Source organism: Brevundimonas sp., from assembly GCF_030682035.1.
In the GTDB taxonomy this organism is placed as follows: domain Bacteria; phylum Pseudomonadota; class Alphaproteobacteria; order Caulobacterales; family Caulobacteraceae; genus Brevundimonas.
In genome coordinates, this window is the sequence record NZ_JAUXQZ010000028.1 from 1 (window position 1) to 110571 (window position 110571).

General features: G+C 67.7%; 100 protein-coding genes and 2 tRNA genes. 34 read left to right on the top strand and 68 right to left on the bottom strand.

All coding sequences use genetic code 11. From position 1 onward, the window contains the following. Window positions 1–81: 81 nt before the first annotated feature. The 7 genes from Q8K49_RS07895 to Q8K49_RS07925 form a co-directional block, all read right to left on the bottom strand. Window positions 82–158 (bottom strand) — tRNA-Pro (locus Q8K49_RS07895). A 54-nt stretch (window positions 159–212) separates the two neighbouring features. Then, window positions 213–638 carry a MerR family transcriptional regulator gene (locus Q8K49_RS07900; RefSeq protein WP_305305202.1) on the bottom strand — a complete coding sequence of 142 codons (426 nt, stop codon included), beginning with the start codon at window positions 636–638 and terminating at the stop codon, window positions 213–215. Window positions 639–643: 5 nt separating this feature from the next. Then, window positions 644–952, bottom strand: a complete 309-nt coding sequence (locus Q8K49_RS07905; RefSeq protein ID WP_305305203.1) for an integration host factor subunit alpha — start codon at window positions 950–952, stop codon at window positions 644–646. A 75-nt stretch (window positions 953–1027) separates the two neighbouring features. Beyond that, complete coding sequence (locus tag Q8K49_RS07910) at window positions 1028–2005, bottom strand: beta-ketoacyl-ACP synthase III (RefSeq protein ID WP_305305204.1); 978 nt, start codon at window positions 2003–2005, stop codon at window positions 1028–1030. Next, the gene (gene plsX / locus Q8K49_RS07915; protein ID WP_305305205.1) at window positions 2002–3081 is read right to left on the bottom strand and encodes a phosphate acyltransferase PlsX; all 1080 of its coding nucleotides are present in this window, start codon (window positions 3079–3081) and stop codon (window positions 2002–2004) included. Before plsX ends, Q8K49_RS07910 begins: the two co-directional genes overlap by 4 nt. Before the next feature lie 93 nt (window positions 3082–3174). Further along, window positions 3175–3687 (bottom strand): DUF177 domain-containing protein, encoded by a 513-nt coding sequence (locus Q8K49_RS07920; protein ID WP_305305206.1) that lies wholly within the window; start codon window positions 3685–3687, stop codon window positions 3175–3177. Continuing rightward, a complete protein-coding gene (locus Q8K49_RS07925) occupies window positions 3684–4229 on the bottom strand; it encodes a ubiquinol-cytochrome C chaperone family protein (RefSeq protein ID WP_370867750.1) in 546 nt (181 codons plus the stop codon). The genes Q8K49_RS07920 and Q8K49_RS07925 overlap by 4 nt, the downstream gene beginning before the upstream one ends. A gap of 83 nt (window positions 4230–4312) precedes the next feature. Between Q8K49_RS07925 and Q8K49_RS07930 the strand changes: the two genes are divergently transcribed. Beyond that, window positions 4313–4789 (top strand): outer membrane protein assembly factor BamE, encoded by a 477-nt coding sequence (locus tag Q8K49_RS07930; protein ID WP_305305207.1) that lies wholly within the window; start codon window positions 4313–4315, stop codon window positions 4787–4789. A gap of 131 nt (window positions 4790–4920) precedes the next feature. Here Q8K49_RS07930 and Q8K49_RS07935 read toward each other — a convergent pair whose 3' ends face one another. From Q8K49_RS07935 to Q8K49_RS08015, 18 genes are all read right to left on the bottom strand, one after another. Next, window positions 4921–7068, bottom strand: a complete 2148-nt coding sequence (locus Q8K49_RS07935; RefSeq protein WP_305305208.1) for a sodium-translocating pyrophosphatase — start codon at window positions 7066–7068, stop codon at window positions 4921–4923. A 172-nt stretch (window positions 7069–7240) separates the two neighbouring features. Beyond that, window positions 7241–7657, bottom strand: coding sequence for a hypothetical protein (locus Q8K49_RS07940; protein WP_305305209.1), 417 nt, complete (start codon window positions 7655–7657; stop codon window positions 7241–7243). Between the two features lie 37 nt (window positions 7658–7694). Beyond that, window positions 7695–8684, bottom strand: a complete 990-nt coding sequence (thiL, locus tag Q8K49_RS07945) for a thiamine-phosphate kinase (RefSeq protein WP_305305210.1) — start codon at window positions 8682–8684, stop codon at window positions 7695–7697. 7 nt (window positions 8685–8691) lie between these two features. Further along, window positions 8692–9222, bottom strand: coding sequence for a transcription antitermination factor NusB (gene nusB / locus Q8K49_RS07950; protein WP_305305211.1), 531 nt, complete (start codon window positions 9220–9222; stop codon window positions 8692–8694). Next, window positions 9219–9680: a 6,7-dimethyl-8-ribityllumazine synthase gene (ribH, locus tag Q8K49_RS07955; protein ID WP_305305297.1), complete on the bottom strand. Its 462-nt coding sequence runs from the start codon at window positions 9678–9680 to the stop codon at window positions 9219–9221. Before ribH ends, nusB begins: the two co-directional genes overlap by 4 nt. Then, window positions 9677–10810: a 3,4-dihydroxy-2-butanone-4-phosphate synthase gene (ribB, locus tag Q8K49_RS07960; protein WP_305305212.1), complete on the bottom strand. Its 1134-nt coding sequence runs from the start codon at window positions 10808–10810 to the stop codon at window positions 9677–9679. Before ribB ends, ribH begins: the two co-directional genes overlap by 4 nt. After that, on the bottom strand, window positions 10810–11415 hold the full coding sequence (locus tag Q8K49_RS07965) for a riboflavin synthase (protein ID WP_305305213.1): 606 nt from the start codon (window positions 11413–11415) through the stop codon (window positions 10810–10812). Before Q8K49_RS07965 ends, ribB begins: the two co-directional genes overlap by 1 nt. Continuing rightward, a complete protein-coding gene (locus tag Q8K49_RS07970) occupies window positions 11415–12065 on the bottom strand; it encodes a RibD family protein (RefSeq protein WP_305305214.1) in 651 nt (216 codons plus the stop codon). The genes Q8K49_RS07965 and Q8K49_RS07970 overlap by 1 nt, the downstream gene beginning before the upstream one ends. Further along, window positions 12065–12523, bottom strand: coding sequence for a transcriptional regulator NrdR (nrdR, locus tag Q8K49_RS07975; protein WP_305305215.1), 459 nt, complete (start codon window positions 12521–12523; stop codon window positions 12065–12067). Before nrdR ends, Q8K49_RS07970 begins: the two co-directional genes overlap by 1 nt. A 7-nt stretch (window positions 12524–12530) precedes the next feature. Next, a complete protein-coding gene (glyA, locus tag Q8K49_RS07980; RefSeq protein WP_370867751.1) occupies window positions 12531–13814 on the bottom strand; it encodes a serine hydroxymethyltransferase in 1284 nt (427 codons plus the stop codon). A gap of 67 nt (window positions 13815–13881) precedes the next feature. Next, on the bottom strand, window positions 13882–14088 hold the full coding sequence (locus tag Q8K49_RS14855; protein ID WP_370867755.1) for a hypothetical protein: 207 nt from the start codon (window positions 14086–14088) through the stop codon (window positions 13882–13884). Then, the gene (gene hemA, locus Q8K49_RS07985; RefSeq protein WP_305305217.1) at window positions 14054–15280 is read right to left on the bottom strand and encodes a 5-aminolevulinate synthase; all 1227 of its coding nucleotides are present in this window, start codon (window positions 15278–15280) and stop codon (window positions 14054–14056) included. The genes Q8K49_RS14855 and hemA overlap by 35 nt, the downstream gene beginning before the upstream one ends. A 118-nt stretch (window positions 15281–15398) precedes the next feature. Beyond that, on the bottom strand, window positions 15399–16463 hold the full coding sequence (mmsB, locus tag Q8K49_RS07990) for a 3-hydroxyisobutyrate dehydrogenase (protein WP_370867752.1): 1065 nt from the start codon (window positions 16461–16463) through the stop codon (window positions 15399–15401). Continuing rightward, a complete protein-coding gene (locus Q8K49_RS07995) occupies window positions 16381–17130 on the bottom strand; it encodes a class I SAM-dependent methyltransferase (protein ID WP_305305219.1) in 750 nt (249 codons plus the stop codon). Before Q8K49_RS07995 ends, mmsB begins: the two co-directional genes overlap by 83 nt. Before the next feature lie 56 nt (window positions 17131–17186). Further along, complete coding sequence (locus Q8K49_RS08000) at window positions 17187–18236, bottom strand: enoyl-CoA hydratase/isomerase family protein (protein WP_305305220.1); 1050 nt, start codon at window positions 18234–18236, stop codon at window positions 17187–17189. A 49-nt stretch (window positions 18237–18285) separates the two neighbouring features. Further along, window positions 18286–18648, bottom strand: a complete 363-nt coding sequence (locus Q8K49_RS08005) for a hypothetical protein (RefSeq protein ID WP_305305221.1) — start codon at window positions 18646–18648, stop codon at window positions 18286–18288. Next, entirely contained in the window at window positions 18645–18989 is a 345-nt protein-coding gene (locus Q8K49_RS08010; protein WP_305305222.1) for a hypothetical protein, read from the bottom strand. Before Q8K49_RS08010 ends, Q8K49_RS08005 begins: the two co-directional genes overlap by 4 nt. Beyond that, window positions 18986–20125, bottom strand: coding sequence for an isobutyryl-CoA dehydrogenase (locus tag Q8K49_RS08015; RefSeq protein ID WP_305305223.1), 1140 nt, complete (start codon window positions 20123–20125; stop codon window positions 18986–18988). The genes Q8K49_RS08010 and Q8K49_RS08015 overlap by 4 nt, the downstream gene beginning before the upstream one ends. 190 nt (window positions 20126–20315) lie before the next feature. On the opposite strand from Q8K49_RS08015, the gene hemB reads away from it, so the two are divergent. Both hemB and Q8K49_RS08025 read left to right on the top strand, forming a co-directional pair. Continuing rightward, window positions 20316–21320: a porphobilinogen synthase gene (gene hemB / locus Q8K49_RS08020; RefSeq protein ID WP_305305224.1), complete on the top strand. Its 1005-nt coding sequence runs from the start codon at window positions 20316–20318 to the stop codon at window positions 21318–21320. Between the two features lie 212 nt (window positions 21321–21532). Continuing rightward, window positions 21533–22237 carry a carbonic anhydrase gene (locus Q8K49_RS08025; protein ID WP_305305225.1) on the top strand — a complete coding sequence of 235 codons (705 nt, stop codon included), beginning with the start codon at window positions 21533–21535 and terminating at the stop codon, window positions 22235–22237. On the opposite strand, the gene Q8K49_RS08030 is transcribed toward Q8K49_RS08025, so the two are convergent. From Q8K49_RS08030 to Q8K49_RS08055, 6 genes are read right to left on the bottom strand one after another with little or no spacing between them, the layout of a single operon-like run. Next, window positions 22238–23311: an alpha/beta fold hydrolase gene (locus tag Q8K49_RS08030; protein WP_305305226.1), complete on the bottom strand. Its 1074-nt coding sequence runs from the start codon at window positions 23309–23311 to the stop codon at window positions 22238–22240. Then, entirely contained in the window at window positions 23308–24138 is an 831-nt protein-coding gene (locus Q8K49_RS08035) for an MBL fold metallo-hydrolase (RefSeq protein WP_305305227.1), read from the bottom strand. The genes Q8K49_RS08030 and Q8K49_RS08035 overlap by 4 nt, the downstream gene beginning before the upstream one ends. After that, window positions 24135–24923 (bottom strand): TatD family hydrolase, encoded by a 789-nt coding sequence (locus tag Q8K49_RS08040; protein ID WP_305305228.1) that lies wholly within the window; start codon window positions 24921–24923, stop codon window positions 24135–24137. Before Q8K49_RS08040 ends, Q8K49_RS08035 begins: the two co-directional genes overlap by 4 nt. After that, window positions 24920–25897: a DNA polymerase III subunit delta' gene (locus tag Q8K49_RS08045; RefSeq protein ID WP_305305229.1), complete on the bottom strand. Its 978-nt coding sequence runs from the start codon at window positions 25895–25897 to the stop codon at window positions 24920–24922. The genes Q8K49_RS08040 and Q8K49_RS08045 overlap by 4 nt, the downstream gene beginning before the upstream one ends. Further along, entirely contained in the window at window positions 25894–26520 is a 627-nt protein-coding gene (gene tmk / locus Q8K49_RS08050; RefSeq protein WP_305305298.1) for a dTMP kinase, read from the bottom strand. The genes Q8K49_RS08045 and tmk overlap by 4 nt, the downstream gene beginning before the upstream one ends. Before the next feature lie 37 nt (window positions 26521–26557). Beyond that, a complete protein-coding gene (locus tag Q8K49_RS08055) occupies window positions 26558–27301 on the bottom strand; it encodes a septal ring lytic transglycosylase RlpA family protein (RefSeq protein WP_305305230.1) in 744 nt (247 codons plus the stop codon). 330 nt (window positions 27302–27631) lie between these two features. On the opposite strand from Q8K49_RS08055, the gene Q8K49_RS08060 reads away from it, so the two are divergent. Continuing rightward, window positions 27632–27721, top strand: a tRNA-Ser gene (locus Q8K49_RS08060). 6 nt (window positions 27722–27727) lie between these two features. Here Q8K49_RS08060 and Q8K49_RS08065 read toward each other — a convergent pair. From Q8K49_RS08065 to Q8K49_RS08080, 4 genes are read right to left on the bottom strand one after another with little or no spacing between them, the layout of a single operon-like run. Continuing rightward, window positions 27728–27883 carry a hypothetical protein gene (locus tag Q8K49_RS08065; RefSeq protein WP_305305231.1) on the bottom strand — a complete coding sequence of 52 codons (156 nt, stop codon included), beginning with the start codon at window positions 27881–27883 and terminating at the stop codon, window positions 27728–27730. An 18-nt stretch (window positions 27884–27901) separates the two neighbouring features. After that, window positions 27902–28189: a DUF5985 family protein gene (locus Q8K49_RS08070; protein WP_305305232.1), complete on the bottom strand. Its 288-nt coding sequence runs from the start codon at window positions 28187–28189 to the stop codon at window positions 27902–27904. Then, window positions 28186–28467 (bottom strand): DUF5985 family protein, encoded by a 282-nt coding sequence (locus tag Q8K49_RS08075; protein ID WP_305305233.1) that lies wholly within the window; start codon window positions 28465–28467, stop codon window positions 28186–28188. The genes Q8K49_RS08070 and Q8K49_RS08075 overlap by 4 nt, the downstream gene beginning before the upstream one ends. Beyond that, window positions 28455–28847, bottom strand: coding sequence for a hypothetical protein (locus Q8K49_RS08080; RefSeq protein ID WP_305305234.1), 393 nt, complete (start codon window positions 28845–28847; stop codon window positions 28455–28457). The genes Q8K49_RS08075 and Q8K49_RS08080 overlap by 13 nt, the downstream gene beginning before the upstream one ends. 257 nt (window positions 28848–29104) lie before the next feature. Here Q8K49_RS08080 and Q8K49_RS08085 point away from each other — a divergent pair, with 257 nt between their 5' ends. Continuing rightward, window positions 29105–34909 carry a HAMP domain-containing protein gene (locus tag Q8K49_RS08085; RefSeq protein ID WP_305305235.1) on the top strand — a complete coding sequence of 1935 codons (5805 nt, stop codon included), beginning with the start codon at window positions 29105–29107 and terminating at the stop codon, window positions 34907–34909. Continuing rightward, on the top strand, window positions 34909–36927 hold the full coding sequence (locus tag Q8K49_RS08090) for a response regulator (RefSeq protein WP_305305236.1): 2019 nt from the start codon (window positions 34909–34911) through the stop codon (window positions 36925–36927). The genes Q8K49_RS08085 and Q8K49_RS08090 overlap by 1 nt, the downstream gene beginning before the upstream one ends. 269 nt (window positions 36928–37196) lie before the next feature. Here the strand turns inward: Q8K49_RS08090 and Q8K49_RS08095 are convergent, their stop codons facing one another. The 3 genes from Q8K49_RS08095 to Q8K49_RS08105 are packed head-to-tail and all read right to left on the bottom strand — an operon-like array spanning window position 37197 to window position 40111. Then, on the bottom strand, window positions 37197–39065 hold the full coding sequence (locus tag Q8K49_RS08095) for an LVIVD repeat-containing protein (RefSeq protein WP_305305237.1): 1869 nt from the start codon (window positions 39063–39065) through the stop codon (window positions 37197–37199). Window positions 39066–39087: 22 nt separating this feature from the next. Beyond that, entirely contained in the window at window positions 39088–39741 is a 654-nt protein-coding gene (locus Q8K49_RS08100) for a DUF305 domain-containing protein (protein ID WP_305305238.1), read from the bottom strand. A 4-nt stretch (window positions 39742–39745) separates the two neighbouring features. Beyond that, complete coding sequence (locus Q8K49_RS08105; protein WP_305305239.1) at window positions 39746–40111, bottom strand: hypothetical protein; 366 nt, start codon at window positions 40109–40111, stop codon at window positions 39746–39748. 172 nt (window positions 40112–40283) lie between these two features. On the opposite strand from Q8K49_RS08105, the gene Q8K49_RS08110 reads away from it, so the two are divergent. Continuing rightward, window positions 40284–41825 carry a M28 family peptidase gene (locus tag Q8K49_RS08110; protein WP_305305240.1) on the top strand — a complete coding sequence of 514 codons (1542 nt, stop codon included), beginning with the start codon at window positions 40284–40286 and terminating at the stop codon, window positions 41823–41825. Here the strand turns inward: Q8K49_RS08110 and Q8K49_RS08115 are convergent. The 6 genes from Q8K49_RS08115 to Q8K49_RS08140 form a co-directional block, all read right to left on the bottom strand. Further along, window positions 41822–43360, bottom strand: coding sequence for an aldehyde dehydrogenase family protein (locus Q8K49_RS08115; RefSeq protein ID WP_305305241.1), 1539 nt, complete (start codon window positions 43358–43360; stop codon window positions 41822–41824). The genes Q8K49_RS08110 and Q8K49_RS08115 overlap by 4 nt on opposite strands. 29 nt (window positions 43361–43389) lie before the next feature. Continuing rightward, window positions 43390–45273: an acetolactate synthase large subunit gene (locus Q8K49_RS08120; protein ID WP_305305242.1), complete on the bottom strand. Its 1884-nt coding sequence runs from the start codon at window positions 45271–45273 to the stop codon at window positions 43390–43392. 73 nt (window positions 45274–45346) lie between these two features. Further along, window positions 45347–46543, bottom strand: coding sequence for a c-type cytochrome biogenesis protein CcmI (gene ccmI / locus Q8K49_RS08125; RefSeq protein WP_305305243.1), 1197 nt, complete (start codon window positions 46541–46543; stop codon window positions 45347–45349). Then, the gene (locus Q8K49_RS08130) at window positions 46540–47013 is read right to left on the bottom strand and encodes a cytochrome c-type biogenesis protein (RefSeq protein ID WP_305305244.1); all 474 of its coding nucleotides are present in this window, start codon (window positions 47011–47013) and stop codon (window positions 46540–46542) included. Before Q8K49_RS08130 ends, ccmI begins: the two co-directional genes overlap by 4 nt. Then, window positions 47010–47546 carry a DsbE family thiol:disulfide interchange protein gene (locus Q8K49_RS08135; RefSeq protein ID WP_305305245.1) on the bottom strand — a complete coding sequence of 179 codons (537 nt, stop codon included), beginning with the start codon at window positions 47544–47546 and terminating at the stop codon, window positions 47010–47012. Before Q8K49_RS08135 ends, Q8K49_RS08130 begins: the two co-directional genes overlap by 4 nt. Beyond that, the gene (locus tag Q8K49_RS08140; protein WP_305305246.1) at window positions 47543–49522 is read right to left on the bottom strand and encodes a heme lyase CcmF/NrfE family subunit; all 1980 of its coding nucleotides are present in this window, start codon (window positions 49520–49522) and stop codon (window positions 47543–47545) included. The genes Q8K49_RS08135 and Q8K49_RS08140 overlap by 4 nt, the downstream gene beginning before the upstream one ends. Window positions 49523–49569: 47 nt before the next feature. Between Q8K49_RS08140 and Q8K49_RS08145 the strand changes: the two genes are divergently transcribed. Genes Q8K49_RS08145 through Q8K49_RS08155 form a run of 3 tightly spaced genes read left to right on the top strand, consistent with a single transcriptional unit; the run spans window position 49570 to window position 54836 of the window. Beyond that, window positions 49570–52095, top strand: a complete 2526-nt coding sequence (locus tag Q8K49_RS08145) for a cyclic nucleotide-binding domain-containing protein (protein WP_305305247.1) — start codon at window positions 49570–49572, stop codon at window positions 52093–52095. Window positions 52096–52099: 4 nt separating this feature from the next. After that, on the top strand, window positions 52100–52972 hold the full coding sequence (locus Q8K49_RS08150; protein ID WP_305305248.1) for a hypothetical protein: 873 nt from the start codon (window positions 52100–52102) through the stop codon (window positions 52970–52972). A gap of 7 nt (window positions 52973–52979) precedes the next feature. Then, complete coding sequence (locus tag Q8K49_RS08155; RefSeq protein WP_305305249.1) at window positions 52980–54836, top strand: FHA domain-containing protein; 1857 nt, start codon at window positions 52980–52982, stop codon at window positions 54834–54836. Here the strand turns inward: Q8K49_RS08155 and gdhA are convergent. From gdhA to Q8K49_RS08170, 3 genes are read right to left on the bottom strand one after another with little or no spacing between them, the layout of a single operon-like run. Beyond that, window positions 54821–56179: an NADP-specific glutamate dehydrogenase gene (gene gdhA / locus Q8K49_RS08160; protein WP_305305250.1), complete on the bottom strand. Its 1359-nt coding sequence runs from the start codon at window positions 56177–56179 to the stop codon at window positions 54821–54823. The genes Q8K49_RS08155 and gdhA overlap by 16 nt on opposite strands. Before the next feature lie 20 nt (window positions 56180–56199). After that, window positions 56200–57126: a FecR domain-containing protein gene (locus Q8K49_RS08165; protein ID WP_305305251.1), complete on the bottom strand. Its 927-nt coding sequence runs from the start codon at window positions 57124–57126 to the stop codon at window positions 56200–56202. A gap of 11 nt (window positions 57127–57137) precedes the next feature. Beyond that, window positions 57138–58430, bottom strand: coding sequence for a tetratricopeptide repeat protein (locus Q8K49_RS08170; RefSeq protein WP_305305252.1), 1293 nt, complete (start codon window positions 58428–58430; stop codon window positions 57138–57140). Between the two features lie 174 nt (window positions 58431–58604). Between Q8K49_RS08170 and Q8K49_RS08175 the strand changes: the two genes are divergently transcribed. After that, entirely contained in the window at window positions 58605–60890 is a 2286-nt protein-coding gene (locus tag Q8K49_RS08175; protein ID WP_305305253.1) for a CHASE2 domain-containing protein, read from the top strand. A gap of 33 nt (window positions 60891–60923) precedes the next feature. After that, window positions 60924–61787 carry a phosphodiesterase gene (locus Q8K49_RS08180; RefSeq protein WP_305305254.1) on the top strand — a complete coding sequence of 288 codons (864 nt, stop codon included), beginning with the start codon at window positions 60924–60926 and terminating at the stop codon, window positions 61785–61787. 9 nt (window positions 61788–61796) lie between these two features. On the opposite strand, the gene Q8K49_RS08185 is transcribed toward Q8K49_RS08180, so the two are convergent. The 7 genes from Q8K49_RS08185 to tpiA form a co-directional block, all read right to left on the bottom strand. After that, a complete protein-coding gene (locus Q8K49_RS08185) occupies window positions 61797–65714 on the bottom strand; it encodes a hypothetical protein (RefSeq protein WP_305305255.1) in 3918 nt (1305 codons plus the stop codon). A gap of 7 nt (window positions 65715–65721) precedes the next feature. Next, on the bottom strand, window positions 65722–67557 hold the full coding sequence (locus Q8K49_RS08190) for a hypothetical protein (protein WP_305305256.1): 1836 nt from the start codon (window positions 67555–67557) through the stop codon (window positions 65722–65724). Then, window positions 67554–69515 carry a heme-binding protein gene (locus tag Q8K49_RS08195; RefSeq protein WP_305305257.1) on the bottom strand — a complete coding sequence of 654 codons (1962 nt, stop codon included), beginning with the start codon at window positions 69513–69515 and terminating at the stop codon, window positions 67554–67556. The genes Q8K49_RS08190 and Q8K49_RS08195 overlap by 4 nt, the downstream gene beginning before the upstream one ends. Beyond that, window positions 69512–70840, bottom strand: a complete 1329-nt coding sequence (locus tag Q8K49_RS08200; RefSeq protein WP_305305258.1) for a multiheme c-type cytochrome — start codon at window positions 70838–70840, stop codon at window positions 69512–69514. The genes Q8K49_RS08195 and Q8K49_RS08200 overlap by 4 nt, the downstream gene beginning before the upstream one ends. Before the next feature lie 501 nt (window positions 70841–71341). Then, entirely contained in the window at window positions 71342–72994 is a 1653-nt protein-coding gene (locus Q8K49_RS08205; RefSeq protein WP_305305259.1) for a CTP synthase, read from the bottom strand. Window positions 72995–73077: 83 nt separating this feature from the next. Then, complete coding sequence (gene secG, locus Q8K49_RS08210; RefSeq protein WP_305305260.1) at window positions 73078–73518, bottom strand: preprotein translocase subunit SecG; 441 nt, start codon at window positions 73516–73518, stop codon at window positions 73078–73080. An 84-nt stretch (window positions 73519–73602) separates the two neighbouring features. After that, window positions 73603–74349 carry a triose-phosphate isomerase gene (gene tpiA, locus Q8K49_RS08215; RefSeq protein ID WP_305305261.1) on the bottom strand — a complete coding sequence of 249 codons (747 nt, stop codon included), beginning with the start codon at window positions 74347–74349 and terminating at the stop codon, window positions 73603–73605. A gap of 744 nt (window positions 74350–75093) precedes the next feature. Here tpiA and mutL point away from each other — a divergent pair. Beyond that, window positions 75094–76944 carry a DNA mismatch repair endonuclease MutL gene (gene mutL, locus Q8K49_RS08220; RefSeq protein WP_305305262.1) on the top strand — a complete coding sequence of 617 codons (1851 nt, stop codon included), beginning with the start codon at window positions 75094–75096 and terminating at the stop codon, window positions 76942–76944. A gap of 1 nt (window position 76945) precedes the next feature. Here mutL and rsmD read toward each other — a convergent pair whose 3' ends face one another. Together rsmD and Q8K49_RS08230 are read right to left on the bottom strand one after the other, a co-directional pair. Beyond that, window positions 76946–77509 (bottom strand): 16S rRNA (guanine(966)-N(2))-methyltransferase RsmD, encoded by a 564-nt coding sequence (gene rsmD / locus Q8K49_RS08225; RefSeq protein WP_305305263.1) that lies wholly within the window; start codon window positions 77507–77509, stop codon window positions 76946–76948. Between the two features lie 3 nt (window positions 77510–77512). Continuing rightward, complete coding sequence (locus tag Q8K49_RS08230) at window positions 77513–79012, bottom strand: pseudouridine synthase (RefSeq protein WP_305305264.1); 1500 nt, start codon at window positions 79010–79012, stop codon at window positions 77513–77515. On the opposite strand from Q8K49_RS08230, the gene tadA reads away from it, so the two are divergent. The 3 genes from tadA to Q8K49_RS08245 all read left to right on the top strand — a co-directional run bounded on the left by tadA (window position 79001) and on the right by Q8K49_RS08245 (window position 80635). Continuing rightward, complete coding sequence (gene tadA, locus Q8K49_RS08235; RefSeq protein WP_305305265.1) at window positions 79001–79486, top strand: tRNA adenosine(34) deaminase TadA; 486 nt, start codon at window positions 79001–79003, stop codon at window positions 79484–79486. The genes Q8K49_RS08230 and tadA overlap by 12 nt on opposite strands. A gap of 39 nt (window positions 79487–79525) precedes the next feature. Continuing rightward, entirely contained in the window at window positions 79526–79933 is a 408-nt protein-coding gene (locus Q8K49_RS08240) for an MliC family protein (protein ID WP_305305266.1), read from the top strand. Between the two features lie 90 nt (window positions 79934–80023). Beyond that, window positions 80024–80635 carry a hypothetical protein gene (locus tag Q8K49_RS08245; protein WP_305305267.1) on the top strand — a complete coding sequence of 204 codons (612 nt, stop codon included), beginning with the start codon at window positions 80024–80026 and terminating at the stop codon, window positions 80633–80635. A 9-nt stretch (window positions 80636–80644) separates the two neighbouring features. Here the strand turns inward: Q8K49_RS08245 and Q8K49_RS08250 are convergent, their stop codons facing one another. From Q8K49_RS08250 to Q8K49_RS08260, 3 genes are read right to left on the bottom strand one after another with little or no spacing between them, the layout of a single operon-like run. Next, window positions 80645–81247: a GNAT family N-acetyltransferase gene (locus Q8K49_RS08250; RefSeq protein ID WP_305305268.1), complete on the bottom strand. Its 603-nt coding sequence runs from the start codon at window positions 81245–81247 to the stop codon at window positions 80645–80647. Further along, window positions 81244–82350 (bottom strand): 3-dehydroquinate synthase, encoded by a 1107-nt coding sequence (gene aroB / locus Q8K49_RS08255; RefSeq protein ID WP_305305269.1) that lies wholly within the window; start codon window positions 82348–82350, stop codon window positions 81244–81246. Before aroB ends, Q8K49_RS08250 begins: the two co-directional genes overlap by 4 nt. Beyond that, window positions 82347–82955, bottom strand: coding sequence for a shikimate kinase (locus Q8K49_RS08260; protein WP_370867753.1), 609 nt, complete (start codon window positions 82953–82955; stop codon window positions 82347–82349). Before Q8K49_RS08260 ends, aroB begins: the two co-directional genes overlap by 4 nt. A gap of 56 nt (window positions 82956–83011) precedes the next feature. On the opposite strand from Q8K49_RS08260, the gene Q8K49_RS08265 reads away from it, so the two are divergent. From Q8K49_RS08265 to Q8K49_RS08285, 6 genes are all read left to right on the top strand, one after another. After that, on the top strand, window positions 83012–83911 hold the full coding sequence (locus Q8K49_RS08265; RefSeq protein ID WP_305305271.1) for a site-specific tyrosine recombinase XerD: 900 nt from the start codon (window positions 83012–83014) through the stop codon (window positions 83909–83911). Window positions 83912–83929: 18 nt separating this feature from the next. Further along, window positions 83930–84154, top strand: coding sequence for a DUF1902 domain-containing protein (locus tag Q8K49_RS08270; RefSeq protein WP_305305272.1), 225 nt, complete (start codon window positions 83930–83932; stop codon window positions 84152–84154). Between the two features lie 158 nt (window positions 84155–84312). Continuing rightward, window positions 84313–84507, top strand: coding sequence for a type II toxin-antitoxin system HicA family toxin (locus Q8K49_RS14860; RefSeq protein WP_370867754.1), 195 nt, complete (start codon window positions 84313–84315; stop codon window positions 84505–84507). Between the two features lie 84 nt (window positions 84508–84591). Further along, on the top strand, window positions 84592–85542 hold the full coding sequence (locus Q8K49_RS08275; RefSeq protein WP_305305273.1) for an acetyl-CoA carboxylase carboxyltransferase subunit alpha: 951 nt from the start codon (window positions 84592–84594) through the stop codon (window positions 85540–85542). A 107-nt stretch (window positions 85543–85649) separates the two neighbouring features. Next, window positions 85650–86228: a PleD family two-component system response regulator gene (locus Q8K49_RS08280; protein WP_305305274.1), complete on the top strand. Its 579-nt coding sequence runs from the start codon at window positions 85650–85652 to the stop codon at window positions 86226–86228. After that, window positions 86225–86698, top strand: coding sequence for a chemotaxis protein CheE (locus Q8K49_RS08285; RefSeq protein ID WP_305305275.1), 474 nt, complete (start codon window positions 86225–86227; stop codon window positions 86696–86698). The genes Q8K49_RS08280 and Q8K49_RS08285 overlap by 4 nt, the downstream gene beginning before the upstream one ends. Here the strand turns inward: Q8K49_RS08285 and Q8K49_RS08290 are convergent. Further along, window positions 86686–88572: an ABC transporter ATP-binding protein/permease gene (locus Q8K49_RS08290; RefSeq protein WP_305305299.1), complete on the bottom strand. Its 1887-nt coding sequence runs from the start codon at window positions 88570–88572 to the stop codon at window positions 86686–86688. The genes Q8K49_RS08285 and Q8K49_RS08290 overlap by 13 nt on opposite strands. A 133-nt stretch (window positions 88573–88705) precedes the next feature. Between Q8K49_RS08290 and radA the strand changes: the two genes are divergently transcribed. From radA to Q8K49_RS08310, 4 genes are all read left to right on the top strand, one after another. Further along, a complete protein-coding gene (gene radA / locus Q8K49_RS08295) occupies window positions 88706–90076 on the top strand; it encodes a DNA repair protein RadA (RefSeq protein ID WP_305305276.1) in 1371 nt (456 codons plus the stop codon). 138 nt (window positions 90077–90214) lie between these two features. Further along, a complete protein-coding gene (locus Q8K49_RS08300; protein WP_305305277.1) occupies window positions 90215–90811 on the top strand; it encodes a CvpA family protein in 597 nt (198 codons plus the stop codon). Between the two features lie 27 nt (window positions 90812–90838). Continuing rightward, window positions 90839–92353: an amidophosphoribosyltransferase gene (gene purF, locus Q8K49_RS08305; RefSeq protein WP_305305278.1), complete on the top strand. Its 1515-nt coding sequence runs from the start codon at window positions 90839–90841 to the stop codon at window positions 92351–92353. A 30-nt stretch (window positions 92354–92383) separates the two neighbouring features. Beyond that, window positions 92384–92731: a VOC family protein gene (locus tag Q8K49_RS08310; RefSeq protein ID WP_305305279.1), complete on the top strand. Its 348-nt coding sequence runs from the start codon at window positions 92384–92386 to the stop codon at window positions 92729–92731. 80 nt (window positions 92732–92811) lie between these two features. Here Q8K49_RS08310 and guaA read toward each other — a convergent pair whose 3' ends face one another. The 5 genes from guaA to guaB are packed head-to-tail and all read right to left on the bottom strand — an operon-like array spanning window position 92812 to window position 98361. Then, window positions 92812–94374 carry a glutamine-hydrolyzing GMP synthase gene (gene guaA, locus Q8K49_RS08315; RefSeq protein WP_305305280.1) on the bottom strand — a complete coding sequence of 521 codons (1563 nt, stop codon included), beginning with the start codon at window positions 94372–94374 and terminating at the stop codon, window positions 92812–92814. Beyond that, a complete protein-coding gene (locus Q8K49_RS08320) occupies window positions 94371–95018 on the bottom strand; it encodes a 5'-methylthioadenosine/S-adenosylhomocysteine nucleosidase (protein ID WP_305305281.1) in 648 nt (215 codons plus the stop codon). Before Q8K49_RS08320 ends, guaA begins: the two co-directional genes overlap by 4 nt. Beyond that, window positions 95015–96475: an RsmB/NOP family class I SAM-dependent RNA methyltransferase gene (locus Q8K49_RS08325; RefSeq protein WP_305305282.1), complete on the bottom strand. Its 1461-nt coding sequence runs from the start codon at window positions 96473–96475 to the stop codon at window positions 95015–95017. The genes Q8K49_RS08320 and Q8K49_RS08325 overlap by 4 nt, the downstream gene beginning before the upstream one ends. A gap of 9 nt (window positions 96476–96484) precedes the next feature. Then, a complete protein-coding gene (locus Q8K49_RS08330) occupies window positions 96485–96883 on the bottom strand; it encodes an MAPEG family protein (protein ID WP_305305283.1) in 399 nt (132 codons plus the stop codon). Between the two features lie 17 nt (window positions 96884–96900). Continuing rightward, a complete protein-coding gene (guaB, locus tag Q8K49_RS08335; RefSeq protein WP_305305284.1) occupies window positions 96901–98361 on the bottom strand; it encodes an IMP dehydrogenase in 1461 nt (486 codons plus the stop codon). A gap of 130 nt (window positions 98362–98491) precedes the next feature. On the opposite strand from guaB, the gene Q8K49_RS08340 reads away from it, so the two are divergent. Then, complete coding sequence (locus tag Q8K49_RS08340; RefSeq protein WP_305305285.1) at window positions 98492–99037, top strand: DUF2061 domain-containing protein; 546 nt, start codon at window positions 98492–98494, stop codon at window positions 99035–99037. Here the strand turns inward: Q8K49_RS08340 and Q8K49_RS08345 are convergent. Beyond that, window positions 99034–99756 (bottom strand): RlmE family RNA methyltransferase, encoded by a 723-nt coding sequence (locus tag Q8K49_RS08345; protein WP_305305286.1) that lies wholly within the window; start codon window positions 99754–99756, stop codon window positions 99034–99036. The genes Q8K49_RS08340 and Q8K49_RS08345 overlap by 4 nt on opposite strands. 68 nt (window positions 99757–99824) lie before the next feature. Between Q8K49_RS08345 and Q8K49_RS08350 the strand changes: the two genes are divergently transcribed. Beyond that, on the top strand, window positions 99825–100289 hold the full coding sequence (locus tag Q8K49_RS08350) for a peptidylprolyl isomerase (protein ID WP_305305287.1): 465 nt from the start codon (window positions 99825–99827) through the stop codon (window positions 100287–100289). A gap of 136 nt (window positions 100290–100425) precedes the next feature. Further along, window positions 100426–100914: a nuclear transport factor 2 family protein gene (locus Q8K49_RS08355; RefSeq protein ID WP_305305288.1), complete on the top strand. Its 489-nt coding sequence runs from the start codon at window positions 100426–100428 to the stop codon at window positions 100912–100914. Between the two features lie 2 nt (window positions 100915–100916). Here the strand turns inward: Q8K49_RS08355 and rnd are convergent, their stop codons facing one another. Further along, window positions 100917–102065, bottom strand: coding sequence for a ribonuclease D (rnd, locus tag Q8K49_RS08360; protein WP_305305289.1), 1149 nt, complete (start codon window positions 102063–102065; stop codon window positions 100917–100919). A gap of 80 nt (window positions 102066–102145) precedes the next feature. On the opposite strand from rnd, the gene purM reads away from it, so the two are divergent. The 4 genes from purM to Q8K49_RS08380 all read left to right on the top strand — a co-directional run bounded on the left by purM (window position 102146) and on the right by Q8K49_RS08380 (window position 107390). After that, window positions 102146–103195, top strand: coding sequence for a phosphoribosylformylglycinamidine cyclo-ligase (purM, locus tag Q8K49_RS08365; RefSeq protein ID WP_305305290.1), 1050 nt, complete (start codon window positions 102146–102148; stop codon window positions 103193–103195). Window positions 103196–103271: 76 nt separating this feature from the next. Continuing rightward, window positions 103272–104648, top strand: coding sequence for a M20/M25/M40 family metallo-hydrolase (locus Q8K49_RS08370; RefSeq protein WP_305305291.1), 1377 nt, complete (start codon window positions 103272–103274; stop codon window positions 104646–104648). After that, on the top strand, window positions 104648–105244 hold the full coding sequence (gene purN, locus Q8K49_RS08375) for a phosphoribosylglycinamide formyltransferase (RefSeq protein ID WP_305305292.1): 597 nt from the start codon (window positions 104648–104650) through the stop codon (window positions 105242–105244). The genes Q8K49_RS08370 and purN overlap by 1 nt, the downstream gene beginning before the upstream one ends. An 82-nt stretch (window positions 105245–105326) precedes the next feature. Continuing rightward, window positions 105327–107390, top strand: coding sequence for a M13 family metallopeptidase (locus tag Q8K49_RS08380; protein WP_305305293.1), 2064 nt, complete (start codon window positions 105327–105329; stop codon window positions 107388–107390). A 73-nt stretch (window positions 107391–107463) separates the two neighbouring features. Here the strand turns inward: Q8K49_RS08380 and ndk are convergent, their stop codons facing one another. Then, on the bottom strand, window positions 107464–107883 hold the full coding sequence (gene ndk / locus Q8K49_RS08385; RefSeq protein WP_305305294.1) for a nucleoside-diphosphate kinase: 420 nt from the start codon (window positions 107881–107883) through the stop codon (window positions 107464–107466). Window positions 107884–108065: 182 nt separating this feature from the next. Between ndk and Q8K49_RS08390 the strand changes: the two genes are divergently transcribed. After that, window positions 108066–109958 carry an ABC-F family ATP-binding cassette domain-containing protein gene (locus Q8K49_RS08390; protein ID WP_305305295.1) on the top strand — a complete coding sequence of 631 codons (1893 nt, stop codon included), beginning with the start codon at window positions 108066–108068 and terminating at the stop codon, window positions 109956–109958. Window positions 109959–110571 lie beyond the last annotated feature (613 nt).

Here is a 110571-nt window from a genome sequence, read left to right on the forward strand (position 1 = left end):
CCAGGCTGAAACCCGGTCGCCCAATTGCAAAGGGGCCGCCCGAAAGCGACCCCTTCAACCAACCGTCTTCATTGAGGAAGATGGTCGGAGCGACAGGATTCGAACCTGCGACCCCTTGACCCCCAGTCAAGTGCGCTACCAGGCTGCGCCACGCTCCGAGAGGCGCTCCCTATAGACGGGGTTCGCGGTGCCGCAAACCGAAAAAGACGCGCTCAGCCGCTTCTGGACAGCACCGCCTCGAGACGGGCGCGCGCGCCCTCCAGCTCGGTCAACACCAGACGCAGGCGGATCGAGGACTGGCCCGTCGCCGCCGAAGCGGGAACTGTAGCCGGGGCAGCGCCTTCGGGCTCGAAGGTCACGACGCCGTCGGGGTCGCCATAGTGAGCCAGACGCCTCAGCCCCTGTTCCTTATGCAGGCGCTGGACGCCCTTGATGGTCAGGCCTTCCTCATGCAGCAACCGCTTGACCGACTTGAGCAGCACCACGTCCTGCGGCCGGTAGAAGCGCCGCCCGCCAGCCCGCTTCAGCGGCGTCAGGAAGGCGAATTTCGTCTCCCAGAAGCGCAACACGTGCTGGGGCGCGCCGACCTCGGTCGCAGCTTCTGAAATGGTTCGAAAGGCGTTGGGGCTCTTGGCCACGGGCGTCAGCCGCTCACGACTGCGTCGTGAACCCGGCCCTTCATGATCTGCGAGGCGCGGAAGCTGATGACACGCCGCGGATGGATCGCCGCCGGCTGGCCGGTCTTGGGATTGCGGCCCATGCGGGCCCGCTTCTCGCGTACCTGGAACACGCCAAAGCCGGACAGTTTCACCGTCTCGCCCCGCTCCAGCGATTCGATGATCAGTTCCAGCGTCCGTTCGACCAGGGCCGAGCACTCCTGCCGGGACAGGCCGACCTCGTCGTGCACCGCCTCACAAAGGTCCGCGCGTGTCAGAGTCTGGTGTTCGGGCAAGGTCCGCTCCCCTCCAAAGGTCGGTCGGCGGACATAAAAGGGCAAGCGTCGTCAAATGGAAAGGCGGAAATCGCCCTAAAGACGAAACGCGCAAGCGCCCCAGGTCAGACCGCCGCCCATGGCCTCCAGCAGGACCAGGTCGCCACGCTTGATCCGGCCGTCCTGAATCGCCGCGTCCAGCGCCAGTGGAATGGAGGCCGCCGAGGTGTTGGCGTGCATGGCCACGGTCGAGATCACCTTGTTTTCGTCCAGCCCCAGCCGGTCTCCGACGCCCTTGATGATGCGTTGATTGGCCTGGTGCGGCACGAACCAATCGACGTCGGCGATCTCGATGTTCGAGGCGGCGCAGCAGGCGGTGATGGCCTCGGCGATATTGACTACGGCATGACGGAAGACCTGGTTTCCGGCCATGCGCAGATGGCCGACAGTGCCGGTCGTGGCGGGGCCCCCGTCAACATACAGCAGGTCGGTCTTGGTGCCGTCACAGCGCAGCGCGAAGCCCAGCAAACCCTGATCCGCCTTGGTCCCCTGCCCCTCGCGCGGTTCAACCACGACGCAGCCTGCGCCGTCGCCAAACAGCACGCAGGTCGAGCGGTCAGTCCAGTCCATCAGCCGGGTCATTTCCTCTGCGCCGATGATCAGGGCGCATTTCGCCAGCCCGCGAGCGACGAAGCCGTCGGCAATGCTCAGCGCATAGACGAAGCCCGAGCAGACCGCCTGCACATCGAAGGCGATACAGGTCGGGGCGCCCAGCTTACGCTGCACGATCGAGGCGACCGACGGGAAGGTCATGTCAGGCGTGGTGGTGGCCACGATGATCAGATCAACATCGGCGGCGGTCCGGCCGGCGTCGGCCAAGGCCCGTCTGGCGGCTTCACTGGCCAGGTCGCTGGTCGGCTGGTCGTCGCGGGCGCGGTGGCGCTGCTGGATGCCGGTGCGTTCCTGAATCCATTCGTCCGAGGTGTCGACGATCTTCGCCAGATCGGCGTTGGTGATGACCTGTTCCGGCAGGAAAGAGCCGACGCCGGTCACGGCGCTGCGGATGACGCTCACTGGGAAGTCTCCGTTGCCGGGTCCGCCGGAACGGCGGGCGGCTGTTCGAGCACGGCGGTCAGGCGGTTGAAGCTCTCGCTGACCTTGATCAGATAGTCGCTGCGGGCCAGTTCGACAGCCACCCGGATGGCGGCGCCAAAGCCGCCCGGTGTCGCCCCGCCATGGCTTTTCACCACAATCCCGTTCAGGCCCAGCAGGGGCCCGCCGTTGTTGGCGTTGGGGTCGATTTTCTGACTCATGCGCCTCAGCGCCGGCATGGCCAGCAGCGCGCCCAGCTTTGACGTCGGGCTGGAGGTCAGGGCTTCCTTCATCAGGCCGGCGATGAATTTGGCCACCCCTTCGGCCGTCTTCAGCGCGATATTGCCGGTGAAGCCGTCCGTCACGACCACGTCCACCGTGCCCCTGGCGATGTCCGTGCCCTCTACGAAACCGAAATAGTCCAGCCCGAAGCCGCCCTCACGCAACAGACGCGCCGCCTCGCGCACCTCTTCGTGACCCTTCATGTCCTCGGAGCCGACGTTCAGAATGCCGATGGTCGGTTTCGCGACCCTGTGGACGGCGGTCATGAAGGCCTCGCCCATGATGGCGAACTCGACCAGCTGGGCGGCGTCGCTTTCAATATTGGCCCCTACGTCGAGCACGGCGGTGACGCCTTTCGGTGTCGGCCAGCTGGCCACGATGGCCGGCCTCTCCAGTCCCGGCGCGGACATGCGCAACAGCAGTTTGGAGATGGCCATCAGGCCGCCGGTGTTGCCCGCGGACACCACGGCACCGGCCTCGCCCGACTTGACCGCCTCAATGGCGTTCCACAGGCTGGAACCCTTGCCCCGGCGCATCGCCTGGGCGGGCTTTTCATCCATGGCCACAACCTTGTCGGTGTGTCGCACGATGCAAACGTCTTCGGTCAGGCCGCATTTGGCCATTTCGGCGCGAATCGCCGTTTCGGCGCCGTGCAGGATGAAGCGCACGCCCTCGCCGCCGTGCCGTTTGCGGTAGTCCCGGACGCCGGGGACCACGACCGACGGACCATGGTCTCCGCCCATGGCGTCGAGCGAAATCAGGATCGGGGATGACAAGCCGTTTCGACTCCGTCGCGCCGTCAGTCCGGCGCTTGTCAGTTTGGCGACGATAGCGCCGCATCGGGGGGATGCAACCGCGCCACCCGTACGTCAACCTTCGTCGGAAGGCCGAAGTTGCTTCAGCACCGCGAACGGCGAAATTTCAGCGGGTTCGGGCGGCTGAACGAACTCGGCGCCGGCCTTGCGCGGGAACGGATCCAGCCTCAGCGCCAGCTGTTCCACAGCGTACTGGCCCAGATCGATCTGGCCGTTCTCGATCAGGTCGGGCGATTCGTCGTCCATGGTGATGACGACTTCATCAGACTCCTCATCCACCGCCTCGGCCAGGGTCAGCACGAAGGGGGCGTCGATCTCGAGGGGCAGAGGCTCCAGAGTGATGCCGCAGGTCTGGGCCAGGCTGGCGCGCACCCGGCCCGACAACCGCCAGCCCGCGGGCGACGGCGCCAGGTCCATCTCGGCGGTGAAGGCGTCCAGCGAGGCGAGATCCAGCGCCTTGACGATCCGCGCGCGCGCGGCCGCGTCGGGCTCGAGCGTCCGCTTCACGCCGCCAGCGACCTGATGCAGGCGGACAGGCTCGCTGTAGGGAAGATCGGGAAGGGTCATGCGACTGTCTCCGCCCATTCCGGGGCGTCGGTGACAGCGGCGAAGGTCTGGGCCGCCAGACGGGCGCGGCTGGCGAGGGCATAGGCGGCCAGGGCGTCACCCGTCGCGGCGTCCTCGCTCTCATACACATTACGGGCCAGGGCCGCGGCCAGCGCCGCCGCGTCGCCGTCCCGCAAAGGCGCCTCCCAGGCGGTCATCCGGCCGTACAGGGCCTCGCCCAGTTTGCGCATCTTCTTGCCGACCGAGACATCGCCCACGCCCAGTTCGCGCAAGGCGTGGTCCAGCGCCGAGACATAGGTGTTGAACAGATCCTGTCCGGCCTCGGCGCCGCGGTCGCCCCCAAGGCCCCCCTCGTCGCGCAGCCGCATGACCAGAAGCAGAACGTGAAGCGTGTAGAGCTCGAACCGCGCGTCGATCCGGTCGGCCACGCCGAACCGGGTATAGAAGGCCGGATCGCGTGCCTGACGCACGGCCGCTTCATACAGCGGCTGGCCCAGACGCTCGCGGGGACGGGTTCGAAACAGATTCTGAAGCATGATCATACGGCCCCTTTTCCGCCGCGCCGTTGAACTAAGGCTCGGGTCCGGTTAGGTCAAAGACCTTGTTGAAGTCGCAGGCGCCGCAAATGCTCCGTACGAACCTCCTGATCGCCGCTCTCGCGGCCGTCGCCCTGACCAGCGCCTGCGCCCCCGTGGTGGGCCAGAACGGCTTCCAGGCGATCGACGCCAAGCCGACGGACGTCGTCGCCGGCACGGACACAAAACAGACGGTGCTGACCCGGCTGGGCACGCCGTCCACGACCTCGACCTTCGAACGCGACAATGTCTGGTACTACATCAGCCAGGTGACCGAGAAATACACCTACAACCGGCCGCATGTGACCCAGCGCTCGGTAACCGAGATCACCTTCAACGACGCGGGTCTGGTGTCCGAGGTTCGCACCCTCGGCCTCGAAGACGGCCAGCGGCTCGCCATGAACGATCGCGAGACCCCGACCCGCGGGCGTCAGCTGACCATCCTCGAGCAACTGCTCGGCAACGTGGGCCGCGGCCAGCTGCCGCGCACCGACGAGGACCAGCCTGGCCAGCAGCGCCGGGAGTAGGTCGACCATTCCTCCCCCTTCGCTACGCTTGGAGGAGGAATAAAGAAGGCCCCAGAGATCGCTCTCCGGGGCCTCTTTCACTGGCGACCGCCGCGTCCCGCTCCGGAACGCGGCGGCTTGTTTCGGCTGGATCAGAACACCTTGCCGCTGGCCAGGACGGCGAGCAGCAGCAGCGCCACGATGTTGGTGATCTTGATCATCGGGTTCACCGCCGGACCGGAGGTGTCCTTGTAGGGATCGCCGACCGTGTCGCCGGTCACCGCGGCCTTGTGCGCCTCGGAGCCCTTGCCGTGGACGACGCCGTTCTTGTCGGTGAAGCCCTCTTCGATCACCTTCTTGGCGTTGTCCCAGGCGCCGCCGCCCGAGGTCATCGAGATGGCGACGAACAGGCCGGTGACGATCACGCCCATCAGCATGGCGCCGAGGGCGGCGAAGGCCGTGGCCTTGTCCGAGATCGACAGCACGGCGACGAACAGGACGATCGGCGACAGCACCGGCAGCAGGGACGGCACGATCATCTCCTTGATCGCCGCCTTGGTCAGGATGTCGACGGCCCGGCCGTACTCGGGCTTGACCTCATAGGTCATGATACCCGGGTTCTCGCGGAACTGGCGACGCACCTCGGCCACGACAGCCTCGGCCGCGCGACCCACCGCCATCATGGACATGCCGCCAAACAGGAAGGGCAGCAGCCCCCCGAACAGCAGGCCGACGACGACGTACGGATTGGTCAGGCCGAAATCGATCTCGCCCATGCCCGCGAAGAACGGGAACAGGTCCGGGTTGGCGGCGAAATAGTTAAGGTCAGAGGTGTAGGCCGCGAACAGCACCAAGGCGCCGAGACCGGCCGAACCGATCGCATAGCCCTTGGTCACGGCCTTGGTGGTGTTGCCAACGGCATCGAGAGCGTCGGTCGAATGACGCACTTCACTGGGCAGGCCCGCCATCTCGGCAATGCCGCCGGCGTTGTCGGTGACCGGACCAAAGGCGTCCAGCGCCACGATCATCCCCGCCACGCCCAGCATGGTCGTGGTGGCGATCGCGATGCCGAACAGGCCCGCCAGCTGATAGCTGGCGATGATACCGACAATGATGGTCAGGGCCGGCAGGGCGGTCGACTCCAGCGAGACGGCCAGACCCTGGATGACGTTGGTGCCGTGGCCCGAAACCGAGGCGTTGGCGACAGAGCGAACCGGGCGGAAGTTGGAGCCGGTGTAGTATTCGGTGATCACCACGATGGCGGCAGTGACCAGCAGTCCGACCATGCCGGACCAGAACAGGCTCATCGGTTCGATGGTCAGGCCGGTGTTGGTGACGATCGGGCCGGTGATCAGCTTCTCAATGACGAAATACACGGCGATCGCCGACAGCACGCCGGTGACGATCAGGCCTTGGTACAGGGCGCCCATGATGTTCTGGCTCTTGCCCAGACGGACGCAGAAGCTGCCGATGATCGAGGTGACGATACAGATGCCGCAGATGGCCAGCGGCAGCAGCATCATGGTGTCGACGTAGGGCTGGTCGCGGAAGAAGATCGCCGCCAGCACCATGGTGGCGACCGTGGTCACCGCATAGGTCTCGAACAGGTCGGCGGCCATGCCGGCGCAGTCGCCGACGTTGTCGCCCACGTTGTCGGCGATGGTCGCCGCGTTGCGGGGGTCATCCTCCGGGATCCCGGCCTCGACCTTGCCCACCATGTCGCCGCCCACGTCGGCGCCCTTGGTGAAGATGCCGCCGCCCAGGCGCGCGAAGATGGAGATCAGCGAAGCGCCGAAGCCCAGGGCCACCAGACCGTCGATGACCTCGCGGCTGGTAGGCTCAAAGCCCGCGCCGGCAGTCAGGAAGGCGTAGTAGCCGGCCACGCCCAGAAGCGCGCCGCCCGCCACGAACATGCCGGTGATGGCGCCCGAGCGGAAGGCCAGGTCCAGACCCTTGGCGAGGCTCTCGGATGCGGCCTGCGCAGTGCGGACGTTGGCCCGCACCGAGATCAGCATGCCCGCGAAACCGGCCAGGCCCGACAGGACCGCGCCGATGACAAAGCCGATGGCGGCATAAATGCCGATCAGGAACCAGGCTGCGACGAGGATGACCACGCCGACCATGGCGATGGTGGTGTACTGCCGCCGCAGATAGGCTGAGGCGCCTTCCTGGATCGCTGCAGCGATCTCGCGCATCTTGTCGTTGCCGGTACTGGCCTTCATCAACGAGGCGGTCTGGATCAGTCCGTAAAGGACCCCCAGCGCGCCTGCGGCGATGACCAGCCACAGATAGTTGCTCATGACGTTTCCAAGTCCTGTGATCTTCAGACGCCCGGTCCCTTGGCGCGGTGGGCGTTAGCCGCCTCTTTCCGCCTTCCGGTCCCCCCGTGCGCACCGGACGCATGTTGCGTCCTTGGGGAATTGCGGCGGAAACGTGCCAAATACCGGCAGGCGACGCAACAGGCGATGTTGATCAACCCGTTGGGACGCCGGTCCGACGGCGCGGAGCCTGACTGACGATCTCGACCCGGGTGACCGAGCCGCGTCCCGCGATGGTGGTCGCTGACCGTATCAGGCTGGTGGACAGGGCGGCCGGATCGATTCGGGTCCAGTCATCCGCCACCACGAAGGGCGTCCGGTGACCGGCCCGGACCAGGGCGTCGCGCAGATAGGCCTCCTTGGCGCGCATCGTCTCCGGCGTCGCCGAACCACCGAGATGCAGGCGGAGCGACACAAAGACGTAGTTGCGCAGTCGCCCGCCGGCGATGATCGGCAGGCCCACGCCAGGCATGCTCAGGCTCTGGCCGGAGGCGGGCGCGTCCTGGGCCAGCGCCGCCGGAGCGACAGCAGACAGGACGGCGGTGGCGGCGATAAGGTCACGACGGCGCATGGCGTCACCGTGACGGCGACGCCTTGAGAAATCGTTGTCAACTGTGAGTGAAACCGGCGCGGTCGAATATGACCGGCTGGCCGCCGAGGCGGACGGCGACGCCCTGCCCCGCTGTTACGCTGCCGATTCGGGTCAGGCGTAGATGCCGGCGATCGGCCTCGCGCCTGAGGGCGGCCTCATCGCGGGCCGAGGCGGTGAAGGCGATCTCATAGTCGTCCCCGCCGGTGACCAGCTTCTCCAGCGCTGCCTGCTCGTCCACCCGCCCGTCAAACCAGGCCTGCCCCGCCGCCGACAGCGGCACGCTCTCGAGGTCAATCTCAATGCGGCTGCCGCTGGCATCGGCCAGATGTTCAAGGTCGGCGATCAGGCCGTCAGAGACGTCGATGGCCGCGCTGGCCATGTCGCGAATCGGCAGGGCGAAATCGATGCGCGGCGTGGGCGTCCGATAGTGGTCCGACAGGGCGCCGACCCGCTCGGCGTCCAGCGACAGCCGACCCTGCACCCCTTCGAGCCCCAGCCAGCCGTCGCCGATGGCTCCGGTCACGAAAACCAGGTCGCCGGGTCTGGCGCCGGCGCGTCCCACTGTGCGGCCCTTGGGGATCCAGCCCAGCAGCGTCATCGAGAAGCTGGCTGGCCCGGGCGTGGCGACGGTGTCCCCGCCCAGCAGGGCGATGCCGAAGGCTTTTTGGTCGGTCCGGAGACCGTCCACGAAGGTCATTCGCTCGGGCCAGCCGCAGCGCGGGGACCAGTGGCAGGCCAGCAGATAGCCGAACGGCTCGGCTCCCTTGGCCGCCAGATCGGACAGGTTCACCCGCATCAGCTTGCGCGCCACCGTATCGAGCGGATCGGTCGGCAGGAAATGGACGCCTTCGACGATGGCGTCCTTGGTCAGAACCAGATCATGGCCGGCCCGCGACGGCACCACGGCGACATCATCCGCCAGCCCCCGACCCCATTCCGGATGCGCCAGCGGCGCGAACAGCCGCCGGATGGTCTCGAACTCGCCAGCGACATCGACCGCGGCCATTCGCTCGCTAAGCCTTCGGACGGACGTCTCGGGCGACGCCGTCCAGCGCTGCGTTGACGAATTTGGCTTCGGCATCGTCGAAGAAGGCCTTGGCCAGTTCGACATACTCATCAATGACGATTTCACGAGGCACGTCCTGACGGTCTCGCAACTCCCAGGCCCCGGCCCGCAGCAGCGCCCGCAGGGTGGAATCAAGCCGCTCAAGCCGCCAGTTCGACGCCAGCCGCGCCTTGACCGCCGTGTCGATGTCGCGCTGGCTCCCGACCACGCCGCGCACGATCCCGGCGAACCAGGCTTCATCGGCCTCGGCCAGCGGCTCGCCCTCCATGTCGGAGTCAAAGCGATGGTTCGAGAATTCGGCGATGACTGTGTCCACGCCCTCGCCGGCCAGTTCCATCTGATAGAGCGCCTGGACCGCCGCGAGGCGCGCAACCGTGCGGGCGCGCCGCTGGCGGCTGGTCAGCTGCGGCTCTGCGCGCTGCTTTTCGGCCTCAGCGAGTTGCTCGAGCACGGACTGGAGGCTGGCGGGTTCGGTCACGCGCCCAGTCCTAGCCGCAGCCGCTTGCGCAAGGCAATGAGGTCCAGACAGGCGCGGGCCGCGCCGCCGCCCTTGTCGCCCTCGCTGATCCGCGCCCGGGCCCAGGCCTGGTTCTCGTCCTCGGTGGCCAGGATACCGTTGCCGATGGCCACGCCCTTGACACCCAGACTGGCCAGCGCCGCCGCCGACTGATCCGCGACAATCTCGAAATGATAGGTCTCGCCCCGGATGACGCAGCCCAGGGCGACATAGCCGTCGTAGCGCGGGGCGGTCGGGAAACGGCCGGCCTCCTCGGCCAGGGCGATGGCGGTCGGGATCTCAAGGACCCCGGGCACCGATACGACGTCGAAATCGGCGCCCAGCGCGCGCAGGGCGCCCTTCGACCCTTCCAGCAGGGCGTCGGCCAGGTCGTCATAGAAGCGCGCCTCGACGATGAGGACGCGGGGGGGATCGCTCAGGATTGGTCTTCTCCGTCCATGTCGCGCCAGCCGGCGATGCGCAGGCCGTAGCCTTCAAGCGCTGCGGGGTTGGGGCGGGTCGAGCTCATCACGATCATGTCGCGCACGCCGAGATCGAGCAGGATCTGGGCCCCGACGCCGTAGTTGCGGATCGAACGGTCGACGGCCGCGGGCTTTTCAACCCCGGCCAGCCGCTCGGCTAGCCCGTGCAGGTCCGGGTCGCGCAGGAAGACGGTGACACCCGCGCCCTCGTGCCGGCTGATCGCCTGCAGGGCCTGAGGCACATAGTTCTGGCGGGCTTCGACATGGCCGAGGATATCCGCCGCGAAATCGACCTGGTGCATCCGCACCAGTGTCGGCTTGCCTGGCTCGATCTTGCCCTTGACCAGAGCGATATGCTCGTGACCCTCGATGGTGTTCCGGTACAGCATCAGCCGGAAGGGTCCGCCATGGACGCTTTCGAACGGCGTATCCATGACCCGCTCGACATAGCGTTCGGTGCGGCGGCGGTAGGCGATCAGGTCGGCGATGGTGCCTATCTTGAGGCCATGAAGTTGGGCGAAGGCGACCAGATCGGGCATCCGCGCCATCGAGCCGTCGTCGTTCATGATCTCGCAGATGACTCCGGCGGGCGTCAGCCCGGCCATGCGCGAGATGTCGACAGCCGCCTCGGTGTGGCCGGTGCGGACCAGAACGCCGCCGTCGCGGGCGACCAGCGGAAAGACGTGGCCCGGCGAGACGATGTCGTCGGCGCCCTTGGTCGGGTCTGAGGCGACCTGCACCGTCCGCGCGCGGTCGGCGGCGCTGATACCGGTGGTCACGCCCTCGCGCGCCTCGATGGAGACCGTGAAGGCCGTGCCCATACTGGTTCGGTTCTCGGCGGCCATGGGCGGCAGGCGTAGCTGGCGGGCGCGATCACCAGTGATGGCCAGACAAATGAGGCCGCGCGCGTGGCGGGCCATGAAATTGATCTGGTCCGGCGTGGCGAACTGGGCTGGAATAATGATGTCGCCCTCGTTCTCCCGATCCTCGGCGTCGACGAGGATGTAGGGCTTGCCGTTGCGGGCGTCCTCGAGGATGTCCTCAATGGGGCTGATCGGGCTGTCGTTCATGTTGGCGGCCAGTTGCATCACGCCGTCTCCTGCCACCGCGCGAGATATCGCGCCAGCATATCGATCTCGAGATTGACCATGTCACCGGCTTTCAGCGCACCCAGCGTCGTGGCCTCCCGGGTGTGGGGGATGATGTTGAGACCGAAAACCTCGCCCTCCACAGCGTTGACGGTCAGAGACACCCCGTCGACCGTGATCGACCCCTTGGCCGCGATATAGCGGTGCAGGGGCGCCGGGGCGGCGATGTCGATGCGGTGCGAGCCGCCCTCGGGCGTCACTGACACAACCCGGCCAAGTCCGTCGACATGCCCCGAGACGATATGACCCCCCAGTTCGTCGCCCAGTTTCGCGGCCCGCTCCAGATTGACCGGATCGCCCTCGCGCCAAGACCCCAGCGTGGTCTTCGACAGGGTCTCGCCCGACACCTCGACCGCGAACCAGCCCCCTCCTTGCGCGCCCTGGCCCTTTTCGGTGACCGTCAGACAGCAGCCCGCATGGCTGATCGATGCGCCGAGGTCGATGCCCAAGGTGTCCCAGGCGGTCTCGATCTCATAGCGCCGGTCGCGCTCGGTCTGTCTGACCGACCGGACGCGGCCGATGTCTGTGACGATGCCTGTGAACATCAGAGCCTCTCGTAGCGCTCCAACAGATCGGAACCCAGGGGCTCGACCGCAATACGGCGGAACCGTCGCGCCTCGCCCAACAGGGCGACGTCGAGCGAGCCAACGCCGGGGCGCGCCTCGGCCCCGAGCAGGATCGGGGCCCGGAACCATTCGATCCGGTCGACGGCGTCCGCGCGCAGGAAGCTGGCCGCCACCTGACCGCCGCCCTCGACCAGCAGCGACCGGATTCCCTCGCCGTACAGTGCGGCCAGGGTGTGGCTCAGCGACGGGCGCCCGTCCGGCGCCGCGTGCACCTTGATCACCCTGACCCCGGCCGCTTCGAGCCCGGGGGACGGAAACTGGACGGTGAAGACGATGAGCGGCGTTTCGCGCGCTGTCCGCACCAGGTTCGACTCCAGACCCAGCCGCTGACGGCTGTCGAGCACCACGCGCACGGGCTGGTCGATCGGGCGGCCGGGCAGCCGCGCCGTCAGTTGCGGATCGTCGGCGAGCGCCGTCTCGACGCCCACCAGAACGGCGTCATGGGCTGCGCGCAGGCGGTGGCCTTCCAGACGCGCTTCCTCGCCGGTGATCCACTGGCTCTCGCCCGAGGCCGTGGCGATACGGGCGTCCAGTGAGGTGGCCAGTTTCAGGGTGACGCGCGGGCGCATCAGCTTTCGTCCAGACCCTCATCGCCCAGGAACCGCGCGAAATCGCCGGTATGGCGGAAATCCTTGTAAACCGAGGCGTAGCGGACGTAGGCGACCTCATCGACCGACTTCAGCGCCTTCATGATGAAATCGCCGACCGTCGAGGACGGGATCTCGGTCTCGCCCAGGCTTTCGAGCTGGCGGGTGATGCGGCTGACCAGCTGCTCGATCTGCTCGGCCTGCACCGGGCGTTTGCGCAGGGCCACGTTCAGCGACCGCTCCAGCTTGTCGCGGTCAAAGGGCGCGCGGCGGCCGTTGCGCTTCAGGATCATCAGCTCGCGCAACTGCACCCGCTCGAAGGTGGTGAACCGCCCGCTGCACTGCGGGCAGGACCGGCGGCGACGGATGGCGGCGCCGTCGTCGGACGGGCGGCTGTCCTTCACCTGACTGTCCTGATGTCCGCAGAAAGGGCATTTCATCGGCGGTCTATCCGTAAATCGGGAAGCGACGCGTGAGTTCACGCACCTCGGCCGCGACCCGCTGCGACACGCCCGCGTCGGCCTCGTCGCCGCCCTTCATCGAGTCGATGACGTCGGCGATCCAGTGGCCGACCTGCTGGAACTCGCCCACGCCGAAGCCGCGGGTGGTGCCGGCCGGCGTACCAAGGCGGACGCCGGAGGTGATCGTGAAGGGCGTGCTGTCGAACGGCACGCCATTCTTGTTGCAGGTCATCAGGGCGTGCTCCAGCGCCGCCTCCGTGGCCTTGCCGGTGACGCCCTTGGGCCGCAGATCGACCAGCATCAGGTGGCTATCGGTGCCCCCCGAGACGATGGCCGCCCCCCGCTCAACCAGCACGGCGGCCAGGGCTTGGGCGTTGGTCACGACCTGCTGGGCATAGAGCTTGAACTCCGGCTTCAGCGCCTCGCCGAAGGCCACGGCCTTGGCGGCGATGACATGCTCCAGCGGCCCGCCCTGCAGGCCCGGGAAGACGGCGGAGTTGATCTTCTTCGCGATCTCACCGTCGTTGGTCAGGACCATGCCGCCGCGCGGGCCACGCAGGGTCTTGTGCGTCGTGGTGGTGACGACATGGGCGTGCGGCAGGGGGTCGGGATAGACGCCGCCGGCGATCAGGCCGGCATAGTGGGCCATGTCCACCATCAGATACGCCCCGACGCTGTCGGCGATCTCGCGGAAGCGCGCAAAGTCGATGTGGCGGCTGTAGGCGCTGGCGCCGGCGAGGATCAGCTTCGGCTTCTCCTTCCCGGCCATTTCCGCGACGTGGTCGTAGTCGATCAGATGATCGTCCTCGCGCACCTTGTAGGTCACGGGCCGGAACCATTTGCCGGACTGGTTGGCAGGCGAGCCGTGGGTCAGGTGGCCGCCGGCGGCCAGATCCATGCCCAGGAAGGCATCACCCGGCTGCAGCAGTGCCATGAATACGGCCTGGTTGGCCTGGGCCCCCGAGTGCGGCTGGACGTTGGCGAAGGCGCAGCCGAACAGGGTCTTGGCGCGTTCGCGGGCGAGGTTCTCGGTGACGTCGACATATTCGCAGCCGCCGTAGTAGCGGCGTCCGGGATAGCCCTCGGCGTATTTGTTGGTCAGGACCGAGCCCTGCGCCTCCAGCACCGCCTTCGAGACGATGTTCTCGGAGGCGATCAGCTCGATCTGCTCCTTCTGACGGCCCAGCTCGCCCTGGATGCCGCCGAAGATGTCGGGATCGGCCTCGGCGAGGCTTTTCGAGAAATAGGCGTCATGGGTGAAGGCGGTCACGTGGAGTCCCCGAAAACTGCGGTGCTTCATTTAGGCCCGCCGGCGAGGGACCACAACATCTTGTGGGTCAGCGCGCCGCCAAGGCCCGTTTCAGCTTGGCGAGGGCGATGCGCTCCAGACCCGCGCGTTCGGTCGCCGGCCCGATGGCCGAGGCCTCTACGCCGGTCGCGACGTGCACGGCGGAGCATTTCAGGTAGGGCCCGTTGCGGGTCAGTTCGACGATGACTTCGCCGATGTCGTCAGGCGACGGCAGGAAGGCGCGCCACGTTGCAATGGGTCCACAGGGCGTCCATGGCGCGGACGAGGTCGTCCATCATGGCGTCGGTGTGGTTGGGCGACGGGGTGAAGCGCAGCCGCTCCGTGCCCTTGGGCACGGTCGGATAGTTGATCGGCTGGACGTAGACGCCGTGCTCTTCCAGCAGCATGTCCGAGATCATCTTGGTGTGGACCGGATCGCCGACGAACACCGGCACGATGTGGCTGACCGAGTCCATCACCGGAATGCCGGCGGCGGCGAACCGGGCCTTGAGGGTGGCGGCGCGCTCCTGATGGGCCTCGCGCAGTTCCGGATGGGCCTTCAGGTGGCGCACCGAGGCCAGGGCCCCCGCGGTCAGGGCCGGCGGCAGGCTGGTGGTGAAGATGAAGCCCGAGGCCCAGCTGCGCACGGCGTCGATGATCACCGCGTCGGCGGCGATATAGCCGCCCATCACCCCGATGGCCTTGCCCAGGGTGCATTCGACGATGTCGATCCCGTCCAGCACCCCGTCGCGCTCGGCCACGCCCGCGCCCGTCGCGCCGTACAGGCCGACCGCATGGACTTCGTCGAGATAGGTCAGGGCGCCGTATTTACGGGCCAGGGCGATGGTCCCGGCCAGGTCGGCGATGTCGCCGTCCATGGAATAGACGCTCTCGAAGGCGATCAGCTTGGGCGCATCAACGGGCGCATCGCGCAGCAGGGCCTCCAGATGCTCCAGATCGTTGTGGGCGTAGATGTGCCGCTCGCAACCGCCGTTGCGGATGCCCGCGATCATCGAGGCGTGGTTCAGGCTGTCGGAGAAGATGATCAGCCCCGGCAGGATGCGCTGCAGGGTCGTCAAGGTCGCCTCATTGGCCACATAGCCCGAGGTGAACAGCAGGGCCGCTTCCTTCTGGTGCCAGCCGGCCAGTTCGGCTTCCAGATCGACCGCCGACCGGGTCGTGCCCGAGATGTTGCGCGTGCCGCCGGCTCCGGCGCCGACCGCCTCGATCTCGGCCTGCATGGCCTCCAGCACCGCCGGGTGCTGGCCCATGCCCAGATAGTCGTTGGAGCACCAGACGATGACGTCCTGCTCGCTTCCGTCGGCGCGACGGCGGATGGCTTTCGGGAACTCGCCGCGCACGCGCTTGAGGTCGGCGAAGACGCGATAGCGCCCCTCGCCCTTGACCTGCTCCACAGCGGTCTGGAATGCGGCCTGGTAGTCGAACAAGCGCTGGAGCCCCGAACGGCACGAAACTGATGGTCGGGTGATGCGCCGATCAGGCCGATTTGTCCATGAATCGGAACGGACAAAAGGCCGCAAGTCCTTAATTGATAACGGTTCTCAACTATGCCTTCGGCAACTGGTCCAGTTCTCCCCGCAGCATCTGCAAGATGCCCGAGAAGTCCCGGCCGCCGTAACCCAACCGATCGAACAGCTGAAACAGGGCCTCGGTCTGGGCGCCCAGGGGCGTGCTCGCCCCCGACCTGGCCGCCGCGTCCTGGGCCAGTTTCAAATCCTTCAGCATCATGACCGTGGCGAAGCCGCCGTCGTAGTTGCGGTTCGACGGCGCGGTCGGCACTGGGCCGGGCCACGGATAGTAGGTGGTCACGCTCCAGCTCTGGCCCGAGGACTTGGCGGCGATGTCGAAGAATTTCACCGGGTCCAGACCCAGTTTCTCCGCCAGGGCGATGGCCTCGCAGGTCCCCAGCATGGTGATGCCGAGGATCATGTTGTTGCAGATCTTGGCCGCCTGCCCCGCCCCGTGGTCACCGGCGCGGAAGCTGGCCCGGCTCATGGGCTCCAGCGCCGCCTCGATGCGGGCGAACTCCGGCTCGTCGCAGCCGACCATGAAGGCGAGGGTTCCGGCGTCCGCCGCCATGGTCCCGCCCGAGACGGGGGCGTCGGCGAAGGTGTAACCCGCCTCTCCGGCCAGACCCGCCACCTTGCGCGCCGTGTCCACGTCGATGGTCGAACAGTCCAACAGCAGGGCCGAGGTCGGCGCCGCGCCGATGATCTGTTCCGCATAGACCTTCAGCACATGCGGACCGGCGGGCAACATGGTGATGACGACGTCAGCGTCCTTGACCGCCTCGACGACCGAGCCGACCGGCGTGCAGCCCGCGGCGGCGGCGCGGTCCAGCGCGGCCTGCGCCAGGTCGAAAGCGGCGACAGCGTGGCCGGCCCTGGCCTGGTTGGCGGCCATGCCCCCGCCCATGTTGCCGAGGCCGATGAAGGCGATCTTGTGGGTCATGGCGTCGTCTCCCGATAAACTGGCGGGAGGGTTAGCCGCTCGCCCACGCTCTCGCCAGCACCCCACATGAATTTGCTCAGCCGGGTTTGCGGAAACGATAGACGAACTGGTCGGTTCGGCCGCGGATGGCCTCGTCGAAGACATTGACGGTGCGATCATCCGCCGGATTGGCGACGGCGTTGGACTCTCCGTCGAAAACGAAGCCGGCTGCCTCGACCTCGGCCCGCAAGGAGGCGCCCTCGATGCGGTGCAGGGTCTGGACCTCGCTGTGCCCGGTGCCGGCCCGGCCCGCGTGATCGATGACGATGAAGACGCCGCCGGGCTTCAGGGCGGCGAAGATCGCCCGGTTCATCAGGGCCACATCAGTGTTGAAGGCCGGGATGTGAAAGTCGTGATATTCTTGGCTCATGAACACCGCGTCGAGCGGCTCGGGGAAGCTCAAGGTATTCAGGTCTCCGTTGACCCGCATCACATTGGGATAGGCGGCGACCAGGGCGTCAGCCCGGCCGTTCTCGCGCTCTGCAGTGCGGTTGGGCACGAAGGCATAGACCTTGCCCGTGTCGCCGACGGTGCGGGCGAACAACCGGGTGAAATAGCCGGCGCCGGGGCGGATGTCGGCGACCTTCCAGCCCGGGGCGACCCCGGCGAAGGCCAGCATCCGGTCGGGATGGCGGAAGGGGTCGCGGGCGACTTCATCGGCCGGGCGCAGCGGATCGGCGACAGCGGCGCGGTGCAGTTCAGCGAGCGCCGGGGTCTGATAGTCCCCGGAGGCGCAGGCGCCCAGGGACAGGGCGATGACGGCGGCGGCGAACAACGATTTCAGCATGACGGTCCCCTTGGCGAGGACGAAACTACGCCCCGATTGTCACCGGGATGCAAGTGCTACGGCAGCGGTGTCCACACCTGATCAGGCGGGATCGGCGCAAACAGTCGCTCAAGGTCGGCCTCGCTGACGCCGGACAGGTCGGCGGGCGACCAGTTCGGCCTATTGTCCTTGTCCACCACCACGGCGCGGACACCCTCCTGGAAATCATGGGTCCGGACCACCCGGCCGCCGAGGCGGTATTCCAGCGCCATGTTCGCGGCGAAGGACGGCTGGGACCCACCGAGCCGCAATTGCCGCAGGGTGACCTTCAGGGCCTGCGGTGACTTGGTCCGCAAAGTCGCCAGTTGGGCCAGCGCCCAGTCGGAGCCGTCAGCCTCCAGCGCAGCGAAGACTTCCTCGACCGTGTCAAACGCGAACAGGCGGTCTATTGCCTCGCGGTGAGCGGCGGTGGGCGCCGGACCGGGATCGGCGGCGAAACTGGCGGCCACGGCCTGGGGGTTATCCGGATGGATCGCCAGCGCGGTCTTGAGCGCCTCGAGCCGTTCGGCGGGGACGAAATGGGTGTGAATACCCAGCGCCACCGTATCCGCCGCCTTCAACCGCGCCCCGGTCAGCGCCAGCCAGACCCCGGTCTGGCCCGGCAAGCGCGGCAGGAACCAGCCGCCGCCAACATCGGGAAACAGACCGATGCCGGTCTCGGGCATGGCATAGGTGGTGCGTTCAGTGGCGATGCGGATGTCCGCAGGCTCCGAAATGCCCACGCCGCCGCCCATGACGATGCCGTCGACGATCGCCGTGATCGGCTTGGGATAGTCGAACAACAGGTGGTTCAGCCGGTATTCGACCTTGAAGAAGGCCCGGGCCTCGGACGCATCCCCTGCCCCGCTCTCGGCGATCATGCGGATGTCGCCGCCGGCGCAGAAGCCGCGCTCGCCCGCGTGGTCGATCAGCACTGACTGGACCGCGTCGTCGGTCCGCCAAACCAGCAGGGCCTCGGTCATCGCCTCGCACATGGCGCGGTTCAGCGCGTGCAGCGCCTTGGGCCGGTTCAGGGTGATGCGGCCGACGCCGGAATCGACGCGGGTCAGGACTTCAGACTCACTCATGGCGCCGCTCTAGGGGGGCGAAGCGGAGCCGTCCAGCCCGTCGCGGCCCTTACGCCGGATCCGCCAGCCAGTTCAGGCGGATGAACATGGGGCCCAGGCCGATATCGACCGGCTGGGGCTGGCCCTCGGCGGCCCCGGGGGCCAGCAGCAGGTCGGCTTCCAGCCGCGTCTCTCGGTCGAACACCGCGCCATTCGCCAGCTCGACCCCGGCCTTGAAGTCATAGTTCAGATGCAGGGCCAGCCGTCCGTCACTGTCAGTGCGATAGTCGCCGGATATCTTGCATCCGCCCGGATCGACGCCGACGAACCGGCCACCCTTGAAATGGGCGAGGACGGCGAGGCCATAGGCTTCGTCGTCCTGCGGGTCCTGATCCCCGCCGGCCTGGGCGATGGCGTAGAAACCGGGTTTCATGGTCGCAACATCCCTCGCGAGGTGATCACTCTCGTCCGCGTCTCGGGGTCCCTGAAGCCGGGTAGGCCGAGGTCGTTCACCTCATTGTCGAACCAGCGGACGGGCCACGGCGCAAGCTCCAGATCGGTGCTCACCGGATGGAACGCCAAGATCAGCGCCTGGGTGGAATCCACGCCCATCGCATAGCCTCGGCGCACCGACGCATCCGGCCATGCGATCGAATACTCGCACCGCCAGTCAGAATGGTCAGGCGTCGGCTTCATCCATCGGACAACGATCGGGAAGGTCTCGCCGTCGATGACCGTGTTGAACTCCCGCTCGCAGATGACCTCGCCGGTCACTGCCGCAACATCTCCCGCGCCGTGATCACCCGCATGATCTCATTGGTGCCCTCGAGTATCCGGTGCACCCGCAGGTCGCGAACGATCCGCTCCAGCGGATAGTCCTTCAGATAGCCGTAGCCGCCATGCAGCTGCAGGGCCTCGTCAGCGATCTGGAAACAGGCGTCGGTGGCGAAGCGCTTGGCCATGGCGCACCATTTGGTGGCCTCGGGGTGGCGCGTGTCCAGGGCCCAGGCCCCGCGCAGGACCAGCAGGCGGCAGGCCTCCAGCTGCGTCGCCATGTCGGCCAGTTTGAATTGCGTATTCTGGAAGTCCGACAAGGGTTTGCCGAACTGTTTTCGCATGGTGACGTAGGCTTGGGTCGTCTCCAGCGCCAGCCGGGCCCCGCCCAGCGAACAGGCGGCGATGTTCAGCCGGCCGCCGTCCAGACCCATCATGGCATAGCGGAAACCGTCGCCCTCCTTGCCCAGCAGGTTCGCCGCCGGGATGCGGCAGTCGTCGAAGGCGACGATGGCCGTGGGCTGGCTGTTCCAGCCCATCTTCTTCTCCTGCGCCCCGAAGCTCAGGCCGGGCGCATCCTTCTCGACCACGAAGGTGGAGATGCCCTTCGGCCCATCCGCGCCGGTGCGGGCCATGACGACATAGACGTCCGAGGTCCCGGCGCCCGAGATGAAGGCCTTGGAGCCGTTCAGCACCCAGTGATCGCCGTCACGCCGCGCCGTGGTGCGCAGGCCCGCCGCGTCGGATCCCGAGCCCGGCTCGGTCAGGCAGTAGCTGGCGATCAGCTCCATCGACACCAGCCGCGGCACATAGCGGGCGCGCAGGTCGTCCGAGCCGAATTTGTCGATCATCCACGTCGCCATATTGTGGATCGAGATGAAGGCGGCCGTTGACACGTCGCCGCGCGACAACTCTTCGAAGATCAGCGCCGCCTCGACCCGGCCCAGGGCCATGCCGCCGTGCTCCTCACCCGTGTAGATGCCGCAAAAGCCCATCTCGGCGGCGAGACGCATGACATCGACGGGGAAATGCTTGGTCTCGTCCCATTCGGCGCTGTGCGGGGCCAGTTCAGCCTCGGCGAACTGCCGGGCCGCGTCCTGGATGGCGCGCTGGTCGTCGTTGAGGGCGAAGTCCATGGGAGATTCCTCGAGTGTTCGGGCGCTTCTATCTGACCCCCTCTCCCAAAGGGAGAGGGTTTGAGCCTCCGGGAGCGAAGCGATCGGCAAGGCGAAAGGGTGAGGGCGTCCGGCGCCATGGCATTCAAACACCGTAACCCCTCCCCCAACCCCCTCCCGCCGGGAGGGGGCTTTCTCTATAGGTGGCTCCATGACCCAGCCGTTCGCCCCCGCCGCCTTCCCCTACGCCCGGCCTCGCCGCCTGCGCAGCAGTCCGTGGGTGCGCCGGCTCGTCGCCGAGACCGTGCTGACCCCGGCCGACCTGGTCTGGCCCCTGATCGTTCACGACGGCGCTGACGACCGGGTCCCGGTCGCCTCCATGCCCGGCGTCTTCCGCCTGTCACCCAAGGCCGCCGCCGCGGCCGCCGTCGAGGCGCGTGATCTCGGCATCCCCGCCGTGGCCCTGTTCCCCAATGTCGACGGCGGCATCAAGGACGCCATCGGCACGGGCGCGACCGATCCCGACGGCCTGATCCCCGCCTGTATCAAGGCCATCAAGGACGCGGCGCCCGAGATCGGCGTCATGACCGACGTGGCCCTGGACTGCTACACCGACCACGGCCACGACGGCGTAGTCGAGGACGGCCGCATCCTCAATGACGCCAGCCTCGAGCGGCTGGCCGAACAGGCCTTCATCCACGCCCACGCCGGGGCCGATATCGTGGCGCCCTCGGACATGATGGACGGCCGCGTCCAAGCCATCCGCGAGGCGCTGGAGGCCAACGGCCTCCACGACACCCTGATCCTGTCCTACGCCGCCAAATACGCCTCGGCCTTCTACGGCCCCTACCGCGACGCGGTCGGCTCGGCCAAGGCGCTGACCGGCGACAAGAAGACCTATCAGATGGATTACGCCAATTCCGACGAGGCCCTGCGCGAGGTGGCCACGGATATCGTCGAGGGCGCCGACGCCGTCATGGTCAAGCCGGGGATGTTGTATCTCGATATAATTCAGCGCGTTAGCGAGACCTTCAAGGTCCCGACCTTCGCCTATCAGGTGTCCGGCGAATACGCGATGATGCGGGCCGCGATGGCCAACGGCTGGCTCGAGGAAGACCGCGCCATCCTCGAATCCCTGCACGCCTTCAAGCGCGCCGGCTGCGCGGGGGTCCTGACCTATTTCGCCCCGCAGGCGGCGCGGTTGATGGGCGGATGACGCTCAAGGACTTCACGCGCGTCGCCCTGATCCGCGCCTGGCGCCGCCGCACCCCACCCTCAGCCATCGCGCTTCCGCCAATATCCGCCTGACCAGTGCGTCATCAAGCTTTGCCTTGACAGCCGTTAACCCTTGTTCGACAGACGCCGGTCGCGGGAGCGGAGGGGTGTATGGCGTGGGGATGGAATCGGCGATCCAAGGGTCGCCCCGGCGTGGGGACTGCAGGGGCTGAGACGCCGCCGCCGCCGGTCGCCGCTCCGGCCCCGCCGGCAAGGCCGACGCCGGCCGAGGCGCTGAAGATCCTGCGCGACGGCAACACCGCCTTCCGGCGCGGCGAAAGCAACCTGGGCCACGTTTCGGCGACCGACCTGGACAGCCTCCAGGGCGGCCAGCAGCCTATCGCCACCGTGGTCGGCTGCGCTGACAGCCGCACCCCCCCGACCATCCTGTTCAACCAGGGATTCGGCCGGCTGTTCATCATCCGGGTCGCGGGCAACACCGTCGACCGGCGCGGCCTCGCCTCGATCGTCTATGCGGTGAAACATCTGCACTGCCCGCTGGTGGTTGTCATGGGTCACACCGGCTGTGGCGCCGTGGCCGCGGCCGAGGCCGTGGTGGACGGCAAGGCTCCGCTCGATCCTTCGCTGGAGGAGATGATCCTGCCGATCATCCCTGCCGTGCTGGAAGCCCGCCGGACCGGGGCCGCCGACCCGGCAGTGCGCGCGGTCGAGGAAAACGCCCGCCGCGTCGCCTACAAGCTGACGACGGCTGACGCCTCACTGGCCAAGGCCATCGCCGACGGCGCCCTGAAGGTCGTGGCCGCGGTGAAATACATGCATTCCGGCCAGGTCAAATTCCTCGATCTCGACGACGGCCCCGCTCCTGCGCCGGAAGCCCGCGAGCGGGTTCACGCCTGATCAGGGCTCCGACCGCGCCAGCAGCTCGACCAGATCGTCCTTCCAGAACGCGGCCCAGGTGTGGGTTCCGTGGCCCTTGCCGCCGACGCTGTTGGGGATCAGGCGGTACCGGACGCCGGCGATCCGCGGGACAAACTGCTCCGCCAACCCCAGTTCCGGCGGATTGATGAAGTCGTCCGCCGAATTGATCCAGGTCATCGGAGCGGTGATCCGCTCCAGCCCCGCCGAGGGATCGTAGTCGAATGAGGCGTTGACCTGATACCAGAGGTCGTTGGCGTCCAGCGCCGGGATGCGCCGCGCCTGCTGGGCCGCCAGCCATTCGTCCACCGCCGCCGGTGTGGCCAGATCCTGTTGCATCGCCATCGGCGCCGAACCCGCCAGCAGCAGCAGGTCGACCGCCGTGCGCAGGCCCTCGACCGGCTGGTCCGCATAGTCTCCGCCCGCCCAGGCCGGGTCACTGCGGATTGCGTCCTTGAGCATGGTCCGCCACAGCCGGTTGCGGCCGACGATGGCGGTCGGCTGGCAGGCCATCGGCATCAGGGCCTCGGCGAAGTCCGGGTGCGTCTCGCCCCAGACGAAAATATGCATACAGCCCATTGAGGTCCCGAGGATCAACCGCGCCCGGTCCACGTTCAACCCATCGACCAGCAGCCGCCGCTGGGCCTCGACCATGTCGGCATAGCCGTATTGCGGGAACCGCGCCCGCAGCCCGTCGGACGGCTTGGACGAACCGCCGTGGCCCAGGTTGTCCGGCATGACGATATAGTAGCGCGCGATGTCCAACGGCTGCCCCGGCCCGAACAGTTCAGTTGCGAATTGCGGCGACAGGAACTGCGCGCCCGTCCCGCCTGTGCCGTGCAGCAACAGGACCGCGTTCTCGACCCGCCCGTCAGCGCCCCGCCGCGGCTGGCCGAGGGTGCGGTAGTGCATCCGAAGTTCCGGCAGCGACTGGCCGGAAGCGAGGGCAAAGCCCGGAGCGGAAAAGTCGCCCTCGACCGGCTCTGGTTCGGCGGCGGACGCCGATGACAGCAGCAGGGCAGCTAGACCCCAGATCAGGGGTAGAAGGCGTTTCATGGCGCAGGCGCTCCGGTCTCAAGCGAAAGCCGGGCGGACCAGCCGTCATATGCGACATCGACGTTGGCGGGCACCGCGGCCTTCAGGGCGTTGTAGTCCAGATCGAGGTGCAGATTGGTCAGAACCGCGCGCTTGACCTGCGCCCGGGCGATCCAGTCCAGGGTCCGCTCGACATGGGCGTGGGTCGGATGCGGCGTCCAGCGCAGGGCGTCGACGATCCACAGGTCGCACCCTTGCACCGCCTTGATCGCCGCCTCGTCGAGCTCGGACACATCGCTGGAATAGGCGACGGGTCCGATGCGGTAGCCAACCGAGCGGATCGGTCCATGGGCCTGGTCGAAGGTGACCACGGGCACAGCTCCGCCCGGCCCCTCAACCGTCCAAGTCTGGCCATGCGGCGGCACGGGATGGGCTTCGAGTATGGCCGGATAGCCCTCCATGCTCTCGAAGATGTAGCGGAACCGCCCCTGCAGGGCCTCGCGGGTGGCCGCGTCCATGAAGGTCGGAATGCGCCGCCGCGCCCGCATGGCGAAGACGCGCAGGTCGTCGACCCCGTGAGTCTGGTCCGCGTGGTCGTGGGTGTAGAGGACGGCGTCTATGTGGCGCACATCGGCCGCAAGCATCTGGGCGCGCAGGTCGGGCGAGGTGTCAATCAGGACGCTGGTGACCCCCGCCACGCCGTGGCGGCGGACCAACAGGGAGCAGCGGGTACGGTAGTTCTTCGGCTCGGCCGGATCACAGTCGCCCCAGTCGCCGTCACCGCGCGGGACGCCGCCGGACGAGCCGCAACCAAGGATGACGACTTCCAGCTCTCCGGTCCCGCTCATGCGCCTGCTGGCCTCGGAATGCGGTCGAACAGGGTGAAGAAGGCGTCGGTCGTGCGCGCCTCGGCCTCGTCGCGGCTCCAGCCGCGGATCTCGCCCAGCTTGTCGAGCACATGGGTCACATAGGCCGGCTCATTGCGCCGCCCACGATGCGGCATGGGGGCCAGATAAGGGCAGTCGGTCTCGACGATGATGCGGTCGGCGGGCATGGCCGCGACGATCTCGCGCACCTCGGCGGCGGCCTTGAAGGTGGCGATGCCGGAGACCGAGAACCATGCACCAAGTTCGGCTGTTTTTTCCGCCAGTTCCGGCCCGCTGGTATAGCAGTGCATCAGGAATCGGAACGGGCCGTCCACCTGCTCCTCCGCCAGAATTCCGGCCATGACGTCATCGGCCTCCCGCGTGTGCACGACCAGCGGCAGGCCCGTCTGGCGCGCGGCGTGAATGTGGGTTCGGAACACCTCGGCCTGTATGGCACGCGGACTGAGGTCATAGTGGAAGTCCAGCCCGCATTCGCCGATGCCGACGACCCGGGGCCGCGCCGCCAGCTCGATTAGCCGGTCGACGGTCAGGTCGGCATGATCCTTCGCCTCATGCGGATGGGCCCCGACGGTGCACCAGATGTCGTCATGGGCCATGGCCAGCCCGTGGGTGGCCTCGAAGGTCGACAGCTTGTCGGAAATTTCGACCATCAGGCCGACCCCGGCCTCACGGGCCCGGGCGATGACAGCGTCCCTGTCGTCATCGAACTGGGGAGCGTGCAGATTGACATGGCTGTCGATAATCATCCGCCCGCCTTGACGCGCTGCAGGTCCGCGAGCGCCCCGGCCAGCACGTCGCCCCGGTCGAGATTGATGGCGGCCGTCCGGTCAGGCAGTTCGGACAGGCGCGACCACAGCTCGGCCCAGCGGGCTCCCGAGGCCCCCTCCTCCAGCGCCCGCACCTGCACGGCGGCGATCAGCCGGTCCATCAGGGTCTCGAACCGGTCCTGCCCCTCGGGACCCCGGAATTTGTCAGCGACGGCCAGAGCCTCGGCGCGATCGATGGTCGGCGCCGAGACCCAGGCCTGGGCCAGCTGGTCAGCCTCAAGCGTGGCGCCGGAGGCCAGAGCCAGCGCTCGGCCCGGCGAGCCTCCCGCCATGCCCGCGATCCGCGCCGCCTCGGCTGAGCTCACCCCCGTGCGATTGCGCACCAGCTCTTCCAGGGCGTGCAACGGCCAGACCGGGAAGGCCAGACGGCGGCAGCGCGACCGGATCGTCGCCAGCAACCGGCCCGGCGCGTGGGTGACGAGGAACAGCACGCCCCGCTCCGGCGGCTCTTCCAGCACCTTGAGCAGGGCGTTGGCCGCGTTCAGGTTCAGATCGTCGGCGGCGTCGATGATGGCCACCCGATAGCGCGCCTGCGACGGGCTTTTGGAAAAGAACTCCGGCAGCTCTCGCGCCTGGTCAACCGAGATCGATTTCTTCGTCTTGCCGCCCTCGACGGCGCGCTCCAGCACCAGCAGATCAGGATGGGACCGGGCCGTGACCAGTCGCGCGACCGGGTCGTCCGGGCTGGTCCCCAACGGCCCGCGCGACGGATCGGGCGCGGCGCCCAGCAGGCGGCGGGCGGCGCGAAACGCAAAGGTCGCCTTGCCCGATCCCTCGGGGCCGCAGAGCAGCCACGCGTGGTGCAGCCGGTCCCTGCCGAAGGCGTCCAGAAAAGCGGCTTCGGCCGCCGCATCGGGGACCAGGTCGAATCGGTCCCGCGCGTGCTCGCTCACAGCAGCCGGGCCTCGACGGCGGCCCATACCCGGGCGGCCACCGCGTCCTGATCGCCGTCGGCGTCGATGATGACGCAGCGTTCCGGGTACCGGGCCGCGATGTCGAGGAAGCCGCGACGCAGACGCTCGTGGAATTCCAGCCCCTTGGATTCGAACCGGGTTTCGAACAGACCGCGGCCGAAGGCCCGCTCCAGCCCGACCTCGACCGGCAAGTCGAAGATCAGGGTCAGGTCAGGCTGGGTCACGCCGACAATGGCGGCGTCCAGCGATTCTATGAACTCGGCCGGCGCGCCGCCGCCGACGCCCTGATAGGCCCGGCTGGAGTCGGCGAAACGATCGCAGACCACCCATCGGCCGGCCTCCAGCGCGGGCCGGATGGTGCGCTCCAGATGGTCGGACCGGGCGGCGAACATCAACAAGGTCTCGGTCACCGGCGACCAGCGCCCGGCGTCGCCGTTCAGGGCGATCGCCCGAATGTCCTCGGCGCCCCGCGAGCCGCCGGGCTCGCGGGTCTGGACGACGTCCAGCTCACGATCGCGCAGCCGCTCGACCAGCCGCGCCACCTGGGTTGACTTGCCGGTCCCCTCGCCGCCTTCGAACGTGATGAATCTGCCCTGGGTCACCGGCGCACAATGGCGACGGCGGACGATCAAGCAAGCCTCAGCGCGCCGATATCAACAGGGCGTCGGCGTATCCGCGTGCGATCACCGCCTGACGCGAGCGCTCGGCGGCGTTCGGATCGGGCCAGGGGCCGACCAGGACCCGGAACAGGCCGTCGTTTCGGCCTCCCTCCACAGTCGCCCGGTCGCCCAGTTCATCGGCGACCCGGCGGGCGGCGCGACGGTCCGAAAAGGCGCCGGCCTGAATCCAGTAGTCGCTCCGCGTGGACGGCGCCGCCGACACGACCGGTGCGCGCTCGGCGGCGGCGTATTGAAGGGTCGTTCCCCCGCCGGTCCGGGGCGCGGGGCCCAGATAGCGGACCCGAACCTCGCCGACTCCCGCCTGCAGTATCCCCAGCGCCTCCGCCGAGCCGCGCGACAGGTCGATGATCCGGTTGTCGACAAAAGGTCCCCGGTCGTTGACCCGCACCACGATGCGGCGACCGTTGGCCAGATTGGTCACCTCTACCAGTCCGGGCAGCGGCAGGGTCTTATGGGCCGCGGTCAGGGCATGCATGTCGAACCGCTCGCCGGTCGCCGTGGGCCGTCCGTTGAACTGATCTCCGTACCAGGACGCCAGGCCGGTCTCGTCATAGCCGGGCTGTTCGGCCGGCTGATACCAGCGCCCCCGCACCTGATAGCGGCGCATCGTGCCTGAAACGATGGGGGCGGGATCGGTCACCACCGGCAGGCGGGTCGCCTCCGGACGGGCGACACCGGCGCAGGCCGCGACCAAGGACAACATGGCCGCAACCAGGACGCCTCGAAGCGCTTTCGTGGGAATATTTCCGGCCATGTCCCCACCTGTGAAGGCAACCAGCATGGCCAAAGACATTTCCGCTTTGGTTAACGGCCCGTTTGGCGCTATGCGGCCAGTCCGCTCGAGGAACACGGACAGGTCGCCGTGTGGTTTAGGGTAGCGGTCTTGAAAGCTGCTGCACCTTGAGCGCTTGAATGTGAGGGCTCCGCGAAATAGGAGCCTGTTTACAGCCGGTTCGCATCGCGTGCGGATCGTTCGGAATGGGGACGAAAACCGCCCCGTAAGCCTGTCGTAAGCGGCAGCGCTGGCCGGTAAGGAAGTGTGGCCGAGTGGTTTAAGGCACTGGTCTTGAAAACCAGCGACGGTGTGAGCCGTCCGTGGGTTCGAATCCCACCGCTTCCGCCAGCCCGTTCAGTCGTCTGCGAAATAGTCCTCGTCGATCCGCTTCACCGCGATGGTCCGACTCTTTCGCACACCCACACCGTGCTCCACCAGGAGTTCAGCAAGCCCATCGCCGTCGATCAGAATGCTCTCTCTGAGGAAGATGCTGAACGTACGTGACTGCATGACCGCCAAAGGTCGAGGCTAACGACCGGAGGGCCCGCTGGACAGGGAACGGGCCGAGCTTTTCGCGACGACGGCGACAATGAGAATGAGGAAGGCGAGCAGTCGCAGCAGATAGAACGGGCTCTGCTCTTCGCGGGGTACCTTCATGACGATGGTGAGTAACGGAGTCGTCGCCATCAGCAGAAAGGCGGCAGCGAAGGCCAGGAAAAGGGTATCGTTGGTGCGCCGCCAGAATTTGAGAAAGAAGAGCGCGGCGACAGCATAGCCCATGATGATGGCGCCGCTGATGAGGGGCATAATGCTCATCGGTCCACCTCCCAGACGAAACCGTAGATCAGGACGCCGACCGCCAGCAAGGCGGTCGCTTGACGGGCGATCGACAGGTTGACGTCGGCGAGGATCACCATGTCCAGCACCACCAGCAGATTGTTCGCCGCCAGCAGCCAGAAGCAGGCGGCGCTCCACATCAACAGCGGCTGCCGCGACCGCAACCATGACCGGGTCAGCAGACCGGCGCAGACCGCGCTGGTCAACAGACACAGGCCGTAGACAATGCCCGGCGCCCAGTCGGTCAAGATTTCCATCCCCCCAGCCGAAATGAATCCGCAAAGCCCCGCAGCGCATCCGGACGTCGGGAGGTGATCGTATTCACTACCGCCACCGGTCGTTCACGATAGACGGCCTCAAGCTCGTCGCAAAGCGCCCCAAGACGGGGCGAGGCGGGCGCATAGCTGAAACTCCCGTCCGTCTCCAGAATCAGGCCGGCTTGCTGCAAACGCTGGATGCAATCGTTGACCAGGGGTGCGCTTGCCCGCAGTTCAGTGACCAACCTTTCGGGGGACCAGGAAGCCGCCGGCGGCCGGCGCAGGAGAAACAGGGTTTCCAGCGCCCATACTGACGGAATGGCGCCCTCAATGAAGGCGGCGAGATCGGGATCCAGCGATGATCCGGGGGGGGCCTTCACCCCCGTTGGTCCGTTTTTGACCCTGACCACATGGAGCAGGAACCTAGCGGCTGACGCGCGATTGGCAACGACAGAGATTTTTGCCGCGCGGCGGAACCTCTGTCGAGTTTCTCGGTTGTGAGCAGTTGGTTCGGGGGAAGCAGCGGATGGCGTGATCGGCAACGGGTGGGGGTCAGCGCACAGCGCTGTTCCGCATCAGACCGGCCATCTTGGGCGACCTCTGAACAGACAACGTTTCTGTTCCGAAGGCATAACTGATGTCGCTCGCCGCCGTGGCTGCCGAATCTGTACTCGACAATCGTCAGCTCCTGACGGCCCTCAGAGCCTTTCGCAGAGGGGATTTCTCGGTCCGACTGCCCGGCGGCCTTACGGGCATGGATGGCGAATTGGCCGAGGCCTTCAACGACGTCGTCGAGTTGAACGACCGGATGAGCCGGGAGTTCGGCCGTTTGGGCGAAATGGTCGGCCGCCAGGGCAAGATCAACCACCGTGCTCGCGTGCCGGCGGCGACGGGCTCGTGGGCGGCCAGCGTCGACGCGGTCAATACCCTGATCGCCGACATGGTCCATCCGACCGCGGAGATGGCCCGCGTGATCGGGGCCGTGGCCAAGGGCGACCTGTCGCAGACCATGGACCTGGAGAACGAGGAACAGCCCCTGCGCGGCGAATTCCTGCGCATCGGGCGGGTCGTGAACACCATGGTGGGCCAGCTTGGATCGTTCGCCTCGGAAGTGACCCGGGTGGCGCGCGAGGTGGGCACCGAGGGCAAGCTGGGCGGCCAGGCCAATGTGAAGGGGGTGGCCGGCACCTGGAAGGATCTGACGGACAACGTGAATTTCATGGCCGCCAACCTGACGGGTCAGGTTCGCAACATCGCCGAGGTGACCACGGCCGTGGCCAACGGCGACCTCAGCCGCAAGATCACCGTGGACGTGAAGGGCGAGGTGCTGGAGCTGAAGGACACCATCAACACCATGGTGGACCAGCTGAATTCCTTCGCCTCCGAGGTCACCCGGATGGCCCGCGAAGTGGGTTCGGAAGGCAAGCTGGGCGGTCAGGCCAATGTGAAGGGGGTGGCCGGCACCTGGAAGGATCTGACCGACAATGTGAACTTCATGGCCGCCAACCTGACGGGTCAGGTGCGGAACATCGCCGAAGTGACCACCGCGGTGGCCAAGGGCGACCTGTCGAAGAAGATCACCGTCGACGTGAAGGGGGAAATCCTCGAGCTGAAGTCGACCATCAACACCATGGTGGACCAGCTGAACGCTTTCGCCTCGGAGGTGACCCGGGTGGCGCGCGAAGTGGGCACCGAGGGCAAGCTGGGCGGTCAGGCCCGCGTGGAAGGCGTCGGCGGCACGTGGAAGGACCTGACCGACAACGTCAATCTGATGGCCGACAACCTGACCGGCCAGGTCCGCAACATCGCCGAGGTGACCACCGCCGTGGCCAAGGGCGACCTGTCCAAGAAGATCACTGTGCAGGTGCGCGGCGAGGTGCTGGAGCTGAAGGACACCATCAACGTCATGGTGGACCAGCTGAACGCCTTCGCCTCCGAAGTGACCCGGGTGGCCAAGGAGGTCGGCACCGACGGCAAGCTGGGCGGTCAGGCCCAGGTGGAAGGGGTCACCGGCGCCTGGAAGGACCTGACCGACAATGTGAACCTGATGGCCGACAACCTGACCGGTCAGGTGCGGAACATCGCCGAGGTGACGACCGCCGTGGCCAACGGCGACCTGTCCAAGAAGATCACCGTCGACGTGAAGGGCGAGATCCTCGAGCTGAAATCGACCATCAACGTCATGGTGGACCAGCTGAACTCCTTCGCCTCCGAAGTGTCGCGCGTGGCCCGTGAAGTGGGCACCGAGGGCAAGCTGGGCGGCCAGGCCAACGTGAAGGGCGTCGGCGGGGCCTGGAAGGACCTGACCGACAACGTGAACTTCATGGCCGCCAACCTGACGGGTCAGGTGCGGAACATCGCCGAAGTGACCACCGCCGTGGCCAACGGCGACCTGTCCAAGAAGATCACCGTCGATGTGAAGGGTGAGATTCTCGAGCTGAAATCCACCATCAACGTCATGGTCGATCAGCTGAACGCCTTTGCGTCGGAAGTGACCCGCGTGGCCCGCGAAGTGGGGACGGAAGGCAAGCTGGGCGGCCAGGCGCAGGTGACCGGGGTGACCGGCGCCTGGAAGGACCTCACCGACAATGTGAACTCCATGGCCGCCAACCTGACCGGTCAGGTGCGCGAGATCGCCGAAGTGACCACCGCCGTGGCCAACGGCGACCTGTCCAAGAAAATCACCGTGGACGTGAAGGGTGAGATCCTCGAACTGAAATCCACCATCAACGTCATGGTGGATCAGCTGAACGCCTTTGCCTCCGAAGTGACCCGCGTGGCCCGTGAGGTCGGCACCGAGGGCAAGCTGGGCGGCCAGGCCCAGGTCAAGGGTGTGACCGGGACCTGGAAAGATCTGACTGACAATGTGAACTTCATGGCCGGCAACCTGACCGGTCAGGTGCGAAACATCGCCGAAGTGACCACCGCCGTGGCCAAGGGCGACCTGTCCAAAAAGATCACCGTGGACGTGAAAGGCGAAATCCTCGAGCTGAAGAACACCATCAACGTCATGGTGGACCAGTTGAACGCCTTCGCCTCGGAAGTGACCCGGGTGGCCAAGGAGGTCGGCACCGAGGGCAAGCTGGGCGGCCAGGCGCGGGTGGAGGGCGTCGGCGGAACCTGGAAGGACTTGACCGACAATGTGAACTTCATGGCCGCCAACCTGACAGGTCAGGTGCGGGGCATCGCCGACGTGGTGACCGCCGTGGCCAACGGCGACCTGAAGCGCAAACTGACGGTGGACGCCAAGGGCGAGATCGCCTCGCTGGCCGACACCATCAACGGCATGATCGAGACCCTGGCCATCTTCGCCGACCAAGTCACCAACGTCGCCCGCGAGGTGGGCATTGAGGGCAAGCTCGGCGGACAGGCACGGGTGCCCGGCGCCGCCGGCCTGTGGCGCGACCTGACCGATAACGTCAACCAGCTGGCCGGCAATCTGACCACCCAGGTCCGCGCCATCGCCGAGGTGTCGACCGCAGTGACCAAGGGCGAGCTGACCCGCTCCATCACCGTCGAGGCCTCGGGCGAGGTCGCGGCGCTGAAGGACAACATCAACGAGATGATCCGAAATCTGAAGGATCAGACCCTCAAGAACACCGAACAGGACTGGCTGAAGACCAATCTGGCCCGCTTCACCCGCATGCTGCAGGGCGAGCGCGATCTGTCCACAGTGTCGAACATGGTGCTGTCCGAACTGGCGCCCCTGATCAACGCCCAGCACGCGGTCTTCTATGTCTCGGACAAGGACCCGGCGGATGAGCCGGTCCTGGTGCTTGCCGCCGCCTACGCCTCGACCCAGCACGAGGAACTATCGCCGACCTTTCGGCTGGGCCAGAGCCTGATAGGCCAGTGCGCCAAAGAGAAAGAGCGCATTCTGCTGACCAACGTGCCGGCCGACTATGTCCAGATTGGCTCGGGACTCGGCGGCGCGGCGCCGCTGAACATCATCATATTGCCCGCCCTGTTCGAGGGCGAGGTCAAGGCAGTGATCGAGCTGGCGACGTTCGGCGAGTTTTCAGAGACCCACCAGTCGTTCCTGAGCCAGTTGATGGAATCGATCGGCATCGTGCTGAACACTATCGCCGCCAACATGCGTACCGAGGGCCTGCTGAGCCAGTCCCAGCTTCTGACCGCCGAGCTTCAGGCGCAACAGGATGAGTTGAAGACCACAAACGACCGGCTGGAGCAGCAAGCTGCGTCGCTGCGCCAATCCGAGGAACTGCTTCGCGCCAAGCAGGAAGAGTTGCAACAGTCCAACGCCGAACTGGAGGACAAGGCGGTCCTGCTTTCCGCGCAGAACCAGCAGGTGGAGGCCAAGAACCAGGAGGTCGAACAGGCGCGTTTCGCCCTGGAGGAAAAGGCCGAACAGCTGGCCCTGACCTCGAAATACAAGTCGGAATTCCTGGCCAACATGAGCCACGAGCTGCGCACGCCGCTCAACAGTTTGCTGATCCTGTCCAAGATGCTGAGCGAGAACACCCAGGGCAATCTGACCCTGAAACAGGTCGAGTTCGCCAAGAACATCCACGCGGCCGGTTCGGACCTGCTGGGCCTGATCAACGACATCCTCGACCTGTCCAAGATCGAGTCCGGCACCGTCACCCTGGACATCAGCGAAACGGCCTTCGAGTCCCTGCGCAACCAGATGCAGCGGACCTTCGCCCAGATCGCTCAAGACAAGAAACTGGACTTCAGCATCGAGATCGACCCTGATTTGCCCAAGTCGATGTACACCGACGACAAGCGGCTGTTGCAGATCATCAAGAACCTGCTGTCGAATGCCTTCAAATTCACCGCCACCGGTTCCGTTCAGATGCGGATTGATCGGGCCGAGCGCGGGTGGAGCGCTGGCAATGAACACCTGAACAAGACTGGTCAGGTGCTGGCCATTTCCGTCCACGACAGCGGCATCGGCATCCCGGAAGACAAGCAACGCATCATCTTTGAAGCCTTCCAGCAAGCCGACGGCACGACCAGCCGGAAATACGGTGGCACCGGTCTGGGCCTGTCCATCAGCCGCGAAATCACGCGCACACTGGGCGGTGAACTGAAGGTCGAGAGCGAGCCCGACCAGGGCAGCACCTTCACCCTGTACCTCCCGCTCAACTTCAGCCCGACCGCCGTGCCTGCCGGTTCCTCCGGGCGCGAGGCGGCCAAGATGATCACGGTGCGGACTGCGCCGACCGAGAGCGAGGCAGAGGCCGTAGAGCCGGTCAGCGACGATCGCGATTCCGTGGCGCCGGGCGATCCCGTCATCCTGATCGTGGAGGACGACCCTCGCTTCGGCTCGATCCTGCTGGCCCTGGTCCGGGACTGCGGATTCAAGGGCGTCGTGACCCAGGAAGGGATAGCCGCGGCCTCCCTGGCGCGCCGCTATGGGCCGCAGGCGATCATGCTCGACATCGGCCTGCCCGACATGGACGGCCTGGCGCTGCTGGATCTTCTCAAGCGGACGCCGGAGACGCGGCACATCCCGGTCCATGTGATCTCGGCCGACGACCAGGCCGGACTGGGCCTGGCCATCGGCGCCTTCGGGTTCACGCCCAAGCCGATCGACCGCGAAGGCGTTGTCGCCAGTCTGGACGAGGTGAAGAAATTCGTCTCCGTCGCCAAGCGCCGGCTGGTGCTGATCGGCAAGGCCGGTCTCGCCGCGGACGCCCTTAAGGCCGCCTTCGGAAGCCTGGTTCGGGTGGACTCCCTCAAGGGGCTCGGCAAGATCAAGCTGAGGTCGTCCGACAGCCTGATCATGGACGCCGGCGGCACGCCGGTTCCGGCGGCGGTCGACTATCTGAAGTCCGCCGAACGGCCCGCTGTGGTCTATGCCGAAGAGCCCCTGAGCGCGGAGGACGAACGGCGGCTGCGGCTGGCGGTGTTCGCGGGCCATGTGCGGATGGCGCGGACGCCCGACCAGTTGCTGGAGCAGGCGACCTTGCTGCTGCATGAGCCGACGGAACGCCTGTCGGAGGCCGCCCGGACGACGCTGGCGCAGACCCGCAAGGAGGACGCCATCCTGACGGGCCGCACCGCACTGGTGATTGATGACGACATCCGCAACATCTTCTCCATGGCCAGCGCGTTGGAGGAGTTTGGCGTCGACCTGCTCTACGCCGAGAGCGGTCGCGCCGGGCTGGACCTGCTGCGCCAGCATCCCGAGATCGACGTCATCCTGGTCGACATCATGATGCCCGACATGGACGGCTATGAGACGATGCGGGAAATCCGGGCCATCGCCCAGTTCGCCGACCTGCCCATCATCGCGGTCACAGCCAAGGCCATGAAGGGCGACCGGCTGAAATGCATTCAGGCCGGCGCCTCCGACTATGTCTCCAAGCCGGTTGATATCGACTATCTGATCTCGGTCATGCGGGTCTCGATCCAGCGGTCGGACGCCAACCGGTTGGGCGTCGGCGCCCCGCACGTTGCGCCGGCGGCGCTCTGATGCCGCGGCGTCCGAAGGCCACGTCCGCGCCCCTGTCCGCGCGGGTGCTGATCGTCGATGACGACGAGCGCAATGCGTTCGCGGCATCCGAAGCGCTGGAGGTTCTCGGACACGAGCTCGTCGTCGCTCGATCGGGCGAAGAGGCCCTGCGCCTTCTGCTGACCCAGGAGTTCGCCGTCATCCTGCTGGACCTCCACATGCCCGGCATGGATGGCTACGAGACCGCCAAGCTGATCCGCGAGCACCCCCGCACGCGCGATACGCCGATCGTCTTCGTGACGGCGGTGTTCCGGGACGAAGCCCACATCTTTCAGGCCTACACGGTCGGGGCCGTCGATGTGGTGTTCAAGCCGGCGGACCCCTTCATCCTGCGCTCCAAGGTATCGATCCTGGTTGACCTGCATCTGAAGACGCTTCAGGTCCGGCAGCAGGCGGATGAGCGCCATGCCCTGCTTCAGGAAAACGCCCGCATCAGCGAGGCGCGGCTGGAGGCGGAGCTGGCCCTGCGCCGGGCGCGGGAACGGCAGGACGCCATTCTCAAATCCCTGCCTGTGGTGTTCACCTCGCGGACGACCATCCACCCGTTCGGCGCCCTGTTCGTCAGCGACAGCATCATGCCTCTGACCGGTTTCGAACCGAGCCGTTTCGTCGACGAGCCCGAGATCGGTCTGGGCCGCATTCATCCGGACGACGTCGCCGGCGTCGTCGAATGCCTGATGAAGGCGTCGGAAACCGGTGCCTATGCCTGCGAGTATCGCTGGCAGTGCGCCGATGGCGAGTACCGCACCTTTCTCGATCAGGGGGTCTGGGCGGCCGCTGAGGAGGATGGAACGGCCCAGATTCTGGGTACATTGCTGGACGTCACCGAGCGCCGTCTTCTCGAGGAGCAACTGACCCAGGCGCGCAAGATGGAGGCGGTCGGACAGCTGACGGGCGGCGTCGCGCATGACTTCAACAACCTGCTCACAGTGGTGCTCGGCAATGCGGACATCCTTCTGCGGCGTGTCGAGGATGAGCCCCGGATCGTCAAACACCTGACGGCGATCCGGGCCGCCGCCGAACGGGGGCACACCTTGACCCGACAGTTGCTCGCCTTCTCGCGGCGCCAGCAACTGAACCCCGAGGCCGTCGATCTCAACGCGCTGATCCGCGGCTTCGCACCGCTGATGCAGCAGGCCGTGGGCGAGGGTGTGACCATCGCGCTCGCGCTCGCTCCCGAACCTCTCTACGCCGATGTGGACCCGACTCATCTGGAAACGGCGCTCCTCAATCTGGCGGTCAACGCGCGGGATGCGATGAACAATGAGGGGACGGTGACCATCGAGTCCGAGGGGCCTGCCCATACAGGCGGTTCGTGGACCCGGATCGTGGTGCGCGACACCGGCGCCGGCATGACCAGCGAGGTGGTCAAGCACGTGTTCGAGCCCTTCTACACCACCAAGGACGTTGGCAGCGGATCCGGGCTGGGCCTGTCGCAGGTCTATGGCTTTGTTACCCAGTCTGGTGGCAAGGTTCAGGTTTCCAGTTCCCCGGGTCAGGGGGCGGCTTTTGAACTGCTGCTGCCGTTGACGGACAGGCGACCGCAATCCGCCGCCACTCCCCCGCCGGTCGCGGAAATCGAAACCGGGTCCGAAAGCATTCTGATTGTGGAGGACGAGCCGGCCGTCCTGAACCTGTGCCTCGATATGCTGACCGACCTCGGGTACCGATGCGACGTCGCCCAGGATGCCGCCGAAGCCCTGCGCCGGCTGAAAAGCGAGCAACACTACGACCTGCTGTTTTCGGATGTCGTCATGCCGGGCGGCATCAACGGGATCGAGTTGGGCCGTCGCGCCGTCGCGATGCGACCGGACCTGAAAGTCCTGCTCACTTCGGGCTACCTCGGCGAGACTGCCCGGCACGAGCCGCATGACTTTCCGCTGATCGACAAACCCTATGAGCGATCAGAACTGGCCGCGCGCTTGAGGGAGATGCTGACGGGGCGACCCGCCTCTACGCGGGAAGCTCAGTCAGCCTGAGGGGGTGCCCTCAGGATAACCCCGCGTGATAGAAAGCCGCCCTGCCCTCTTGAAATCAGGCAACTGCCGCCGCCCCCTCGCCGCCGCTTCGCTGCGGAAGCGGCGGCGAGGGGGTCTGTTTGTCAAGGGACGCTGGATGTTGAAGCCGTTGTAAATCGCCGCGTCGGTGGTCAGGAAACACTGGGCTGAAGCCTGGGATTTGACCCTCAGCGGCTGCCGTTCCCGCCTCCGGACCGGAGGTCGAGCGTCCCATTGCTCAAGAGCAGCGCCTAACGACCTCGCCGCTCGAACAGCCCGGCCAGCGCCTGCAGTCGCGCGACCTGAGCCGCGGCCGCCGGGGTAGGCAGGGCCGCCGCGGTTGCGGCGGCCGTCAGCTTCACGGCCAGGGCCGCCGATCCGGGCCGATCGACGCGACCGCCAGCACGCCAGCGTTCGATCGCCGTGCCGACCTCGGCGGTCAGGCTCGCGTCGGCCCAAGGTTCGCGCACCACCTGATCGAGATAGGCTTGGGCCACGTCGGGGGTGTCGGCCCAGGCTGTCCGGGTCTGGGTCTGGGGATTGATCGTCTCCGACGTGACGGCCTCGGCGGCGGCAATCTCCGCCGCCGACAGATGTTCGTTCGGAATCAGCCGCAACACATCGAGACCGCGAGCGATCTCGCTCGAATAGATCCGGCCGTTGAACCAGTAGGCGGACCAGGACCCGCCGACATACAGCCGGCTGGCGTCGATCGGACCCCGGTCGAAGAAGGCGATCTCGACCGGCCGGGCTGGATCGGTGAAGTCCATGATCGAGACCCCGCCCTGATACCAGGCCTGAACCATCAGGTCGCGGCCCGGGACCGGAATGATCATCCCGTTGTGGGCGACACAGTTTTCAGTCGCGCCCTGCGCGCTCGGCAGCTTGTGGAAACTCTGCCCTTTCAGGGTCCGGTTCTCGATGCTGGCGATCATATCGGCACCCCAGGTCGAGGGATCCGTAGCCTGACAACGGGCGCCGATACCGCCGCCCCATTCGTCGGTGAAGACGACCTTGTCGCCGGCGTTGTTGAAGATCGCCGAGTGCCAGTAGGCCATGTCCGGATCGAAGATATCGGAGATGCGGCGCGGGTTCTCCGGATCGGATATGTCCAGCAGGATGCCGTTACCGCTGCAGGCGCCCGCCGCCAGTCCGACTTCGGGGAAGGCGGTGATGTCATGGCACTGGTTGGTCTGGGCGGTGTTCTGGGTCGCGATGCCGGCTCGACCGCCGCGCCACAGACCCGCCACACGGCCGGTTTGGCTATCGGCGAAGATGCGCGGCCGGTTGACGATCGCTGCGTCCTGCGGTCGGTCCAGCTCCACCTTGATCACATCGATCGAGAACAGGGCCGTCTCGGGGTTCTGGTCCGGCTGACCGTCGGTGCAGATGGCCAGTTCCGCCGCCCCGCGCACGTCCGCGGTGCCCGAGTTGTAGATGTAGAGGACATTGGCGTCCGTCGGATGCGGGACCTGCGTATGGGTGTGCGATCCCCGGCAGGTCTGGACGGCAGCGATCTGGCGCGGCGCGTTCAGGTCGCTGATGTCGAAGATGCGGATGCCGCGGAAGCGCTGGCTGGTTACGTCGTCCTCCGTGGTCGCGGCGCCGCAGTTCAACCGGCCGCGGTTCTCCTCGACCGACATGAACAGCAGGTCGCCGTGCACCGAGACGTCGCCCTGACCTCCGGGGCAGACCACCGACATGACCAGCCGCGGAGCGCCCCCGCCGGAAATGTCATAGGCGTTGAAGCCATTGAAGTTGCCGACGAACAGCTTGCCGTTCGATACCGCCATGTCGGAGTTGGCCCGGCCCAGCGGACTGAAGTTTGGATTGCCGCGCGCCCGGGCCGTCAGCGCCTCGCCCTCCGCCTGGCTGGTCGGCGGGGAGAAGCCGATGTCGGGATCCGCGAACCCCGGCGCCATGCCGACGGCGTGCTCCAGCGCCAGGCCGGAGGCCAGTTGGCCGGCGTCCGCCAGGCCGGCCGACAGGGTGCTCCGGCCGTCGACCTGGATCACCTGGGCGGCGCCGGGTCCGGAGGACTGCTGCGCTGCGGCCGCGCTGGCCCCCAGCAACAGGCCGAGAACGGCGACGGTGGAAAGCAGGGTGCTGCGAACGTTCATGGTCGCTCCTTCGGGAAGGGTTTCAGAGGTCAGACAAAAGGGATTGCATGCGTAGTATCTCCGCCGACTGGTCGGCAACGACGGAGTTGGTGAAGTCGGACAGCATCGTATCCTCGGCCGCGCCCGGCTGGGCCATCAGGGCATCGACCATGTCGAGCGCGCCCTGATGATGCTGGATCATGCCCTCGAGGAACAGACGGTCGAAAGCCGGGCCTGTCGCGGCGGCCAGCGCCTGCATCCGCGCCGGCGACAGCATGCCGGGCATAATCGGCGTGTCGGAGGCGGGCATGGCGTGGTCCGCATGGGCGGAATGATCCATGCCCGGCATCGCCAGCGGCCGGCCGCGGTCGGCCAACCAGCCGCGCATCAGCTCCATCTCCGCCTGCTGGCCGATGGCGATACGCCGGCCGAGCAGGCCCACGCCGGTGTTCGATCCCCGTGTCTGCAACAGCTCGACCATCTCCACCGCCTGGGCGTGGTGGACGATCATATGCTGCATGAAGGCGACGTCGTCGCCCGTGAAGCTGCTACGGCCAAGCTCGACCGCCTCCCGGGCGCTGATCACGCGCGATGGAGCGCCCGGCGCGCCGGGGTTGAAGATGGGCGGCGTCTGCGGACTTGCCGTGATCCCGATCAGTCCGACCAGCAAAAGTCCCGCTGCCGCGCCTGCGACCAAGGCCCTAGCCCCCCGCGCCGACGACGCTGAACTTGCCGTCGAGCTCCTGGCCGATGACCCAGTTCATTGTCGGGCCGCTCGCGAACTTGACGCTCCAGGTCTCGACCTTGCCCTCGGGCGTGTCCTCGGCGCTTACAAAGGCCATGGTCTGGATCGCCCCCATGGCGTGCAGCGCCGGCGACATGTTCGCGATCTGGGCGTTGCAGGCGTCCAGCAGCGCCGGCGCCATATAGGCGGCGAGGCAGCTTCCATCGGCGGCTTCGGTGATGATCCGGGTCAGTTGCGGCGCGTACTGGCCGTCCTGGGCCATGGCCGGACATGCCATCAGGCCCGCGGCCGCCACGCCGGCCAACATCAAACGGATACGCATACATCTCTCCTCGCCGGGTCCGACCCGGTTTTGCGAACCATGACCCAGCCGGAAGAGCGTCGCAACCTGCCGCCGCGTGACAAAGAGTTCATGCTCCAGAGCACAGCACGCTGCGCGCGTTGACATCGCCCCCGTTGGGCCGCCACCTGAGCAGGTGGATGGAGCGGCGGCGATGAAGAGACTTCCCCTGGCAGGCCTGCTGCTGGCGGCGTGCGGCCTGACGGCCTGCGCGGGCGTCGGCGTTCCCGGCGACGCGGAGACCGCGGCCTGGTGGCGCACCACGGCGGACCTGTCCAGCGACGCCATGGAGGGCCGCGACACGGGCTCGCCGGGCCACGCCCGCGCCGTCGCCTATATTGCAGAGCGCTTCCGCGCTGCTGGTCTCCAGCCCGCCGGGGACAATGGGACCTTCCTGCAATCCATTCCCCTGCATGAGGTCGCCGTCACTTCCCAAGGCACGGCCGTGTCTGTGGTCCGCAGCACCGGCGGTGTCTGGCCGCTTCGGTTCCTGCATGACATCACGGTGACCCCGACCGACGACCTGCCCGCCGCACTGGACGGCGAGCTGGTCTTCCGGGGCTATTGCTCGGCCTCGGAGATGCAGGCGGTGCAGGGGCGGATCGTCGTCTGTTTCGGCGCGCGGCGGACCGGCATGCCCGGAGGCGGCGACCGCTTGGCGGCCGCCACAGCGGCCGGGGCCATCGGATTGATCAATGTCGACGACCCGGGCTTTGATATCGAGCCGCCGCGCTGGCCGGTCGCATACGCCCGCTCGGTCGGGTTTGCCAACGCCGCACCCGGCCCGACCCGCATCCCGGTCATGCGGTTGTCTGCGAGCGTGTTCAGCGATGTCATCGACGGCTCCGGTCAGGACCCCGACGCCATTCTGGCGGCGGGTTCGCGCTCCACGCCCCTGCCCTCGTTCGACATTCCGGCACGACTCCAGGCGCGGTTTTCGATCCGGAAACGGGACTACAGCTCGGACAATGTGCTGGGCGTCCTGCCCGGAACCGACCCTGCTCTCGCGGACCAACCGGTGTTGGTCGACGCCCATCTGGACGGCTACGGCTACGGCGAACCGGTCAATGGCGACAGCCTGTACAACGGTGCCCTGGACGACGCCGCCTATGTCGCCACCCTGATCCAGCTGGCGGACCGGCAGGCCGGCCGCGGCTTCCGTCGGCCGGTGATCTTCGCCGCCTTCACGGGCGAGGAGAAAGGCCTGCTGGGCTCGCGCTGGCTGGCCGACCATCCAACGCCGTCTGCACCCCTGCCCGTGGCCGTCATCAATCTGGACCAGCTTCGGCCGCTCTATCCGCTGACCATCCTGACCACGATGGCGCTGGACGATTCGACGCTGGGCCAGACGGTTCGGGAGATCGCAGAGCCGATGGGGATCGAGGTTCGGCCCGACCGGGAGCCGGAGCGTGGCCTGCTGCGCCGCTCGGACCACTGGCCCTTCATGCAGAAAGGCGTTCCGGCGGTCAGCTTCATCTTCGGCTATGACCCCGGCACCGAGGCGGAACGGCGCTACAGGGAATGGTACACGACCCGCTACCACCTGCCCCAGGACAATATGACGACGCCGATCGACCATGAGGCGGCGGGCGCGTTCAACCGCTTCTTCTTCACCCTGACCGAACGGGTCGCCAACGCCGACGCGCCGCCGCAATGGCTGCCGGACAGTCCCCATCGGCCCAGAACGGCTGATTAGGTCTTTCGCCCGAACCAGCCGGTCCGGCCGGACGGTGATGGAGGCGCGGGTTCAGGGGCCGGCGGCGCAGCGCGCGGCGAAGGCATCGGGACACCTTCCACCGGCCGCCGGCGGATGACCAGATTGCGAATCTCGGTCATGTCCTCCATGGCGAATTTCACGCCTTCGCGGCCGAGGCCGGAATCCTTGACGCCGCCATACGGCATGTTGTCGACACGATAGCTGGGCACGTCGCCGATCAGGATGCCGCCGACCTCGAGGACGTCCCAGGCTCGCATGGCCTTGTGGATGTCGCGCGTGAAGATGCCTGCCTGAAGCCCGAACTTTGAATCATTGACCTCGGCCAGGGCCGCCTCGAAATCCGAGAAGCGCGACAGGATGGCGACGGGCCCGAAGGCCTCTTCCTCCCGGATTTTCAAGCCTCGCCCCACGCCCTCCAGCAGGGTCGCGTCCAGCATGGCGCCGGTGCGATTGCCGCCGCACAGCACGGTCGCCCCGGCGCCGCGGGCCTCATTGATCCAGTCCTCCAGCCGGGTCGCCTCCTTCTCGTCGATCATGGGGCCGATGAAGGTGGTCTCCTCGCGCGGATCGCCGCAGATCAGGGCCTTGGCCTTCTTCACCAGCAGGTCCCGCATCGGACTGTAGATGTCGTCATGGATCAGGATGCGCTGCACCCCGATGCAGGACTGACCCGACTGGTAGAAGGCGCCGAAGATGATCCGCTCGGCGGCGTCTTCCAGGTCGCTGTCGCGGTCAACGACGACGGCGGCGTTGCCACCCAGTTCCAGCACCACCTTCTTCTTGCCGGACTTCGCCTTCAGCGCCCAGCCGACGTCGGGTGATCCGGTGAAGGACAACAGTTTCAGCCGCTCGTCCGTGGTGAACAGGTCCGAGCCGTCGCGCGTGGCCGGCAGGATGGAGAAGGCGCCCTTGGGCAGATCGGTCTCGGCCAGCACCTCGCCGATGATCAGCGCCCCCAGAGGCGTACGCGAAGCCGGCTTCATCACGAACGGACAGCCCACGGCCAGCGCCGGAGCGATCTTGTGAGCCGCCAGATTGAGCGGGAAGTTGAACGGCGAGATGAAGGAGCACGGCCCGATCGGCACCCGCTTCCACATTCCCTGATAGCCCCGGGCCCGCGCCGAGATGTCCAGCGGCTGGACCTCGCCGGTGATGCGCACCGACTCCTCGGCGGCGATGCGGAAGGTGTCGATCAGCCGGCTCACCTCGCCCCGCGAATCCCGGATCGGCTTCCCGGCCTCGATACACAGGGCATAGGCCAGCTCATCGGCGCGTTCGGTGAACCGGGTCACGCAATGGGCCAGCACCGCTTGCCGCTCATAGGCCGCCATCTCGGCCATCGGGCGCGTGGCCTCGACCGCCGCGCCAATGGCCCGGTCGATCGTGGCAGCGTCGGCCATGGCCACGCGCGTCGCCACCTTGCCAGAGTATTTGTCGGTCACTTCCAGGTCCTGATTGGGCGCTGCCGCCTCATTGGCCAGGTACAGCGGATAGGAGGCTTTCAGGGACGGCATGGATCGGCGCTCCGGGCGGGGTTTGGAGATTAAACCGGCAAGGCCGCGCTGAGTTCGCGGACATCCTTGTTCAGGATGCGGTCGTTGTCGGCATAGTCGATCGGCACCTCGACCACATGAACCCCCGGCGTATCCAGACACTGCTGCAACAGGGCCGGCATCCCCTCGGCCGAGGTCACCCGGTGGCCATGGGCCCCGTAGCTCTCGGCGTATTTGACGAAGTCCGGATTGCCATAGGTCAGGCCCCAGTCCTCGAAGCCCATATTGGCCTGTTTCCAGCGGATCATGCCGTAGCTGTTGTCGTTGAGGATCAGCACCACGAGGTTCAGCTTCAGCCGCACCGCGGTCTCCAGCTCCTGACTGTTCATCATGAAACCGCCGTCGCCGCAGACGGCCATGACCTTGCGTCCCGGGAAGATCATGCTGGACGCCATCGCCGACGGCAGGCCCGCCCCCATGGTCGCCAGCGCATTGTCGACCAGGAAGGTGTTGGGCATATGCGCCGGATAGCTGCGAGTGAACCAGATCTTGTAGACGCCGTTGTCGAGGCACAGGATCCCGTCGGACGGCATGACCTTGCGGACCTGATCGACCAGATACTGTGGATAGACCGGGCAGCGCAGGTCGCCGACCGAGGCGGCGGTGTGATCCAGCTCGGCTTTGTGGGCGCGGACCATGGCGTCGAAGATCCAGTGCGGCTGGGCCGCCAGCGTCTCCTTGATCTGCCAGATGGCGTTGGCGATATCGCCGACGACCTCGATCTGCGGGAAATAGACCGGATCGACCTCGGCCGTCCGGAAGCCGATGTGGATGACGTCGCAGCCGCCCGGCTTCATGAAGAAGGGCGGCTTTTCGATCACGTCATGGCCGACGTTGATGATGACGTCCGCGGCCTCGATGATCCGGTGCACAAAGTCGCCTGACGACAGGGCGGCGCAGCCCAGGTATTTCGGATTGCGCTCGTCGATCACCCCCTTGCCCAACTGGGTGGTGATGTAGGGAATACCGGTCTTTTCAACCAGTTCGGTCAGCATCCGGCTGGTGAGCTTGCGGTTCGCTCCGGCGCCGATGATCAGCAGGGGCGACTTGGCCCGGGCGATGCGGTCCACCGCGATACGGATCGACTTGTCGTCAGCCACGGGGCGGCGCACCCGGCTGGCGACGATGACGGGCGAGGTGGTCTGCTCATGGGCGATGTCCTCGGGGAACTCCAGATGGGTGGCCCCGGGCTTCTCCTCCTGGGCCAGACGCATAGCCTCGCGGACCCGGGCGGGAATATTGTCGGCCGAGGCCAGCTGATGGGTGAATTTGGAGATCGGCCGCATCATGTCGACGACGTCAAGGATCTGGAACCGGCCCTGTTTGGATGACTTGATCGGCTTCTGGCCGGTGATCATCAGCATCGGCATGCCGCCCAGCTGGGCATAGGCGGCGGCGGTGACCAGATTGGTCGCCCCCGGCCCCAGGGTCGCCAGACAGACTCCCGCCTTCCCCGTATGCCGGCCATAGGTCGCGGCCATGAAGCCTGCCCCCTGCTCATGCCGGGTCAGGATCAGTTTGATCTTTCGGCTGCGCGACAGGCTGTCGAGGAAATCCAGGTTCTCTTCGCCCGGGACGCCGAAGACATATTCACAGCCTTCCTCTTCCAGACAGGCGACAAAAAGGTCCGAAGCCTTGATCATCGTCTTTTCCAATACGGGACCGGCGACCGTTGCGGACGCGGCGGGGGCGGATGGGGAAAGCGGTACTGGGTCGGCGGGCTCAGCCGCGGGCCGGACCGCGTTGGGCCGACGACGGCCAAGGCCGCGCGCCACCACGAAAAAGGCGATCATGACGACAAGGACCAGCGCGCCCACGACCAGCGGGTGGCTTGCCGCCGGCAGGATCGTGTCCTGTATCGATTGCCCGGTCATGACGACTTCCCCGCGCGCGCGTCACCATGACCCGGAACGCCGTTCTTTGTCACGCTCGCGATAAGCCGGCTGATCAGGCCCCGGGCACGCGCAGCCCGCGCGCCGCCTCGGTCAGGGCGGCTTGGTCGGCTGAAGAATCGGAGAAGGCGCGCAGGCTGCTGCGATAGGCCACCGTCGCCGCGGCGCTGTCGCCCAGCACCATCCGCGCCCGCATCAATCGCACCCAGCCGTCACGGTCGCGCGGCGAGGTTCTGAGCCGCTCTTCAAGTCCGCCGACCATGCCCTGGATCATGGCTTGCTGATCGGCGGGGGACATATTTTGCGCGTCCGCGATCTGGGCCGCGGTCGGTCCGGGAATACCGGGCGGGACGGCGGCGGCGGGCGTTCCCGCCGGCGCGGGTCGCAGCCGGGCCGAGATGTCCTGCCCCCGCTCACGCGCCAGATCCTCGACGAAGGCCCGGACCTCGCCCGCCCAGGGCGCGCCCGCGGGGGCCGAGTTGATCAGGTCGATCCAGGCCGTCATGGCCGCCTCGCGCTCGCCGCGCTGGTCCATCTCGACGGCGATGAAATAGCGGGCGCGCGGGTCCTGCGGATCGGCGCGCAGGGCGCCACGGAAGGCCGTCAGGGCGGCGGGAGTCACCCGCCCTCCCCCGGCCTGGACCAGGGCCTCGCCCTGGGCCGAGAAATGCTCGGCGTTGGCAGGCTCCAGCGTCGCCGCGCGGCCATAGGCCTCGGCCGCCTCGGCGAACCGGCCGGTCTGGAAATAGGACCAGCCGAGCATGCGCCAGCCGTTGACATCCTCGGGCGTCTGGCGAAGCTGGGCCTCCAGCTGGACGATCATCGCCTGGACGTCAGCGCCGTCATGGGCCGCATCCGCAGGCGCCGCCGCCATGGCTGCGCTGCGCGGTCCGGCGCCCGGAAGGTCGGGCCGCCCCAACAAGGCGTACAGCCCCGCGCCGCCCAGGGCGACGGCAGCCGCGAGGCCCAGCGCCAGCCGAACCAGGGCCTTCTCGCCCAGCGGCCGGCCCGTCGACGTGGTCTCGACCCCTTCAGCCAGCGCCCGACGCTCGACCTCCAGACGCAGCGCCGCAATATCCTCGGCGGGCGCCGTCCCGGCCTTGGCCTGTCGGTCGAGATCCGCCAGTTGCGCCTTCAGCACCTCGGCGGAGGTCGTCCGCCGATCCAGAACCCCGCCGGGCCGGATCAGCGGTATGGCCAGCCCGACCACCGCGAGGGCGATCATCAGGGTCAGGACTATCCAGAGGATCATGGCGCGTCACCGGTTTTCAGAATGGCGGCGAGCGCACGTCGCTCCTCGGCCGACAGGGGTGTGGGATCGGCCGCGCCTGCCCGGCCACGACGCCGCAGATAGAGCGCGACGCCCAGCCCTCCGGGGATCAGCACCAGCAGGGGCGCGCTCCACAGCAGGATGGTCTGCAGGTCCAGAGGCGGCTTCAGCAGCACGAAATTGCCATAGCGGGCGACGACATAGGCCATCACCTCTTCGTCGGTGTCGCCGGCCGACAGCCGTTCGCGCACAATAGCCCGCAGGTCGGCGGCCAGCGGCGCATCGGAATCGTCGATCGACTGGTTCTGGCAGACGACGCAGCGCAGTTCCCGGCTGATCTCCCGCGCCCGGGCCTCGAGCACAGGATCGGCCAGTTGTTCTTCCGGCAGGACCGCCGCGACGGGTCCGGCGATCAACAGGGCGCCGAACAGTCCCAGGACGAAGCGTCTCATGTCTCGCTCTCCAGCCTGTCCATCATCGGCTGCAGGATTTCCGTCCAGACCTCCGGCGTGATCGGACCGACGTGGCGGTAGCGAACCCGACCATGGCCGTCGATCACGAAGGTCTCCGGCGCGCCTGTGACGCCGAAGTCGATGCCGGTGCGGCCGCGCGGGTCCGATCCGATCAGCGTATAGGGATTGCCCCGCTGGGCCAGCCATTCGGACCCGGCGGCGGGCTCGTCCTTCCAGTCCAGTCCGTGGATGGTCACCCCTTGGGACTGGAGGCGCAGCAGCATCGGATGCTCGATGACGCAGGCCACGCACCAGGAGGCGAAAACGTTGAGCAGCAGGGGCTTGCCGGTGAAGTCCGACGACGCCAGCCCCACGGTGTCCTCGGGCGTCAGGCCCGGCAGGTCGAAGGCCGGGATCGGCCGATCAATCAGCATGGACGGCAGGATGCTGGGATCGCGGCGCAGGCCCAGGCCGAGGGCCGCGGCGACCATCAGGAACAGTACAATCGGAACGATGAAGGCCAGCCGCCTCATGTCGGCGCCTCCGCAGCCTTGGCCGAGGTCGCCTTGCGGATGGGCATCCCAAGCCGCGTCCGCCGGTCCGACAGCGACAGCACGCCGCCCAGCGCCATGATCATGGCGCCGCCCCAGATCCAGCCGACCAGCGGATGCCACCACAGCCGGACGGTGACCCCGCCTGGCGTCGCGCTCTCACCCACGGAGATATAGAGGTTGCCCATCGCCTCGCCACGAATGCCGGCCTCGGTCGTCTGGGTCTGGCTGGACGGATAGAAGCGTTTCTCGGACAGCATCAGGAACGGCTGTCCCTCCCCCTCGACCCGGAAACGGGCCTGTTGCGCCTGATAGTTCCGCCCCGTCGCCGGACCCACGGCGTCCAGGGTGATGCGCCGACCGGCGAACGCGATGGTCTGGCCCGGAACCATGGTCGCGACCTCGCTGACGGTCCAGGCGGCCATGGCTGTGATCCCGATCGTGGTGACGCCCAGGCCGGCATGCGCGACCGCCACCGCCCAGAAGGCCAGCGGCGTGGTGCGGATCAGTCGCGCTGTTTCAGCACCCTTGCGGCCGATGCCCCAGCGCCGCGCCAGCAGCATGAAGGCCGCCGCGATCAGCCAGACGCCCAGGGCGATCCCAAGGGCTGCTCCGACCTTGGCGACCCCGAACACCACGATCCCCAGGCCCGCTGTGACGACGGCGGCGGCGATCGGCCAGCGCAGCCGCATCAGCACGGCGCGAACCGTGTCCCGCTTCCAGTTCAGCATCGGCCCGAAGCCGACCAGCACCAGCAGCGGAATGAACAGCGGCGCGAACGTCAGGGCGTAGTATGGCGGGCCGACGGAAATCTTGCCCCCGCTCAGAACGTCGATGAACACCGGATAGAAGGTGCCGAGGAACACCGTGGCGGTCGCCGCCAGCAGGAACAGATTGTTCAAGGTGATCCCGGCCTCGCGCGACAATGGCGAGAACAAAGCTCCCGTCCGCATCGCCGGCGCCCGCCAGGCGTAGAGGCCCAGCGCTGATCCCGTGGCGATCAGGATGAAGACCAGAATATAGGCCCCCCGCTCGGGATCGACCGCAAAGGCGTGGACGCTGGTCAGAACGCCGGAACGGACCAGGAAGGTGCCGATCATGCTGAGTGAGAAGGTCAGAATAGCCAGCAATATCGTCCAGCTGATCAGGGCTCCCCGCTTTTCCAGCACCAGGGCCGAATGCAGCAGGGCCGTGCCCATCAGCCACGGCATCAGCGAGGCGTTCTCGACCGGGTCCCAGAACCACCAGCCGCCCCAGCCGAGCTCATAATAGGCCCACCAGCTGCCCAGGGCGATGCCGACGGTCAGCGATATCCAGGCCGACAGCACCCAGGGCCGCACCCAGCGCGCCCAGGCCGCGTCGACCCGGCCCTCGATCAGGGCCGCGACAGCGAAGGAGAAGGCGACGGAAAAGCCGACATAGCCGAGGTAGAGCAGCGGCGGATGCATCACCAGGCCTGGGTCCTGCAGCAGCGGGTTGAGCTCGGTCCCATCCAGCGGGATCGGGCTCAGTCGCGAGAACGGGTTGGAGGTGAACAGGCAGAAGCCGAGGAAGGCGGCGCTCAGCATCCCCTGCGCCGCCAGCACCCGGGCCTGAAGCGTCTCGCGCAGGGTCTGCCCGAAGAAGGCGATAGCCCCGCCGTGCAGGGCGAGGATCAGCACCCACAGCAGCATGGAGCCTTCATGGCTGCCCCAGGTGGCGGCGAACCGGTAGGCCATGGGTTGGGTGCTGTGGCTGTGTTTGGCGACCAAGGCGACGGAGAAATCCATTGTCAGATAGGCCGTGGCCAGAGCGCCGAACGCCAGGACGACGAAGGCCATCTGCAGCAAGGCCGAGGCCCGCCCCAGCGACATCAGGACCGAGTCCCCCCGATGGGCTCCCAACAACGGAGCCACCGCCTGTATCAGTCCAAGCATGAAGGCGAGGATCAGCGCCAGCTGGCCGATTTCCGCGCTCATTCAATATGCTCCGCCACCCGACCTGTACTGTAGCGAGCGGCGCTCCTATGGTAAAGCAGCGCGGGGGACGGGTCGGAGCGGCATCACAGGCCGTTTGCGGCCCAGGCGCGACGCGGGGGGACGTGGTGGAGGGGGTCCATCGGATCGCCATTCTGGGCTCTGGGCCCGCCGGCCTGAGCGCGGCCGCGCACGCGGCTGCCCGCGGCGTGAGCCACATCCTGCTCGAGAAGTCGGATCACCTGTCGGACACCATCTTCCGCTACCAGCGCGGCAAACACATCATGGCCACGCCCAGCCAGCTGGTGGTGCGCGCGGATGTCAGTTTCGAGCCCGGCAAGCGCGAGGCCATCCTCGACACCTGGTCCCGCGAGGCGTCGAAGCACAAGATCAACGTCCGGCACCATGCCGAGGTGAAGTCCGTCACGGGCGCGAAGGGCGACTTCAGCATCGGCCTGTCAGACGGCTCCATCGTCCGCGCCGAGACGATCGTTCTGGCCATCGGCACCCAGGGCAATCCCAACCTGATATCCTGCGAAGGCGGCGGGCTGTCCCACATCCAGTACCAGCTCGACGACCCTGCCGAATATGTCGACGAACATATCTGCGTCGTCGGCGGCGGCGACGCCGGGATCGAGAATGCTCTCGGCCTGATCGCCGACCGGGCCCAGGGCAATACGGTGACCCTGGTCAACCGCGGCGCCGACTTCGCCCGGGCCAAGGAAGCCAACGCCAAGGCGCTGCTCGCGGCGCAGGAGGCGGGCCACATCACCCTGCTGACCACCGCCGAGACCACGCTGATCGAGCCCGGCTGGATCACCGTCGACACGCCGGAGGGCGCGACCCGTTTCCAGTGCGATCGAATCATCGCGCGCCTGGGTTCTGCCCCGCCCCGCAAATTCGTCGAATCGATCGGGCTGGAGTTCACCAGCGCCGCCCGCGAGGCCTTCCCCAAACTGTCGCCGACGTTCGAAAGCACCGTACCCGGCATCTATGTGATCGGGGCCTTGGCGGGCTATCCGCTGATCAAACACTGTATCAACCAGGGCTATGACGTCGTCGAATACATCGGCGGCGCCGTCGATCTGAAGCCCGCCGACGAACCCCTTCTGGAGGCCCGGCTCAAGGGCCTGCCCGGCAACCGATCGGTTGCGCAGTGGCTGGAGTTCCTGCGTCAGGAGATCGAGATCCTTCGCGGCCTGTCGCCCTTGCAGATGCGCGAGTTCCTGCTCGATTCCGAGGTGCGCGCCTATCAGTCCGGAGACATTGTCTTCAAGCGCAACTCGATCGGCTCGTCGCTATTCGGCATCGCCTCCGGCTCGGTCGAGGTCGAGGTCGGAAGCGGCAAGAAGCGCCTGACCGTCCCCATCCCGACCGGGTCGATCGTCGGCGAGGTGGGACTGATCTCCGGCCGTCCCCGCGGCGCCACTGTCCGCGCGGCCCAGCCCAGCATCCTGCTGGAGATTCCGCGCATGGCCGCCCTGCGCCTGATGGCCTCTGTCAGGGAAGCGCGTGACACCGTCAACCGCATCACCACCGAGCGCCAGCTACTGCAGATGTTCGGCTCCGGCCTGACCCCCGCCGATCTGACCGACGTGCTCGAGACGGCGGAAATCCGCCAGGTGAAGACCGGCGAGGCCATCATCAACGAGGGCGAGGATGGCTACGACATCTTCGTCGTGCGCTCGGGCAGTATGGTGGTCGAAAAGCAGATCGGCGGAAAGCCGGTCTTCCTCTCCTACCTTCCGGCCGGCTCCTACGTCGGCGAGATGGCCCTGGTCGACGGCGGGCGGCGCAGCGCCACCGTTCAGGCGGCCATCCGCTCCGAAGTGGTCAAGCTGGACGGCGACCGCTTCCGGGCCCTGCTCAAACGCAAGCCCGAGCTGGAGGACAAGCTCCGGGCCGACATGGCCGACCGCCGTCGGGTTACCGGCTATATCGAGGAACAGAAGGGCAGGTTCGGCGACGTCGTCGACATGTACAGCGCCGTGGCCGACTTCCTGGTCGAACAAGGCATCGGCGAAGCCACGGACGTTCTGCTGATCGACGAAACCCTCTGCATCGGCTGCGACAACTGTGAAAAGGCCTGCGCCGACGTTCACGACGGCCTGTCGCGGCTGGACCGCGAGGCGGGCCGGACCTACGCCCACCTGCACGTTCCGACCTCGTGCCGGCACTGCGAACATCCGTACTGCATGACCGACTGCCCGCCCAATGCGATCCATCGGGGGCCAGACGGCGAGGTCTTCATCGACGAGACCTGTATCGGCTGCGGCAACTGCCAGCGGAACTGTCCCTATGACGTGATCCGGATGGACTCCCGGCCGCCCGACAAGCCGGACCTGATTTCGTGGATGCTGTTCGGAGCCGGTCCGGGACCGGGCGAACCCGACAAGGCCTGGCGGGCCAAACACAAGCCCAAGGGCGCGGAACCGCCCAAGGTCGCCATCAAATGCGATATGTGCATCGGCAAGTCGGGCGGTCCGGCCTGCGTGCGCGCCTGTCCGACCGGGGCGGCGATCCGGGTCTCGCCCGAAGAGTTCCTCACCGTCAAACGCATGAACAGGGGCGAATAGACCCTTGGCGAAAACGACGAAAACAGGCGAACGCTCCAACGCAGTCCAGCACGAGGGCTTCCTTCGGCACGGAAATTTCCGCTGGGTCTGGCGGGCCGGCGCCCTCTGCGTGATCGCGATCATCGGCTATCTGCTGATGGACGCCGAGCCCCGGCCGAACGGCGGCAGCGTCTATGGCTATGTGGCGGGCACAATCGCGGCGCTGCTGGTGCTGTGGCTGACCCTGCTGGGCCTGCGAAAGCGCGCGATCACCTCGGGAAATTGGTCCCTGAAGGCCTGGGTCTCGGCCCATGTCTATCTGGGGCTGGCCGTACTGGTCGTCGCCACCCTGCATTCCGGATTCCAGTTCGGCTGGAACATCCACACCCTGGCCTATGGGCTGATGGTGCTGGTCGTCGTGTCCGGCCTGTTCGGCATCACCGTCTACGCCCTGCTCCCGCGCTACCTCAGTCGCAATCGCGGCGAGACGACCCAGAAGCAGATGCTGGAAACGCTCAAGGCGCTGGACCGCCAGATCAACGAGGCCGCCCAGCCGCTGTCCGAGGTCCAGGCGCGGGTCGTGCAGATGTCACTGGACGACAGCCGGGTCGGCGGCGGCCTCTGGCGGCGGATTTCGGGCGGGAGCGGCGGCTGCGGCAATCGGCGGGCCCTGTCGCGCCTGCCTGGCCTGCGGCGACAGGCGACCGACGGGGAGCTGCAGATGCTGGATCGGATGGAGGAACTGCTGCAGCGCAAGGCCGCCGCCCTGTCCCAGGTGCGCCGCCACCTGCAGATCCGCGCCTGGCTGAGCGTCTGGCTGGCCGTGCACGTCCCGGCCACCATCGCGCTCATCGCCGCGATCACCGCCCACGTCTTCAGCGTCTTCATCTACTGGTGATGGCCCGATGACCCTTGTCCTTCGCCAGGTCACACGCCGCATCAGCGGAGCCGAGATCGTCCGGGAAAAAGTCCTGCCGACCGATACGGCGCGGATCGGTCGCGGCGCGGACTGTGAAATCCGCCTGCCCGACCTGGCGGTCAGCCTGCACCACGCCACCTTGACAGCGACCGGACCCGGGCGGGTGAGCGTGGCCTCGGCAGGGCGAGAGCCGTTCGGCGTCGATGGCCGGTTCGTCACCCAGGCTGATATCGACGTCGGCCGCGCGCCGCGCCTGACCTTCGGCGATCACATCCTGACCCTGTCGCATGGCGACGGCGGTCGGATTCTGATCAACCTCGCCGCCGCCGAGCCGGCCGAAGGAGAATCGTCATCGGGGGTTCCAGCCGGCGGCGTCATCCCCAAGGCCCGTGTCTTCGGTCGCCGGCGCATCGCCTGGACCCTGGGTCTGGGGATCGTCGCCCTCTGTCTGCTGTGGCCGTTGGCCGCCTTCTACGGCCACCTCAAGGCGCGGATCGATCCTGACCAGCAGTGGTCGACCGGCCCACTGTCCACCGCCCACGCCTTCCTCGAGGATGACTGCCAGTCCTGTCACCAGGAGGCGTTCGTCGCGGTAACCGACGCGTCGTGCAAGACCTGCCACGCCGGCGACCAGACCCCCGCCGCCAAGGCCGCCGCCGCGATATCAGCACGACGCGCGGGCTCGCCCGATGAACTGTCCTTCGTCAGGGACCACGCGCCCCGCCGCCGCATTCTGTGGGGCGCCCCGACCCCGGCCGGGTTCACCGGACAGGCCACGGCCTGGTTCCGGCGCACTTTCAACATGCCCGAGCAACGCTGCGCCAGCTGTCACGTCGAGCACGTCGGCAATCCGGCCTCGCTCCGACCGCCCGAGCCAATCCCTACCCTGACCGCGACCCGGACCTGCATCCAGTGCCACACGGGGCTGACGCACCGGCTGAAGGACACGGACCTGGCGGATGCGCCGTCCTGGGCTCGCCATCCGAATTTCCGCCCCGCCCTGCCCGGTCCGGCCGGTCCAACCCGGGTGTCATTGAATACCCGCCCGCGCGAGGCGTCTGGCCTGACCTTCCCGCACGATCTGCACCTGTCGCCCTCAGGCGGACCCTCGCGGATGGCCCAGACGCTGGGCGGACGCGGCTATGGCGCGGCCCTGACCTGCGCCAACTGTCATCGCCCCGACGCCGATCAAAAGGGCTTTGCTCCCGTCCAGATGGAGCGGGACTGCGCCAGCTGTCACTCCCTGGCCTTCGCCACGCCGGGCGGGGTTCGCCAGCTGCCGCACGGCGAACCGGGTCAGGTAGTCGCCGCCCTGATGGCCTGGCAGGGCCGCGGGCCGGTCGCCGGCGGCGGTACCTCGCGGCGTCGGCCGGGCCAGATCGGCGAAGGCGGCCTGGGCGTGGGCGGCTCGCCAGCCGGCGCCAGCGCGGTGACCACCGTCAGCGGCGCCTTCGGTCCCCGCGGGGCCTGTTTCGACTGCCACACCATATTTCGGACGCCGACGATCCGGTTCACGCCGGTTCGGTTGCCCGGCGACTTTCTCAGCCGCGGGGCGTTCGATCACAGCGTCCGCGAACATCGCATCGACCGGCTGGGCCAGCCCGCCTGCGCCCAGTGCCATGCCGCCGCGACGTCAGGCTCTGCGACTGATCTGCTGCTCCCGTCGGTCAGCGAATGCGTGGAGTGCCACGGCCAGACCACGGCCCGTTCGCCGACGCCGGCTCCGGCTGACTGCGAGACCTGCCACAGCTTCCATGCGCCGTCGCATCCCGCGCCCCGGCCGCCGCGGCCGAACTTTGGCGCCCCGCCTCGTCCGGCAGCGTCAGTTCAGACCACGCCGTAGGCCAGCATCGCCTCGGCGACCTTCTTGAAGCCCGCGATATTGGCGCCGCGCACATAGTCGATCCGCTGCGTGCCCGCGACGCCGCCGTGTTCGACGCAGCGCTGGTGGATGCCACGCATGATGTCGATAAGGTGCTGCTGCAGTTCGGCCTCCTTCCAGGCGATGCGCCCGGAATTCTGGCTCATCTCCAGGCCCGAGACAGCGACACCGCCCGCATTGGCGGCCTTGCCCGGCGCATACAGGATGCCGGCGGCCTTGAAGACGTGCACGCCTTCCAGATCAGTCGGCATATTGGCCCCCTCGGACACTGCCGTACAGCCGTTGGCCACCAGGGTCCGGGCGTCCGCGCCGTTCAGTTCATTCTGGGTCGCGCAGGGCAGGACGACGTCACAGGGCACGGCCCACGGCCGCTGGCCTTCGTGATAGGTGGCGCTGCGGAACTCGGTGACATAGTCCGCGATGCGTCCGCGCCGTTTGGTCTTGTGCGCCTTGACCCAGTCGATCCTGGTCTGGTCGATGCCGTCGGGATCGTGAATGAAGCCCTGTGAATCCGACAGGGTCAAAACCTTGCCGCCCAGCTGGACGATCTTCTCCGCCGCATGGGTGGCGACATTGCCGGACCCGGAAATTACAGCGGTCTTGCCCGCCACCTCCTGGCCGATGTGGCCGAGCATCTCCTTCAGGAAATACACGGCCCCGTAGCCTGTCGCCTCGGTGCGGATCAGGCTGCCGCCGTAGGACAGACCCTTGCCGGTCAGCACGCCGGTGAACTGGTTGGTGATCCGCTTGTACTGGCCGAACATATAGCCGATCTCCCGGCCGCCCACGCCAATGTCGCCTGCCGGAACGTCAATATCAGCGCCGACGTGGCGGTAAAGCTCGGTCATGAAGGACTGGCAGAACCGCATCACCTCGTGATCCGACTTGCCCTTGGGATTAAAGTTCGAGCCACCCTTGCCGCCACCCATAGGCAGGCCCGTCAGACTGTTCTTGAAGGTCTGCTCAAAGGCCAGGAATTTGAGCACGCTCTCGGTCACGCTCGGGTGGAAGCGGATACCCCCCTTGTAGGGGCCGATCGAGTTGTTGTTCTGCACCCGCCAGCCGCGCTGGACGCGGATATTGCCCTTGTCGTCCTCCCAGCAGACCCGGAAGCTGATCACCCGGTCCGGCTCGGCGATGCGACGCAGGATCTGATAGTGGTGGTACTCTTCCTTGTCCTGGATGAAGTCGAAGATGTCTTCGGCTACTTCCTGAACGGCCTGGACGAACTCGTCCTGGCCGGGATTCCGCCTTTTGACGCCCTCAATGAACCGGGGCAGATCGACGTGGTCCGAAACGGCCATGGCTGCTTCCTTCCATGGGGTCAGGGAGCGGGGTCGAAAGGACGCGCGTCGCAGCCCCCCGCGGGAGGACTGTTGCTGGGCGGGCCGTTCTGCCCTCCGGCGGGAAGGCATTTGACGGTCGGCTCGATCGTGTCAGGACCGCCGGGACCTCTGGCGCCGAAGAAGGCCGCGTCGCCCGAGTCGATGCTCGCCGACAGGACGTCACCCGGACCCGAATCCGTATTGGACGACGGCGCCGCCCTCAGCAGGGAGCTCAGCCGGGCCGAGGCCTGGTCCGACAGCTCGAACGGCCCGAAGGCGCCGCCCGCCCAGGCGAACATCGCCTGCCCCGGGCGCTCGACGATAAAGGTGGAGCCGCCGCTGGTCACGTCAATCGCGCCGGGCGTATCGAAACCCGAGCCCCGCGGACCGGGACCGCGCAGGACGATAAGCGTCGCTTCATCCGGCGAGCCGGCGAACGGGGGCAGGCCGGGATGACCTTCCAGCACGAACAGGGCGTCGGGGCCGACCACCGCCTCTAGCACGGTGCCGCGCACGCCGATGGAGGCAACCGGGGTCCGCACGGCGCCCGGGCGGGCACCGCCCCGGCCCGAGACGAAGCGAAACGCCCCGCGCGCAACCGCGGCCGACGCGCCGGCGGCGTTGCGGTCGGTGTCGATCACGAAGCGGTCTATGGTCACCCGCGCATTTGATCCGACCGTGAAGATCGACTGATCCCGAAGCAGGATCTGCAACTGGCTCTGCGCGCCGCTGACGAAGACGTCGCCGGTGCGGACCTGCCCTCTGAGCGCGGCGGGCCTGAGCGCGCTCTCTCCAGCGGGTTGGGTCCGGATACTGTTTCGGATGGCGGCGTTGACGCCCACAGCCTCCTGGGCCTCGACCGTAGGGGCGGCCAACACGGCGCAGGCCATGGCGGCGGCGGCGACGAGGGTTCGAACCTGGTTCATAACCATCTCTCCTAGTTGGCCGCGCCGAAGCGCCACGTGAGGCGCAGTTCCGCGCCCCAGCTGTCATAGTCCCCCAGCGGGGCCAGGGAATCGCGGGCGCCATAGGTCAGCGCGCCCTCGATACCCACGTCCTGTCGCCAGTCGCCGGTCGCGCCGGCCGCTGTGAAGGCGCTGATCGGGGCTCCGACCGCCACGCGCGCCCAACTGCGGACGTCCTCGCGCGCCGGCGCGCCGAACCCGATGAAGACCGGATCGGGCGCGTCATATTCGAGCCACTGCATACCGCCGGAAATCGCCAGATAGTGGCCGCGACGGGTGGCCGTGTCGTAGCGCGCCTGGAGGCTTGGCCCGGAGTAGCCGAAGGGTTCGTAGTCAGCCTGTTTGTCCACCCAGCCGACCGAGGCCCCGACGCTGCTGCGGGCGGTCAGCCGGTGGCTGACGCCGAGGTTGATGTCATAACGCCAGCCATCACGGTCGCCGCCGATGATCGCGGCCACGGCGTCCACGGCGGGTTCGTCGAACGCCTGGTTCACGGCCTCTCCCGAGAGGGACACCATCGTGGCGTTGCTGGCGCGCCACCGGGCTTGGGCCTTGATGCCGGCTTCCCGCAGATTGGGCTCATCCATCAGGTCCAGGGCCCGCGCCACAGCGCTGACAGCCCAGGAGTTCAGACGGCCGGTGTAGGACAGGCCCGCTTCGACATCGCCGCGGCGAACGTCGCCGTCGATGTCGTCAAAGGTCGATCTGTCGGAGCCTCCCACCGAGCCGTACAGAGCGTAACCCGACGCGTTTCCCAAATCCTGGGCGACGTTCAGGCGTCCCGCGATCACCGCGGCGCCGCCCTCTTCAGTGGCCGGGGGCGTCGGGATCGTGTCGAACTGCGTCGTCAGCGCGCCGGCGGCGTCTTCCTCATAGGTCAGGGCGGTCGACAGACTGCCGCTGAAACGCGTCGACGAACGGGCGCGTTCGATCCTTGCCCGGTAGCGGGTCGCCTCGGCGCGTTGCAGAGAGGTAAGGGTCACGGGATCGAGCAGGTCCAGCTGGTCGCGGGCGCCCTGCAAGTCGTCCAGCCGGTACAGGATGAGGGCGTACATCAGCCGGGCGCCATGGCGGTTCGGGTCTGCGATCAGTACTCGCTCCAACGCGCCGGCCGCCCCGTTGAGATCGCCGGCGTCGGCCGCGCGTCGCGCGAAATCGAGGTTGAGGTCCGGATCGTCCGGCGCCGCGAGCACGGCGTCAAAGTCCTGGGCCGCGACGCCCTCAACCGTAACGGCGGAAAGCCCCACCACAGCGGAAATGAACAAGCCGGCCCGAAAAATCGAGGCGGAACGGTACCCTGGACGCTTCATGTAATCCCCCCACCGCTTGCAGATTGTCCGGGATAGTCTATCCCCGAACAGCGGAGCGAACAGGCTAACATCGTTCCGCGAGGAGCGCATAGCCTAATCGACGAGTGCTTTTTCGAGTGAGGCGGACGCATGGGGGCGGAGCCTGAAACCGAGCGGCTGAAGGACATGGGGTCGCGCCTGGCGCGCTCCAGCCTTTCGCTTACGCGATATATCGCGAAGGCCGGGCCGGGCCTGACCATGGCCTTGCTCCTGCTGATCCTGCACATATTCCAGCCGCCGTTCGTGGGAAGCATCAGCGATCTGGTGTTCGACACCTACCAACGGGCCCATCCGCGCCCCTATGAGGACGCCGGGGTCCGGGTCGTCGATATCGATGACGAGAGCATCCGGAGACTTGGCCAATGGCCGTGGCCGCGCACGGACGCCGTCCGCCTGACGGACGCGCTCACGAACGCCGGCGCAGCGGCCATCGCCTTCGACATCGTTTTCTCGGAGCCGGACCGGACTTCGCCGGCCCGCGCCGTTGAGATACTGCGGCAGAATCCGGAGGCGCGCGGCGACTATTCCGAAATTGCAGCCTTGACCGACCATGACGAACTACTGGGCCAGGCCATGGAGCGTGGGCCTACCGTCACCGGCTATTTCCTGACGGGGGAGGCCAACAACGCACGCCCGAAAGAGCACGCCGGCGTCGCCGTTTCGGGAACGCCGCCGCTGGACGTTCTGCGTGAATACAATGGGGCGATCGTCAACCTGCCGATGATCGGAGATCGCGCTTCGGGCGCCGGCTTTCTCAGCCTGGACGCCGGCCGGGACGACATCATCCGCGCCGTGCCCCTCATCGCAAATCTCGACGGCCAGATCGTTCCGTCGCTCTCGCTGGAAGCGCTCAGGGTTGCTCAGGGCGCGGGCGCGATTCTGGTCCGCAGCACGGACGGTAGCGGCGAAAGTGGCGGACGGGGGCTGACGGAGGTCGTCGCGGTCAAGACCGGAGACCTCCAGATCCCGACCACCGGGATCGGCGAACTGTCGATGTACTACACCGCGCCGCACCCCGAACGCATCGTGCCCGCCTGGCGCATCCTTCAGGGCGACCTCTCGGACGCGGAAATGCGACGGTTGTTCCAGGGCCAGATCGTCTTCATCGGCACGGGCGCGCAAGGTCTTCGGGACCTCCGCAGCACCCCAACCAACGCGGTCGAGTTGGGTGTCGTCATCCACGCCCAGGCCGCCGAGCAGATGATCCTCGGACGTTTCCTCACCCGGCCCGACTGGGCGGTGGGCGTGGAGCGCGCGCTGATGGTGGTGCTCTGTCTGTTGATCGCGCTTTCCGCGCCGGCATTGGGGGCCTTGCGCGGCGGCGTGCTGGCCATGCTCGCGCTCGGCGGGGTGTTGGCGGGATCCTGGTTCGCCTTCAGGAACAGCGGCCTGCTGCTGGAACCCATCTTCCCGGCGCTGGGCGTCGTCTCGGTCTATATCGCCATCACCGCCGTCTCCTTCTATCGGGAGGAGCGGGCGCGAAGTCACATCCACAACGCCTTCGACCGTTATCTGTCCCCCGAACTGGTCGACCGGATCGCTCGCGACCCCGGCCAGCTGGAGCTGGGCGGCGAAGTCCGCCAGATGACGGTGCTGTTCAGCGACGTACGGGGCTTCTCTCGCATCTCGGAACGCTTCGGGCCCCAGGAACTGATCAGCTTTCTGATCAACCTGCTGACGCCGATGACCGACGTGCTTCTGGCCCGCAAGGCGACCATCGACAAATACATCGGCGACGCCGTCCTGGCGTTCTGGAACGCGCCGCTGGACGATCCCGATCACGAGCAGAACGCGGCCTGGGCAGCGCTGGAGATGCTCGAGACGCTAAAACGCCTGAACGCGGACAACGACCGCGATCCTGCCTGGCCGGGTCAGGTGGCGATCGGCATCGGCCTCAACACCGGCCCGTGCTGCGTCGGCAACATGGGCTCGCGCCAGCGCCTCAGCTATTCGCTGATCGGCGACACCGTGAACCTGGCGTCGCGGCTGGAGAGCCTGACCAAGGCCTATGCGGTGTCCATTCTGGTCGGCGAGGATCTCGCCGCCCGCCTGCCCGGCTTCGCCCTGATCGAACTGGACATCATCCGCGTCGTCGGCCGCGACGCGCCCGAGCGCATCTTCGCCCTGATGGGACCGCCGGAGATGTCGTCGGACGCAGCCTTCGTTGAAACAGGGGCCCGAATGGCCGCTGCGCTTGAGGCTTACCGGTCCCGTAACTGGGCCGCAGCCGAGGCTGCGCTGGAGACACTGCGGGGAGTGGGTACGCTGCCGGGTCTGGAAGGCGTGGCGGGCATCTACGCCAAGCGAGTTTCGGACTTCCGCCAGAGCCCGCCGCCCGAGGACTGGGACGGCATCAGCCAGGCGCTTGAGAAATAGGGGCGACATGACTTTGAGCGGGGGAACAGCGTCATGTTGATCGTTCAGATCACCGACATCCATATCGGCTTCGATCAGAAAAGCCGTTTCGAGCTCAACAAGAAGCGCTTCCGCCGGACGCTCGAGGCGGTGATGAAGGTCGATCCCAAACCCGATCTTGTGGTGGTCTCGGGCGATATCGCCGACAAGGGCGATGTCGTTTCCTATGAGTGGTTTCGTCAGGAAATTCAGCAGCTTTCCCTGCCGATCCTGATGTGCCTTGGAAACCATGACCTGAGAGCCGGCTTCACTCAGGTCTTCCCCGACACCCCGCAAGAGGACGGTTTCGTCCAGTATGTGGTCGACGACCATCCGCTGCGGATCGTGGTGCTGGACACCCTTGAGGAAGGCCGTCACGGCGGCGGTTTCTGCGAGAAGCGGGCGGCCTGGCTGGAGGCCCGTCTGGCCGAGGCGCCGCACCGGCCGACACTACTGGTGCTGCACCACCCGCCGATTGACACCGGCATTGAATGGATGACCATCGGCCCCGCCGAGCCTTGGGTCGAGCGGCTCACCGCCGTCGTATCCCGCCACGGCCAGGTCGTCGGCGCCCTGTGCGGCCACGTCCACCGCACCATCGTCACCTCATGGGCCGGCACGACCCTGACGGTCTGCCCCTCCACCGCGCCGCAGGTGGTGCTGGACCTCAAGCCGATGAATCTGGACCGCCCGGACAAGCGGCCGATGATCGTCGAGGCCCCGCCGTCGTTCGGCCTGCACCGCTGGAACGGCCGGCGTCTGGTCAGCCACTTCACCGCCGTCGAGCGCCACAAGATCCTCGCCCGCTATACCCACAAGATGCAGGGTTTCATGCGGCATCTGGCCCACGAACGCGCCGGAACCGCCGGGCCGCACTGACGAGGACGGCTATTGCGCCGCCAGCCAGCCGTCCAGCGAAGGCCGGTCGCTGACCCGGTACACCTCGCCGCGATAGTCGAGAAACAGTCGCTCCATCTCGCGCCTGTTGAACGGCCGCGAGCCCAGCCGGCCGAACACGGCGATCTGTGAGCCCGTCTCGTCCACCGCCCGGTCGCGGTCCAGACCCTTGGACAGGGCGAGGGCCGGCGAAGGCGTCCCCGCCCAGGCGATCAGTTCAGGGCGCGGCTCGGGCGAAAAGCCGTAGAAATTCCGCTGGCTGTCCGGGCTGGTCAGTTGCAGCACCTTCAGTCCGTTCCGCCCGTCGGCGACATAGGCGAACAGGGAGGCGTTGGTGGAGGCCACGACCACGTCCTCGGCGTCGTTGAGCCGCCCGTCCAGCGTCACCCGCTGGTGCAGACGCGGACGGCGCGGGTTCATCACATCGATGATGACCAGCCCTTCGCCCTTGGCGGCGACATAGGCATAGGTCCGCGCGACATAGAGGCGACGGGCATCCCCAAGCGGCACCACGGCGCCCTCGATGGCGCGGGGGTCATCCAGCTTCGTCACGTCCAGCACCCGCAGCCCCTGGGCATCGGTGACGAACAGATAGCGGAACTGTAGCGCCGAGGCCCGGACGTCGTCCAGCCGGACCGTGGTGACATGGCGCGGGCGCAGCGGGTCATCGAGATCGACCACCACCAGACCGGCGCGCGCGGCGATATAGGCGATGTGGCCGGCGAGGGTCACGTGCCGGGCGCCGTCCAGCACCCCGCCGGGGTTCCAGGTCGCCGCGCGGCGCAGGTTGTTGTTGCGCGGATCGCCGTCGGCGAGGGTGTCGACATTGACCAGGATCAGCCCCTCGCGCGCGTCGGTGACGACGGCGTAGCTGTATATCGGGTGGAAGGCCTGTTCCTGGTTGGCGGTCCGCATCTCGACGGTGTTGCGCGTCGGCGCGATCGGCTGATTGGTCGGCAGGGCCATGCAGGTGGCGTTGCCCGACGCGACATGGGTGTCGTTGCCCAGCGGCGAGAAGGGCGCGGTCACGATGCGGTCCGAGACACCCTTGTTGCCGATCGAGGCCACGTCATAGACGCGGAAGCCGCCCCGGCCCTCGGCCACAAACATATATTCCCCGCGCAGCTGCAGGCAGCGCGCCTCGCCGCCCGTGCCCTGGAGTGTGTTGGTGATCTCCTCGACCGGGCGCGTGTCGCCACTGCCGCCGGCCTCCAGATCGAAGGCCTCCCCGCGGGTCCAGTTGATCAGCTCGCGGCCATTCCGCTCGACATGCTGGGCGAAGAAATCCGGATAGGCGTAGCGCTGCAGGTAGGAGCCGAACACCGCCTGGGGCTCGTCCCACTCGGTCACCCGCACCGCCTCGATGCCGGTCTGCAACCCGACCCAGGCATGCATGCCGACGAAGTTGACCGAATTGGTCCCCAGCATCAGCAACTGGGCCATGATGGCGTTGTTGTCCTCGGCCTCCGAGACGTGGCAGTCGCTGCAGGTCTTGGTTTCGGTCCGGCGCACCGTGTGCGGAAAATGCGGTGCGAAGGCCTGGCTGGAGAAGCCGACCGCCGAGATCGGCGGCTGCTGCACATAGATCCGTTCGCGGTTGATATTGGTCGAGGACAGGATCAGGGCTGAGGACGACCGGGCCGGGGCGATCACCCCGCCGCGGGTGGTCTGGTGCCGCCCCAGCTGGAACATGTCATCGCGCGCGACCTGCGGATTGTAGGTGGCGTAGTTGCGGGTCGTCCCGCCCTCGGCGCGATGGCTCTCCGCTTGCCAGTTGGCCTCGACCGGCAGGTGGCAGCCGCCGCAGGACGGCGTCCAGGATGTGTGGCAGCTGTAACAGGCCATTTCCTCGTCATCGTGGGCGAGATCCGTGGTCGCGACGCCGGGGCCCCACGAGAAGCTGGCCTGTCCGGGCCGCGACACAGACATCAGCTTGGCCCGCGCCGCCGCCGGGTTGAAGCGGGGGCTCGACCGGTCGACCGAGTCACGGACCAGGGCGACCTCCCATTCCAGGCTCGGATCGACGATCGAGCGCTGGATCAGCACCCGGCGATCATCGCGTTCGATCCATTCGAAGCGCCGCTGGCCGTCGGAATTCCGCAGCAGGGTCAGATCCGTGCCCTCGGGCGGCGCCGCGGGGCCTGAGGTGCGTAGGGTCGGCCAGGCGCGCGACGAGCCGTGGCAGTCCTTGCAGCCGATCTCAACCGCTGCGGCCACCTCGCCCATGATCAGGCCCGAGCCGTGACTGTCCTGCGAGAAGTGGCAGTCGGCGCATTGCAGGCCCTTCTCGGCGTGGATGTCCATCATATGGACCGTGCGGCCCGGATTGGTCCCCGGCGGCACGAACTGGCCCTCCCCTTCCCGGCGCCAGCGCTCGGGATCATCGGGCGAGACGACGGCCCCCTCGGCGTCCAGCAGATTGCCCTCGCGGTCGCGCTTGAACACGCCGCGGAAATTCCAGCCGTGGCCGTGATAGTCGGCGAACTGGGTGTCGCGCAGGGTCGGGTTCAGGTCGTTGACCGCGCGCAGGAAGTCGAGGTCGGCCCAGTTGCCGCGCGGCGCGGCGCCCTCGGGGTTGCGGTCCAGAACCTCGCGGATCTCCTCGGCGGTCGGATAGCGCTGCCGCTCGGGCCACATGGTCGGGGCGTCGGCCTCATAGTCCCACATGGTGTAGCCGAGGTAGCTGTTCAGGAACATGTTCGGCTGGTGCATGTGGCAGTTCATGCACTGGGACGTCGGGATGGCGCGGGTGAAGGCGTGGCGGATCGGATGGCCCGATTCCTCGCGGTTGATCGTCGGGTCCACCGTCGCCGTCTGGCCGTCGCGTCCGAACTGCGAATAGCCCAGGCTGTGCCGCGGCTCACGGTCGTTGGCGTAGACGACGTGGCAGGAGGTGCAGCCCGAGGAGCGGTAGTCACCCGGCTGGTCGTTGGTGCCCATGAACCAGGTGTAGGGGTCGTTCAGGCGGGTCTTGTGGATATTCAGCACCGGCACGGCGATGCGCAGGCCCGTGCCCGGTCCGCGCGACGATTGGCGGAAGTCCGGACGGCCGGGCTCTTCCAGCCGCTGGATCTGGCCGGTCGGGCTGGGCAGGCCGATTTCCGGGAACTGGGTCGCGATGTTGCGCCCGCCGCGCTCGAACACCCGGAAGATGTCGCCCGGCGGCGTCACCTGCCACGTCGGGATCGGATAGAGGACCGGCAGGGCGCCCCGCCGCTGCTCATCCAGGGTCACCGTTCCGGGCGGATTGCCCGGCGACAGCAGCCGCGCCGCCTCGCCCTCGGGCGTATAGGCCTCGCCGATGATGTAGTTCTTGTAGGGCAGGATGCCGTTGTTGTACGAGGCGCCGCCGAAGAACATGGCGCCCGTGGCCATCAGGGAGCGCTCTGCCTTTTCAATCAGTTCCATATGACAGGCGCCACACGACTGACGCGCGACGCGATAATCCCCGGGATTCACGAAACGAATGAACTGCGGAGCCTCGCGGTTCAGCAGGGTGTAGGTCCGCTCCGGATTGGCCGAACTGGGGAAATGCCAGCTGCCCGGATAACGAGGCAGGACGTGAGCCTTGTCGCGTACAGCGCTGTATTCTGAAGACCCTTTGCCCGCACCAGCCGGGGCCACGGCCGAGGCGTCGCCGCCGTGGCAGTCGACGCAACCCAGCACCACGGCCGGAGACGCATGCATGCTGGCGGCGTCCACCGGACTGTGGCAGCTGACGCAGCCGACGCTCTTGGCGGCCGCCTGTTCAGGGGTCTGGCTGAGCGGCGCCGGCGGGGCCGTGACGTAGACGCGCGCAACCGGAGCCTCGTCGTCTTCGGCGATCACCACGGCCGGGGACCAGGCGATGACGATCATGAGCGCGGACAGCACCCCGATCGCCAGTCGTTTGCCCCCCCAGGTCCTCATTCGCCCCTCAGAAAGTAAGAACAGCGTTCAATAGAACGGAATAGAAGCGATCGTCCCGATTCGTCGCCTGAAACAGGTCGCCGAAACCGTCGCCGGGCTCGAACACCGCCGCCGAGGCCCGCAAGACCACGTTCTGCGTCATCATCGGCCGCCAGATGGCCGAGACCGACACGTCAAGGCCCAGTTCCTTCGGAATCGACCCCTCCTGCCGAAGGGCCTGAACCACCGCCGTGTCCGCAAACCACAGATGGTTGACGTTGGCGCTCACCCGCAGCTGGGGCGTCAGGTCCAGATCGGTCCCGAACCCGAGCAGCATGGTGCCGGGGTTGTTGAAATTGGACTGCCCCTCCTCCTTGGACGAGCGCAGCGAATTCAGCACGCCGTTGCGGCCGTTGACGCCGATGGCCCGGCCGCCGCCGGCGAAGGGAATGGACTGGCGGATCCAGTAGCTGGTGTCGGCCCCGGCGAACTGCGGGTTCTCGAAGATGGCGTCGAACCCTTCCTCGACATCATCATACGGGTCCGTATCGCCTGAGGCGTAGAGGCCAGAGGCGCGGAACCGCATCCAGTCGAAATCGATCGAAGGCTCGACAGCCAGGAACCAGGCGCGGATGTCCGCCGGCTGGCCGGTGAACATGCTGTTCCGGTCCTCGCCCAGCGCGGCATAGGCCGAAGCCGTCAGATTGATCCGTCCAATCCGGCCGTCGGCGTTGTAGCCCAGATAGACGACGTCATAGTCCCTGCCCCGCAGGTCGCCGAGCAGCGCCGGCCGGGCGGGGAAGCCGTTGTCGTCGATATGGATGTCGTCCCGCTCGCGGTTGCGGTTGTAGATCACCGTCCATTGCGAGGTCAGGCCCGGGACCGGCAGATCCTGACGATACAGGTTGGCCACGAATATCTGGTCGTCGCGGATCGACTGGGTGATGTCGTTCAGACCCGAATTGGTGTCCTTCTCCAGTCGCAGGAAGAGGCCCAGATTGTACTGGTAGCGGTTGTTGTCACGGTTCCCGAACAGTCGCACGCCCAGCTGGCTGTCCTGGAACAGGAAGCCCCGGAAGTCCGAAGTGAAGGGCTGGATCCCGACCCGGATGGAGTCGAAGTCGTAGCGCTTCGAGACATTGCGCAAATGGTAGTCGATGAAGGCTTCCTGCACGCCCAGGAAGGAGTCCTGCCGGTCCAGTCCGCGCGAGGGCTTCACCGACAGGATGCGCCGTTCCGGCACGCTGACATCGCTGTAGTTGAAGGCCAGGGTCAGGCGGAGCTCGAAGTCCGGCGGCTTGAACGCCGTCGTTCCCTCGATCAGCGACACCGACGCCACGAAGGTCTGCGACAGGATCAAACTGTCCGAGCGGCCAAAGACGTCCAGACTGTTCGGGTCCTGCGTCGTCTGAACCCCGACGGGCAGCGGCAAGGACCGCGGCTCGATCACCGTGTCAGACACGCCCGCGACCACGACAAACAGGTTCTCATGGCCCGGCAGCGGCCGGTCGCCCTTGAGGGTGTTCTGGTTATAGGGGTCGAACCAGCGCTCGTTGACGCCGACAGCCTCGATCAACCGCCAGCGATCGGGCAGCGGAAGGTGATCCGTCGGAAAGGCCTCAGGCGGCGGCGCGCGGACGGCGCCGGGATTGGTCTGAATGACGGCGTCAGGAAAGGTTTCGACCCGGCCCGGACGGCGGCGGATGGGCGCGTCCGGGTCGACCTGCTGCGGCGGCGCAGATTCCCGGGACGGCTGCGGCACAGCAGGCTGGATGACCAGCGGCAGGCCTTGCGCGTCGGCTTCAGAGGCCGAGAGGCACCCCAGACTCACAACGATCAGGGCGGGCCATGCCACCTTCATCACGGCGCACTGCACACATTCTGTTGCGACGAATCGAGGAAGGGCGCGAACGGGCAGCTGACATAGCGCAGGCGGGTCGACCCACCCGGATGGGTGACGACGATCTGGTCCGACCGGATGGCGGCCGGGGCCTGGCCGATGCCGCCGACCCGTATGGCCGCGTTCTGGAGACCCAGGAACGAGATCATGTCGTCCTGGTCGATGCCGTCGCCCGACACCCCGATCGCCCCGATCAGCTGCGTACCGCGATAGATCGGCACTCCGCCCGGGAAGATCTGAAGGCCATTCTGCAGCCGGTTCCGCCCCGGCGCGGCGTCAGGCAGGGCGGTGCAGCGCGCCACCGTGTCCGGTCCCAGTCCGCTGACGAAGCCGACATGCTGGCCGAGGTTGGTCAGGATCAGCGCCGTCTGCAGGCCCGTCGAGAAGGGGCTCCACATCGCAATCGGTCGTGACAGGGGACCGCTGGTCGGTCCGACCTCGCCGTCGGGGAAATAGGGACGCGCCAGATTGCCGATGCCGCGCACGCTGAACGCCGTCTGCCCCGTCAGGGCTGTCGGCATGGACAGGAAGGTCCGCGTCTGGCCGACGAAGGCCCTGACGTCCGCCGAGGGATCGCCGGACAGGTCGGCCGCGGCGGCGGCGTTCGACAGGAAGCTGGCGGTTCGCGCCTTCTGCACCGCTACATCGATGCCGAACAGCGGGGCGTCGGGCGAGCGGACGAGGCCGAGGGTCACGCCATGGGTATCGACCACCGCGATCGAGACCTGGGCGCGGCTGTCCAGCGGGCGGCGGATCTGCGCCCGCGCCCGGCTCATGATGGTGAAGGCCTCTTCGAGTATGGCGCGGGTCTCGGCGGCTGTCAGCGACGCGCCGACCGAACCCGCATCGGTGCCGGCTTGCACCGGATAGCGGGGACCGCCCGATCCGTCCGTCAGGATGAAGGCGTCGGCATTGTTGAACTCCCCCGTCGTCGCCTTGCGTACGCCCGAGGCTTCAGTCCCATAGGCCTGACCCGCGAGAATGCCCGATCCGGCGTAATAGCCCGGAACCGCGGTGAACACGCCCGTTCCTGCCGGCAGGGTTCCGAACCCCGGGGCCGAGGCCGGGGCGCTCATCAGCGTGGCGGCGGCGGCGTCGCTGTAGCGCAGCGTGGTTCCATCCACCGCGACGCGGTCGGCGACGATGTCCACGGCGGGAGCCAATCCCGTTCCAGCGGCGAAAGCGATGTGTTCTTCTATATCAACATCAACATCCAGAACGTTGATATCAAAACCGTAATCACTCTCAGCGATCACGCCGACGCCACCCACCAGCACGCCGTTCTTGTAGAGCGGAAAACCGCCGGGATCGGCCGCGAGGCCCAGAGGCGAGCGCTTGGGTCCGATCAGGGCCGACGGTCCGCCGCTGGCGACGAACCGGCGGGAAATGTCCGAACAGGGCAGCTGGCTGAACTGGACCCCGAACAGCGGCCCGCTCTCCAGGCCCACGGTCGAGGGGGCCGGGGGAAAATGCTGCTGCACGATCATACTGGCCGTGCGGCTGGAAAAGGCGTTGCCGCCGGATGAGAGATAGGCCCCCGTCAGGGCCTTGGCGATCGCCCCCGCCGCGGCCGGGGCGACCACGCCCTGCAGGTCGACATTGGCCGTCGCGCCCGGACGCAGGGTGACCGTCGCCGGCGCCCCGGTCATGGAATAGACCCCCAGCACATTGCCGACCCGGTCGGTCACCGCGATCACAGCGGGACGCGAGCGCGCGTGGGCCTCGGCCACGGCGCGGGCCAGCACCCCTTCAACATCGGCCACAGACAGGGCCTCGGCCGCCGGAACGGCATAGAGGGCGCCGCCGCTCCCGCCGCCGCCGCCACCGCCGCCACTGCTACTGGACGAGCCGCCTCCGCCGCAGCCCGCCAGCACCAGACCGGCCACCGCCCCCAGAACCAGACCCTTCGCCCGAGCGCTCATCGGGCGCGCCTCACGGCGGTTGCGACACCGTCCATGGCGCGGCGGAATTCCTGCGGCCGGTAGCGGTTGGGGTCGCGCACGGCGGCATAGGCGCGATCGATGTCGGGCCGCATCGCCCGCACCGCCCCTGCCTCGATCTGCCCTTGGGCGACGAGCGCGTTGAGCAGGGTATCGACGGCCATGACCGCCTGCGCCCCGCCGGAATAGTCGGTATATCGTGGAGCCAGCGCCTCCCCCAGCACATCCTCCAGGATGGCGAAGGTGTCGGCGCGACTGAACGGGCTGGAGGCGAAACTCGCCGACAGTTGGCCCGCCGTGCCCGCCAGACGGCGGGCGGCCTCCACCGCTCCGGCGCGGTCCGAGCCCAGGGCCTGATGGAAGGCGCGGGAATCGGTCTGGAAGCGCTGCGCCAGCGATGCGGGGGCGGTTCGCGCTGCGGCGGCCAGCATGATCATGTTCTCGTCGTTGAAGGGCGGCGTACCCGCCGGGATCGGCCGTCCCGGATTGGCCTCGACCAGCAGGGGCGCATTCGGCTCATCCGAGATCGGCCGGTGGCAGCTGTGGCAGTCGAAGAAGTAGAACTCGGGGAAGACGCCGGTCCCGGCCCGCTCGCCATAGACGGTCAGGATGCGCTGCAGGGCCACGGCCTGACCAATGGCCCACAGCCGGGCGGACTCCATCGTCGCCTTGCGCTGCACATAGTCGGCGTCGACGTCGTGGTGCTGCTGGAAGGCGGTGAACAGCTCCAGCTCGAACGACAGGCGCGGATGGCCGGCGCTCATCATCTCGTGGGTCACGAACTGGTTGGGCTTGTCGCTGCCCCAATGGCAGTCGAGACAGACATTGGCTCGCACGACCGGGTCTTCGAGCGGGGTCATGCCCCGCGCCACATTGGAGGCGTGGCTGACGCCGACGGTGTAGTGGCTGGCCACCCAGCCGCCCGAGGGGCCGTGACAGCTCTCGCAGCCAACGCCGTCGGAGACCTGGAACCGGGCGCCCCGCGCCGCGGCGGGCTCGGCATGGCAGCCCAGACAAGCCGGGGCGTTCTGGGCCGGGCCCAGACCCAGCCGACGCGTGATCGCCTGGGCGCGCGCATAGGTCAGGGTGCGCCAGGCCCGGCTGTGCGATCCGCCGGGGCCGGTCGGATCCTGCCAGCTGACCAGTTCGTTCTGGCGCACGACCGCTCCGGTCGGCGCCTGACGGCCATGGCAGGTCGATCCGGCGCAGGACGCCACGCCCTCATGGACGCCGGGCGACGACATCTGGGTGGCGGAGGCCGTGGAAGGCAGGACGGCGCCGATCCCGAAGCAGAGCATCAGGAACATGGCCACGCTCGCCCGGACCGCAACCGGGCGGAAACGACCCACGCTGATCGTCGTCGTGCTCAAAACGTCCCCGCCTCCCCCGTGGGCCCGCTTGCGGAGGCCCGACCGAACGACGTTAGCATCAATCCCGACGGACTGTCAGCCGACTCCCCCATGGCCAGAAGCGGCCTCTCCTTCGAGGGTCAACGCCTCATCAGAGTTTCCCACTCGCGCTTCATTCTCGCGCTGCAACAAATAATGTAACATTGTTCGCTATAGTCTGAGTTTCCTTGCCATCGCACGGAATGAACATGCTCAAGTCAATGAAATGTCTTCTGAAAGGGCACATGTACGTCGACAGTCGCAGCCAGCCTGGAACCCAGGTCTGCGTCCGCTGTCGGTTCCGCAAACCCTTCGAAGGCCTCGCCCCGCCGCCCAACAGCAACGCCTCATCCGACAGCGCTTCGACCGCGAACCACTAGACCAGGCGCGGGTTGACCCGTCGCCTTCCATGCCCTGGGATCAGACCAACCGGCTCTGCACCACCGCCGCCTCGATGAAGCCCGCGAACAACGGGTGCGGCGCGAACGGGCGGCTCTTCAGTTCCGGGTGATACTGTACGCCGACGAACCACGGATGGTCCTCGCGCTCGACCGTCTCGGGCAGGACGCCGTCCGGCGACAGGCCGGCGAAGATCAAACCGCCCTTCTGTTCGATGGCGTCGCGGTAGTTGATGTTGACCTCATAGCGGTGGCGGTGGCGCTCGCTGATCGTGGTCGATCCGTACATCTGCGCAATTTTCGACCCAGGCTTGAGCGTCGAGTCATAGGCCCCCAGTCGCATGGTGCCGCCCATGTCGCCGCCTTGCTGGCGCAGCACCCGCTGGTTGCCCTGGGTCCATTCCGTCATCAGGCCGACGACAGGCTCGGCCGTCGGGCCGAATTCCGTCGATGACGCCTTCGGATAGCCGGCCAGGTTCCGCGCCGCCTCGATCACCGCCATCTGCATGCCGAAACAGATGCCGAAATAGGGAATCTTGCGCTCGCGGGCGAAGCGGGCCGCCTCGATCTTTCCCTCCGAGCCCCGCTCGCCGAAGCCGCCTGGTACGAGGATGGCGTGAGCCGCCTGCAGCCGTGCATCGCAGGCCTCGCGGTCGCCCTCGAAGGTCTCGGCCTCGACCCAGTCGATATTGACCTTGACGTTATTGGCCACACCGCCGTGGTGCAGGGCCTCGATCAGGGATTTGTAGGCGTCTTTCAGCACCGTGTATTTGCCGACCACCGCCACGATGACCTCGCCGTCCGGGTGCAACCGGCGCCGGGCGATCTCCTGCCACATCGTCAGGTCGGGCGCCGGCGCATCCGTGATGCCGAAATGGGCCAGCACCTCGGCGTCCAGCCCCTCGCGGTGATAGTCCAGCGGCACGGCGTAGATGTCGTTTGAATCCATCGCCTGAATCACGCCGGTCGCGCGCACATTGCAGAACAGACCGATCTTGCGCTTTTCCTCGGGCGGGATGGGGAATTCGCAGCGGCACAGCAGGATGTCGGGCTGGATCCCGATCGAGCGCAGTTCCTTGACCGAATGCTGCGTCGGCTTGGTCTTCATCTCGCCCGCGGTCTTGATGAAGGGTAGCAGGGTCAGATGCACGAAGCAGGACTGACCCCGCGGCAGATCCTGGCCCAACTGGCGGATCGCTTCGAAGAACGGCAGGCCTTCGATGTCCCCGACCGTGCCGCCGATCTCGACCAGCACGAAGTCCACGTCCTCGCCGTCATCGGTCAGGGCCGGGGTCAGGCAGAAGGATTTGATCTGGTCGGTGACGTGCGGGATGACCTGCACCGTCGCGCCGAGATAGTCGCCGCGCCGCTCCTTCTCCAGGATCGTCGAATAGATGCGGCCGGTGGTGATGTTGTCGGACCGGGCCGCCGAGACGCCGGTGAAGCGCTCGTAGTGGCCGAGGTCGAGATCGGTCTCCGCGCCGTCGTCGGTGACGAAGACCTCGCCGTGCTGATACGGGCTCATCGTGCCCGGATCGACGTTCAGATAGGGATCCAGCTTACGCAGGCGGACCTTGTAGCCCCTTGCCTGAAGCAATGCGCCGAGCGCGGCGGAGGCGAGGCCTTTTCCCAATGAGGAAACCACGCCGCCGGTGATGAACACGTAACGGGCCATGGGAGGTCACTCTACCGCTGATTCGAGCGGCGTACTGCGAAGACATTGAGGGCGGGAGAGGAAGGCGGGGATAAGGTCCCCGCTCACTCCTGGTTCGCGGGGGCCGGTTGCGCCGGCGCGGGGGCCGAACCTGGGGCCGGAGCGGCGGAAACGCCCGACAGGCTGGATTCCAGATTCTGCAGCGAGGGCGCGGCGGGTGCTGCCGGAGCTGCGGGATCCACGGCGGGAGCCGCGTCCGTCGTCGCCGGCGCGATCAGTTCGCCGATCGCATCCGCATCCACGATCGAACGGTTGGAACGCTCGACATTGCCCAGAATGGTCAGGCCTACCGCGCAGAGGAAGAACAGGGTCGCCAGCACCCAGGTCGTCTTGGTCAACAGATTGCCCGCGCCGCGCGCGGTCATGAAGCCGGACGGACCACCACCCATCCCGAGGGCGCCCCCCTCCGAACGCTGAATCAGGATCACGCCGGCAAGCGCGACCGAGATGAGGATCATGGCGACGAGGAGAATGGTCTGGAGCATGGCAGCCGATATGTGTGGCGCGAGGCCGCGCCGATCAAGCGGCGGCGTCTAACATTGATGGCGGGCAGGAGCAAACGGAGGCGCTCACGCCCCCCGTATGATCCCCAAAAAATCCGCCGCCTTCAGCGAAGCGCCGCCAACCAGGGCGCCGCCGACCTCCGGCACGGCCAGGATTTCGCGGGCGTTGTCCGGCTTGACCGAGCCTCCGTACAGGATCGGCGTGGCGGAGACGCCCAGCCCCAGCCGCTCGATCATCGCCGCGCGAACGGCCCGGTGCACGTCCTCGATCTGGTCCAGCGTGGGCGTCAGGCCCGTGCCGATGGCCCAGACCGGTTCATAGGCCACGGCGAAGTCCCGGCCCGCCAGAGCCAACGGCAGGGACCCAAGGATCTGTCCGCGCACGACCTCGACCGCCCGGCCCGCCTCCCGTTGCGCCAGGGTCTCGCCGACGCAGATGATCGGGGCCAGGCCCGGGGCGAGGGCCGCCTCGGCCTTGGACGCCACAAGCGCGTCGGACTCGCCATGCCCCTGACGGCGTTCGGAATGCCCCAGGATCACCAGGGTCGCGCCCGCGTCCTTCAACATCGCGGCCGAGACATCGCCGGTGAAGGCCCCGTGGGTCTCAGCCCGGCAGTCCTGTCCGCCGATCTCGACGCCGTCGCCGGTTGCGCGCGCCATCCGCTCGATCAGGGTCGCGGGCGGGCACAGGGCCACGCGGCAGGCCGGCGCCGCCTCCGCCAGCGCCGCGCGCAGCGCCGCCACCTCGGCCAGGCTCGCGCCCAGGCCGTTCATCTTCCAGTTTCCGGCGATCAGTTTTGCGGTCTGTATCATCCGCGCCTTCTAGGCGGCGGCTTTCGACAAGCCAAGCGGGTCCTCGGCCCGCTCCTCTCCGGCTATCGTCATTCCGGGCGCAGAGACGCGCAGCGGCTCGGAGACCCGGAACCCCTCGTCATCCTTCGGCCGAGCGAAGCTCGGACCGGGGGAGGCGCCGCGACGGCGGCGACCCGAAGCGCGGCGCGAAGCGTCAAACACCGGCGATGGCGGCGGACCACCATTCCCGGACCGCGCTCCCGACAGGTTCGCGCTTCCGCGCGCCGCTGGGTTCCGGGTCTTCGCTGCGCTTCGCCCGGAATGACGATAGCAGTTAGGCGGTGCCGCACTGCTCACAATCCGCTGATTGTCAGCATATCCCGCGCCGCCAACCCGCTGACTCTGCTTCGCTTCCCAAAAATACAGCGTCCCCAGCCCACCACAGGAAGGCCCCGTCCTGGACTCCCCCCGTTCCGTCGCAGGGAAGGGCGCAGGGCCTTGCGATCTTGTCGTGGCGGAAACGGGATGAGCGGGAGGGGGTCGAACCTTCGTCGCAGCGGATCGCAGAGCGCCTCCGGGCCTCAAGCAGCGAGCCGCCGCGCGGCGAGCGTAGGCCCCCAAGAAAGGGCGACGGGCTTCGCGCCCGGCGCTCCGCCGGCCCTTCCCATCCCCTCCCGTCGTCCGGCGCGAGGCGACTGCCCCTGCCTCAAACCAGGCCACGCGCTCTTCTTGCCGGGCGCGGAAAGCGCCATAGTCACGAATCCCATGCTCATCCGCCGCCTCCCCCCCGAGACCGTCAACCGCATCGCCGCCGGCGAGGTGGTCGAACGCCCGGCCAGCGCCATCAAGGAGCTGGTCGAGAATGCGCTCGACGCCGGCGCCACGCGGATTGAAGTCCAGGCCGATGGCGGCGGGCTGACGCGCATCCTGATCGCCGACGACGGGCACGGCATGGCGGCGGACCAGCTGGCCCTGGCGGTCGAGCGCCATGCTACGTCAAAGCTGGAGCCCGATGACGCCGGCGACGTCGACCTGCTGCGCATCCACACCCTCGGCTTCCGCGGCGAGGCCCTGCCCTCGATCGGTTCGGTGGCGCGACTGACCATCACCAGTCGCCCGAAAGATGGCGGCGACGCGCACGCGATCACGGTGGAGGGCGGCGACCAGCGCCCCGTCGCCCCCGCCGGCTTCCCCGGCCCGCACGGGGCGCGGGTGGAGGTGCGTGACCTGTTCTACGCCACCCCCGCCCGGCTTAAGTTCATGAAATCCGAACGGTCCGAGGCCATGGCCATTTCGGAAGAGATCAAACGTCAGGCCATGGCCCATGAAGGCGTCGCCTTCACCCTCGACCTCGACGGCAAGACCACCCTGCGGCTGCCCGCCGAACACCCCGGCGACGAGGGCCGGCTGAAGCGGCTCGCCGCCATGCTCGGCCGCGACTTCGAGGCCAACGCCCTGCTGATCGACCAGGCGCGGGACAATGTCCGCCTCACCGGCTACGCGGGCCTGCCGACCTACAGCCGGGGCAATGCCGGCCATCAGTATCTGTTCGTCAACGGTCGCCCGGTGAAGGACCGGCTGTTGCAAGGCGCGCTGCGCGGCGCCTACGCCGACTTCCTCGCCCGTGACCGGCATCCGGCGGCGGTGCTGTTCCTCGAGATCGACCCGCTCTACGTCGATGTGAACGTCCACCCGGCCAAGGCTGAGGTACGCTTCCGCGACCCCGCCCTTGTGCGCGGCCTGATCGTCGGCGCCCTGCGCCACGCCCTCGCCGCCGCCGGCCACCGCGCCTCGACCACGGTGGCGGCGGATGCGCTGGCCGGCTTCACCGCCCACGAGGGCGTGGGGGGTGGGGTGTGGGGTGTGGGGGCGGCTGGCGGCGCCGCCCCGGGCTGGTCCGGCTGGACCGGCTGGTCGGCTCCCGCCACTGTCGCCCAACTCATCCCCGGCCTGAAGGAGCAAAGCGCGCGGGTGGAACCCGACTTCCCCGCCCCCCACACCCCACACCCCACACCCCACGCCCCGGACCCCGTCGACTACCCCCTCGGCGCCGCCCGCGCCCAGCTGCACGGCACCTATATCGTCGCCCAGACCCGCGACGGCCTCGTCGTCGTCGACCAACACGCCGCCCACGAACGGCTCGTCTATGAGCGGATGAAGGTCCAGATGGCCGCGGGTTCGGTGACGCGTCAGGCCCTGCTGGCTCCCGAGGTCGTCGAACTGGACCCTGCCGAGGCCGAGCGCGTCTCGTCCCGCGCCGATGAACTGGCGCAGCTGGGCCTGATCGTCGAACCGTTCGGCGCCGGGGCCCTGCTGGTCCGCGAGACTCCGGCCCTGCTCGGGGACACCGACGTCCAGGGCCTGATCCGCGACATCGCCGACGACCTGGCCGAACACGGTGCGGCCCTGGCCCTGTCCGAGCGGCTGGGCGAAGTCTGCGGGACCATGGCCTGCCATGGCAGCGTCCGCGCCGGCCGCGTCCTGTCAGCGCCCGAAATGAACGCCCTGCTGCGCGAGATGGAGGTCACCCCCCATTCCGGCCAGTGCAACCACGGCCGCCCGACCTATGTCGAGCTCAAGCTGGCGGATCTCGAGAAGCTGTTCGGGCGGCGTTAGATCATCTGACCCTGAGGAACAGCACGCGCGCTGCGCCGTAGTCGCGCGCGTCCAGCCGTTCATAGCCGGGTGTGTCGGTCTCGGGCTCGTCGGAGCCGCGTTCGAAGACCACGACGGCGCCGGATTTCAGCCAATTGCCTTCCAGCAGGCGCTGCAGGGTCTGCTCGCCTAAACCCGTGCGATACGGCGGATCGAGGAAGGCCAGATCGAAGGCCTCGCCGTCCGGGCCGGGCCGCCCGCCGAGGTCGGTGGCGCTGCGGCGATGCACCCGCGTGCGGCCCATGACGCCATAGGCGTCGGCGTTCTCGCGAATGGCCCCGCGCGCCTCCTCATCGGTCTCGACGAACAGGGCGAAGGCGGCGCCCCGGCTGATCGCCTCGAACCCCAGGGCGCCGGAGCCGGCATACAGATCCATCACCCGCATGCCATCGAGCGGCTGCGCCCAGGCGGCGTGTTCCAACACGTTGAAGACCGCCTGACGCGCTCGGTCGGACGTCGGGCGCGTGCCCTGCCCCTCCGGCGTGACGATGCTGCGCCCCTTCAGACTGCCCGCGACGATGCGCACGGATCAGCCCCTGGAGCGCGGACCACGCGGACTGCCGCGCCCGCCGGCGGGACCGGCGCCCGGACGGGGGCTGCCCGGTTTCGAAAAGCCGCCCGGATGGGACCCGCCGGGCTTGCCCGCGAACGGCGGCTTGCCCCCGGGCTTGCGGTCGAAGGGGCGTTTGTCGCCGGGCCGGTCGTCGGATCGGGCGGCAGGCCGGGCTCCGGTGCGGGCGTCGCCGCGCGGCCGGTCGATGAACTGGTCCTCGCGCGGCTTGAACACACGCTTGGGCCGTTCGCCGGACGCCGGCTCGGCGCCCTCAGATCGGGCCCGGGGGGTGAAATTCTTCTTTGGATGCTCGAATTTCGGCGCGGCCTTTGCCCAGCCGGGCTTCTTCTGCGGCCGGGCGGCGCGGTCGGCGGCGGCGTCAGCGGCGGCCCCGGCGGCGCGGACACGGCTGGGCTTGCGCGACGGATCCGAAATGGCTGAGCCAGAGGCGCCCTTGTTGATCGGCGCAGAGGTGCGGCGGCCCGGGATCGGCGCGGGCGTGGAGACCGTGTTTCCGGTCGGCAGGGTCTCGGGCCGGATATGCTGGGCCAGCATCTCGCGGATCACGCGGGGGCCGACCTCCTCGACCGAACCCAGCGGCAGGGTGCCAAGCTGGAATGGACCGTAGGCGAGGCGGATCAGGCGGTTCACGGTCAGGCCCAGATGCTCCAGCACCTTGCGGACCTCGCGGTTCTTGCCCTCGGTGATGGAGACGCTGATCCACAGGTTGGCCGGCGCATTGCCCTCGCCCTCCCTGGCCTTGTCCAGCGTGGCCTCAATCGGGCCATAGCGAACACCGTCAACGGTGACGCCGTCCTTGAGCGAATCGAGCTGCAACTGGCTGACCCGACCGCGGGCGCGGGCCCGGTACTGGCGGACCAGTTCGGTCGCGGGCAGCTCCAGCGCCCGGCTCAGCTCGCCGTCGTTGGTCAGCAGCAGCAGGCCTTCGGTGTTGAGGTCGAGCCGGCCCACTGACAACACCCGGGGCAGGCCGCTAGGCAGGGCGTCGAACACGGTCGGCCGTCCAGCCGGATCGGTATGCGAGGTCAGCAGGCCGGCCGGCTTGTGATAGCGCCAAACCCGGGTCACCTCGGCCGAGCCGATCGGCTTGCCGTCGACGGTAATGACGTCTTCGCGCGTCACCAGCACAGCCGGGGTGTCGAGGATCTTGCCGTTGACCGCTACCTTGCCGAGGCCGATCAGCCGTTCGACCTCACGGCGCGACGCGATGCCGGCCCGGGCCATAACCTTGGCTATCCGTTCGCTGCGCTTGGGGGCCTCATCGACCTTGGGACCAGCCTTGCCGTCCTTCGCGAAGGACTTTCCACCCGGTTTGCCGAAGGATTTGCCGCCCTTGGGCGGACCGCGATCCTCGCCGCTCTCGACGCGCTTGACGTAGGGTTTGCGGGGGCCGTCGCGGCTGTCGTCTTGACGCGGGCGCGGCTTCTTGTCGTTGTCTCGGGGATGGCTGGCCATGATGAACGGTTCATGCACATGGCCTTGGCGTGTGCGCAAGCGGCGGCGGACGCTGGCGAGACGCCCGTCGGCTGCGTGATCGTCGACGAAACCACCGGGCAGGTGGTCGCCGAGGGTCGGAACGGCCCCATCGGCGCCCACGATCCGACCGCCCACGCAGAGATCGTGGCTATGCGGACTGCGGCGGCGAAGCGGGGAAATTATCGCCTCACCGGCCTGACCCTCTATGTGACGCTCGAGCCCTGCGCCATGTGCGCCGGCGCCATCAGCCACGCCCGCATCGGCCGTGTTGTCTGGGGCGCGGACGATCCCAAGGGCGGGGCGGTCGCGCATGGCCCCCGTTTCTTCGACCAACCGACCTGCCACTGGAAACCCGCCGCTGAGGGCGGGGTCCTCGCCGTCGAGGGCGGCGACCTGCTGCGGTCCTTCTTCCGCGCCCGGCGCAAAGGAACGGCGGTCCCGGATGCACGTTAGTCCGCCGGGCCGCACGGCTCAGCTTGTCCGAGAGTCCGCATGAAGTCCCTGGTCCTCGCCGCCGTCCTGACCTGTCTCGTGGTCGCCGCCTGCGGCCAGAAGCCGAAGGATGCGCCGACCGACGGAGACGCCGTGCGCGAACGGGCGCAGGAAGCCCAGACAGCGCGGCGTCGTACCGGGGCCGAAGCCCAGGACCGGGCCCTGAACCGGGTCATCCGCACCGTCTATCTGTGCGACAACAGCGAGCGTCTGTCGGTCGATTTCGACAATCCGCGCCAGATGGCGACCGTGCGCAACTCCAGCGGCGAGGCCGTGGATCTTTACCAGGAACGGGCTACCGAAGGCATCTGGTACAAGGCCTCGGGCTATGAGCTGCGTGGCGAGGGCGTCATGGCCACCTGGACCTCGGACGGCCGTCCGCCGACGGAATGTCGGGCCGTCGACTGACCGTATCGGGGCGCCGGGGGCAGTCGACAATGAATTGACATAACGTCGATTTTCGTTCTTCTGGTTGTGTTTACTTGGGAGGACGAGTCCATGGCTGAAAGAGCGAACACCGGCGAAGGCGATCCGCTGGCCGCCTTTTTCGCGGCGACCCTGTCTTTCGTCTCGAACGTGACTCAGGACATGGTGAAGGCCTGTGGCGACGATCCTGACGCCGACCTGATCCGGACCAATGGCGCGCTGGTCCAGAACCATCTTCAAAAACTGTTTGCCAAGACCTCCGAGGTCTACGCTGGCACCAATCCGGCGACCCGCGCCACCGTCGGCGAATATCTGGCGCTCTCGGACGGGGTCTTCATCGCGGCTACGGGCGAGAAAACGGCCCGATCGAGCCTCGCCAAGGGAATCTTCGGCGGCGGTTTCTTCTCCTGGATCAGCAAATACCTGACCGAGATCAAGAAGATCATCCGGTTCATCGTCACGCTGATCTTCCGTCGGGTGCCCGACTGGCTTGAAGACCTGCTCGTCCTGATCGACGAGATCTGGGGCATGATCGCGGAACTGCTGGGCGGCGTCTTCGGATTCAATCGTCGGGAGATCGCAAGGGATATTTCGTCCGGCGAAATCAACTCCCTCAACGAGATCGCGGCCATGCAGCGGCTGAAGGCGGCCTCGCGCGAGATGGACGGATCGGAGGAAGACTAGCCGAACTGTCTAAGCGAACGCCGCCAGCCGCGCATCCAGCCGCGCCCGAACCTCGGGCCAGTCGTCGTCGAGGACAGCGAACTGGGCGGTGTCGCGGATCCGGCCCTTGAAGGTGATCTTGTGCTTGCGCAGCACCCCCTCGTCGCGGGCTCCGAGCTTGCGGATCGCGGCCTGGCTGCCCGGATTGATGGCGTCGGTGATGATCTCGACCCGTACCGCGCCGCCGTCAAAGGCGTGGCCGAGCAGCAGTCTTTTGCACGACGGATCGACCGGGCCGCCGCGCGCTTCGGGCCGGTAGAAGGTCGAGCCGATCTCGCAGCGGCGATAGTCGGGCTTGATCTCATACAGGCTGGTCGAGCCGACGACCGCACCGTCCTCTTGCCGCCGCACGGCCCAGGCGATGCGCGTCGCCTGCTCCATCGCCCGGAGCGCCGACCGCCACCAGCCGTCGAAATGCGGGCCGTAGCCGGCCGCGACCATGATGTCCCAGGACGCCGCGTCGCAATCCAGCGCCGCCCGGACTTCATCCTCCAGCGCCGCCGTGAGGGGTTCCAGCCGGACGAAGCGGTTTTCCAGCGGCAGCACGGCCAACGCCATCGGCGTATGGCTCATGACGCACCCTCGGCCTTCAGGAAGGCGGCGACCGCGATGCGATCCACGGCCTTGTCGACGAAGGCCTCGCCAACGGCGCGGGCGAGGATCAGGGTCAGCCCCCCGCCCTCGGCCTTCTTGTCCCCCGCCATGCGGGTCAACAGCGCCTCAGCGGAAAAGCCGCCGACGGCGTCCAGCCGGGTCGGCAGGTCCGCCGCCGCGATGACCGCCTCGACCCGCGCCGCGTCTTCGCCCGAACACAGATCCTTGGTCGCGGCGAACCGGAACGCCAAGGCACAGCCCAAGGCCACCGCCTCGCCATGGGTCAGTTTCGTCTCGTCAAATCCCAGCTCGGCCTCAATGGCGTGGCCAAAGGTATGACCGAGGTTCAGCAAGGCGCGCCGCCCGGCCTCCTTCTCGTCCTCGCCGACGATGGCGCTCTTGATCTCGATCGACCTGACCACCGCCCGGCGCAGAGCCTCCGCATCGCCGCGCGCGCCCTCCGCCCCCTCGCCCGCCAGCCAGTCGAAGAAGACGGCGTCGCAGATCAGGCCATGCTTCAGCACCTCGGCCCAGCCCGAGCGCAGCTGGCGGGGCGGCAGGGTGGCCAGCAGGTCGATATCGACCACGACCAGCCGCGGCTGGTGGAAGGCGCCGACCAGATTCTTGCCGCGCGGCGTGTCGATCGCCGTCTTGCCGCCGACCGAGGAATCAACCTGGGCCAGCAGGGTGGTCGGAACCTGAACGAAGTCGATGCCGCGCATGAACAGGGCCGCCGCCAGACCTGCGAGGTCGCCGACGACGCCGCCGCCCAAGGCCACGATCAGGTCGCGCCGGTCGAGCCCGAAAGCCAGCAGCCGGTCGATCACCCGCTCCAGCTCGGCGAAGGATTTGGAGGCTTCGCCGGGCGGCACGGTCAGCAGCCGGGCCCGGACCCCGGCAGTCTCCAGCGCCGCCAGCACGGCGGGACCGTGCAGGGCGGCGACGGTCTCGTCGGTGATGATGACGGTTCGTCCCTGCGCCAAGGCTGCGATCCGCGCGCCCAGCTCAGCCATCAGCCCTCGGCCGATGACGACCTCATAGGGCGCAAAGCCACCGCCGGAAACGCCGATCACCGTGCTCATGCCGCCGCCTCGGTCCAATAGGCTTCCAGTGCCCGGACGATGCCCTCGACCGCCTCGGCATGAGCGCCGCTGGCCACGTCCACGATCAAATCGGCGCCGGCGTAGAAGGGATAGCGTACCTCGGCCATGGCCTTCAGGGCCTCCAGCGGGTCGCGGCCGCGCAGCAGCGGGCGGGTGTCACGGCGTTGCACCCGGCCGGCCACGGTCTCGAGGTCGGCCCGCATCCAGACCGTGACGGCGCGGGCCTTGAGTTCGGCCCGGGTTTCAGGGTTGAGCACCGCCCCGCCCCCGGTCGCCAGCACCATGCGCGGCGCATGCAGCAGACGTTTCAGAACCCGCGCCTCTCCGGCCCGGAATTCGGCCTCGCCGAGTTGGGCGAAGATGTCTGAGACGGTCATGGCCGCCGCCGCCTCGATTTCGATATCCCCATCCGCGAAAGGCAGACGCAGCCGTTTGGCCAGCCGGCGCCCGACCGTCGATTTGCCAACCCCCATCAACCCGACCAGGGCTATGGTGCGATCATGCACGGGAATCAGTTCGTCATGGCTCACGACCGGCCTCGCGGGAGGCGGCTGGACGGCGACGGAACGGGCGGCGGCAGGCACGGCATGACCCCACCACCCTCTACACCAAGCGTCGCCGGCGCAAAGCGCCCAAGCGCATGAGCACGCCGCAGGTCGAGGCCTTTCTGGAAATGATGGCGGTCGAACGCGACGCCTCGCCCCACACCCTGTCGGCCTATGGCCGCGATCTCGCCGACGCCGAGGTGGGAATCGCGGGCGGCCTGATGCGCGGCGACGAGGCGGGGGTGGAGGTCTGGTACGCCAGTCTGGGGAAGCTCGGCCTGTCTCCGGCGACCCAGGCGCGACGGCGCTCGGCGGTGCGGCAGTTCTACCGCTTCGCGCTCGGCGAGGGCTGGCGGACCGATGATCCCTCGCGGCGGCTGGATGCGCCGAAACAGGGCCGCAGCCTGCCCCGGACCTTGGGCGGCGACGAGATCGAACAGTTGCTGAAGGCGGCGGCGACCCGCGACGGGGCGGCGGGTCTGCGGCTGGTGGCGCTGGTGGAGCTGGCCTACGCCTCGGGTCTGCGCGTTTCGGAACTGCTGGGACTGAAAGTCGAGGCCGTCCGGCGCGACCCCGCCTTCCTGATCGTGCGCGGCAAGGGCGGCAAGGAGCGGCTGGCCCCGCTGAACGCCTCGGCGCGCGAGGCGGTGAAGACCTGGCTGATCGCCCGCGACGCCGCCCGCCAGGAGAAGGCTCCGGACAGTCCGTGGCTGTTCCCCTCGGCCTCGGCCAAGGGCCATCTGACCCCGCGCCGCTTCGCCCAGCTGCTGGACCAGGCCGCCATCGACGCCGGGATCGACCCGGCGAGGGTCAGCCCCCACGTCCTGCGCCACGCCTTCGCCACCCATCTGTTGGAGGGCGGGGCCGACCTGCGCGTGGTCCAGACCCTGCTGGGCCACGCCGACATCGCCACGACCCAGATCTACACCCACGTCGCCACGGACCGTCTGGCGCAGGTGGTGCGTGACAAGCACCCCTTGGCGCGGGATGAGTGACGGCGCATATTCAGCCGCATGAGCCAGTCATTCTTCGTCAAGGCGATCTGGGATCCGGAGGCCGAGGTCTGGTGCAGCCAGTCCGATATTCCCGGCTTGGTGATCGAGACCGCGACGTTGGCGGAGTTCGAATCGCTGGCGCGCCATTTCGCGCCGGAACTGTTGGCTGAAAACCTCGGCCTTGTCGGCCCGGTGCCAATCCGTTTCGAGGCCGCGGGCGGCTTTGATGTAATCGCGGCCTGACCGATGCCGTCCCCCCCCTATTCGGGCAAAGGTACTCCAAGAGGTTAGCTCGACCAGGGTGGCGCAGCGAACCGCCGGGACAGGCCGATCCGCCTGTCCGTCCCCCTCCACTGAAGGGAAGACGACATTGAACGCTCCGCAGACGCACGAGAGCTGAAATGCCCAAGGACTTCTACCCCGAACTCACCGCCCTCCTTCATTCTGCCGGTTGGCGACGTGTCGGAAACGCAAAGGGTAGCCATGAGAGATGGCGGCATCCCGACAGGGCAAACACCGTGTTCGTCCCCCGGTCGAAAAGCCGCCACACCGCCAATGAGGTCCTCAAACAGGCCGGCCTTCCCAAGACCTTTTGAACCGCCGCTTGCTCCCCGGCCTTGACCTGACTAGGTTCCGCCGCCTTCCGCTGCGCCGCGTGGCGCGCCTGTTCCGGACGCCTGATGGCCGTGCACTACCTCGAATTTGAAAAGCCGATCGCCGATCTGGAGGCGAAGATCGAGGAGCTGAACCTGCTCTCCGCGACCTCCGGCTCGTTCGACGCCGAGGTCGACGGCCTGCGCAAGAAGGCTGAGCAGCTACGCCGGAAGACCTACGCCGGCCTCGATCCGTGGATGAAGACCCAGGTCGCGCGCCACCCGCAGCGGCCGCATTTCGTCGACTATGTCGAGGGGCTGTTCACCGATTTCGTCGAGCTGAAGGGCGACCGTCAGTTCGGCGACGACCAGGCCATTATCGGCGGTCTGGCGCGGTTCCGCGGCGCCCCGGTTGTCCTGATGGGCCATGAGAAGGGCCACGACACCCAGACCCGCGTGGTCCACAACTTCGGCATGGCCCGGCCCGAGGGCTACCGCAAGGCGGTGCGGCTGATGGACCTGGCCGAACGGTACGGCCTGCCCGTCCTGACCTTCGTCGACACCGCCGGCGCCTATCCGGGTCTGGGGGCCGAGGAGCGCGGCCAGGCCGAGGCCATCGCCCGTTCGACCGAACGCTGCCTGACGCTGGCCGTGCCCTCGATCGCCACCATCACCGGCGAGGGCGGCTCGGGCGGGGCCATCGCCATCGCCGCCGCGGGCCGGGTGCTGATGCTCGAGCATTCGATCTATTCGGTGATCTCGCCCGAGGGCGCGGCAGGCATTCTTTGGCGCGACGGCGCCCGGGCGCGCGATGCGGCCATGGCCATGAAGATCACCGCGCCTGATCTGGTCGAGTTGAAGATCGTGGACCGCATCATTCCCGAGCCCGTGGGCGGAGCGCACGCCGACCGCGAGGCGGCCATCCGAACGGTCGGAGACGTCCTGGCCGAGGAGTTGGCGGCCCTCTCGGGGCTCACGCCGGACCAGTTGCGCAAGGCCCGGGCAGACCGCTTCTACGCCATCGGCCGCGCCGGCTGACCGGACCGGCGACGGGCAGGCGGCGCGTTAATCACTCCGCTACCGGAAGCTGCCAGCGTCGCCGCCATGTACGCTGTCCAACCCCCCTCCCTGCGATTCTCGTTGCGATGAGCGGTCTCGGCGAGGCGCTGCGCGACAGCGCCGTGATCAATCTGACCGGCGCGGTGACCATGGTCGTCGACGATTCGACGTTTGCCCTCGACCTGACGATCCAGGCCCTGATGGGGTTCGGCATCCGCACCCGTCACGCCTGCACGAGCGCCACCGAGGCCATGGAGATCCTCAAGGACCAGCACATCGACCTGCTGGTCGTCGACTGCGAGATGCCCGGGATCGACGGCTTTGAACTGGTTCGCTGGTTGCGCCGCTCCGGAGTTGAGCCCAACGCCTTTGTGCCGGTGATCATGACGGCGGCGCACATCCGGCGGCCTCGCGTGACCGAGGCGCGGGACTGCGGCGCCAGCTTCATCATCACCAAGCCGTTCAGCCCCGCCGCCCTGCTGGAGCGCATCGTCTGGGTGGCGCGGGACGGTCGACCATTCCTTGAGGTCGGCGACTATTTCGGACCCGATCGGCGCTTTCGCAGCACCCCCGCGCCGCGCGAGGAACGTCGCGCCGACCTGATCCGGAAACGGGAATTCGAGGCCGCCAAAGCCGCCGCCGCGGCCGGGGGAGAGGCGGTTTGACCGTCATCACCCACCCCCGGCGCAAATCCCGGCTCGCAACGATGATCGACTCGGCGGGCGGGGTCAGCGTCGGCGTCGCCCTGACCCAGGCCCGCGCCAATATCGAAGCGATGCGCGCCCAGGCCCTGATGGTCATTGATGCCGGGATCAGCGCCCTTGAGGCCCTGCCGGCTCCAGGCAGTCCTGAAGACCTGCCGGCCCGGCTCGACCAGGCCTATCGTGCGACCACGACCCTGATCGATGCGGCCGGACCGTTTGAACTGCACGATCTGTGTCGCGCGGCCGCCGGACTGTGCGACCTGATCGGCGCTAGCGACCCGCAAGAGGCTTTCGACTGGCGCATTGTAACCGTCCACGCCCGGTCGCTCCGGCTCTTGCAGACCCTGCCTCTCGAGGCGGCTGAAGAACGGGCCCGCATCCTGGAAAGCCTCAGCGAAGTCATCGAGCGGAAGCTGGCTCAGACCGGCTGACGCTGTGTTCGGGCCCCGCGGGTCTGTTTGCGCCAGAGGGCCGCATACTCTCCGCCGAGATGCGCCACCAGTTCGTGGTGGGCGCCTCGCTCGACGATCCGACCGGCCTTCAACACCAGTATCTGGTCAGCGTCGGCGATGGTCGACAGGCGGTGGGCGACGACCAGGGTGGTGCGGCCCGCCCGGGCTTTCCGCAGCGTCTTCTGGATGGCCGCCTCGGTGCGGCTGTCGAGCGCGCTGGTCGCCTCGTCGAGGATCAGGATACAGGGATCGGCCAGCAGGGCGCGGGCGATGCCGACACGCTGACGCTCGCCGCCCGAAAGTTTCAGACCGCGCTCGCCGACGCGGGTCTCCATCCCCTCGGGCAGTTCCCGGATGAAATTGGCCAGTTCGGCCGCCTCGGCCGCCCCCCAGATGGCGGCGTCGTCGGCGTCGGGCCGGGCGAAGCCGATGTTGGCGCGGATGCTGTCGTTGAACAGGGCCACATCCTGCGGCACCAGGGCGACGGCGGCGCGCAGGGAGGCCTGGGTGACCTGCCGCGCGTCGAGGCCGTCGATCAGCACCCGGCCCTCTTGCGGGTCCAGCAGCCGCAGGGCCAGTTTGACGATGGTCGATTTGCCGGAACCGGAGAGCCCCACAAGGGCCGTGGTCGTGCCCGGCGGAGCGATGAAGCTGACATCCTCGAGACCGTTGGCGCGGGAATCGTGGCGGAAGCCGACGTGCTCTAAGGTCAGGGCCGCGCCGCGGGCGTCCGCCGGACGGGGCAGCGGGACCGCGTCAGCCGCGTCGGCGACCTGCGGCGTCTGCCGCGTCACCTTCAGCATTTCCTCCATGTCGATGAAGGATTGACGGATTTCTCGATAGGCGAACCCCAGAATGTTCAACGGCGCATAGAGGGAGATCATGATCAGCACCGCCGCCATGACGTCGCCCGGCCCCATCCGGCCCGCCGCCGCCTCGAACCCGGCCATCACCGCCATGACGGCCAGGCCGATGTTCATGATCACCGCCTGCATGATGTTGAGCAGGGCCAGCGAGCTGTTGGCCTTCAGCGCGGCGCGGGTGTAATCGCCCAGCGCCCGGTCATAGGCGCCGGCGGCCCGGGCCTCGGCCCCGAAGGATTTGACCGTCTCATAGTTCAGCAGGGCGTCGACCGAGACGCCGGCGGCCTCGGTGTCGGCGGCGTTCATCTCGCGTCGGTGCTCCAGCCGCCAATTGGCCAGGGCGAAGGTCGAGGCGGCATAGACGGCGACCACCGCCACCGCCACGGCTCCGAACCGCCAGTCATAGCGGGCGGCCAGCACACCCGCCGCAAGCACCAGCTCGACCCCGGTCGGGATCAGGTTGAAGGCCAGGATGCGCAGCAGGAAGTCCACCGCCCGCGAGCCCCGGTCCATCGTCCGCGACAGCGACCCCGACCGCTTGGTCTGGTGGAAGTCCAGCGACAGGCTGAGCGCATGGGCGAAGGTCTCGGTGGCGGCCCGCCGCTGAGCGGCCGACCGCACCGGTGCGAAGACCACGTCCGAGGCGTTGGGCGCTATGGCCGATATCAGCCGCACGATCGCCCAGCCCACCGCGAAGCCGGCGAAACCCAGGCCCACCGCGACGGTGGCGCCCTGTCCGGCGGCCAGATGGTTGACCGCCATGCCGAGGACCAGCGGACCCAGTACGCCCAGCCCCTTGCCCGCCAGGGTCATGCCGATGGCCGCGATCAGACGCAGGCGCAGCTGCGGGGCGTTGGAGCGACCAACCAGCCGGACCAGATCGCCCAGCGCCCGCCAGGCCGGCGGTCCGTCCGTGACCTGGGCGGGCGCCCCCGCCTGCGCCGCCTTGGCGACTGAATCCCCTCGCCGTACCGCCCGCTCGCCTCGCATCGCCATGCGCGCAGATATGGACCGCGCCGCCGGATGCGCAAAGGGCGGGCCGACGGAAGGCCCACGTCAGTATCGGTCGCAGGCCCGCCAACACCCCCTGCCCCGCCGCGCTCTCTTCCTGTAAGTCGATGCCATGGCTCGTGACGGCGCAATCTATGTCTGCCAGGCCTGCGGGGCCGTCCATGGCAAATGGTCGGGTCAATGCGGAGCCTGCAACCAGTGGAACTCCATCGTCGAGGAGAGCCGCTCGGCCCCACCCGGCGCCATGAAGCCCACCACGGGAGCCGCGGCCCGCGGCCGGGGCGTCCAATTCGAAACCCTGCAATCCGACACGCCCGAACCGCCCCGGATCATCACCGGCGTGGCCGAGTTCGACCGGGTCTGCGGCGGCGGGGTCGTGCCCGGCTCTGCCATTCTGCTCAGCGGCGACCCCGGCGTCGGCAAATCGACCCTGCTGCTGGACGTGGCCGGGCGCGCGGCCCAGTCGGGACGGCGCGTGGCCTATATCTCGGGCGAGGAGGCGGTAGAGCAAATCCGCGCCCGGGCGAAGCGGATGGGGCTGGAAAAGGCGCCGGTCGAGCTGGCCTCGGCCACGGCGCTGCGTGACATCCTCGGCACGCTGAAGCGCGAGCGGTTCGACATTGTCATCGTCGATTCGATCCAGACCCTGTGGTCTGACGCCCATGAAGCCGGCCCCGGCTCGGTCACCCAGGTTCGCGCCTGCGCCGGTGAGATGGTGCGGCTGGCCAAATCGCAGGGGGTGGCCGTCATCCTCGTCGGACACGTCACCAAGGACGGTCAGGTCGCCGGGCCGCGCGTCGTCGAACACATGGTCGATGCCGTGTTGAGCTTCGAGGGCGAGCGCGGCTATCCGTTCCGCATCCTGCGCGCCGGCAAGAACCGGTTCGGCGCCACCGACGAGATCGGCGTGTTCGAAATGGGCGACGCCGGCCTGCGCGAGGTCGCCAATCCGTCCGCCCTGTTCCTCGGCGAGAGCAAGGACCGAGCCCCGGGCGCGGCGGTGTTCGCCGGCATCGAGGGGTCGCGGCCGGTGCTGGTCGAGATGCAGGCCCTGGTGTCGAAATCAGCCTATGGCACCCCTCGTCGGGCCGTGGTGGGCTGGGACACAGGGCGGCTCGCCATGGTCCTGGCCGTTCTGGAGGCGCGGTGCGGCTTCGGGTTCGGGGATCAGGATGTCTATCTGAACGTGGCGGGCGGCCTCCGCATCAACGAGCCGGCGGCGGACCTCGCGGCGGCGGCGGCGCTGATCAGTTCGGCGACAGACACGCCTCTGCCGCAGGGCTGCGTCGTCTTTGGCGAGATCAGCCTTTCGGGCGAGGTTCGTGCCGTCGGACGGGCCGAGGCGCGGTTGCGCGAGGCGCAGAAGCTTGGCTTCGACCGGGCCCTGACCCCCCCTCTGACAGTCAAGCACAAGGGCGTGGGCGTCACCTCGGTGACGCGCCTGACCGAAGCAGTCGAACGAATCTCGCAAAACCGCTATTGAGACCTTGTCTCCTCCCTGTTGCGAAGCAATGGGGAGGTGGCTCGCGCAGCGAGACGGAGGGGCGATGTCAGTTCACAACCAACCCCTCCACCGCCTTCGGCGGTCCCCCTCCCCATCTGTGATGGGGAGGCGACGGAAGTGACTGGTTTCGACGTAATCGCCATTCTGGTCATCCTCGCCTCGGCCGCGGCCGGCTGGGTGCGCGGGGGCACGCGCGAGATAATCACCCTGTTGAGCTTTGTGCTGGCCGCCTTCATCGCCCTGGTCGCCCTGCCGCTGACCGCGCCGCTCGGGCGGGCGCTGGTCAATCCGGACTGGGCCGGCACAATCGCCGCCGCCGTCGTCTCCTTCCTGTTGATCTATTTCGGCATCCGCATTTTCGGCTCGGTGCTGTCTAAGCGCGCGCAGGCTCATCCTCAGCTGGGCGGGATCGACCGTATCGTCGGCGTCTTCGTGGGCGCGGCGCGGTCTCTGGTTCTACTGGGCGCCATCCATCTGGTCGTCGTCGCCGCCATGCCGGGCGAGCGCACCCCGCGCTGGCTCAGCGAGGCGGCGCTGCGGCCCGTCACCGCGGGCGCCGCGCGGATGATCCAGGTCGTACTGCCGGGCATCGGACGGGGCGCCGACGCCCTCGCGCCGGTCGTGACTTCGTCCGTGAACGAGGGGTTTTCCAACGAAGAAGCCTTGCCCTCGCCCCAAACAAACAATACTCCGCCGCCGTCCGCCGCCGACTAGAGTTCCCCGCATCATCGGAGCCCCACGATGAGCAGTCCCGTCCATTCCATCGCCGACCCGGTCATCCACCGGGCGCATCATCGCGACGTGGATGACGACCAGCTTCGGCTTGAGTGCGGCGTCTGCGGCGTCTGGGGGGCGGAAAAGAACGCCGGCTCGTCGGTCGTGGCCTTGGGCCTTCACGCCCTGCAGCACCGCGGTCAGGAAGCCTGCGGCATGGCCAGCGTGCACGAGACGCGCTTCCATACCGAACGTCACATGGGGCTGGTCGGCGAAGCCTTCGGCGGCGCGGACCTGTCGACCCGGATGCCGGGGTCGGCCGCCGTGGGCCACACCCGCTATTCCACCGCTGGCGGCAGCTTCCTGCGCAACATTCAACCGATGTTCGCCGATCTGGACCAGGGCGGCATCGCCATCGCCCACAACGGCAACCTGACCAATTTCCTCTATCTGCGGAACCAGTTGGTCGGCGAAGGCGCCATCTTCCAGTCGACCTCGGACTCGGAAGTCATCCTTCACCTGATCGCCCGGAGCCGTAAGGCCAAGATCGTCGACCGCTTCATCGACGCCATCGGCCGGATCGAGGGCGGCTACGCCCTGGTCTGCCAGACGCGCTCCAAGATGATCGGCGCCCGCGATCCGCTGGGCATCCGCCCGCTGGTGCTGGGCAAGCTGGGCGAGGCCTGGGTGCTGGCGTCCGAGACCTGCGCGCTGGACACCATCGGCGCGACCTTCGAACGCGATGTCGAGCATGGCGAGGTCGTGGTCATCGACAAGGGCGGCCTGCTGTCGCTCAAGCCCTTTCCGACCCGCGGGGCGCGGCCCTGCCTGTTTGAATACGTCTACTTCGCCCGCCCGGACAGCGTCGTGAACGGCCGTTCGGTCTATGGCGTGCGCAAGCGTATGGGCATGAAACTGGCCCGCGAACACGCGGTTGAGGCTGATGTGGTCGTGCCGGTGCCGGACTCCGGCGTCCCGGCGGCCCTCGGCTATGCCCAGGAGAGCGGCATTCCCTATGAGATGGGGATCATCCGCAGCCACTATCTGGGCCGCACCTTCATCCAGCCCAGCCAGGGCGCCCGGCAAAAGGGCGTGCGGATGAAGCACAGCCCAAACCGGTCGGTGCTGGAAGGCAAACGGGTTGTGCTGATCGACGATTCGATCGTGCGCGGCACGACCTCGGTCAAACTGGTCCGCGCCGTGCGGGCCGCGGGCGCCACAGAGGTTCACCTGCGCTCGGCCTCGCCGCCGATCCTTTGGCCGGACTTCTACGGCATCGACATGCCCGAGCGGGACCAGCTGATCGCCGCCAATATGACGGTGGAAGAGATGCGGGCTCATCTCGAGGTCGATTCCCTCGGCTTCCTGTCGGTCGATGGTCTGTATGACGCCATGGAGGCCGGACCGCGCGATCCGCGCCAGCCACAGTTCACGGACCACTATTTCACCGGCGAATACCCGACCCGCCTGCTGGATCGCGAGATCGAGGAAGGCGGCCGCGAGGTCGCGGCCCGGCAACTTTCATTGCTGGTCAGCGCTTAACAGCAACATCGTCCCGCAAAGGCGCCCCGAATGGTCCAGCTCGGCTATTTCACCCTCGACACGCCCGATATCGACAAGGCGCGCGCCTTCTTCAACGCCCTGTTCGGCTGGACGTTTGACGAAGACGCATCGAACCCGACCTATGCCCATGTCGCCGACAGCGACCCGCCCTTCGGCTTCACCAAGTCGGAGCGGGCCAGCCAGCTCCCCCATCTGTATTTTCGCGTCGACGACGTGGACGCCTTGTGCAAACGGGTGACCGAGCTGGGCGGCAAGGCGGCGGTTCCCTCGGAGAGCGCCACCGGCCGTTCGGTCGTGGTCAGCGACGACCAGGGCGGCAGCTTCAGCCTGTGGCAACCGGCCGGGGACTCAGTTTAGCTGGGTGCACACACCGGGAGGGATTGCGATCTGGCCATACCGGATTCGGAAGCAATCTCGAAAGACCGCAAAGGCCCGGACTATTCCCACTCGATCGTCCCCGGCGGCTTCGATGTCACGTCATAGACCACCCGGTTCACGCCGCGGACCTCGTTGACGATGCGGGTGGCGCAGCGGCCCAGCACGTCCCAAGGAAACTCGAAGAAGTCGGCCGTCATGCCGTCGGTCGAGGTGACGGCGCGCAGGGCCAAGACCTTCTCGTAGGTCCGGGCGTCGCCCATGACGCCGACGGTCTTGACCGGCAGCAGGACGGCGAAGGCCTGCCAGATGCTGTCGTAGAGGCCGGCCTTGCGGATTTCCTCGAGATAGATGGCGTCGGCCTGTTGCAGGGTCTCGACGGCGTCCGGCGTGATCTCGCCGGGAATGCGGATGGCCAGACCCGGCCCCGGGAACGGATGGCGTCCGACGAAGGCGTCGGTCAGGCCCAGCTCGCGGCCCAGGGCCCGGACCTCGTCCTTGAACAGTTCTCTCAGCGGCTCGACCAGTTTCAGCTTCATGAAGTCCGGCAGGCCGCCGACGTTGTGGTGGCTCTTGATCACGTGGGCCTTGCCGCTCGAGGACGACACGCTCTCGATCACGTCGGGATAGAGGGTTCCCTGGGCGAGGAATTCGGCCCCCTCGATCTTGTTGGCCTCGCGGTCGAATATCTCGATGAAGACCCGGCCGATGATCTTGCGCTTGGTCTCTGGGTCCGAAACGCCCGCCAGCTCGCCGAGAAATTCCTTCGACGCATCAACGTGCACCAGCGGGATATTGTAGTGTTCACGGAACAGGGTGGTGACCTGCGTCGCCTCATCCTTGCGCAGCAGGCCGGTGTCGACGAAGACGCAGGTCAACTGGTCGCCGATCGCCTCGTGGATCAGGACAGCGGCCACCGATGAGTCGACGCCGCCCGACAGGCCGCAAACGACTTTTGCCGATCCGACCTGTTCGCGTATCTGGGCGATCTTCTCGTCACGATAGGCGGACATGGTCCAGTCGCCGGTCAGGCCCGCGATGCCATGAGTGAAATTCTTCAGCATCGTCGCGCCGCGCGGGGTGTGCATCACCTCCGGGTGGAACTGGACGCCGTAGAAGCGGCGCGTCTCGTCGGCGATGACGGCGTAGGGCGAGCCGTCCGAGGTGGCGACGACGTCGAAGCCCTCGGGGATGGCGACGATCTTGTCGCCATGGCTCATCCAGACGGTCTCCTCCTCACCGACGGCGGCCAGGTCGGCCAGCAGAGGCGAGGACTTCCGGACGGTGATCTCCGCGCGGCCGAACTCGCGGGTATGACCGCCTTCGACCTTTCCGCCGAGTTGTTCGCACATCGTCATCTCGCCGTAGCAGATGCCCAGCACGGGAACGCCGGCCTCGAACACGCCCTGCGGCGCGCGCGGGCTGCCCGCCTCGTGCACGCTCTCGGGCCCGCCCGAAAGGATGATCGCCTGCGGATTCATGGCCGCCAGCGCGGCCTCGGCTTTCGCGTAGGGGTGGATCTCGCAATAGACGCTCGCCTCGCGCAGGCGCCGCGCGATCAACTGGGTGACCTGGCTGCCGAAATCGACGATCAGGACCTTCTGGTGATCAGCGAGGGCGGTCATGCGGGCTCCGTGAGGACAAGCGTGAAATGGTCATGCAACAGGTCGAGCGCAGCGGCCAGCGCCTGATCGACGTCGGCCAGCGCGTCGGTCCAGTGTTCGAGCGCGGACAGGTCCGAACGGCCGTCCGAGACGCCGCGCAGGCCGATCACCGGCACGCCGAACCGGGCGGCGGCGCGAACGACGGCGAAGGTCTCCATATCGACCATGTCGGCGTCGACGGCGTCATAGGCGGGGCCCGAGACGACGCTGGCCCCTGTGGCCAGACGCGCGTTCGGCAGGCCGGGCGGGCCCTCAGCCAGCGGCAGGACGGCCGGGATGCGGGGCCAGGGCGTCTCGCCCTTCGGAAAGCCAAGGGCGCTGGCGTCCATGTCGCGATAGCTGACCGACGAGACGCGGTAGACGCGGGCGTGCTCCAGTGTGCGCGAACCCGCCGAGCCCAGCGAGATGATCAGGTCCGGCAGGCCGTTCTCCGCCTGTAGCAAGGCCAGGGCGTGGGCGACGCCGACTGCGGCCTCGACCGGGCCGACACCGGTGATCAGGGGGCGGATGCGGCTGCGCAGGGCCCGGCCATATTCAGGCTCGGCGGCCATGACGCAGAGGGCGGTCTTCCGACCGAAGCTGGAAAGGGTCCAGTCCCCGCTCACGCCCGCCGCTCATAGAGGGCCACGAAGAAGCCGTCGGTTCCGGTCGAGGCCGGCGACAGGCGCAGGCGGCCGCCTGAGGCGGCCTCGGCCAGACGCGTGCGCGCGGCATCGGTCAGGGTCGGGGCGGCGAGCGCATCGGCGACCGGCAGAGGGCGGAAGCCGGAATGAGCGGCCTCGAAGGCGTCGGCCACGGCCTCGTTCTCGCGGCTCAGGATCGAACAGGTGACATAGACCAGCCGCCCGCCCGGCTTAACCAATGCCGCGGCCTGGGCGAGAATGCGGAGCTGAAGGGCGTGCAACCGCTCGATCTCGTCGGCCTTGAGCCGCCAGGCGTCCTCGGGACGGCGGCGCCAGGCGCCGGAGCCGCTGCAGGGGGCGTCGACGAAGACCAGCTCCGCCTTGCCATTGAACTCCTCCACCCCGCCGCCGTTCTGGCCGATCAGGCGCAGGTCGGCGGCGACGCCGGCGCGGGACAGGCGCGGGCGGATGTTGTCGAGCCGCTTCTGCACCACGTCGCAGGCGATCAGCCCGCTTCCCTTCTCCCCTTGCGGGAGAAGGTGGCCCGCGGAGCGGGTCGGATGAGGGGTTTCACCATCATCGGATGAAGGTTTGTCGGTCGATACGGGGGACCAACTGCGTGACCCCTCATCCGTCGGCCTTCGGCCGCCACCTTCTCCCGCAAGGGGCGAAGGAGACATCAGTTGCGCCAGCGACAGCGTCTTGCCGCCCCCGCCCGCGCAATAGTCCACCACGATGCTGTCCGGGGTGAACGACAGGCCGGCGCCGGCCAGCCAGGCAGTGATCTGGCTGCCTTCGTCCTGGATTTCGACGCGTCCGGCGTTGAAGGCGTCCAGCGCCTGGACGTTGGGCGCGGGCTCGGACGGCAGGCGCAAGCCGACGGCGGACCACGGCGTGCGCTCCGGCGTCAGACCCGCCGCCTTCAGTTCCGCGCTGGCGGCCTCAACGGTGGTGCGGGCGGTGTTGACACGCAGATCGACCGGCGCCCGCGCCAACAGGCCCTTCGCCTCATCCGCCCAGCGATCGCCGAAGGTCGCCTTCAGGTCCTCGACCACGAAGGCCGGCAGGTCGGTCGCGGATTCCGGCAGGTCGCCCTCACCGGCCGCAATGCGGGCGCGTTCCTGTTTCGACAGCGGGCGTGGGCCGTAGCCGTCGCCGGAGTGCAACGCCTCGATCTCTTCCAGCGACAGATGATCGAGGAAGGCCAGCGAGCCTACGACGAGCGCTCGGCCGTCCTCACGCCCACCCATGGCGGCGACCAGCCGGCCGCGCGCGCGCAGCACCTGATAGACGCGCTCGGCGACGGCGCGGCGGTCACCGGACCCCGCATAGCGGTTTGCGGCCCCCCAGGCCTTGATCACCACCTCGGCGGGGGCGCGGCCCTGGGCGATGCTGTCCAGTACGGAGGCGGCGGCGGCGAGACGGGCGGCTGGGGTCAATGCGGACTTTCAGACGAAAAGAGCGACGATCACCATGACCAGCCCCGCCAGGGCGACGAGCCAGGCCAGGGTGCGGACATAGGGTGTGCCGAGGGCGTAGAGCGGCAGATAGAGCAACCGCCCGAAGAAATAGAGGGGGGCGCCCACCAAGGTGAGTTGCCCGTCCTTACCCGCGATATGCGCCATGATCACGGCGGCGGCGAAAAGCGGCAGGGTCTCGAACAGATTGGCCTGGGCGCGGATCAAGCGGCCCGCCAGCCTGCCCGGCGCCGGCGCCTCGCCGTCGCGCGGGCCCGCGTTCCACTTCACGCCAAGCTCGGCCGTTCGCGCAGCCCCTGCCCAGCCGATCTGAACGATCGCCAGGATCAGGGTGAAGGCCAGCATGAGGAATTCGGGCGTCATATCCATGGCGTGAGCCTCCCAACTCATCCCTGCCGATAGTTGGGCGCTTCGCGCGTGATCATCACGTCGTGGACGTGGCTCTCCCGCAGGCCGGCGCCTGTGATGCGCACGAAGCGCGCGCGTTCCTGGAAATCGGCGATGGTCGCGGCGCCGACATAGCCCATGGCGGCGCGCAGACCGCCGACCATCTGATGCAGCACCGGGGCGATCGGCCCCTTGTACGGCGTCTGACCCTCTATGCCCTCAGGCACCAGCTTCTGGCTGTCCTCGACTTCCTTCTGGAAATAGCGGTCGGCCGAGCCGGCCCCCATGGCCCCGACCGAGCCCATGCCGCGGTACGACTTGTAGGACCGGCCCTGGTACAGGAAGACCTCGCCGGGGCTTTCGTCCGTGCCCGCGAACATCGAGCCCATCATGGCGCAGGACGCTCCGGCCGCAATGGCCTTGGCCAGGTCGCCCGAGTATTTGATGCCGCCGTCGGCGATGACCGGCGCGCCGGATTCCCTGGCCGCGCGGACGGCCTCCATGATGGCGGTCAGCTGGGGCACGCCGACGCCCGCGACGATGCGGGTGGTGCAGATGCTGCCCGGGCCGATGCCGACCTTCACCGCGTCTGCGCCGGCGTCGATCAGGGTGCGCGCGGCGTCATAGGTGGCGACATTGCCGGCGATGATCTGGATGCGGTTGGACTCGCGCTTGATGCGCTCGACCACGCGAGAGACCTGGATCGAATGGCCATGGGCGGTGTCGATGACAACCACGTCCACGCCCGCCTCGGCCAGCGCCATGGCCCGCTCATAGCCCGCGTCGCCGACGGTCGAGGCGGCCCCGACCAGCAGCCGGCCCTGATCGTCCTTGGCGGCGTGGGGGTGGGCCTGGGCCTTCTCGATGTCCTTCATCGTGATCAGGCCGGTGGCGCGGTAGTCCTCGTCGACGACGATGACGCGCTCGATCTTGCGGTCGCGCAGCAGGGCCCGGGCCTCGTCGCGGCCGGCGCCCTCGCGCACAGTCACCAGATCGCCCGTGGTCATCAGCTCGATGGCCTTGCGGTTCGGGTCGGTGTCGAAACGCATGTCGCGGTTGGTCAGGATGCCGACCAGCTTGCCGGTTCTGGGGTCCACCACCGGGAAGCCGGAGATCTTCTTCTTGGCCACGATGGCGCGGACTTCGCCCAGCGTCGTCTGCGGCGTGATGGTCACCGGATTGATGACCATGCCGCTTTCGTAGCGTTTGACCTCGCGCACCATGTCGGCCTGTTCCTCGACCGTCATGTTTCGGTGGAGGACGCCCAGACCGCCGGCCTGGGCCATGGCGATGGCCAGCCGGCTTTCGGTGACCGTGTCCATGGCGGATGAGGTCAGCGGGATGTTCAGCCTGATGTCGCGGGTCAGCTTCGTCGAGACGTCCGCGTCGGCGGGCATGATCTCTGACGGGCCGGGTTCCAGCAAAACATCGTCGAAGGTGAGCCCTTCGCGTATCTCCATGAGGAGTCTCCGTTTTGCGGGCCGCGTATAACGTGTTGCAGCGCGGAACGGCAAGGCCCGCTCGGACTTATCGTGACGATAAGAACAATTGGCTTGCCGGATGCGGCGCCGGCCCCACATCTGGAGACCCATGGTCCGCACGCTCATCAGCACCGCCCGCCGCCTCGCGCTCAAGATCGCGAGCTATGGCGTGATGCACCTGGTAGTGGCCATACTGGTGGCCTTCGCCATCACGCGGGACTGGCGGCTGGCGCTGGCCGTCGGGGTGGTCGAGCCCTTCTTCCAGACCATCGCCTATTCGATCCACGATCGCGTCTGGCACCGGATCGAACGGCGGCGGATGCTGTCAGGGCTGGAAGAGGCGTCCGAGGCCTTCACCGCCCGCCTGCAGATCATGGTCCCCGAAGAACAGACCCGCGCTCACGGCCATCACGGCCACAGCCACGCCCTGCCCCGCTCGTTCAAAGAGATCGCGATCAAGTCCGTCACCTACGGCCTGTTGCATTTCTTGGTGGCGGTGTCGGTGGCCTTCGCCCTGACCCGCGACTGGCGGATATCGCTGGCCATCGGCATCATCGAGCCGCTGGTGCAGACAGTCTTCTTCACCGCCCACGACCGCATCTGGACCCGGATCGAGGCGCGCAAAGCGGCGCGGGCGGAGATGGCTTCGGCCTAGCGCCGGTTCATCGCCACAAGAAACACCTCGGCGCTGTCCTTCCGGCTCGACTCCGGCTTGACGTACTTCACCGTCTCGAACTCGGCCCGCAGCCGGGCCAGCACGCCGCCGGCGTCCCCGCCCTGGAAATTCTTCGACACGAAATGCCCGCCCGGCCTGAGGGTGCGGATGGCGAAGTCGGCGGCGATTTCGATCAGGGCGATGATCTTCAGGTGATCGGTCTGGCGGTGGCCGACGGTGTTGTGGGCCATGTCGGACAGGACCAGGTCGGGCGCGCCGCCCAGCAGGTCCATCATCTGCTGGTCTACGCCCGGATGGGTGAAGTCGGCCTGGATCAGGATGGCGCCGGGGATGGGCTCGATCATCAGCAGATCGACGCCGACCACCGCCGTCGCTCCGCGCTTGACCGCCACCTGGGTCCAGCCGCCGGGCGCGGCGCCCAGGTCGATGACCCGGCTGCCGTGTTTGATCAGGTGAAACCGGTCGTCGATCTCCAGCAGTTTGAAGGCGGCGCGGCTGCGCCAGCCCTCGGCCCGGGCCTTCTCGGACCATTTGTCGGACAGCTGGCGCTTGATCCACTGCTGGCTGGACATCGATTTGGTGTCCGCCGTCTTCATCTTCGTGCCCATGCCGCGCCCGGCGGCCGTGCCGCCCGAGGGCGGGCGCACCATCCGGCGGCGCTCCGGTTCCTTGGCGTCGGGCTTTTCTTCGTCACTCATCGCATCCACATAGCCCCCGGCGGGTTTGCGGGCTATGGACCCGCGACATTTCGCAAAGGAGCGCGCCGATGGCCGACCAGACCCTGACCTTTTCCCTCGACACCGGCGACGGCGCCGACCGCGAGGTGGTCATCAAGCTTCGCCCCGACCTGGCCCCCGGCCACGTCGCCCGCATCACCGAACTGGCCGGCGAAGGCTTCTATGACGGCGTGGTCTTCCACCGTGTCATCCCCGGCTTCATGGCCCAGGGCGGCGACCCGACCGGCACGGGCACCTCGGGCTCGAAGAAGCCGAACCTGAAGGCGGAGTTCTCCAGGGAGACCCATGCCCGCGGCGTCTGCTCGATGGCCCGCACCAGCGATCCCAACAGCGCCAACAGCCAGTTCTTCATCTGCCTGGACGACGCCTCGTTCCTGGACGGCCAGTACACCGTCTGGGGCGAGGTCATCGAAGGCATGGACCACGTCGACGCCCTGCCCAGGGGCGAGCCTCCCCGTTCGCCGGGCAAGATCGTCAAGGCGGCGGTGGGCTGATCCCGCAAAGGCCGCTCTTCGGGGCGGCCTTTTTCGGTCCGGGTCCGTAGAGGCCGCGCCGTAGGAGGAACGCTGTTCTTCCTGACTGCTCGATGTTAGCGTTCGTCCACGCCATTGCGGCGCAGGGGACCGAACGATGAAGTTTCCAGTCATGGGGGTGTTGTTGATCAGCGCCGCGCTGGCCGGGTGCCAACCCGCCACGCCCGCCCCGGTCGCGCCGACCGGAGCCGAGATCGCGGCGATCGCGGAGAAGGCCCACAACGACTACGTCGCGGCGATCAATTCGAACGACACGGAAACGCTGATGGCGCTCTTGACGGACGATGTCGTCTATCAGGCCCCGAACATGCCCGAAGTGGTCGGCAAACCCGCCGCGCGGGAATGGGTCGCCGGCTATTTCGGCGCCTACCGGACCCAGTGGGAGAAGACCTCGCTGGACTTCATCGTCAGCGGCGACTGGGCCTTCGAACGCTACGCCTATCGGTCGACGGACACGGACAAGGCGACCGGCGCGGTCACGACGGACGTCGGCAAGGGCCTGAACGTCTATCGTCGCGGCACCGACGGCGTCTGGCGGATCGCGCGCGATTCGTGGAGCTCGAACGGCCCGCCGCCCGCCGCCTGAGCCTACTCGATCTCCACCACCTCGACCCGGGCCCCGTTCAGGACCAGGGCGATCTCGCCGCGCTTGAGCTTCAGCGCGTCCTCGCCGAACAGCTGGCGGCGCCAGCCCTTCAGGGCGTCGACGTCGGCCTCGTCGTCCAGGGCGATCTTCTCGAGGTCAGAGACATTGGCCAGCAGTTTGGTGGCCACGCCGGCATTGTCACTCTTGGCCTTCAACAATACCTTCAACAGCTCGACCACTGACGGCGGAGCCGGTTGGTTGTGGGCCGGGCGGTCCAGCTTCGGCGCATGGGCCTCCGGGTCTTCAAGCACCCGCTTGATCTCGGCAGAAAGCTCGATACCGAGGCGCGAGGCGCCGAAGCCCTTGGGCACGGAGCGCAGCCGGTTGAAAGCGTCGGGATCGGTCGGACCCTGGGCCGCGATCTCGTCGATGGCCTCGTCCTTGAGAATCCGGCCGCGAGGCTGATCGCGGTCCTGCGCCGTGCGCTCGCGCCAGACCGCAGTGGCGACAAAGGCCGACAGGTATTTCGCCGACCATTTCTTGGGCTTCAGACGCTTCCAGGCCTTGTCGGGATCGGTGTCGTACAGGGCCGGATCTGTCAGATCCTCCATCTCGGCCATGACCCAGTCCAGACGGCCCTCCTTCTGCAAGCGGTCGCGCAGTTTGGGATACAGGGCGGCCAGATGGGTCACGTCGCCGAGCGCATAGACCAGTTGGGCCTCGGACAGCGGACGTCGGGCCCAGTCAGTGAATCGGCTGCCCTTGTCGACCTCCTGCCTCAGCATCTGGCGGACCAGCGCCTCGTAAGAGACCTGGTCGCCGAAACCGGCGGCCATGGCCGCGACCTGGGTGTCGAACATCGGCTTGGGCATGGCGCCCAGTTTGACGAAGATTTCGGTGTCCTGACGCGCGGCGTGGAAGACCTTGATGATCTTCGGATCGCGCAGCAGGTCGAGGAAGGGCTCGAGGTCCAGACCCTCGGCCATCGGGTCGATGATGGCCGCGTCCGTGGCCGACGCCGCCTGGATCAGGCACAGGCGCGGCCAATAGGTCGTCTCCCGCATGAACTCGGTATCGACGGTGATGAAGGGCTGGTCGGCCAGGCGCTCGCAGAATGCGCGAAGCGCCTCGGTGGTGGTGATCGGCGTCATTCGGATGCTATAGCCCCGCGCGATGTGGTTGTGGCAAGACCCGCCGCACAAATCCGCCCACTGATTCAGGCCCGTGACCCATGAGCGACACCTCCGATTCCCGGAATGACGGCCTCAGGAACGGTCTGACCTATGCCGATGCGGGCGTGGACATTGACGCCGGCGAAATGCTGGTGGACGCCATCAAGCCGCTGGCCAGGTCGACTCGCCGCCCCGGGGCCGAGGCGTCGCTGGGGGGATTCGGCGCCCTGTTCGACCTGAAGGCGGCGGGTTTTGTCGATCCGCTGATCGTCGCCACGACCGACGGCGTCGGCACCAAGCTGAAGATCGCCATCGAGACGGGCCGCCATGACGGCGTCGGCGTCGATCTGGTCGCCATGTGCGTCAATGACCTGCTGGCCCAGGGCGCCGAACCGCTGCTGTTCCTCGACTACTACGCCACCGGCAAGCTGGAGATCGACGCAGCGCGGCGCGTGGTCGCCGGGATCGCCGAAGGCTGCCGCCAGGCCGGCTGCGCTCTCGTCGGCGGCGAGACGGCCGAGATGCCCGGCATGTATCAGGGCGGCGACTATGATCTGGCGGGCTTCTCGCTCGGCGCCGTCGAGCGCGGCCACGCCCTGCCGTATCTGGATCGTCAGGCGGCGGGCGACGTCATCATCGGCCTCGCCTCCTCGGGTCCGCACTCCAACGGCTATTCGTTGATCCGTAAGGTGGTCGAGAAGTCGGGGCTGGCATGGGGCGACGACGCGCCCTTCGCCAAGGACCGCACCCTCGCCCAGGCTCTGATGGAGCCGACCCGCATCTATGTGAAGCCGGTCCTGCCGCTGATGAAGGCGGGTCTGGTCAAGGGCGCGGCCCACATCACCGGCGGCGGCCTGATCGAAAACCCACCCCGCTGCATCGCCGAGGGCCTGCAGGCCAGGTTCGACTGGGACGCATGGCCGATGCCGCATGTTTTCCAGTGGCTGGGCGAGACCGGCGGGATTTCCGACCACGAACTGCGCCGGACGTTCAACTGCGGCGTCGGCTTCATGCTGATCGTCGCGCCCGAGAACGCCGAGCCGGTGCTCGAGGCCCTGCTGAACGCCGGCGAGGTCGCCTTCGTCTGCGGCCAGCTGGAAGCCGCCTGAGAGTGCGGCCGCCGCCGTTGACCCGACACGACCCGCCCGGCAAGGTCCGCGCCTTCCATTTTCCGTGAGGTCGCCGATGCGTGCGCTGTCTATCGCCTTGGCCGGAGCGATCCTGGCTTCGGTCCCCGCCTCGGCCCAGACCGTGGAAGAACAGGCGCTGCTGCACCAGCTGGCCGCCGAGGTCCGGCCCGAGCGGATGCGCGCCGACATTGAGGCGCTCGTCGGCTTCGGCACCCGTCACACGATGTCAGAAACTGTCTCTGACACCCGCGGCATCGGGGCGGCGCGGCGCTGGGCCCAGGGACAGTTCGAGGCGATCAGCCGCGACTGCAACAGCTGCCTGACCGTCATCACCCCATCCGACACCATCACCGGCCCGCGCGTGCCCACGCCGACCGAGGTGGTGGATATCGTCGCCATCCAGCGCGGAACGGGCGATCCCAACCGGGTCATCATCATCTCGGGCCACATCGACTCCCGAGTGACCGATGTGATGAATTTCACCGCCGACGCCCCCGGCGCCAACGACGACGCCTCGGGCGTCGCCGCCGTGCTGGAGGCCGCGCGAGTGCTTTCGAAACACCGTTTCGAGGCCACACTGGTCTTCGCCGCCCTGTCCGGTGAGGAACAGGGCCTGTTCGGCGGCAAGATCCTGGCCGACTACGCCCAGACCCAGGGCTGGCGCGTCGAGGCCAATCTGAACAACGACATCGTCGGCAATTCCGAGGGCCAGTCCGGCGTGCGCGACACCACCCGGGTGCGGGTCTTCTCGGAAGGCACCAAGACCGTCGAGACCGAGGCACAGGAAGAGCGCCGGCGCTACAACGGCGGCGAGGTCGATTCCTCGTCTCGCAATCTGGCCCGCTTCGTGGACGGTCTGTCCGACCGCTATCTGGCCAATTTCGACGTCGATCTTATCTACCGTACGGACCGCTACGGTCGCGGCGGCGATCAGGTCGAGATGCTGCGCCACGGTTTCCCGGCCGTGCGCATCTCGGAAGGCGCCGAGAACTACGACCGTCAGCATCAGGATCTGCGGACCGAGAACGGCGTCGAGTACGGCGACACCATTGACGGCGTGGACTTCGCCTATCTGGGTCAGGTCGCCCGGCTGAACATCGTCGCCATGGCCGCCCTCGCCAATGCGCCGGGCAGTCCGCTGGGCGTGACCATTGAGGGCGCCGTGAAGCCGGATACGACGGTGAAATGGCAGGCCGTGCCCGGCGCGGCCGGCTATCGCGTCTGGTGGCGCTCCACCACCGCGCCGCAATGGACCCACAGCCGCTGGGCCGGTTCGGCCACTGAACTGGTGCTGCCGGGCATCGTCATTGACGACTGGTTCTTCGGCGTCTCGGCGGTGTCCGAAGACGGCTACGAAAGCCCTGTCGTCTTCCCCGGCCCGGCCGGCTCCTTCGTCCCGGTCGGCGATCCGGCCCCTCGCCCGGCCAATTGATGCCAGAGCTCCGCACCGGTCGCGTCCGCGTGGCCGTCATGATCTCGGGCGCCGGGTCGAACATGGCCGCGCTGATCGACGCCGCGGGACAGTCCGACGCGCCGTTCGAGGTGGTTCTGGTCCTTTCGAACAAGGCCGGGGCCGGCGGCCTGGCCCTCGCCGAGGTCAAGGGTGTCCCGGTGGCCGTGGTCGACCACGCCGCCTTCGGCAGGGACCGGGTGGCGCACGAACAGGCGATCCAGACCGTGCTGGAAGCCCACGACGTCAAGATCGTGGCCCTGGCCGGCTATATGCGGCTGCTGACGCCCTTCCTCGTCGGGCGCTGGGCCGGGCGCATGCTCAACATCCACCCCAGTTTGCTGCCGAAATACCCGGGGCTGGACACCCATGCGCGCGCCATCGCCGCGGGTGACGTGGAGGCCGGCTGTACGGTGCATCTGGTCACCGAGGGCGTCGATGACGGCCCTCTGCTGGGCCAGACCGTCGTGCCGGTCCAGCCGGACGACACCCCGGCCTCGCTGGCGCAGCGTGTGCTGGAGAGCGAGCACCGACTTTATCCGCAAGCCCTGACCGATTTCTGCCGGACGCTAGATTAGAAGTTCGTAATCTCACGCCTTTTCCGGCGACAGCCGCGAACGCCTGAGGCAGCGTGCCGCTGAAATTCACACGGGGGCTCTCATGCTCAGACACAATCTCATGGCCTGCGCCGCCGGCGCGGCCCTTCTGTTCGCCGCCGGCGCGGGGCAAGCCCAGACGGCCCCGCCGATCGTGGAGATCCCTGCGACAGACCAGGCCGAGATCGGCGCCTTCGGCTTGGACACCGAGGGCATGGACACCTCGATCCGTCCCGGCGCCGACTTCAACCGCTACGCCAGTGGTCACTACCTCGCCAACACACCGATCCCGGCTGACCAGGCCGCGTACGGCGTGTTCAACATGCTCTACGACCGCTCGCAGGACAATCTGAAGGTTCTGATCGAGGAGAGCGCCGCCAGTCCGGCGGCCAGCCCCGACGCGGCCCGGATCGGCGCCTTCTATGGCAGCTTCATGGACGAGGCGACGGTCGAGCGCCTCGGCGCCTCGCCGCTTGCGGCCGACCTGGCCGAGGTCCGCGCCGCCGACACCCGCGAGGAAATCGCCGCCCTGATGGGCCGGACCCAGGGCGGCTTCGGCTCCAGCCTGTTCGGCGTCTATGTCTCCGAGGATCTGAAAGAGCCCGACCTGCACAGCGCCTATATTGTCCAGGGCGGCATCGGCCTGCCCGACCGCGACTACTATCTCGAAGAAAGTTTCGCCCCGCAGCGCGAGGCCTACCGGACCTATGTGACGACCGCCTTGCAACTGGCCGGCTGGCCCGAGCCGGAACAGGCGGCGACCGACGTCATCGCCTTCGAGACCCGGATCGCCGAACAGCACTGGACCCAGGTCCAGAGCCGCGACATCGAGGCCGGCTACAAGCCGACCACCCTCGCCGACCTGAACGCCATGGCCCCTGGTTTCGACTGGGCCGGCTGGGCCCAGGCCGCGGGCATCGCGGGGGCCAACCGCCTGATCAACGCCAATGACACGGCCTTCCCGGGCATGGCGCGGGTGTTTGCCGAGACGCCGGTCGAGACCCTGCAGTCGTGGCAGGCGTTCCATGTCATCGACCAGGCCTCGCCCTATCTGTCGCAGGCCTTCGTCGACGCCCGCTTCAACTTCCGGGGCAAGGCCCTGAATGGCCAGCCCGAGAACCGCCCGCGCTGGAAGCGCGGCGTCACCCTGGTCGACGATTCGCTCGGCGAGATGCTGGGCCGCGAATATGTGGCGCGCCACTTCCCGGCCGAGTCCAAGGCCCAGATGGAGGAACTGGTCGCCAACCTGCGCCGCGCCATGACCGCGCGTATCGAGACTCTCGACTGGATGAGCCCCGAGACCCGGCAGCAGGCGCTCTACAAGATGAGCCGGTTCGGGGTGAAGATCGGTTATCCCGAGCAGTGGCGCGCCTATGACGGCCTGCGGCTCGAACCGGGTGATCTGTACGGCAATGTCGAGCGGTCCTCGGCCTTCGACTGGGCCTGGAACCTCGGCAAGCTCAACGCGCCGGTCGATCCGCTGGAATGGGGCATGACGCCCCAGACGGTGAACGCCTACTACAACCCGCCGCGCAACGAGATCGTCTTCCCGGCCGCCATCCTGCAGGCGCCCTTCTTCGACGCCAACGCTGACGCGGCGATCAACTACGGCGCCATCGGCGGGGTCATCGGCCACGAGATCACCCACGGCTTCGACGACCAGGGCCGCAAGGTCGATGGCGACGGCGTGCTTCGCGACTGGTGGACCGCTGCGGACGCGGCCCAGTTCGAGGCCCGGGCGGCCGTGCTGGGGGCCCAGTATTCGGCGCTGAGCCCGATCGAGGGCTCCAAGGTCAACGGCGACCTGACCATGGGCGAGAACATCGCCGACCTGGGCGGCCTGCTGCTGGCGCTCGACGCCTACCACCTCTCACTCAACGGGGCCGAGGCTCCGGTCATCAACGGCCTGACCGGCGACCAGCGGGTCTTCCTCGGCTGGGCCCAGGTGTGGCGCTCGAACATGCGTGACGAGGCCCTGCGCCAGCAGGTGACGACCGATCCCCACGCGCCCGAGCAGTATCGGGCCGCCGTCCCGCCCCGCAACATCGACGCCTGGTACGCAGCGTTCGGCGTCCAGCCGGGCGACGAGCAATATCTCGCCCCGGAAGCCCGCGCCCGCATCTGGTAGACGACGGCTTCGAACGGAAACGGCCCCGGCGATCACTCGCCGGGGCCGCTTGTTTTTTCGGGGCTTGTGAAGCCTAGCCGACGATCTGGTCGTCCGTGAAGAACTGGGCGATCTCGATGCCGGCGTTCTCGATCGAGTCCGAACCGTGGACCGAGTTCTCGCCGATCGACAGGGCGAACAGCTTGCGGATCGTGCCGTCGGCCGCGTCCTTGGGGTTGGTGGCGCCCATGATGTCGCGATAGGCGGCGACAGCGTTGGGGCCTTCCAGCACCTGAACGACGACCGGCTCGGCGGTCATCTGGCCGACCAGTTCGCCGTAGAAGGGGCGTTCGGCGTGGACTTCATAGAATTTCTTCGCTTGCGCGTCAGTCAGCTTGACGCGGCGTTGCGCGACGATGCGCAGGCCGGCGCCCTCGATCACGGCGTTGACGGCCCCGGTCAGGTTGCGGCGCGTGGCGTCGGGCTTGATGATCGAGAAGGTGCGTTCGGTCATGGGAGTGACTTCTTGTTGGGAGATTGAAGGTCGCGGGCTTATAGACGCGCCCTCCGCCCTTTCCAAGGCGTCCCTATCGCTCGCGGCGCGGCCGCTCGCTGCTTGAGGGACGAACCCATCCTGCCCTGTCGCTCACCGCCTGTCGGGGGGCCATCCTCGCCTCTCGGACCCTCGTCTTCGCCATGCTCCAGATCACCGACCTGACCTTCAACGCCTGGGGCCGAAAGTTCCTCGAGGACGCCTCCGTCTCCCTGCCGCCCGGCGCCAAGGTCGGCCTTGTGGGCCGCAACGGCATCGGCAAGTCGACCCTGTTCAAGCTGATCCTCGGCGAACTGGCCGCCGGCGGCGACGAGATCAGCCTGCCCAAGACCGCCCGCATCGGCTCGGTGGATCAGGAACACCCCGCCACGCCCGTCAGCGTGCTGGAGACCATCCTTGAGGCAGACGAAGAGCGCCACGGCCTGCTGGGCCGGCTTGAGACCGCCCAGCCCGAGGAGATGGGCGAGATCTGGACCCGGCTGATTGAGATCGACGCCGACGCCGCCCCCGCCCGCGCCGCCGAAATCCTCGTCGGCCTCGGCTTCGACCATGAGAACCAGCAACGGCCGATGTCGGAATTCTCCGGCGGCTGGCGCATGCGCGTGGCCCTGGCCGCGGCCCTGTTCGCCGAGCCGGACATGCTGCTGCTCGACGAGCCGACCAACTATCTCGATCTGGAAGGCGCCCTGTGGCTCGAGGCGCGGCTGAAGAAATACCCGCACACGGCCCTGATCATCTCGCACGACCGGGAGATGTTGAACGAGGTCTGCACCCACGTGCTGCACCTCGCGAACCGCAACCTGACGCTCTACACGGGCAATTACGACCAGTTCGAAAAGGCCCGCGCCGAAAAGGCCCGCCTGCAACTGTCGGCCAAGGCCAAACAGGACGCCGAACGCGCCCACCTTCAGGCCTTCGTCGACCGCTTCAAGGCCAAGGCCTCCAAGGCCGCCCAGGCCCAGTCGCGCATGAAGCGGCTGGCCAAGATGCAGCCGGTGGCCACCACCATCGAGGAACGCGTCGCCCCCTTCATCCTGCCGTCGCCGCCGCGCCCGCTGGCCCCGCCGCTGATCCGGCTGGAACGGGCCAATGTCGGCTATGAGACGGGCAAGCCGATCCTGCGCAATCTGAACCTGCGCATGGACCTGGACGACCGCATCGGCCTGCTGGGCGTCAACGGCGCCGGCAAGTCGACCTTCGCCAAGATGATCGCCGGGGCGTTGACCGTGTCCGAGGGCGAACTGCACCGCGACCGCAAGATGCGCGTCGGCTGGTTTCACCAGCACCAGATCGAGGCCATGGACCCGACCGACACGCCGCTGGAGATCATCCGCCGCGCCATGCCTGACGCCGCCGAGAGCGCCCGCCGCTCCAAACTGGCGCAGTGGGGCCTCGGCTATGAGAAGCAGGAAACCACCGTCGCCAGCCTGTCGGGTGGCGAGCGCGCGCGCCTGCTGCTCAATCAGGTGGCGATGGATGCGCCGCACATCCTGATCCTCGACGAACCGACCAACCACCTCGACATCGACAGCCGCCGGGCCCTGCTGGACGCCTTGAACGACTATTCCGGCGCCGTCATCCTGATCACCCACGACCGCTCGCTGATGGAGATGGTCGCCGACCGCCTGTGGCTGGCGGCCGACGGCACGGTCAAGCCGTGGGACGGCGACATGGACGACTACGCGCGCTTCGTCCTCGACCGCGCCAAACAGGCGGCGGTGAGGCCCAGCCAGATCAAGGACGAGGCGGCCGCGCCCGTCCAGAACGGAGGCGGAGGTGGAGGCAAGAAAAAGAACGACAAGAAATCGGGCCCTTCACCCTCAACCCTGCGCCACGCCGTGAAGAAGGCCGAGGAGCGGATGGCCCAGCTGACCGCCGAGATCGCCCGCATCGACGACGACATGGCCAACGCCTCGGTCAGCAATCCCAAGGCCCTGGAAGGCCTGACCCGCGCTCGCGCCAAGACGCAGGCCGATCTGGACACGGCCGAAGCCGCTTGGGTGGCGGCGGAGGAGGCGCTGGCGGAGGTGGCGTAGGGCCCTTTGACCTTTGCAATACACAAGGTGTTTTTCGCGGATAGATAGCGCGTTCCGATGGGGAGAAGTGGGGACGCACACCACTTTCCGCAGTCATCGCAGGCCCGCTTCGGAGCGATGGGCGCGTTGCGCTCCGCTACCCATCCGCCGATTGTCAGCATATCCCGCGCCGCCAACCCGCTGATTCCGCTCCACTTCCCAAAAATACAGCGTCCCCAGCCCGCCACAGGTAGGCCCGCCCTAGATTCCCCCCGTTCCGTGGCAGGGAAGGGCGCAGGGCCTTGCGATCTTGTCGCGGCGGAAACGGGATGAGCGGGAGGGGGTCGCACCTCAACGCAGAGCGGATCGCCAGAAGGCTCATCGGGGCCTCAAGCAGCGAGCCGCCGCGCGGCGAGCGTAGGCCCCCACAGCCCGGCCTCAAGTCGCGCGCCCCGTGGAGCGAGCATAGGCCGAGCGTGAAGGGCGATGGGCAGGGAGCCCGCGCCGTTCCGGGGTGGAGGAACGGGCGGCGGAGCCGCCCGGACGAACGGTTCGCAAGGCTCCGACCCGCCCGCCGGAGGCTATGTCGGCAAGGCGTCCACAGCGCCGCTGGTCCTGAGGGAGTTCACCACTG

Coding starts and splice junctions, on each gene's coding strand:
- Q8K49_RS07920 (WP_305305206.1), bottom strand. CDS start 3,687: ATGACCCTTCCCGATCTTCCCTACAGCGAGCCTGTCCGCCTGCATCAG.
- Q8K49_RS07925 (WP_370867750.1), bottom strand. CDS start 4,229: ATGATCATGCTTCAGAATCTGTTTCGAACCCGTCCCCGCGAGCGTCTG.
- Q8K49_RS07930 (WP_305305207.1), top strand. CDS start 4,313: ATGCTCCGTACGAACCTCCTGATCGCCGCTCTCGCGGCCGTCGCCCTG.
- Q8K49_RS07935 (WP_305305208.1), bottom strand. CDS start 7,068: ATGAGCAACTATCTGTGGCTGGTCATCGCCGCAGGCGCGCTGGGGGTC.
- Q8K49_RS07940 (WP_305305209.1), bottom strand. CDS start 7,657: ATGCGCCGTCGTGACCTTATCGCCGCCACCGCCGTCCTGTCTGCTGTC.
- thiL (WP_305305210.1), bottom strand. CDS start 8,684: ATGGCCGCGGTCGATGTCGCTGGCGAGTTCGAGACCATCCGGCGGCTG.
- ribB (WP_305305212.1), bottom strand. CDS start 10,810: ATGCAACTGGCCGCCAACATGAACGACAGCCCGATCAGCCCCATTGAG.
- Q8K49_RS07965 (WP_305305213.1), bottom strand. CDS start 11,415: ATGTTCACAGGCATCGTCACAGACATCGGCCGCGTCCGGTCGGTCAGA.
- Q8K49_RS07970 (WP_305305214.1), bottom strand. CDS start 12,065: ATGCGCCCGCGCGTCACCCTGAAACTGGCCACCTCACTGGACGCCCGT.
- nrdR (WP_305305215.1), bottom strand. CDS start 12,523: ATGAAATGCCCTTTCTGCGGACATCAGGACAGTCAGGTGAAGGACAGC.
- mmsB (WP_370867752.1), bottom strand. CDS start 16,463: ATGATCGCACCGTCAATGTCTTCGACGAGGCCATCCGCGGCCGAACCG.
- Q8K49_RS07995 (WP_305305219.1), bottom strand. CDS start 17,130: ATGCTGAAATCGTTGTTCGCCGCCGCCGTCATCGCCCTGTCCCTGGGC.
- Q8K49_RS08000 (WP_305305220.1), bottom strand. CDS start 18,236: ATGAGTGAGTCTGAAGTCCTGACCCGCGTCGATTCCGGCGTCGGCCGC.
- Q8K49_RS08005 (WP_305305221.1), bottom strand. CDS start 18,648: ATGAAACCCGGTTTCTACGCCATCGCCCAGGCCGGCGGGGATCAGGAC.
- Q8K49_RS08015 (WP_305305223.1), bottom strand. CDS start 20,125: ATGGACTTCGCCCTCAACGACGACCAGCGCGCCATCCAGGACGCGGCC.
- hemB (WP_305305224.1), top strand. CDS start 20,316: ATGACCCAGCCGTTCGCCCCCGCCGCCTTCCCCTACGCCCGGCCTCGC.
- Q8K49_RS08030 (WP_305305226.1), bottom strand. CDS start 23,311: ATGAAACGCCTTCTACCCCTGATCTGGGGTCTAGCTGCCCTGCTGCTG.
- Q8K49_RS08035 (WP_305305227.1), bottom strand. CDS start 24,138: ATGAGCGGGACCGGAGAGCTGGAAGTCGTCATCCTTGGTTGCGGCTCG.
- Q8K49_RS08040 (WP_305305228.1), bottom strand. CDS start 24,923: ATGATTATCGACAGCCATGTCAATCTGCACGCTCCCCAGTTCGATGAC.
- Q8K49_RS08055 (WP_305305230.1), bottom strand. CDS start 27,301: ATGTTGTCCTTGGTCGCGGCCTGCGCCGGTGTCGCCCGTCCGGAGGCG.
- Q8K49_RS08065 (WP_305305231.1), bottom strand. CDS start 27,883: ATGCAGTCACGTACGTTCAGCATCTTCCTCAGAGAGAGCATTCTGATC.
- Q8K49_RS08070 (WP_305305232.1), bottom strand. CDS start 28,189: ATGAGCATTATGCCCCTCATCAGCGGCGCCATCATCATGGGCTATGCT.
- Q8K49_RS08075 (WP_305305233.1), bottom strand. CDS start 28,467: ATGGAAATCTTGACCGACTGGGCGCCGGGCATTGTCTACGGCCTGTGT.
- Q8K49_RS08085 (WP_305305235.1), top strand. CDS start 29,105: ATGTCGCTCGCCGCCGTGGCTGCCGAATCTGTACTCGACAATCGTCAG.
- Q8K49_RS08090 (WP_305305236.1), top strand. CDS start 34,909: ATGCCGCGGCGTCCGAAGGCCACGTCCGCGCCCCTGTCCGCGCGGGTG.
- Q8K49_RS08095 (WP_305305237.1), bottom strand. CDS start 39,065: ATGAACGTTCGCAGCACCCTGCTTTCCACCGTCGCCGTTCTCGGCCTG.
- Q8K49_RS08105 (WP_305305239.1), bottom strand. CDS start 40,111: ATGCGTATCCGTTTGATGTTGGCCGGCGTGGCGGCCGCGGGCCTGATG.
- Q8K49_RS08110 (WP_305305240.1), top strand. CDS start 40,284: ATGAAGAGACTTCCCCTGGCAGGCCTGCTGCTGGCGGCGTGCGGCCTG.
- Q8K49_RS08115 (WP_305305241.1), bottom strand. CDS start 43,360: ATGCCGTCCCTGAAAGCCTCCTATCCGCTGTACCTGGCCAATGAGGCG.
- Q8K49_RS08120 (WP_305305242.1), bottom strand. CDS start 45,273: ATGACCGGGCAATCGATACAGGACACGATCCTGCCGGCGGCAAGCCAC.
- ccmI (WP_305305243.1), bottom strand. CDS start 46,543: ATGATCCTCTGGATAGTCCTGACCCTGATGATCGCCCTCGCGGTGGTC.
- Q8K49_RS08130 (WP_305305244.1), bottom strand. CDS start 47,013: ATGAGACGCTTCGTCCTGGGACTGTTCGGCGCCCTGTTGATCGCCGGA.
- Q8K49_RS08135 (WP_305305245.1), bottom strand. CDS start 47,546: ATGAGGCGGCTGGCCTTCATCGTTCCGATTGTACTGTTCCTGATGGTC.
- Q8K49_RS08140 (WP_305305246.1), bottom strand. CDS start 49,522: ATGAGCGCGGAAATCGGCCAGCTGGCGCTGATCCTCGCCTTCATGCTT.
- Q8K49_RS08145 (WP_305305247.1), top strand. CDS start 49,570: ATGGTAAAGCAGCGCGGGGGACGGGTCGGAGCGGCATCACAGGCCGTT.
- Q8K49_RS08155 (WP_305305249.1), top strand. CDS start 52,980: ATGACCCTTGTCCTTCGCCAGGTCACACGCCGCATCAGCGGAGCCGAG.
- gdhA (WP_305305250.1), bottom strand. CDS start 56,179: ATGGCCGTTTCGGACCACGTCGATCTGCCCCGGTTCATTGAGGGCGTC.
- Q8K49_RS08165 (WP_305305251.1), bottom strand. CDS start 57,126: ATGAACCAGGTTCGAACCCTCGTCGCCGCCGCCGCCATGGCCTGCGCC.
- Q8K49_RS08175 (WP_305305253.1), top strand. CDS start 58,605: ATGGGGGCGGAGCCTGAAACCGAGCGGCTGAAGGACATGGGGTCGCGC.
- Q8K49_RS08180 (WP_305305254.1), top strand. CDS start 60,924: ATGTTGATCGTTCAGATCACCGACATCCATATCGGCTTCGATCAGAAA.
- Q8K49_RS08185 (WP_305305255.1), bottom strand. CDS start 65,714: ATGAGGACCTGGGGGGGCAAACGACTGGCGATCGGGGTGCTGTCCGCG.
- Q8K49_RS08195 (WP_305305257.1), bottom strand. CDS start 69,515: ATGAGCGCTCGGGCGAAGGGTCTGGTTCTGGGGGCGGTGGCCGGTCTG.
- Q8K49_RS08200 (WP_305305258.1), bottom strand. CDS start 70,840: ATGTTCCTGATGCTCTGCTTCGGGATCGGCGCCGTCCTGCCTTCCACG.
- Q8K49_RS08205 (WP_305305259.1), bottom strand. CDS start 72,994: ATGGCCCGTTACGTGTTCATCACCGGCGGCGTGGTTTCCTCATTGGGA.
- secG (WP_305305260.1), bottom strand. CDS start 73,518: ATGCTCCAGACCATTCTCCTCGTCGCCATGATCCTCATCTCGGTCGCG.
- tpiA (WP_305305261.1), bottom strand. CDS start 74,349: ATGATACAGACCGCAAAACTGATCGCCGGAAACTGGAAGATGAACGGC.
- mutL (WP_305305262.1), top strand. CDS start 75,094: ATGCTCATCCGCCGCCTCCCCCCCGAGACCGTCAACCGCATCGCCGCC.
- tadA (WP_305305265.1), top strand. CDS start 79,001: ATGGCTGGCCATGATGAACGGTTCATGCACATGGCCTTGGCGTGTGCG.
- Q8K49_RS08230 (WP_305305264.1), bottom strand. CDS start 79,012: ATGGCCAGCCATCCCCGAGACAACGACAAGAAGCCGCGCCCGCGTCAA.
- Q8K49_RS08240 (WP_305305266.1), top strand. CDS start 79,526: ATGAAGTCCCTGGTCCTCGCCGCCGTCCTGACCTGTCTCGTGGTCGCC.
- Q8K49_RS08245 (WP_305305267.1), top strand. CDS start 80,024: ATGGCTGAAAGAGCGAACACCGGCGAAGGCGATCCGCTGGCCGCCTTT.
- Q8K49_RS08250 (WP_305305268.1), bottom strand. CDS start 81,247: ATGAGCCATACGCCGATGGCGTTGGCCGTGCTGCCGCTGGAAAACCGC.
- aroB (WP_305305269.1), bottom strand. CDS start 82,350: ATGAGCACGGTGATCGGCGTTTCCGGCGGTGGCTTTGCGCCCTATGAG.
- Q8K49_RS08265 (WP_305305271.1), top strand. CDS start 83,012: ATGAGCACGCCGCAGGTCGAGGCCTTTCTGGAAATGATGGCGGTCGAA.
- Q8K49_RS08270 (WP_305305272.1), top strand. CDS start 83,930: ATGAGCCAGTCATTCTTCGTCAAGGCGATCTGGGATCCGGAGGCCGAG.
- Q8K49_RS14860 (WP_370867754.1), top strand. CDS start 84,313: ATGCCCAAGGACTTCTACCCCGAACTCACCGCCCTCCTTCATTCTGCC.
- Q8K49_RS08275 (WP_305305273.1), top strand. CDS start 84,592: ATGGCCGTGCACTACCTCGAATTTGAAAAGCCGATCGCCGATCTGGAG.
- Q8K49_RS08280 (WP_305305274.1), top strand. CDS start 85,650: ATGAGCGGTCTCGGCGAGGCGCTGCGCGACAGCGCCGTGATCAATCTG.
- Q8K49_RS08290 (WP_305305299.1), bottom strand. CDS start 88,572: ATGCGAGGCGAGCGGGCGGTACGGCGAGGGGATTCAGTCGCCAAGGCG.
- radA (WP_305305276.1), top strand. CDS start 88,706: ATGGCTCGTGACGGCGCAATCTATGTCTGCCAGGCCTGCGGGGCCGTC.
- purF (WP_305305278.1), top strand. CDS start 90,839: ATGAGCAGTCCCGTCCATTCCATCGCCGACCCGGTCATCCACCGGGCG.
- Q8K49_RS08310 (WP_305305279.1), top strand. CDS start 92,384: ATGGTCCAGCTCGGCTATTTCACCCTCGACACGCCCGATATCGACAAG.
- guaA (WP_305305280.1), bottom strand. CDS start 94,374: ATGACCGCCCTCGCTGATCACCAGAAGGTCCTGATCGTCGATTTCGGC.
- Q8K49_RS08330 (WP_305305283.1), bottom strand. CDS start 96,883: ATGGATATGACGCCCGAATTCCTCATGCTGGCCTTCACCCTGATCCTG.
- guaB (WP_305305284.1), bottom strand. CDS start 98,361: ATGGAGATACGCGAAGGGCTCACCTTCGACGATGTTTTGCTGGAACCC.
- Q8K49_RS08340 (WP_305305285.1), top strand. CDS start 98,492: ATGGTCCGCACGCTCATCAGCACCGCCCGCCGCCTCGCGCTCAAGATC.
- Q8K49_RS08345 (WP_305305286.1), bottom strand. CDS start 99,756: ATGAGTGACGAAGAAAAGCCCGACGCCAAGGAACCGGAGCGCCGCCGG.
- Q8K49_RS08350 (WP_305305287.1), top strand. CDS start 99,825: ATGGCCGACCAGACCCTGACCTTTTCCCTCGACACCGGCGACGGCGCC.
- Q8K49_RS08355 (WP_305305288.1), top strand. CDS start 100,426: ATGAAGTTTCCAGTCATGGGGGTGTTGTTGATCAGCGCCGCGCTGGCC.
- rnd (WP_305305289.1), bottom strand. CDS start 102,065: ATGACGCCGATCACCACCACCGAGGCGCTTCGCGCATTCTGCGAGCGC.
- purM (WP_305305290.1), top strand. CDS start 102,146: ATGAGCGACACCTCCGATTCCCGGAATGACGGCCTCAGGAACGGTCTG.
- Q8K49_RS08370 (WP_305305291.1), top strand. CDS start 103,272: ATGCGTGCGCTGTCTATCGCCTTGGCCGGAGCGATCCTGGCTTCGGTC.
- purN (WP_305305292.1), top strand. CDS start 104,648: ATGCCAGAGCTCCGCACCGGTCGCGTCCGCGTGGCCGTCATGATCTCG.
- Q8K49_RS08380 (WP_305305293.1), top strand. CDS start 105,327: ATGCTCAGACACAATCTCATGGCCTGCGCCGCCGGCGCGGCCCTTCTG.
- ndk (WP_305305294.1), bottom strand. CDS start 107,883: ATGACCGAACGCACCTTCTCGATCATCAAGCCCGACGCCACGCGCCGC.
- Q8K49_RS08390 (WP_305305295.1), top strand. CDS start 108,066: ATGCTCCAGATCACCGACCTGACCTTCAACGCCTGGGGCCGAAAGTTC.